At 61.8% G+C, this 111,051-nt stretch carries 115 protein-coding genes, 1 tRNA gene and 3 pseudogenes (1 of these 119 only partly in view); 65 read left to right on the top strand and 54 right to left on the bottom strand.

Annotation, left to right across the window (positions count from 1 at the left end):
• Positions 1–757, top strand: partial view of a putative bifunctional diguanylate cyclase/phosphodiesterase gene (locus RlegSU303_RS00585; protein WP_231283355.1) — the 3' portion only. 788 nt of this gene lie to the left of the window's left edge; the window shows 757 of its 1,545 coding nt (coding positions 789–1,545); the start codon falls outside the window, past its left edge; its stop codon occupies positions 755–757.
• 178 nt (positions 758–935) lie between these two features.
• Here the strand turns inward: RlegSU303_RS00585 and RlegSU303_RS34300 are convergent.
• Positions 936–1,037: pseudogene (locus tag RlegSU303_RS34300) on the bottom strand (SDR family NAD(P)-dependent oxidoreductase); the annotation flags it as partial.
• Positions 1,038–1,087: 50 nt separating this feature from the next.
• Positions 1,088–1,846, bottom strand: coding sequence for an SDR family NAD(P)-dependent oxidoreductase (locus RlegSU303_RS00580; protein WP_131720646.1), 759 nt, complete (start codon positions 1,844–1,846; stop codon positions 1,088–1,090).
• A gap of 152 nt (positions 1,847–1,998) precedes the next feature.
• Here RlegSU303_RS00580 and RlegSU303_RS00575 point away from each other — a divergent pair, with 152 nt between their 5' ends.
• The 4 genes from RlegSU303_RS00575 (at position 1,999) to RlegSU303_RS00560 (ending at position 4,064) form a co-directional block, all read left to right on the top strand.
• Complete coding sequence (locus tag RlegSU303_RS00575) at positions 1,999–2,610, top strand: TetR/AcrR family transcriptional regulator (protein WP_131707877.1); 612 nt, start codon at positions 1,999–2,001, stop codon at positions 2,608–2,610.
• 140 nt (positions 2,611–2,750) lie between these two features.
• On the top strand, positions 2,751–3,332 hold the full coding sequence (locus RlegSU303_RS00570; protein ID WP_131707876.1) for a TetR/AcrR family transcriptional regulator: 582 nt from the start codon (positions 2,751–2,753) through the stop codon (positions 3,330–3,332).
• Positions 3,329–3,691, top strand: coding sequence for a nuclear transport factor 2 family protein (locus RlegSU303_RS00565; RefSeq protein WP_131707875.1), 363 nt, complete (start codon positions 3,329–3,331; stop codon positions 3,689–3,691). The genes RlegSU303_RS00570 and RlegSU303_RS00565 overlap by 4 nt, the downstream gene beginning before the upstream one ends.
• The gene (locus RlegSU303_RS00560) at positions 3,684–4,064 is read left to right on the top strand and encodes a TfoX/Sxy family protein (RefSeq protein WP_231283354.1); all 381 of its coding nucleotides are present in this window, start codon (positions 3,684–3,686) and stop codon (positions 4,062–4,064) included. The genes RlegSU303_RS00565 and RlegSU303_RS00560 overlap by 8 nt, the downstream gene beginning before the upstream one ends.
• Before the next feature lie 73 nt (positions 4,065–4,137).
• Here the strand turns inward: RlegSU303_RS00560 and RlegSU303_RS00555 are convergent, their stop codons facing one another.
• The gene (locus RlegSU303_RS00555) at positions 4,138–4,878 is read right to left on the bottom strand and encodes an SDR family NAD(P)-dependent oxidoreductase (protein WP_231283353.1); all 741 of its coding nucleotides are present in this window, start codon (positions 4,876–4,878) and stop codon (positions 4,138–4,140) included.
• A gap of 99 nt (positions 4,879–4,977) precedes the next feature.
• Here RlegSU303_RS00555 and RlegSU303_RS00550 point away from each other — a divergent pair, with 99 nt between their 5' ends.
• Complete coding sequence (locus RlegSU303_RS00550; RefSeq protein WP_168293704.1) at positions 4,978–5,628, top strand: TetR/AcrR family transcriptional regulator; 651 nt, start codon at positions 4,978–4,980, stop codon at positions 5,626–5,628.
• A gap of 213 nt (positions 5,629–5,841) precedes the next feature.
• On the opposite strand, the gene RlegSU303_RS00545 is transcribed toward RlegSU303_RS00550, so the two are convergent.
• From RlegSU303_RS00545 to RlegSU303_RS00525, 5 genes are all read right to left on the bottom strand, one after another.
• Positions 5,842–6,813, bottom strand: a complete 972-nt coding sequence (locus RlegSU303_RS00545; RefSeq protein ID WP_017957967.1) for an IS110 family transposase — start codon at positions 6,811–6,813, stop codon at positions 5,842–5,844.
• Between the two features lie 467 nt (positions 6,814–7,280).
• Entirely contained in the window at positions 7,281–8,318 is a 1,038-nt protein-coding gene (locus tag RlegSU303_RS00540; protein ID WP_231283352.1) for a 4-hydroxyproline epimerase, read from the bottom strand.
• Positions 8,319–8,333: 15 nt separating this feature from the next.
• On the bottom strand, positions 8,334–9,044 hold the full coding sequence (locus RlegSU303_RS00535; protein WP_231283351.1) for an SDR family oxidoreductase: 711 nt from the start codon (positions 9,042–9,044) through the stop codon (positions 8,334–8,336).
• Positions 9,045–9,053: 9 nt separating this feature from the next.
• Positions 9,054–10,304, bottom strand: coding sequence for an NAD(P)/FAD-dependent oxidoreductase (locus RlegSU303_RS00530; RefSeq protein ID WP_231283350.1), 1,251 nt, complete (start codon positions 10,302–10,304; stop codon positions 9,054–9,056).
• 162 nt (positions 10,305–10,466) lie between these two features.
• Positions 10,467–11,744 carry an alpha/beta hydrolase gene (locus tag RlegSU303_RS00525; RefSeq protein WP_017958782.1) on the bottom strand — a complete coding sequence of 426 codons (1,278 nt, stop codon included), beginning with the start codon at positions 11,742–11,744 and terminating at the stop codon, positions 10,467–10,469.
• 201 nt (positions 11,745–11,945) lie between these two features.
• On the opposite strand from RlegSU303_RS00525, the gene RlegSU303_RS00520 reads away from it, so the two are divergent.
• The gene (locus RlegSU303_RS00520; RefSeq protein ID WP_131619497.1) at positions 11,946–12,326 is read left to right on the top strand and encodes a hypothetical protein; all 381 of its coding nucleotides are present in this window, start codon (positions 11,946–11,948) and stop codon (positions 12,324–12,326) included.
• Positions 12,327–12,722: 396 nt separating this feature from the next.
• On the opposite strand, the gene RlegSU303_RS00515 is transcribed toward RlegSU303_RS00520, so the two are convergent.
• The 7 genes from RlegSU303_RS00515 to RlegSU303_RS00485 all read right to left on the bottom strand — a co-directional run bounded on the left by RlegSU303_RS00515 (position 12,723) and on the right by RlegSU303_RS00485 (position 18,392).
• Positions 12,723–13,694, bottom strand: a complete 972-nt coding sequence (locus RlegSU303_RS00515; RefSeq protein WP_017957967.1) for an IS110 family transposase — start codon at positions 13,692–13,694, stop codon at positions 12,723–12,725.
• Between the two features lie 491 nt (positions 13,695–14,185).
• Positions 14,186–15,082: an aldo/keto reductase gene (locus RlegSU303_RS00510; RefSeq protein WP_231283349.1), complete on the bottom strand. Its 897-nt coding sequence runs from the start codon at positions 15,080–15,082 to the stop codon at positions 14,186–14,188.
• Positions 15,083–15,390: 308 nt separating this feature from the next.
• Positions 15,391–16,026 carry a TetR family transcriptional regulator gene (locus RlegSU303_RS00505; protein ID WP_231283348.1) on the bottom strand — a complete coding sequence of 212 codons (636 nt, stop codon included), beginning with the start codon at positions 16,024–16,026 and terminating at the stop codon, positions 15,391–15,393.
• Positions 16,027–16,045: 19 nt separating this feature from the next.
• Positions 16,046–16,717 carry a class I SAM-dependent methyltransferase gene (locus RlegSU303_RS00500; RefSeq protein WP_094086792.1) on the bottom strand — a complete coding sequence of 224 codons (672 nt, stop codon included), beginning with the start codon at positions 16,715–16,717 and terminating at the stop codon, positions 16,046–16,048.
• Positions 16,718–17,049: 332 nt separating this feature from the next.
• Positions 17,050–17,355: a hypothetical protein gene (locus tag RlegSU303_RS00495; RefSeq protein WP_131719568.1), complete on the bottom strand. Its 306-nt coding sequence runs from the start codon at positions 17,353–17,355 to the stop codon at positions 17,050–17,052.
• Positions 17,356–17,509: 154 nt separating this feature from the next.
• The gene (locus tag RlegSU303_RS00490) at positions 17,510–17,881 is read right to left on the bottom strand and encodes a cell surface protein (protein WP_163881582.1); all 372 of its coding nucleotides are present in this window, start codon (positions 17,879–17,881) and stop codon (positions 17,510–17,512) included.
• Between the two features lie 190 nt (positions 17,882–18,071).
• Positions 18,072–18,392: a hypothetical protein gene (locus RlegSU303_RS00485; RefSeq protein WP_231283347.1), complete on the bottom strand. Its 321-nt coding sequence runs from the start codon at positions 18,390–18,392 to the stop codon at positions 18,072–18,074.
• 197 nt (positions 18,393–18,589) lie between these two features.
• Here RlegSU303_RS00485 and RlegSU303_RS00480 point away from each other — a divergent pair, with 197 nt between their 5' ends.
• Positions 18,590–19,291 (top strand): class I SAM-dependent methyltransferase, encoded by a 702-nt coding sequence (locus RlegSU303_RS00480; RefSeq protein ID WP_017958772.1) that lies wholly within the window; start codon positions 18,590–18,592, stop codon positions 19,289–19,291.
• A 20-nt stretch (positions 19,292–19,311) separates the two neighbouring features.
• On the opposite strand, the pseudogene RlegSU303_RS00475 reads toward RlegSU303_RS00480, so the two are convergent.
• A pseudogene (locus tag RlegSU303_RS00475) lies at positions 19,312–19,884 on the bottom strand (hypothetical protein); the annotation flags it as partial.
• Between the two features lie 388 nt (positions 19,885–20,272).
• Between RlegSU303_RS00475 and RlegSU303_RS00470 the strand changes: the two are divergent.
• Positions 20,273–21,751, top strand: a complete 1,479-nt coding sequence (locus RlegSU303_RS00470) for a hypothetical protein (RefSeq protein WP_151519114.1) — start codon at positions 20,273–20,275, stop codon at positions 21,749–21,751.
• A gap of 78 nt (positions 21,752–21,829) precedes the next feature.
• Here the strand turns inward: RlegSU303_RS00470 and RlegSU303_RS00465 are convergent, their stop codons facing one another.
• Complete coding sequence (locus RlegSU303_RS00465) at positions 21,830–22,120, bottom strand: hypothetical protein (protein ID WP_131707864.1); 291 nt, start codon at positions 22,118–22,120, stop codon at positions 21,830–21,832.
• Positions 22,121–22,147: 27 nt separating this feature from the next.
• Positions 22,148–22,330 (bottom strand): hypothetical protein, encoded by a 183-nt coding sequence (locus tag RlegSU303_RS00460; protein WP_131639877.1) that lies wholly within the window; start codon positions 22,328–22,330, stop codon positions 22,148–22,150.
• A 202-nt stretch (positions 22,331–22,532) separates the two neighbouring features.
• Here RlegSU303_RS00460 and RlegSU303_RS00455 point away from each other — a divergent pair, with 202 nt between their 5' ends.
• Positions 22,533–23,054, top strand: coding sequence for a hypothetical protein (locus RlegSU303_RS00455; RefSeq protein ID WP_131707863.1), 522 nt, complete (start codon positions 22,533–22,535; stop codon positions 23,052–23,054).
• Positions 23,055–23,230: 176 nt separating this feature from the next.
• Positions 23,231–23,476 carry a DUF982 domain-containing protein gene (locus RlegSU303_RS00450; protein ID WP_131627864.1) on the top strand — a complete coding sequence of 82 codons (246 nt, stop codon included), beginning with the start codon at positions 23,231–23,233 and terminating at the stop codon, positions 23,474–23,476.
• A 91-nt stretch (positions 23,477–23,567) separates the two neighbouring features.
• On the opposite strand, the pseudogene RlegSU303_RS34295 reads toward RlegSU303_RS00450, so the two are convergent.
• The 5 genes and pseudogenes from RlegSU303_RS34295 to RlegSU303_RS00430 form a co-directional block, all read right to left on the bottom strand.
• Positions 23,568–23,752: pseudogene (locus tag RlegSU303_RS34295) on the bottom strand (hypothetical protein).
• Between the two features lie 32 nt (positions 23,753–23,784).
• Positions 23,785–25,656 carry an adenylate/guanylate cyclase domain-containing protein gene (locus tag RlegSU303_RS00445; RefSeq protein WP_151519115.1) on the bottom strand — a complete coding sequence of 624 codons (1,872 nt, stop codon included), beginning with the start codon at positions 25,654–25,656 and terminating at the stop codon, positions 23,785–23,787.
• A gap of 369 nt (positions 25,657–26,025) precedes the next feature.
• Positions 26,026–26,102: transfer RNA gene (locus RlegSU303_RS00440), tRNA-Arg, on the bottom strand.
• 122 nt (positions 26,103–26,224) lie between these two features.
• Entirely contained in the window at positions 26,225–27,745 is a 1,521-nt protein-coding gene (locus RlegSU303_RS00435) for an ATP-binding protein (RefSeq protein ID WP_231283345.1), read from the bottom strand.
• A gap of 247 nt (positions 27,746–27,992) precedes the next feature.
• Positions 27,993–29,990: a methyl-accepting chemotaxis protein gene (locus RlegSU303_RS00430; protein ID WP_131619506.1), complete on the bottom strand. Its 1,998-nt coding sequence runs from the start codon at positions 29,988–29,990 to the stop codon at positions 27,993–27,995.
• A 418-nt stretch (positions 29,991–30,408) separates the two neighbouring features.
• Here RlegSU303_RS00430 and rpmH point away from each other — a divergent pair, with 418 nt between their 5' ends.
• The 8 genes from rpmH (at position 30,409) to RlegSU303_RS00390 (ending at position 35,992) form a co-directional block, all read left to right on the top strand.
• A complete protein-coding gene (rpmH, locus tag RlegSU303_RS00425; protein ID WP_003545006.1) occupies positions 30,409–30,543 on the top strand; it encodes a 50S ribosomal protein L34 in 135 nt (44 codons plus the stop codon).
• Between the two features lie 20 nt (positions 30,544–30,563).
• Positions 30,564–30,965 (top strand): ribonuclease P protein component, encoded by a 402-nt coding sequence (gene rnpA / locus RlegSU303_RS00420; RefSeq protein WP_029873867.1) that lies wholly within the window; start codon positions 30,564–30,566, stop codon positions 30,963–30,965.
• Positions 30,965–32,755 carry a membrane protein insertase YidC gene (gene yidC, locus RlegSU303_RS00415; RefSeq protein WP_131619507.1) on the top strand — a complete coding sequence of 597 codons (1,791 nt, stop codon included), beginning with the start codon at positions 30,965–30,967 and terminating at the stop codon, positions 32,753–32,755. The genes rnpA and yidC overlap by 1 nt, the downstream gene beginning before the upstream one ends.
• 153 nt (positions 32,756–32,908) lie before the next feature.
• Positions 32,909–33,562, top strand: a complete 654-nt coding sequence (yihA, locus tag RlegSU303_RS00410) for a ribosome biogenesis GTP-binding protein YihA/YsxC (RefSeq protein ID WP_129417738.1) — start codon at positions 32,909–32,911, stop codon at positions 33,560–33,562.
• Positions 33,563–33,831: 269 nt separating this feature from the next.
• Positions 33,832–34,041 carry a cold-shock protein gene (locus RlegSU303_RS00405; RefSeq protein ID WP_003545000.1) on the top strand — a complete coding sequence of 70 codons (210 nt, stop codon included), beginning with the start codon at positions 33,832–33,834 and terminating at the stop codon, positions 34,039–34,041.
• Between the two features lie 132 nt (positions 34,042–34,173).
• Positions 34,174–34,398 carry a hypothetical protein gene (locus tag RlegSU303_RS00400; protein WP_027666179.1) on the top strand — a complete coding sequence of 75 codons (225 nt, stop codon included), beginning with the start codon at positions 34,174–34,176 and terminating at the stop codon, positions 34,396–34,398.
• 121 nt (positions 34,399–34,519) lie between these two features.
• Entirely contained in the window at positions 34,520–34,795 is a 276-nt protein-coding gene (locus tag RlegSU303_RS00395) for a hypothetical protein (RefSeq protein WP_024323874.1), read from the top strand.
• A 120-nt stretch (positions 34,796–34,915) separates the two neighbouring features.
• Positions 34,916–35,992 carry a sensor histidine kinase gene (locus RlegSU303_RS00390; protein ID WP_222402352.1) on the top strand — a complete coding sequence of 359 codons (1,077 nt, stop codon included), beginning with the start codon at positions 34,916–34,918 and terminating at the stop codon, positions 35,990–35,992.
• Positions 35,993–36,051: 59 nt separating this feature from the next.
• Here RlegSU303_RS00390 and RlegSU303_RS00385 read toward each other — a convergent pair whose 3' ends face one another.
• The 3 genes from RlegSU303_RS00385 to RlegSU303_RS00375 form a co-directional block, all read right to left on the bottom strand.
• Positions 36,052–36,606 (bottom strand): fasciclin domain-containing protein, encoded by a 555-nt coding sequence (locus RlegSU303_RS00385; RefSeq protein WP_011650236.1) that lies wholly within the window; start codon positions 36,604–36,606, stop codon positions 36,052–36,054.
• A 122-nt stretch (positions 36,607–36,728) separates the two neighbouring features.
• A complete protein-coding gene (locus tag RlegSU303_RS00380; protein WP_062943799.1) occupies positions 36,729–37,448 on the bottom strand; it encodes an anti-sigma factor in 720 nt (239 codons plus the stop codon).
• A complete protein-coding gene (locus RlegSU303_RS00375; protein WP_017958754.1) occupies positions 37,445–37,984 on the bottom strand; it encodes a sigma-70 family RNA polymerase sigma factor in 540 nt (179 codons plus the stop codon). Before RlegSU303_RS00375 ends, RlegSU303_RS00380 begins: the two co-directional genes overlap by 4 nt.
• Before the next feature lie 143 nt (positions 37,985–38,127).
• Between RlegSU303_RS00375 and argB the strand changes: the two genes are divergently transcribed.
• Both argB and RlegSU303_RS00365 read left to right on the top strand, forming a co-directional pair.
• Positions 38,128–39,015: an acetylglutamate kinase gene (argB, locus tag RlegSU303_RS00370; protein WP_003556104.1), complete on the top strand. Its 888-nt coding sequence runs from the start codon at positions 38,128–38,130 to the stop codon at positions 39,013–39,015.
• A gap of 69 nt (positions 39,016–39,084) precedes the next feature.
• Positions 39,085–40,233: an alpha-hydroxy acid oxidase gene (locus RlegSU303_RS00365; RefSeq protein ID WP_017958753.1), complete on the top strand. Its 1,149-nt coding sequence runs from the start codon at positions 39,085–39,087 to the stop codon at positions 40,231–40,233.
• A gap of 67 nt (positions 40,234–40,300) precedes the next feature.
• Here RlegSU303_RS00365 and RlegSU303_RS00360 read toward each other — a convergent pair whose 3' ends face one another.
• Both RlegSU303_RS00360 and RlegSU303_RS00355 read right to left on the bottom strand, forming a co-directional pair.
• Positions 40,301–41,071 (bottom strand): isocitrate lyase/PEP mutase family protein, encoded by a 771-nt coding sequence (locus RlegSU303_RS00360; RefSeq protein ID WP_131643991.1) that lies wholly within the window; start codon positions 41,069–41,071, stop codon positions 40,301–40,303.
• Positions 41,068–42,144 carry a bifunctional transcriptional activator/DNA repair enzyme AdaA gene (locus tag RlegSU303_RS00355; RefSeq protein WP_231283344.1) on the bottom strand — a complete coding sequence of 359 codons (1,077 nt, stop codon included), beginning with the start codon at positions 42,142–42,144 and terminating at the stop codon, positions 41,068–41,070. Before RlegSU303_RS00355 ends, RlegSU303_RS00360 begins: the two co-directional genes overlap by 4 nt.
• Before the next feature lie 102 nt (positions 42,145–42,246).
• On the opposite strand from RlegSU303_RS00355, the gene RlegSU303_RS00350 reads away from it, so the two are divergent.
• Together RlegSU303_RS00350 and RlegSU303_RS00345 are read left to right on the top strand one after the other, a co-directional pair.
• The gene (locus RlegSU303_RS00350; RefSeq protein WP_231283343.1) at positions 42,247–42,954 is read left to right on the top strand and encodes a pyrimidine 5'-nucleotidase; all 708 of its coding nucleotides are present in this window, start codon (positions 42,247–42,249) and stop codon (positions 42,952–42,954) included.
• Between the two features lie 104 nt (positions 42,955–43,058).
• Complete coding sequence (locus RlegSU303_RS00345; protein ID WP_017958749.1) at positions 43,059–43,685, top strand: EF-hand domain-containing protein; 627 nt, start codon at positions 43,059–43,061, stop codon at positions 43,683–43,685.
• 86 nt (positions 43,686–43,771) lie between these two features.
• Here the strand turns inward: RlegSU303_RS00345 and RlegSU303_RS00340 are convergent, their stop codons facing one another.
• Positions 43,772–44,638, bottom strand: a complete 867-nt coding sequence (locus RlegSU303_RS00340) for an LOG family protein (protein WP_017958748.1) — start codon at positions 44,636–44,638, stop codon at positions 43,772–43,774.
• 192 nt (positions 44,639–44,830) lie between these two features.
• Here RlegSU303_RS00340 and dapD point away from each other — a divergent pair, with 192 nt between their 5' ends.
• The 3 genes from dapD to RlegSU303_RS00325 all read left to right on the top strand — a co-directional run bounded on the left by dapD (position 44,831) and on the right by RlegSU303_RS00325 (position 47,569).
• Entirely contained in the window at positions 44,831–45,691 is an 861-nt protein-coding gene (gene dapD, locus RlegSU303_RS00335; RefSeq protein WP_231283342.1) for a 2,3,4,5-tetrahydropyridine-2,6-dicarboxylate N-succinyltransferase, read from the top strand.
• A gap of 101 nt (positions 45,692–45,792) precedes the next feature.
• The gene (gene dapE / locus RlegSU303_RS00330; RefSeq protein WP_131707854.1) at positions 45,793–46,986 is read left to right on the top strand and encodes a succinyl-diaminopimelate desuccinylase; all 1,194 of its coding nucleotides are present in this window, start codon (positions 45,793–45,795) and stop codon (positions 46,984–46,986) included.
• The gene (locus RlegSU303_RS00325) at positions 46,973–47,569 is read left to right on the top strand and encodes a hypothetical protein (RefSeq protein ID WP_017958745.1); all 597 of its coding nucleotides are present in this window, start codon (positions 46,973–46,975) and stop codon (positions 47,567–47,569) included. Before dapE ends, RlegSU303_RS00325 begins: the two co-directional genes overlap by 14 nt.
• Positions 47,570–47,688: 119 nt before the next feature.
• Here RlegSU303_RS00325 and truA read toward each other — a convergent pair whose 3' ends face one another.
• The 6 genes from truA to RlegSU303_RS00295 form a co-directional block, all read right to left on the bottom strand.
• Positions 47,689–48,507, bottom strand: coding sequence for a tRNA pseudouridine(38-40) synthase TruA (gene truA / locus RlegSU303_RS00320; RefSeq protein ID WP_027666163.1), 819 nt, complete (start codon positions 48,505–48,507; stop codon positions 47,689–47,691).
• Positions 48,507–49,442 carry a methionyl-tRNA formyltransferase gene (fmt, locus tag RlegSU303_RS00315; protein WP_131719556.1) on the bottom strand — a complete coding sequence of 312 codons (936 nt, stop codon included), beginning with the start codon at positions 49,440–49,442 and terminating at the stop codon, positions 48,507–48,509. Before fmt ends, truA begins: the two co-directional genes overlap by 1 nt.
• 20 nt (positions 49,443–49,462) lie before the next feature.
• On the bottom strand, positions 49,463–49,885 hold the full coding sequence (locus RlegSU303_RS00310; protein WP_017958742.1) for a type II toxin-antitoxin system VapC family toxin: 423 nt from the start codon (positions 49,883–49,885) through the stop codon (positions 49,463–49,465).
• Entirely contained in the window at positions 49,882–50,166 is a 285-nt protein-coding gene (locus RlegSU303_RS00305; protein ID WP_017958741.1) for a FitA-like ribbon-helix-helix domain-containing protein, read from the bottom strand. The genes RlegSU303_RS00310 and RlegSU303_RS00305 overlap by 4 nt, the downstream gene beginning before the upstream one ends.
• A 64-nt stretch (positions 50,167–50,230) precedes the next feature.
• The gene (def, locus tag RlegSU303_RS00300; RefSeq protein ID WP_026158483.1) at positions 50,231–50,746 is read right to left on the bottom strand and encodes a peptide deformylase; all 516 of its coding nucleotides are present in this window, start codon (positions 50,744–50,746) and stop codon (positions 50,231–50,233) included.
• Between the two features lie 97 nt (positions 50,747–50,843).
• Complete coding sequence (locus tag RlegSU303_RS00295; RefSeq protein ID WP_017958739.1) at positions 50,844–52,340, bottom strand: globin-coupled sensor protein; 1,497 nt, start codon at positions 52,338–52,340, stop codon at positions 50,844–50,846.
• A 206-nt stretch (positions 52,341–52,546) separates the two neighbouring features.
• Between RlegSU303_RS00295 and RlegSU303_RS00290 the strand changes: the two genes are divergently transcribed.
• The 3 genes from RlegSU303_RS00290 (at position 52,547) to RlegSU303_RS00280 (ending at position 57,336) form a co-directional block, all read left to right on the top strand.
• On the top strand, positions 52,547–53,773 hold the full coding sequence (locus tag RlegSU303_RS00290) for a DNA recombination protein RmuC (RefSeq protein ID WP_017958738.1): 1,227 nt from the start codon (positions 52,547–52,549) through the stop codon (positions 53,771–53,773).
• 80 nt (positions 53,774–53,853) lie between these two features.
• Positions 53,854–54,753, top strand: a complete 900-nt coding sequence (locus RlegSU303_RS00285; RefSeq protein ID WP_017958737.1) for a ribokinase — start codon at positions 53,854–53,856, stop codon at positions 54,751–54,753.
• A gap of 243 nt (positions 54,754–54,996) precedes the next feature.
• Complete coding sequence (locus RlegSU303_RS00280; RefSeq protein WP_026158482.1) at positions 54,997–57,336, top strand: methyl-accepting chemotaxis protein; 2,340 nt, start codon at positions 54,997–54,999, stop codon at positions 57,334–57,336.
• A gap of 72 nt (positions 57,337–57,408) precedes the next feature.
• On the opposite strand, the gene ptsN is transcribed toward RlegSU303_RS00280, so the two are convergent.
• The 7 genes from ptsN to lptC form a co-directional block, all read right to left on the bottom strand.
• Positions 57,409–57,873 carry a PTS IIA-like nitrogen regulatory protein PtsN gene (gene ptsN / locus RlegSU303_RS00275; protein WP_017958735.1) on the bottom strand — a complete coding sequence of 155 codons (465 nt, stop codon included), beginning with the start codon at positions 57,871–57,873 and terminating at the stop codon, positions 57,409–57,411.
• Positions 57,874–57,943: 70 nt separating this feature from the next.
• Entirely contained in the window at positions 57,944–58,519 is a 576-nt protein-coding gene (gene hpf / locus RlegSU303_RS00270) for a ribosome hibernation-promoting factor, HPF/YfiA family (RefSeq protein WP_017958734.1), read from the bottom strand.
• A 292-nt stretch (positions 58,520–58,811) separates the two neighbouring features.
• Entirely contained in the window at positions 58,812–59,735 is a 924-nt protein-coding gene (locus RlegSU303_RS00265; RefSeq protein ID WP_131707849.1) for a DMT family transporter, read from the bottom strand.
• A 130-nt stretch (positions 59,736–59,865) separates the two neighbouring features.
• Positions 59,866–61,425 carry an RNA polymerase factor sigma-54 gene (gene rpoN / locus RlegSU303_RS00260; protein ID WP_027666156.1) on the bottom strand — a complete coding sequence of 520 codons (1,560 nt, stop codon included), beginning with the start codon at positions 61,423–61,425 and terminating at the stop codon, positions 59,866–59,868.
• Between the two features lie 173 nt (positions 61,426–61,598).
• Positions 61,599–62,375: an LPS export ABC transporter ATP-binding protein gene (lptB, locus tag RlegSU303_RS00255; RefSeq protein WP_003556077.1), complete on the bottom strand. Its 777-nt coding sequence runs from the start codon at positions 62,373–62,375 to the stop codon at positions 61,599–61,601.
• 40 nt (positions 62,376–62,415) lie between these two features.
• Positions 62,416–63,066 (bottom strand): LptA/OstA family protein, encoded by a 651-nt coding sequence (locus RlegSU303_RS00250; RefSeq protein ID WP_131719553.1) that lies wholly within the window; start codon positions 63,064–63,066, stop codon positions 62,416–62,418.
• Positions 63,067–63,081: 15 nt separating this feature from the next.
• Complete coding sequence (gene lptC / locus RlegSU303_RS00245; RefSeq protein ID WP_017958730.1) at positions 63,082–63,747, bottom strand: LPS export ABC transporter periplasmic protein LptC; 666 nt, start codon at positions 63,745–63,747, stop codon at positions 63,082–63,084.
• Between the two features lie 225 nt (positions 63,748–63,972).
• Between lptC and sppA the strand changes: the two genes are divergently transcribed.
• The 3 genes from sppA to RlegSU303_RS00230 all read left to right on the top strand — a co-directional run bounded on the left by sppA (position 63,973) and on the right by RlegSU303_RS00230 (position 65,743).
• Positions 63,973–64,923 (top strand): signal peptide peptidase SppA, encoded by a 951-nt coding sequence (gene sppA / locus RlegSU303_RS00240; RefSeq protein ID WP_026158480.1) that lies wholly within the window; start codon positions 63,973–63,975, stop codon positions 64,921–64,923.
• A gap of 29 nt (positions 64,924–64,952) precedes the next feature.
• Positions 64,953–65,252: an integration host factor subunit beta gene (locus tag RlegSU303_RS00235; RefSeq protein ID WP_003544934.1), complete on the top strand. Its 300-nt coding sequence runs from the start codon at positions 64,953–64,955 to the stop codon at positions 65,250–65,252.
• Between the two features lie 158 nt (positions 65,253–65,410).
• Positions 65,411–65,743 carry a LapA family protein gene (locus RlegSU303_RS00230; RefSeq protein ID WP_017958728.1) on the top strand — a complete coding sequence of 111 codons (333 nt, stop codon included), beginning with the start codon at positions 65,411–65,413 and terminating at the stop codon, positions 65,741–65,743.
• 38 nt (positions 65,744–65,781) lie between these two features.
• Here RlegSU303_RS00230 and RlegSU303_RS00225 read toward each other — a convergent pair whose 3' ends face one another.
• The gene (locus tag RlegSU303_RS00225; RefSeq protein ID WP_026158479.1) at positions 65,782–66,216 is read right to left on the bottom strand and encodes a GNAT family N-acetyltransferase; all 435 of its coding nucleotides are present in this window, start codon (positions 66,214–66,216) and stop codon (positions 65,782–65,784) included.
• A gap of 38 nt (positions 66,217–66,254) precedes the next feature.
• A complete protein-coding gene (locus tag RlegSU303_RS00220) occupies positions 66,255–66,710 on the bottom strand; it encodes an SRPBCC family protein (protein WP_017958726.1) in 456 nt (151 codons plus the stop codon).
• A 68-nt stretch (positions 66,711–66,778) separates the two neighbouring features.
• Between RlegSU303_RS00220 and RlegSU303_RS00215 the strand changes: the two genes are divergently transcribed.
• The 6 genes from RlegSU303_RS00215 (at position 66,779) to RlegSU303_RS00190 (ending at position 73,390) form a co-directional block, all read left to right on the top strand.
• Positions 66,779–67,423 carry an NUDIX hydrolase gene (locus tag RlegSU303_RS00215; protein ID WP_017958725.1) on the top strand — a complete coding sequence of 215 codons (645 nt, stop codon included), beginning with the start codon at positions 66,779–66,781 and terminating at the stop codon, positions 67,421–67,423.
• 187 nt (positions 67,424–67,610) lie between these two features.
• Positions 67,611–68,708 carry a class I SAM-dependent methyltransferase gene (locus RlegSU303_RS00210; protein ID WP_094086824.1) on the top strand — a complete coding sequence of 366 codons (1,098 nt, stop codon included), beginning with the start codon at positions 67,611–67,613 and terminating at the stop codon, positions 68,706–68,708.
• A complete protein-coding gene (locus RlegSU303_RS00205) occupies positions 68,705–69,565 on the top strand; it encodes a TrmH family RNA methyltransferase (RefSeq protein WP_131719552.1) in 861 nt (286 codons plus the stop codon). Before RlegSU303_RS00210 ends, RlegSU303_RS00205 begins: the two co-directional genes overlap by 4 nt.
• Complete coding sequence (gene lspA / locus RlegSU303_RS00200) at positions 69,562–70,065, top strand: signal peptidase II (protein ID WP_131719551.1); 504 nt, start codon at positions 69,562–69,564, stop codon at positions 70,063–70,065. Before RlegSU303_RS00205 ends, lspA begins: the two co-directional genes overlap by 4 nt.
• Positions 70,066–70,120: 55 nt before the next feature.
• Complete coding sequence (locus tag RlegSU303_RS00195) at positions 70,121–72,403, top strand: PAS domain-containing hybrid sensor histidine kinase/response regulator (RefSeq protein WP_131719550.1); 2,283 nt, start codon at positions 70,121–70,123, stop codon at positions 72,401–72,403.
• A gap of 108 nt (positions 72,404–72,511) precedes the next feature.
• On the top strand, positions 72,512–73,390 hold the full coding sequence (locus RlegSU303_RS00190; RefSeq protein WP_017958720.1) for a GNAT family N-acetyltransferase: 879 nt from the start codon (positions 72,512–72,514) through the stop codon (positions 73,388–73,390).
• Positions 73,391–73,542: 152 nt separating this feature from the next.
• Here the strand turns inward: RlegSU303_RS00190 and RlegSU303_RS00185 are convergent, their stop codons facing one another.
• On the bottom strand, positions 73,543–75,825 hold the full coding sequence (locus RlegSU303_RS00185) for an NADP-dependent malic enzyme (RefSeq protein WP_131719549.1): 2,283 nt from the start codon (positions 75,823–75,825) through the stop codon (positions 73,543–73,545).
• Positions 75,826–75,938: 113 nt separating this feature from the next.
• On the opposite strand from RlegSU303_RS00185, the gene mutS reads away from it, so the two are divergent.
• The 4 genes from mutS to murJ all read left to right on the top strand — a co-directional run bounded on the left by mutS (position 75,939) and on the right by murJ (position 83,600).
• Entirely contained in the window at positions 75,939–78,665 is a 2,727-nt protein-coding gene (gene mutS, locus RlegSU303_RS00180) for a DNA mismatch repair protein MutS (protein WP_131719548.1), read from the top strand.
• A gap of 12 nt (positions 78,666–78,677) precedes the next feature.
• Positions 78,678–78,953: a hypothetical protein gene (locus RlegSU303_RS00175; RefSeq protein ID WP_017958713.1), complete on the top strand. Its 276-nt coding sequence runs from the start codon at positions 78,678–78,680 to the stop codon at positions 78,951–78,953.
• Positions 78,954–79,088: 135 nt separating this feature from the next.
• Complete coding sequence (locus tag RlegSU303_RS00170) at positions 79,089–81,995, top strand: [protein-PII] uridylyltransferase (protein ID WP_131619532.1); 2,907 nt, start codon at positions 79,089–79,091, stop codon at positions 81,993–81,995.
• Between the two features lie 24 nt (positions 81,996–82,019).
• A complete protein-coding gene (gene murJ / locus RlegSU303_RS00165) occupies positions 82,020–83,600 on the top strand; it encodes a murein biosynthesis integral membrane protein MurJ (protein ID WP_065281975.1) in 1,581 nt (526 codons plus the stop codon).
• A 20-nt stretch (positions 83,601–83,620) separates the two neighbouring features.
• Here murJ and RlegSU303_RS00160 read toward each other — a convergent pair whose 3' ends face one another.
• Entirely contained in the window at positions 83,621–84,025 is a 405-nt protein-coding gene (locus tag RlegSU303_RS00160; protein WP_017958710.1) for a nuclear transport factor 2 family protein, read from the bottom strand.
• Positions 84,026–84,200: 175 nt separating this feature from the next.
• Positions 84,201–85,181: an NAD-dependent epimerase/dehydratase family protein gene (locus tag RlegSU303_RS00155; protein ID WP_231283341.1), complete on the bottom strand. Its 981-nt coding sequence runs from the start codon at positions 85,179–85,181 to the stop codon at positions 84,201–84,203.
• Between the two features lie 108 nt (positions 85,182–85,289).
• On the opposite strand from RlegSU303_RS00155, the gene RlegSU303_RS00150 reads away from it, so the two are divergent.
• Positions 85,290–85,883, top strand: a complete 594-nt coding sequence (locus tag RlegSU303_RS00150) for a TetR/AcrR family transcriptional regulator (protein WP_017958708.1) — start codon at positions 85,290–85,292, stop codon at positions 85,881–85,883.
• An 82-nt stretch (positions 85,884–85,965) separates the two neighbouring features.
• Here the strand turns inward: RlegSU303_RS00150 and RlegSU303_RS00145 are convergent, their stop codons facing one another.
• Positions 85,966–86,394 (bottom strand): YcbK family protein, encoded by a 429-nt coding sequence (locus RlegSU303_RS00145; protein ID WP_017958707.1) that lies wholly within the window; start codon positions 86,392–86,394, stop codon positions 85,966–85,968.
• A 188-nt stretch (positions 86,395–86,582) separates the two neighbouring features.
• On the opposite strand from RlegSU303_RS00145, the gene RlegSU303_RS00140 reads away from it, so the two are divergent.
• The 17 genes from RlegSU303_RS00140 (at position 86,583) to RlegSU303_RS00060 (ending at position 101,207) form a co-directional block, all read left to right on the top strand.
• Positions 86,583–86,981: a VOC family protein gene (locus RlegSU303_RS00140; RefSeq protein ID WP_026158477.1), complete on the top strand. Its 399-nt coding sequence runs from the start codon at positions 86,583–86,585 to the stop codon at positions 86,979–86,981.
• A 130-nt stretch (positions 86,982–87,111) separates the two neighbouring features.
• Positions 87,112–88,176 (top strand): tryptophan--tRNA ligase, encoded by a 1,065-nt coding sequence (gene trpS, locus RlegSU303_RS00135; RefSeq protein WP_231283340.1) that lies wholly within the window; start codon positions 87,112–87,114, stop codon positions 88,174–88,176.
• A 128-nt stretch (positions 88,177–88,304) separates the two neighbouring features.
• Complete coding sequence (locus RlegSU303_RS00130; protein WP_003544884.1) at positions 88,305–88,796, top strand: universal stress protein; 492 nt, start codon at positions 88,305–88,307, stop codon at positions 88,794–88,796.
• Between the two features lie 218 nt (positions 88,797–89,014).
• The gene (locus tag RlegSU303_RS00125; protein WP_017958704.1) at positions 89,015–89,581 is read left to right on the top strand and encodes a NifU family protein; all 567 of its coding nucleotides are present in this window, start codon (positions 89,015–89,017) and stop codon (positions 89,579–89,581) included.
• 88 nt (positions 89,582–89,669) lie between these two features.
• Positions 89,670–90,332, top strand: a complete 663-nt coding sequence (gene tsaB, locus RlegSU303_RS00120) for a tRNA (adenosine(37)-N6)-threonylcarbamoyltransferase complex dimerization subunit type 1 TsaB (RefSeq protein ID WP_231283339.1) — start codon at positions 89,670–89,672, stop codon at positions 90,330–90,332.
• Entirely contained in the window at positions 90,329–90,829 is a 501-nt protein-coding gene (locus RlegSU303_RS00115; RefSeq protein WP_205920575.1) for a GNAT family N-acetyltransferase, read from the top strand. Before tsaB ends, RlegSU303_RS00115 begins: the two co-directional genes overlap by 4 nt.
• Positions 90,830–90,912: 83 nt before the next feature.
• Entirely contained in the window at positions 90,913–91,341 is a 429-nt protein-coding gene (locus RlegSU303_RS00110) for a Fur family transcriptional regulator (RefSeq protein ID WP_003544875.1), read from the top strand.
• Positions 91,342–91,368: 27 nt separating this feature from the next.
• The gene (locus tag RlegSU303_RS00105) at positions 91,369–92,166 is read left to right on the top strand and encodes a lysophospholipid acyltransferase family protein (RefSeq protein ID WP_231283338.1); all 798 of its coding nucleotides are present in this window, start codon (positions 91,369–91,371) and stop codon (positions 92,164–92,166) included.
• A gap of 96 nt (positions 92,167–92,262) precedes the next feature.
• Positions 92,263–93,672, top strand: coding sequence for a tRNA (N6-isopentenyl adenosine(37)-C2)-methylthiotransferase MiaB (gene miaB / locus RlegSU303_RS00100; RefSeq protein WP_168277798.1), 1,410 nt, complete (start codon positions 92,263–92,265; stop codon positions 93,670–93,672).
• A gap of 18 nt (positions 93,673–93,690) precedes the next feature.
• Positions 93,691–94,740: a PhoH family protein gene (locus RlegSU303_RS00095; RefSeq protein ID WP_025392894.1), complete on the top strand. Its 1,050-nt coding sequence runs from the start codon at positions 93,691–93,693 to the stop codon at positions 94,738–94,740.
• On the top strand, positions 94,740–95,255 hold the full coding sequence (gene ybeY, locus RlegSU303_RS00090) for an rRNA maturation RNase YbeY (RefSeq protein WP_017958697.1): 516 nt from the start codon (positions 94,740–94,742) through the stop codon (positions 95,253–95,255). The genes RlegSU303_RS00095 and ybeY overlap by 1 nt, the downstream gene beginning before the upstream one ends.
• On the top strand, positions 95,252–96,385 hold the full coding sequence (locus RlegSU303_RS00085; RefSeq protein WP_027669322.1) for a hemolysin family protein: 1,134 nt from the start codon (positions 95,252–95,254) through the stop codon (positions 96,383–96,385). Before ybeY ends, RlegSU303_RS00085 begins: the two co-directional genes overlap by 4 nt.
• A gap of 80 nt (positions 96,386–96,465) precedes the next feature.
• Positions 96,466–98,070, top strand: a complete 1,605-nt coding sequence (lnt, locus tag RlegSU303_RS00080; RefSeq protein ID WP_131627834.1) for an apolipoprotein N-acyltransferase — start codon at positions 96,466–96,468, stop codon at positions 98,068–98,070.
• Positions 98,071–98,222: 152 nt separating this feature from the next.
• Entirely contained in the window at positions 98,223–98,639 is a 417-nt protein-coding gene (locus RlegSU303_RS00075; RefSeq protein ID WP_003544853.1) for a helix-turn-helix domain-containing protein, read from the top strand.
• Between the two features lie 178 nt (positions 98,640–98,817).
• Complete coding sequence (gene metK, locus RlegSU303_RS00070; protein WP_131719546.1) at positions 98,818–100,056, top strand: methionine adenosyltransferase; 1,239 nt, start codon at positions 98,818–98,820, stop codon at positions 100,054–100,056.
• Positions 100,057–100,064: 8 nt separating this feature from the next.
• Positions 100,065–100,766: a tRNA (guanine(46)-N(7))-methyltransferase TrmB gene (gene trmB / locus RlegSU303_RS00065; protein WP_131719545.1), complete on the top strand. Its 702-nt coding sequence runs from the start codon at positions 100,065–100,067 to the stop codon at positions 100,764–100,766.
• Between the two features lie 174 nt (positions 100,767–100,940).
• A complete protein-coding gene (locus RlegSU303_RS00060; protein WP_011650185.1) occupies positions 100,941–101,207 on the top strand; it encodes a DUF2277 domain-containing protein in 267 nt (88 codons plus the stop codon).
• A gap of 54 nt (positions 101,208–101,261) precedes the next feature.
• Here the strand turns inward: RlegSU303_RS00060 and RlegSU303_RS00055 are convergent, their stop codons facing one another.
• Positions 101,262–101,519: a BQ00720 family protein gene (locus RlegSU303_RS00055; protein ID WP_003544838.1), complete on the bottom strand. Its 258-nt coding sequence runs from the start codon at positions 101,517–101,519 to the stop codon at positions 101,262–101,264.
• A gap of 47 nt (positions 101,520–101,566) precedes the next feature.
• Positions 101,567–101,992, bottom strand: a complete 426-nt coding sequence (locus RlegSU303_RS00050; protein ID WP_131719544.1) for an Hsp20 family protein — start codon at positions 101,990–101,992, stop codon at positions 101,567–101,569.
• 277 nt (positions 101,993–102,269) lie between these two features.
• On the opposite strand from RlegSU303_RS00050, the gene RlegSU303_RS00045 reads away from it, so the two are divergent.
• On the top strand, positions 102,270–103,214 hold the full coding sequence (locus tag RlegSU303_RS00045; protein ID WP_131719543.1) for a nucleoside hydrolase: 945 nt from the start codon (positions 102,270–102,272) through the stop codon (positions 103,212–103,214).
• 40 nt (positions 103,215–103,254) lie between these two features.
• Here the strand turns inward: RlegSU303_RS00045 and grpE are convergent, their stop codons facing one another.
• The gene (grpE, locus tag RlegSU303_RS00040) at positions 103,255–103,887 is read right to left on the bottom strand and encodes a nucleotide exchange factor GrpE (protein WP_131719542.1); all 633 of its coding nucleotides are present in this window, start codon (positions 103,885–103,887) and stop codon (positions 103,255–103,257) included.
• 110 nt (positions 103,888–103,997) lie between these two features.
• Complete coding sequence (gene hrcA, locus RlegSU303_RS00035) at positions 103,998–105,086, bottom strand: heat-inducible transcriptional repressor HrcA (RefSeq protein WP_003544833.1); 1,089 nt, start codon at positions 105,084–105,086, stop codon at positions 103,998–104,000.
• Positions 105,087–105,214: 128 nt separating this feature from the next.
• Between hrcA and rph the strand changes: the two genes are divergently transcribed.
• Genes rph through hemW form a run of 4 tightly spaced genes read left to right on the top strand, consistent with a single transcriptional unit; the run spans position 105,215 to position 108,213 of the window.
• Positions 105,215–105,934 (top strand): ribonuclease PH, encoded by a 720-nt coding sequence (gene rph, locus RlegSU303_RS00030; RefSeq protein ID WP_011650181.1) that lies wholly within the window; start codon positions 105,215–105,217, stop codon positions 105,932–105,934.
• Positions 105,931–106,356, top strand: a complete 426-nt coding sequence (locus tag RlegSU303_RS00025; protein ID WP_131719541.1) for a VOC family protein — start codon at positions 105,931–105,933, stop codon at positions 106,354–106,356. Before rph ends, RlegSU303_RS00025 begins: the two co-directional genes overlap by 4 nt.
• Complete coding sequence (gene rdgB / locus RlegSU303_RS00020) at positions 106,357–107,001, top strand: RdgB/HAM1 family non-canonical purine NTP pyrophosphatase (protein WP_131719540.1); 645 nt, start codon at positions 106,357–106,359, stop codon at positions 106,999–107,001.
• Between the two features lie 9 nt (positions 107,002–107,010).
• A complete protein-coding gene (hemW, locus tag RlegSU303_RS00015; protein ID WP_131719539.1) occupies positions 107,011–108,213 on the top strand; it encodes a radical SAM family heme chaperone HemW in 1,203 nt (400 codons plus the stop codon).
• Positions 108,214–108,280: 67 nt separating this feature from the next.
• Here the strand turns inward: hemW and RlegSU303_RS00010 are convergent, their stop codons facing one another.
• Both RlegSU303_RS00010 and dnaA read right to left on the bottom strand, forming a co-directional pair.
• A complete protein-coding gene (locus tag RlegSU303_RS00010; RefSeq protein ID WP_003556030.1) occupies positions 108,281–109,363 on the bottom strand; it encodes a saccharopine dehydrogenase family protein in 1,083 nt (360 codons plus the stop codon).
• A 137-nt stretch (positions 109,364–109,500) separates the two neighbouring features.
• A complete protein-coding gene (gene dnaA, locus RlegSU303_RS00005) occupies positions 109,501–111,051 on the bottom strand; it encodes a chromosomal replication initiator protein DnaA (RefSeq protein WP_131719538.1) in 1,551 nt (516 codons plus the stop codon).

Raw genomic sequence — 111,051 nt, 5'->3', positions numbered from 1 at the left:
AGCTGATCTGAGAGCAGCCATCAAGAAGGCCGAGATCGTTCCCTACTATCAACCGCTCGTGGACCTGAAAACGAATAGGATTATCGGCTTCGAGGCGCTGGCACGCTGGAAGACGGCCTCCGGCGAATTCATCCCACCGAACGACTTCATTCCGGTGGCGGAGGAAGCCGGTCTGATCGTCGAATTGACCGACCAACTGCTTCGCCACGCCTGTACCGATGCGCTTTCCTGGCCAAGTGAGCTCGTCCTGTCATTCAACCTTTCTCCGATCCAGCTGAGCGATCGGTTACTGGGGCTCAGAATTCTCAAGATATTGGGCGATGTCGGTTTGCCCGCGCACCGGGTCGAGCTAGAAGTGACGGAGAGCGCCATCATCCAGGACGCCGTTACGGCACGAATCGTCCTCGATGATCTGGTGAATGCCGGGGTCGGGATTGCTCTCGACGACTTTGGAACAGGTTATTCCAGCCTCTCACAGCTATCCAACTACCGGTTCGACAAGATCAAGATCGACAGGAGTTTCGTCTCTTCATTCGAAACCGACGATAAGCAAGACAAGGTGATCAAGGCGATCATCGCTCTCGGTGTGGGACTTGGCGTGACGATAACCGCCGAGGGTATCGAAGAGGAGAGCCAGCTTCAGCGGCTTCAGGACCTGGGTTGCGACATCGGCCAAGGTTATCTGCTTGGCAGGCCAGCGCCGGCCGAGAAGCTTGCCACAGGCCAGGTCACCGCCAGAATTTTGCAACGCGGTTGATGGGGGCCGCGGTATGTCGGCTCTGAACCAGAGCCGACACGAGCTTACCGATTTCAAGTTACGCTTATCAATGCCTCACTTTTCGCCCAGAGCTGCTTGGCTTTGTCGGCATCGAGCGCATAGGACCTGACGCCATCGGCAAACGGGTTGGGCGTGTCATTGATCGGCGCGACGGCGCAATGCCTGACGATACGCCGGTAATGAGAAACCGCTTTCCCTTGAGATCGACACCGGCAAGCACTTCGTCGGCCGTCGACTTTGCGCCAAACGTCTTGGTCATCTTCTGTCCTTCAATTGCGTGTGTCAGAGTTTCGGCCCGGTCTTCGACGTTCAGATCGCCAGGCCACCGGCCACGTCGACCACACCGCCGGTGATGTAGCCGCCGTTCGGCCCTGCCAGATGACAGATGAGGGCGGAGACTTCCTCAAGCGTTGCGATCCGGCGGATGGCGTGCAGGTTCATGAGCGCGTCGGGGACACCGTCGCCCAGCACCTCTGCCGCCATGTCGGTCGGCATCACACCCGGCTGGATGACGTTGACGGTGATATTGCGCCCGCCGAGATCGCGGGCGACGCCCTTGGCATATCCGATGATCGCCGCCTTGGTTCCCGCGTAGTCGGCAGCGCCGGTGAACGGGACGTGGGTGCCGAGAGCCGAGCCGATGAAGATGATCCGGCCGCCATCCGATAGCACCGGCGCTGCCGCGCGCGTGGTCGCCACCGCGCCCATGACGTTGATCTGCCACTGGCGATCGAGATTGACGGTGTCGAGATCGGGGGCGTCGACCGTCTTGCCCTGCACGGCGATCGCCGCATTGTTGACGAGGATGTCGAGCTTGCCGAAATAGGCCACCACCTTGTCGACGAGGGGCTTGGCCGCCGCCATGTCGGCCTGGTCGCTTTGGATCGCCAGTGCCCGCACACCCCTCGCCCTCAGCGTCTCAACCATCGCTTCGGCCTTTTCGGCAGAGGTGACGTAGCTGATCGCAACATCCGCCCCCTGGCCGGCAAGCGCCTCGGCCGTCGCCGCGCCGAGTCCGCGCGAGCCGCCGGTCACCAGGGCGACCTTGCCCTTCAGTATGTTCGACATGAGAATCCTTTCGGGTACTTGATCCGGTCGCCATGTCCTGACGAGCGATATCAATTTCATAATGGTTATTACGATAACGATCGGTATGAAATTTGACATAGACTGTCAACCGGTTTAATAACGGTCATTACGAAAAAAGCTGGATTGACCTTTTGGGACGCCATCGCGAATTCGATGTGGAGAAAGCGCTCGACGCCGCCTTATGCGTCTTCTGGCGCAAGGGCTACGAGGGTGCCTCTTATGCCGACCTGACCGAGGCTGCCGGCATAGAGAGGCCTGCCTTCTATTCTGCGTTCGGCAACAAGGAAGCCCTCTTTCGCCTGGCGCTCGATCGGTACTCCGAGCGATTTCTGCACTATATTCCGGAGGCGCTTCAACTCCCCACAGCGCGCCAGGTTGCTGCGCACATCCTCTTCAATGCAGCCGATCTCAATACGCGTTATCCCGACCATACGGGATGCCTCGGCATCAACGGCGCCGTGGCGGGATCGGATGACGCGGAACCTGTGCGGCAAGCGTTGATCGATTTCCGTGCGGCCGGCCAGGCGCAGCTTCGTGAACGCTTCGAACGGGCAAAGGCCGAGGGCGACTTGCCGGAGACGGCCAAAGCCGATGCCCTTGCAGCCTTCGTGATGGCTCTCACGCATGGCATGGCGGTGCAGGCCAAAGCCGGGTTCAGCCGCGAGATGCTCGAGGCTGTCGTCGAACAAGCGCTGTCCACCTGGCCGACCGGCCGTTCGACGCTCTCCGAAACGTCATCGTAAACCTTAAGTGACAGCTGCCCACGCGCTTGGGATGACCGAGGTCGTCCAGGCGAGAATTTTCGCCGAAAATCACGGGTGCTCGTTGCGTTCTTATTCTTTATCAATCATTCTAGAACAACTGATAAAGAATCGGAGTGACGATGGGCCGAACGCGGGAATTCGATGAGGAGGCGGTGCTGAAGGGGGCGATGCACATCTTTCGCAAGCACGGCTATCAAGGGGCCTCGATCCGGGACCTTGAGGAGGCGACCGGGCTCAAAGGCGGGAGCATCTATCACGCTTTCGGCGACAAGGCCGGCCTCTTCGACGCGGCGTTCGGGCATTACAACCGAACGGTGCTGGAGGGACGGATCGAGCGGTTTGCGCCGCCGGGAAGCGGGCTTCAAGGCTTGCGCGAATTGTTCCTGTCGCTCCTGCATGAGCCCGACGATGGCTCGCTCGGCTGCCTGATCACCAATATGGCGGTGGAATTTGGCGGCGGTGCCGATCCGCATCCCCGTGTCGAGGCGGCGCTCGGCCTCCTTCGCACCACATTCCGCTCAAGGCTGACCGAGGCATCGACCTTCGTTCGGGACGCCGATGGCGCCAAGGCGGACAGGACAGCCACCCGCCTTCTGGCCTTCTATCAGGGCCTCCTCGTGCTCATTCGCGGCGGTGACGGCAAGGCCGGCCTGCGGCAGGCGATAGAAGACGAATTCAATCAATTGGAGACGATGTTATGACACCTGAGGCCCTCTGGAATCGATATGCGGCCATCTGGTCGCTGGATGGTTCCGCGCGTGAGCCGGAAATGCTGGCTTGCCTCGCTGACGATGTGACCTATTGCGACCCGAATGGAACGATCGCCGGGCGCGCCGGCCTCTCGGCTTACATGGCCGGCTTCAAGGAGAGCATGCCGGAAGGCCGGTTCAAGATATTGAGCGTCCTCCACCATAATGACCGTTCGCTGGCGCGCTGGGCACTGCTCCACAAAGACGAGAGGGTCTTGCAGACGGGCACGAGCTTCGGGGTGATTGCCGATGGCCGGCTCGGCGCGATCACCGGCTTCTTCGATCCTCTGGCGGAGCAGTACCATGAGTAGCGGGGCGACACGCCAGCTGGCGCTCGACTTTGCGAGCCAGATCGCCCCAGCCGGCTGCGTCGATATCAGGCGCTTCTTCGGCGGCTCCGCCCTGGTTCGAAACGGCACGCAGTTCGCGTTCGTCATGAAGGGCACTTTGTATCTCCGCGTCGACGCAGCGATGCGCGCGGAGTTCGAGGCCGATGGCTGCGAACCGTTCAGCTACCGCGCTGCCGGCCGGGAGGTGACGGTTCGCCGCTACTACGCCGTCCCGGCACATGTGATCGACGATCCCGCGCTGCTGCGAAGCTACGCAGAGCGCGCAGTACACGCGACCCCCACGCCTGGCCACAGGCTGTCCGACACGGTGCTTTCCGTCACTCCGTCCGGCTAGCGCATCGGTGAGAAGGAGGGGACCAACATCTGTCGATCCCCCGTTTTTGCCGGCCGGCGGCACCAATCCCGATTCAGGTATTCAAGCCGCCATCCACTGTGAGGATGGTGCCTGTGATGTGCTTTGCTGCAGGGCTTGCGAGGAAAGCCACAGCCGCCGCCACATCTTCCGGCTCGCCATAACGTCCAAGTGGAATCAGGGCACGCTGGAAGTCGGCGAAGTCGCCATTGGCGGGATTCATATCGGTGTCGGTCGAACCCGGCTGGACGAGGTTTACGGTGATATCGCGAGATCCGAGTTCCCGCGCGAGGCCGCGGGTAAACGAGTGGAGCGCGGATTTTGTCATGAAATAGACCGTGCCGGTGTCACCGACGATGCGTTCGGCGCCGACCGAGCCGATCGTGATGACGCGGCCTCCCGCCTGCAGATAAGGAATGGCGGCCTGGGAAGCGAGCAAGGGCGACCGCACATTGACATCAAGCAGCGCATCGATCTGCTCGACGCTGACCTCGGCGATCGCGCCGTAAAGTGCGATTGCAGCATTGTTGACGAGAATATCGAGACCGCCAAGTGCCTGGGCGGCCTCGTCGACCGAGCGCTTCACCGCCGCCGGATCGGCGCTGTCGGCCTGGATGGCAAGCGCTTTGCGGCCCTTGCCCTCGATCGCCCGGACGACTTCGGCGGCCCGATCAGCCGAACGCTCATAGGTGATGGCGACATCAGCGCCCTTGTCGGCAAGCGCCAATGCGATGGCGGCGCCAATGCCACGCGAGCCACCGGTGACGAGGGCACGCTTTCCAGCCAATTCTGTCATGATCTTCTCTTTCTGTAGTGATCGACACATAAATAGCTAGGCACGTTGCGATGGGGTGTCAATGGGTTTATATAATGATCGATGCAAAAATCGAACGAGATGTCGGACGTCGATAAAACCCCTGCCCGCAGTCGCGGGCGGCCGCGGGCGTTCGACCGGGAAGCTGCCCTCGCGCAGGCGACCCGGCTGTTCTGGATCAAGGGCTTCGAGGCGACTTCTATCGCCGACCTCACCGAGGCGATGGGGATCGGATCGCCGAGCCTTTACGCGGCATTCGGTTCGAAGGAGGCGCTCTATGCCGAGGCGCTGCGCCACTATCGCGACAACAACGAGGCGTTTGTCTGGGCAGGCTTCTTTTCCGCAGGCACGGCGCGTGAGGCGGTGATGTCGCTTCTGATGGATTCGGCCGCTGCGCTGACCGGCTGTGTCGCGGATATTCCCCGCGGCTGCATGGTGACACTCTCCTCGGTCGGCAGCGAAGGCCACGTGGAACTCGGCGAACTCGTGCGAACCGCCCGCGCCATCACGCTCGACCGCTTGAAGGCGCGCCTGAACCAGGCGATATCGGAAGGCGAAATTCCAGCCTCGACCGACATCCACGCGCTAGCCCGCTTCGTGCAGACCGTTCAGAACGGCATGTCGATCCTGGCCCGCGACGGAGCGACCCGCGGCGAACTGGAGGCAGTGGCCGAGCTGGCCATGCTGGGTTGGGACACTCGAACCGGGGCTGCTGAACGCAGGCAAGGCTGATCGCGTTTCGAATATCGTTACGCGGATGCTCCTGTGTCCGCGGCTTGGCTCCCTCTACAACGAGACGGTTTTAGGCGGGTCGGGCCTAAGATCTGTTGACAATGAGCGGACGTGCCATGCGAAAGGCAGGCCAGGAACGGAGAGGTCGCCGCATATCCTCTTCTCCCCTCGGGGAGAAGGTGCCGGCAGGCGGATGAGAATCTGTGTTGGTTGTCAAGGCGGATTTGGTGTCCAGATGCGATCGTGAGCTAGGAGGCAGTTTGCCAAGACGAGCAGCTTGCGCATGATGGCGACCAGGATGACCTTGGCTGGTTTTCCTGCGGCTTTGAGCGTGTCTGCGAAACGAGCCAGGGCGGGATTGTATCGACGGGCCGACAAGGCGGCCATGTAGAGCGCGCGCCGGGGTGCTGGCCTGCCGGCGCGGATGGAACGACGTCCGGTTCGGGCACCGCTGTCGTTGGCGATTGGTGCAAGCCCTGCCAGCATGGCGGCCTGCTTGCCCGAACAACTGCCCAACTCGTCTATGCCGGCCATCAATGCCAGGGCCGTGACGCGGCCGATGCCGGGGATGGAGGTGAGGATCTCGGCCTTGCGGCAGAGCTGCGGGTCCTCGCCGACACATCGTTCGATCTCTTTGTCGAGACGTTCGACATGCTGTTCCAGCCGACGCACGAGGCGGTTGAGTTCGCCGCGCAGAAGGGCGGTGGTGGCAGTCTTGCTGCGGTTCTGCAGGGCGGTGATGTCGCATTTGGCTGCCGATCGTGCATTGACCAGCTCCTGCAAGGCCTCGATGTGAGGACTTGGCGGCGTGTCGGCCGGCGGGCGCAGGCTCTCGGCCAGGAGCGCCAGGAAACGGGCATCGAGACGGTCGGTCTTGGCGAGATAGCCGCAGGCGCGGGCAAACATGCGGGCGCGCAGCGGATCGACCACGGCGACGGCAAAGCCATCGAGCCAAAGCGAGCGATGGGCGGGGCGATGGAACTTGCCGGTTGCCTCCATCACGATGCTTTTGGGCTGATGCCTGGCCAGCAGCCGTTTCAGCTGGCGGATGCCGGTCTTGTCATTGCTAAACCGCCGGCTTTCGCCCAGCGGATGCAGATGAACATCAAGCCACTCTTTACTCACGTCCACACCGGCATAAACTACCGGCATCGCGTCTTCTTGGAACGAAACCTTGCCTTGCATGCGGGACTTGCTCCCCATCATCTGTTCAGGACAAACGCGAGGACGGCCGGACCAATCTCATCCCCGGTTCAAGCCAAGGGGCCTGCGGTCCCGGCCGTCCGCACTCCGGCGGATGGCCATCCGCCGGAGTGCGCACCGATCATCCAACAATCAGCGCTAATTGAACATGCAGGGGGCCACACGGCACGCCCTTGCCGTAATAACCTATCCTGCCACGCCGATGGCAAGCGCGCTGAACATGCAAGACTATACCGACATGGTCGAAGCCGCCCGGGTGTTGTTGAAAAGACCGGCTTCGGCGGCCCCCTCATCCGCCCTACGGGCACCTTCTCCCCGCTGGGGAGAAGAGGGAATCGAGACGTCGCGACATATCCCTTCGCCCCGTTTACGGGAGTCGGAAGGACGGGTCGAGACCGGTGGCTCGACCGAGGCAAGGTGGCGGCAGTCGGATGAGGGCATCCAGCCGCTCAAATCTCCCCAGCCGACGGTCCCCACACATCCGTCAGCGCAAAACCGTTCGGATGCGGATCGAAAGGGTCGAGAGCCACCTGGGTTAGGCCGAAGGTGAAGCCACGGCCGGTGATGGTGGGGATGACGGCGGGGCGGCCGGCCACTTCGGTCACTGCCTGGAGGCCGACTTCGAATTCGGAGCCGATGATCGATTTCGAGGTGAAGACGTCGCCGACCTTGGCCTTGCCGCGGGCATAAAGCGTGGCGAGATTGGCGGAGTTGCCGGTGCCGCAGGGCGAGCGGTCGGCTCGGCCCGGCCACATGGTGGTGCAGGTGCGCACCGTGCCATCGGCTTCCGTATCGCGGAACATGACATAGGCGACGCCCGAGATCGCCGGGATCTCGGGATGCACGACCTTGATGTCGCGATTGATCAGCTCCTTGAGGATCATGCCGGCCTGGACGAGGCCGGCCGCATTGGCCGTCTCGATCGTCAGGCCGATCTGGCCTACATCGACCAACGCATAGAAGATGCCGCCGTAGCAGATATCGGCCTTGATCCTTCCCCAATGCGGCGTGTCGATCGCGACATCGAGCTCATGCACGAAGGAGGGCACCATGGTCAGCCTGACCTTTTCGCAGCGTCCGTCGCGGCAGGTCGCCGTCGCCTTGACGAGGCCGGCGGCGGTTTCGAGCGTGACGATCGTCTCCGGCTCCTTCATTTCGACGATGCCGGATTCGAGAAGCGCCGTGGTGACGCAGATCGAGTTCGAGCCGGAACTCGCATGCGCCTGGTCGGGCTGCAGGATGATGAAGGCGGCGTCCGCCTCCGGGTGCCGTGCCGGCAGCAGCAGGTTGACCGAGCCGATGGGCGCGCCGCGCGGCTCCAGGCAAAGGAAGCGGCGGAGCTCGTCGCCCTTCGGATCGGTGTTCAGCCAATGCAGCTGGGCGGCGATGGTATCGCCGGGGATCTTCGGCACGCCGCCGATCGCGACGCGGCCGATCTCGCCTTCGGCGTGGACATCCAGCAGCTGGATCGTGCGCTTCCATCTCATATCGAAAACTCCAGATCAGACGTGACGGGTGACGCCGCCATCGACGCGGATATTCTGGCCGGTGATATAACCCGCACCATCGGACAGCAGGAAGGCCGCGGTCTTGGCGATCTCCTCCACATGGCCGATGCGCTTCATCGGCACCGTCTCGGCGGTTCCGGGCTTGTGGTTGAGGCTATCGATATAACCCGGCAGAATGCAGTTCATGCGGATATTGTCGGCCGCATAACGATCGGAATAGAGCTTGGTGAAGGCGCCTGCAGCGGCGCGGTAGGTGCAGGAAACCGGGAAGACCAGCGTCGGCTCGTAGGCGGCGAAAGTGGTGATGTTGACGAAGGCGCCCTTGCCCTGTTTCAGCATGACCGGTGTCACCAGCCGCGCCATGCGCACCAGTGACAGGATCATCATGTCGGAACCGAGCGTCCAGTTCTCGTCCGATATATCGAGCAGGTCGCCCTTCGGCGGGTGGCCGCTCAGGTTGACGACGGCGTCGATGCGGCCATAGGTCTTCATCGTCAGGTCGAAGATCGCCTTGAGATCCTCGGCCTTTTCGGCCACGCCGCGCGAGGCGACGCCGCCAAGGTCGGCAGCCAGCTTCTCACAGCTTTCCGACGGCGACATCAGCGCCAGCTGATAGCCCTGCGCGGAGAGCTCGCGGGCGATCGCCTCGCCCATGCCGCGGCCGCCGCCGGTGATCAGCGCTACGGGTTTGGTGATATCGGACATCGGGGCCTCCTAATATCGGTCTATGCGGAACGGGGTCATGTCGAGGGATGGCTTGAGCCCGGTTACCATATCGGCGATCACCAGCGCTGTCGTTGCCGAAAAGGTCAGGCCGAGATGGCCGTGGCCGGTCGCATAAAAAACGCCCGGCATCTTCGACGAGGGCGAAATGATCGGGATCGTATCGGGCAACGCCGGACGATGCCCCATCCATTCCGTCGTCTCCTCGACCTTGAGGCCGGGCAGCGCGCGCTGGGCATGGCGCACCAGCACCCGCGGACGGCGGAAATCCGGCGCGGCATCAAGGCCGGCGAGTTCGACATTGCCGCCGACCCGGATACCGCCCGCCGTCGGCGTCACCATGAAAGCGCGATGCGGCCAGATCACTGAATAGCGCATGGATATGCCGGGCTTCATGATCTGCGTGTGATAGCCGCGCTCGGTTTCGAGCGGGATCGGCTCGCCGAGCTTTTCGGCAAGGAAACGGGTGTGGACGCCGGCGGCGAGCACGACCGAACCCGCCTCGATCCGTCTGCCATCCTCGAGGAGAACGACGGCGGTGCCATCGCCCCGGCGCTCGATATTCCGCACAGTGCCGGAGACGAAGGTCGTGCCTGCAGCCTTTGCGGCGTCGGTGAGTTTCACCACCAGCTTGTAGGGGTCGCGGATCGATTTGTTGTCGGGGAGCAGCACGGCTTTGGCAATCGCCGGCGAAAGTGTGGGTTCGTAATATTGGATGGCGCCGTTGCTCAAAACCTCGAATTCGAGGCCGTAGCGCTGCATCATGGCGAGATGGCCGCGATCGGCGGCAAATTCCGCCTCCGTCTCGTAGATCGCGAGACAGCCCTCCTCGGTCATCAAGTCGGGTGCGCCGATCGCCTCCAGCATCTCTCTGAAATCGCCGAGCGCGCGGTTCGACAGGCTCATGCCGGCATCCTCGATCTCTCGGAGACGCGAGGGCCGGCCGGCGGCGAGGAAGCGGAGGAACCAGGGCAGCATCCTGGCGGCATAGGAAGGCCGCAGCCAGACCGGGCCTTCGGGATCGAGCAGCCAGCCGGGGATCTTCTTCCAGGTCGAAGGGCCGGAACCGGCGGCAAAATCAAGCGCGATGCTCGCCATATTGCCGAAAGAGGTGCCGCGGCCGGGCTCGCCCTTGTCGATCAGCGTCACTTCAAGGCCGCGCCGCTGCAGCTCGAAGGCGATCGAGGCGCCGATCACGCCTGCGCCGACGACCGCCACACTCTTCTTCGTCTCATCCGCCATGCCATCAATCCATCGCACGGCAGACAGAAGTGCCGTCGTGAATCTGATATATCACATCAAGATGCGATGCCTAGAGAATTTCCGTTTTTTCCGAATCACGGAAATTCGCGATTCCGAAAGCAAAACCGCTGTGCGCTTTGCTTGAATTGCTCTGTGGAATTTTTACTGGCTTTCCGGCAGGCCGGCGCCGACGCTGTCGCCGACCGAACCGACGGTGTTGTTCATCGACTGGCCGAGACGCTTCAGCTGGGCGTCGTAGTTGCGCCGGGTGCGCGGATCGAAGATCGCAATCGGCGTGCTGACGGCAACACTGACAGCACTTCCGGCGGTCTGGGCAGCGCCCATCGCCACGGCGCCGACGGCCTCGCCGAGGCCGACATTGGAATCGGTGATCGTCTGGCCGGCAATCAGCCGGTCGCCGATCAGCTTTACCACCTCGGGGCTTTCGGCGAACTTGCCGTGGTTCAGCCGGTCGCCGCCCTTGAGCTTGGTGAGGTCGAGCACGGTGATACCGGCCGCCTCGAGCTTGCTGCGGTAGGGTTCGACGGAGGGATCGATCTGGCCGAGCCGGTCGACATTGCCCGAGATGCGCCGCGACAGCGCCAAAGCGCGATCGTCCTGCGAGACGAAGATGGTGAAGTGCGGCCTTTCCTTGCCGAGGCTTGCGAACTGGCGGCCGAAGACATCGACATCGAGATCCGGCGAGGCAAGGATGACATTGTTGATCTTCGGAGCGACGTGGCCATTGCGGATCGCCATCTGCCTGAGCGCTTCGACCGTCAGCCACGTGCCCATCGAATGGGCCATGATGGTGATGTCGCTGACAGCCGGATTGGCGGCGGTGCGGGTCAGCAGCTCCTCCAGCGCGTCGCGGGAATAGTTGGTGCTTTCCTTGTCGTAATTATAATCGAAGATGCTGCCGCGCGACGGCCAGGTGAAGACGACGGGGGCAACGTCGGCATGTGAATCGTGGACGATCTGCGCAAAGCGGTAGACGGCGTCCTCATAACGATTGTTGAAGCCGTGGACGAAGACCAGTACCCGGCGGCTCTTCGGCATATGGGTCTTCAGCCAGGTTTCGCCGGCCCGCTCGCCTTCCAGCGGATCGACGGAGACGGTGACGAAATCGCGTAGCGGATCGGCCGGCAGGCGGCTTGGCCATTGCACCTGGCCGGCCTTGCGATTGGCTTCCGGCGGGATCGAGACGTCGACGGCATTGACGGCGAGCCCGGTGCCGCGCTCGCCGGAGAAAAGCACGGCGGGATTGTCATCGGCGGCGCGCGTCGTCGCGACGAGCAGGTCGACCTTGGAGGTGCCGGGGGCAGCGGTGCCGGCCGCCTGCATGACACCGACCGGCCTGCCGCCGCAGCCGGCGAGCGCCATCGTTGCAATCAGAAGACCTGTCAGAGCCGCGGGCAAGCCGCGTCTTTTGCCGATCATGACCAAACTCCAATCGGTTCACCCACCGGACAGGCGGCGCCCGTCCAAATAGTCCGACGAGGCTTGCCGAGTCAAACCGCGGGAGATGGACAAGAGCAATCCCCTGCGAAAACCGCTGCGCGCTTTTGCTGGAATTGCGCCTGAAACTTTCGGCTATCCCCGGCGTTTTGCCCGATCAGGTTCAATCGATGGATCAGGGTGATGAAATTGCTCGGGATCACATGCTTATCGATGATGCTGATGCCTTCGCTCGGCTCGACGGAGACGCTCGGCGAGGCCGATATCCGCCGCGACATCATCGGCAAGACGGTCTACCTCTCCACGCCGCTCGGCGGTGAACTGCCGCTGATCTTCCGCTCGTCCGGCAAGGTCGACGGCAACGGCCAGGCGATCGGCCTCGGCCGCTATGTCAAACCCAGCGATACCGGCCAATGGTGGATCGACGCCAACCGCCTCTGCCAGAAATTCCAGAGCTGGAACAAGGGCAAGCCGATGTGCTTCGAACTCGAACGCGCCGGCGCCAACACGATTAAATGGACACGGGACAACGGCAAAACCGGCGTTGCCCGGATCGGCAATTGATCGCTTTCGACTGGAGAAATTGGGGAAAAGAAAAAAGCCCGACGCGGGAGGAGGTGCGCCGGGCTCTTGATCCTGACTGACAACTGGGAGGAGGAGTGTTGTCAGTCCGATGTAAGAGCGCTGGGAGGAGGAGTGCGCTGCTTACGAAGATAGTAATAGCCAATTCTTTTGATTCGGAATAGCGAAAATACCGCAATGCAGCAATGCGCTGAGCGCAATGCTTGCCTCCAAAACGGCACACCACCGCCTCATTTTGCAGCATGTTTGACCGGATGGTCAAAATTATGCCGAAAATTGCGGCCTCTCTGCTCCGGACATGCCGTGACCTCTCGATTCCCTCTTCTCCCCTCGGGGAGAAGGTGGCCCGAAGGGTCGGATGAGAATCTGTGTTGGTTGTCAAGGCGGATTTGGTGTCCAGATGCGATCGTGAGCTAGGAGGCAGTTTGCCAAGACGAGCAGCTTGCGCATGATGGCGACCAGGATGACCTTGGCTGGTTTTCCTGCGGCTTTGAGCGTGTCTGCGAAACGAGCCAGGGCGGGATTGTATCGACGGGCCGACAAGGCGGCCATGTAGAGCGCGCGCCGGGGTGCTGGCCTGCCGGCGCGGATGGAACGACGTCCGGTTCGGGCACCGCTGTCGTTGGCGATTGGTGCAAGCCCTGCCAGCATGGCGGCCTGCTTGCCCGAACAACTGCCCAACTCGTCTATGCCGGCCATCAATGCCAGGGCCGTGACGCGGCCGATGCCGGGGATGGAGGTGAGGATCTCGGCCTTGCGGCAGAGCTGCGGGTCCTCGCCGACACATCGTTCGATCTCTTTGTCGAGACGTTCGACATGCTGTTCCAGCCGACGCACGAGGCGGTTGAGTTCGCCGCGCAGAAGGGCGGTGGTGGCAGTCTTGCTGCGGTTCTGCAGGGCGGTGATGTCGCATTTGGCTGCCGATCGTGCATTGACCAGCTCCTGCAAGGCCTCGATGTGAGGACTTGGCGGCGTGTCGGCCGGCGGGCGCAGGCTCTCGGCCAGGAGCGCCAGGAAACGGGCATCGAGACGGTCGGTCTTGGCGAGATAGCCGCAGGCGCGGGCAAACATGCGGGCGCGCAGCGGATCGACCACGGCGACGGCAAAGCCATCGAGCCAAAGCGAGCGATGGGCGGGGCGATGGAACTTGCCGGTTGCCTCCATCACGATGCTTTTGGGCTGATGCCTGGCCAGCAGCCGTTTCAGCTGGCGGATGCCGGTCTTGTCATTGCTAAACCGCCGGCTTTCGCCCAGCGGATGCAGATGAACATCAAGCCACTCTTTACTCACGTCCACACCGGCATAAACTACCGGCATCGCGTCTTCTTGGAACGAAACCTTGCCTTGCATGCGGGACTTGCTCCCCATCATCTGTTCAGGACAAACGCGAGGACGGCCGGACCAATCTCATCCCCGGTTCAAGCCAAGGGGCCTGCGGTCCCGGCCGTCCGCACTCCGGCGGATGGCCATCCGCCGGAGTGCGCACCGATCATCCAACAATCAGCGCTAATTGAACATGCAAGGGGGCCGGCGATGCCGGTCTTTCCAACAACGCTCATACGGGCTTCCACCGTGCCGGCATTGTCTCGATCGTGTTCAGGGCGGGGCACGGTGTTATCGTCGGGGTTGCGGGATAGGTTAATACGGGAGGACGTGCCGTGTGGCCCCCTCATCCGCCTGCCGGCACCTTCTCCCCAAGGGGAGAAGAGGATATGCCGCAACCTTTCCATTCCTCGCCACCTCTCGCATGGCACGTCCCCTCGTCCTGTTTTCACGGGGGTCCCGAGGACGGGGGCGAGACAAGCGGCTCGACCCCGGTCAGCGGCAGCGTTCACAGCAAATCAAGCAGCCTTGAATACCTTGCTGCCCTCGGCGTCGAGGGCGGAGAATTCCTCGTTAGAGAGGGTGATGTCGACGGCCGCGACGTTTTCCTCGAGATGCTTGACCTTGGAGGTGCCGGGGATCGGCAGCATGACCGGGCTGCGCTTGAGCACCCAGGCGAGTGCGATCTGGCTGGGTGCTGCATTGTGCTTTTTGGAGATGGTATCGAGCAGTGAGCCGGGCTTGGCGAGGTCGCCGGCGGCCAGCGGATACCACGGGATGAAGCCGATATTGTGCTTGGCGCAATAGTCGAGCACGTCCTCGCTGGTGCGGTCGACGAGATTGTAGCGGTTCTGGACGGTCGCGACCTTGAAATGCTTCAAGGCGGCCTCGATATCGGCAACGGACACTTCGCTCAGACCCGCATGGCGGATGAGGCCGGTATCGAGCAGCGATTTGATCGCATCGAACTGTTCCTTGGCCGGCACCTTCTGATCGATCCTATGCAGCTGCCAGAGATCGATCTGCTCGACGCCGAGATTGCGCAGGCTCTTATGCGCCTGCTGGATCAGATATTCCGGACGTCCCACCGGCAGCCAGATATCGGGGCCGTGGCGGGTCAGGCCGCCCTTGGTGGCGATGACAGACTTGCCGCCATAGGGATGCAGGGCTTCCTTGATCAGCCATTCGGAGACATCGGGGCCGTAGGAATCGGCCGTATCGATGAAGTTGACGCCGAGTTCCGGCAGGCGCTTCAGCGTACGGATGGATTCGGCATGATCGGAAGGCTCGCCCCAGATGCCCTTGCCGGTGACGCGCATGGCGCCGAAACCGAGGCGGTTGATCTCGATATCGCCGCCGATCTTGAAGGTGCCTGACTTTGCCGCGTTGTATTGGGCTGCGTTGTGACTGGACATGGTCTTTCCTCTCTTATCAATCAATCATTGAAATCGGTGGAACGGTCGGAGGCGGTTGAACAGCGGCGGCACGGATGCCGAGGCTTTCTAAGATGCCTTCGAGCGCGAATGTCTGCCCTGATCGAAAGCGATGCCCGCCATGGTGATGATCCGCCCATAGCGGGGATCATCAGAATGTGGCCGCTGCGACGCTTGCAGATATAGGACGGTCCCGTTCCGATAACAGGGCCCGATGACAGGGATGCGCGGAAACATCGATATAGAACCGACGCATCGGAAGTGCACACGGAGGTGCAGGCGGCCTCGCGTCAACGCCTGGTCTTGGCCTCGTCGCCGAATTCCGCCAGCATCTTCCAAAGGTCGGCGAAAATCTCCCGGGCGAAATCCTGCGGCGAAGCACTTGGCGGGCGCTGCTGCCAGAGCTCAGCCCCGACGCGCAGCGCACCGATGACGATGGCCGCGAGGATGCGCATGCGGGGCCGCTCAAGCGGATCACCTTGCTTGCGCAAAAACAGCGCCTCGGCGAGCTTCTGTTCGAGCTTGGCGTATTTCAGCTGGTCGCGGGCCTTCAGCACCGGCGTGCGGTGGATGAGTTCGCCAAGCGCCAGGCCAGGCTCGTCAACCGAGGCGATGACGGTTGCGGTGATTGCCGCCTCGACCGCCGCGACCGAGGGTTCTGCCGCCGGCCTTGCGGCGATTGCTGCCATCAGGCGATCGGCGAAGGCGTCCTGCCAGGCGAAGACAACCTCTTCCTTGGACGGGAAATAATCGAAGAAACTGCGCTTGGAGACATCGGCCGCCTCGGTGATGTCCTCGATCGTCGTGGCCTCGAAGCCGCGCTGCAGGAAGAGGGTCATCGCCGCCTGCTCGATGCGCTCGCGCGTCTGCCGCCGTTTGCGTTCCCGCCTGCCTTCCGTCGTTTCCGTCCGCTTGTTCTCAGCCATTCCGGCCCGGCATCATCGTTCAGCCGCCGGTTTCGTTGGAAAAGGCGGCGACGTCGTCTATTTCAGCCGCGCTCTGGCGATAACTGAAGCGCTCGCGCGACAGTTCCAGCGGCTTGCGGCGCGAAATCCGGTAGACGGAGGCCGGCGGCAGGTTGCGCACCGTGCCGCCGATGCGCACTGCCTTCAGACCGAGACGGTCGAGGATAGGCCGCGGCACCGGGCAGCGCGGGCCATAGGTGAACTGGTAGACGGCGCCGCCCGGACGCATATAGGTGAAGGCGCCGGCCAGGATCGAGGCGATCTTGCGCGGCGACATGGACAAAAGCGGCAGGCCGCTGACAACCGCGCCGACCGGTTCGCCTTCGAAGATATCGGCATGGGCGAGATGGGCGGCATCCATCTGCAACACTCGCGCCGTCGGAAAACGCGCCTGCAGCGATGTGATGAACTCCGGACCGTACTCGATCAGGGTCAGATCCTCTTCGCTGACCCCGCGCGCCAGCAGTGCCCGGGTGAAGACGCCGGTTCCCGGGCCGAGCTCGATGATCGGCCCGTCGAGTGCGGCAATTTCACTGGTCATGATCCTGGCAAGCGAATCCCCCGACGGCGCGATGGCCGCGACCCGAAGCGGATTGCTGACCCAGGAGCGGAAAAAATGCAGGAAATCGGAGCATGCGGCCTTTGCAGTCATGACTATCCCACCTGTCTGAAATTCGATTGATTATGAAAAGCGACCATCGCGGCGAGCATGGCAATTCCAAGGCAGAGGCGTCAATCGCTCGTCGCTGCGGCTTTTCGCAACATCCGTGCCACCAGCTTGCTTGATTATGTACCTATTGCATTTTTGCATTCGATGCAACATCGTACGAACGGCAATTGGGGAAGACATGCCGTATCCGGCTGACGAGGCCGAGGGAGGGCGCCGACGGATGAGTGAGGTCTGCCAGCAAACTGAGGGCGGCTCTGAGGCCGCCCTTCAACTCAGACGGGGCCGCTCGCGGTTGCGAACGGCCGAGCGTCTCGTCAGTAGTTGCAGCTGGAGCCGCTCCCCGGGTTGAAGCCGAGCTTGCAATCCCTCTTGAGGGGCTTCTTCGGGTTCATCATGTAGGGCGTCATCGGACCTGAGGTTTCCGAGGCGCGCTCGCCGATCGAACCGGTCGTGCGTCGGTCGTGCTCAACCGTGGTTTCTTGCTGGGCAACCGGACGCTCGGCTGCACCCTGTTCTGTCGCGCTCGACTGAAGGGGAGCTGCCGTGGCCGAGACGGCCGAAAGGCCGAGGATTGCGCCGAAGGCAGCGGCCATCAGGCCGTTCTTGAAAGTCGTGGTCATAATCGTCTCCTTGGGAGGATTCGTGGAATTTACGCCCCGGAGTTAGGAAGGCGATCTGTCACATACTACGGTGCCAAAGCAGAGGTCACGGACATGTGAGCGGCGGCCCGATCGAGAAAAAGGCGGCTCATCGCCACCTCTTTCATTTGCCGGCTCAATAGCCGTTGTCACAGGGCATGCTGCCGGGACCGATCGATCCGGAAAACGTAGGGTTGCACATTTCCGGAGCTGCCGGCCTGTTCACCGGCGCGCGGACGATGGAGCCCGTGGTGCCGGCCTCGACGCCGAAGGCGGCAAGCGGATACCAGTAACCATCGGAGTGGCGGCGGGTGCCGGGGCGCTCCGTGCGAAAGCCCTGATAGCCGTGCCAGGTGCCGGCATGTGATTTATATTGCACCATTTTTACATCCGAGACAGCGGGCGGGCGAGCCGTCTGAACGGGTGCTGCCTGCGCAGGGATGATCGACGTGAGGGCGAGAAGGGCGCCGAGTGCGGCGGTGGAAGGGGTGAGACTGAACATCTTCATGATAAACCCTCCTTACTGGATTTATCTCGAGGGAATGCCTTTCCCACGCGCGGAGTTCCGCCGCTATATGCAACTTCCAAAACTCGTGATTGCAGGCGATCCGGCGTGACTAAATCGCCGAAAAACGTGAAAAGTCGCGATCAGGAAAGGGCTCGAACAGCGCTTGTGACGAAACGTGAATTCTCTGTTCTCAATTCGCGTATAATGTCCGGTAACCCTGGCCGGAGAGGCAAGCGACATATTGGCGATGGGCGGCAGCGCGCGCTATCGTTTCGGCCTCAAGCTCATCGGCCTGAGCATATCCGGTCAGCTGGGCGCGCAGCTGATACTGCTTCCTCGCCTCGTCATACATGGCGTTGCCGTCGGTCATGCAAAGGCCGTGCGCAACGACCGGCGGATTGACCGGCACGCCGACCGCCAGGAGCACGGGATCATTGGCATGGTCGATGCAGCCGCCAAGGGCCGTCATCATCGCCATGACAGCCAGAGCCCGAAAAATTCCCACCGCCATGCATTCCTCCGGCTGAAGCGCCTTAAAGATCATCAGACCTGCGGATACATCAGGAAGGTTGCGCGAAACTAGGCTATGGGCTTGTCTGCCATTCCGGCCGGACGCGCCCCTTGACTAGTCATGTTGAAATATTGCTAAAATATTATATTAATGCTTACTTGTAGTCGTAAACGCTAATCTTTCGGGAGGGAAAGATTATGGCTTCGCCGTGGGTAAACGACGCGCTCTCGCACGCACAATCAGCATTTTCCAGCAAGACTGATACAAATATCCTTGAGGTCGGGGGCGGCTCCCGCACGCATATCCCCTTGAAAGGTGCGCGATATACCGTTGTCGACATCTCCAAGGAGCAACTCGAAAAGAACCAGGACGCCGCTGAGAGGATCCTCGGCGATGCTCAAACCATCGACTATGGAGATCGTCACTTCGACGCCTGCGTCTTCTGGGACGTCCTCGAACATTTGGAAAGCCCGCGCGCTGCCTTGTTGAGAGCCCATGATACCCTGTCTCCCGGTGGTCTGGTGTTCGTCAAGGGTCCGATCCTGAATTCAGCCAAAGGGATCTTCACCGACCTGACGCCCTGGTGGACCCACGTCTTGTTCTACCGCTACGTTCTCAGGCAGAAAAACGCCGGAAAGCCGGGCTATGCCCCATTCCGTGTCGAGCACGCCGCAGAGGCATCCCATTCGGAGATTGCCGGGACATTGAAAGACCTCGGCATGGATGTCGTCTTTGTCGGCGAATATGTGTCGACGCAGGTGCATGCGCTCAAGGATAGAATTCCCCCGCTTTATTGGCTCTATGAAGCTTTCGGTCTTCTGCTTCGCACGACCTCGGCCGGGAAGATCGGGGGTCGGGAGACAGAGTTCCTGATCGTGGCCAAGTGCCTCCGACAGTAACTCCACCAGAATCTATATAGCACTTCGGAATCCCGAAGCGGGGGGATTTCGGGATTCCGAAGTGGGGATTTTTTCTTCCTGCCGACGCGCCCGCGTTTGTCGGCGGCAATCTTGCGGTCGGTCTCTGACCATTTCCGGCACCTTTCCGCCGTGCATCGCTTCCACTCGTCGGTGGGTGGCGCACCTTCATGGTCACCGACAAAAGTCAGCGTGAACCGGTTGGGATGCGCGACACCGCTGCCCGCCCGGCCGCGGCGAACTTTTATCAGCCCCTTATATTCGAGCTCATCGATCGCATCGGCCACATATTCGCCGGTCACGCCGTAAGACACGAACTGAGGATGGGTCACGATCAGCTTGCCGTTTTCCAAGGCAGCGTGCGACGTGTGCTCGATGACGATGCGGAAGAAGGCGCGGCAGGCGTTCGCACTCAGGGTCGTGAAGGCCGCAGATTCCAGCAACTGAATGGTGAACCATTGCCAGCGAAGGCTGCCGTCGTCCGCCGCGCCCGGCGGAGCGGTATGCTTGCGCACCATCGCCCGAGTCTTTCCCTGACTGGTTCGGCTTTTGTCGCGAGGGTTGAATTCCGCCATCAGCCCCTCGCCTCAGACCCATTGCGGGAACCCTGATCACACCGTGCGCGACGGCCAGGGCTCGTTGACGCGATCACATCGCCGATAGAGAAAAACTTGCTCGACATCCGCCAGTCCAAGGTTGCAATTGCGGATAAGCTAACGCAAGAACGGCCCGTCGACTAGGAAAATATTCTTAGGTTGCATCTTTATGTCACCCGATCCCTTCTGCTAGATTTTCGGCAATGATTCACGCAGTGGAGCGCGATACCGAATGAAAACTTGAATCAGTTTCGCGCAAGACGATTATCGCATCGCCGGCACTACCCATTCTCTTCATCAGCAAATAAGCTCGCGGCCGGCGACCGGAAGGCGCCGCATAAGCTTCAATGTTCAGGGCCCTGTCAGCATGACATCATTGTACTGGAAAAGTTTTGCCTCAGCTTGCCTGTGCGTCACGCTCTCCCATCCGGCATGGTCCGCCGGCGGCATCGAGATCCCGGGCTACGCGCCAGCGATGGGCGTCGAGCGCAGCTACCGCGTTCAAAAAGCAACCGAAACCGATATGTCATTCTGGTTCGACAAGCCAGGCGCCTCGGCCATGACGATGCGCGGCGCGTTTCGCCAGCGTATGACGGTCCTGTCGCGGGATGAAGACGGCATGCGGGTCCGCTGGTCTCTCAGCGCCGATTTGCCGGAAGGCCTTGCGGGCCTTGCCGACAGCTATCAGATGAACCTGCTCTATCGGAATTCCCTCACGGCCTATGGCACCGCTTCGCTCGAACTCGAAGCCGACCTGAACGGCAACCCGCGCGATCTCTCCGGTGTCGATCAGATCGTGGCACACATGCGGGCGATAGCGGCCAGTGGACCGGGTGGAGTTCCCGCGGCACCACAAAGCGGGGTCTATGACATCATCGCCAAGCTGGAGGCAAACCCTCTTCAGATTGTTGCCGCCTTGGTGCCGGAGGCGCAACTGCTTGCCACAGGGCAATCCTATCAGGCAGAGACTATGGAGATTGGTCAGGCCTCAGCGACGTCGAGGGACGAAGATTATGACGGCGTTAGTGTTCCGGTGACATCGACCTGGACCCTGGAATCCACCGACGCGACCGCACGCACGGCAACCCTTTCCCTGTCGGAGGAAGCCGACGCCGCAGCGTTCAGCCAGTCGCAGCAGCCGGCGATCGCAAATTTGATCACGGGCTTTGCCGAGCGGGCAAAGAACCTCACGGCCGATCAGCTGGCTTCCCTCAAACGCGCCAGCAAGCGCCGCAGCGTCGAGCTCGTGGTGTCCCTGAACGATGGCTCGACACTCGAAGCGTCGGAGATCGTAACCGTTGAGGCAGGAGGGACGAGGTTGCGCACATATACCCACATCCAACGCGAGGATATGCCGGCCAGCTTGCAGCTTACAGGCGTGCTGACAGCAAAAGACTTGCAGACGCCCGATTTGCATATCGAGCCGCTACCATCAGCCAAGGCCGGGCCGGGCATCCTGGATGAGCTCTCGACACCGCCTGCTCCACCAACGGCATCGCAAGAAGCTGCCGTTGCTGCAAACAATGACGCGGCCAAGGCGATTGCGCCTGTCTCGCTTGAGGTGAAGAGTGCGGAGGTAAGCCTGTCCCCCGTGTCCTACGACCACGGCCTGAATATCGTGCTCACCCCGGAAAGCGCCGCCACATTCCGCGATTTCACGCAGGCGGTATTGGGACGACAAACGCAGATGCTGATCAACGACAAGGTCGTCATGGAACCCTGGATGAGGGAGCCGATCACGGATGGTCGCATCGTTCTGGCGGGAACGGATAAGAAAGATTTGGAAGCGCTGGCGGAACAGTTGAGGGGTCCCGGGGCCAAGATTCTCGTCCGGTTACGCCCATGATGGCGCCAGCTGCCGCGCGCTGGCGAGCTGCCCCTCCTTCATTTTAGCCGCCGGCTCCATCGCCAACGGACTTCAGTCCTATGGTTCAGAAATCAGAAGGACCAGAATTCCATTACGCGCTGCGGCACTGATCGCCCCGGAGATCCGCCGCAGTGGCCCACGCGCAATGAGCGTCTCTTGCGGAGGGGAGTTTCCGGGACCCGGATCGATAAAGGCCGAACACTGGTGATCCAGATCGAGCATCGCCATGAATGATGTGGCGACAATCGTTTCACCGCAGGCGGCGCATCGGAGAATGTAGGAACCGCGGTGGACGATCGATTCCGTTTTGTCCAATCCGCACGACGGGCAGGCCAACATATTGTTCATTGCTTCACCCCAGTCTGAGCACGCGGCTTATGAGGCAGCCGCCAGAATGATGGCGATCGCGAGCAGCAAGGGACCCATCCACTTGAAGTGGCGAACCAACGGCGGCCGGTTGGCCGGCTTGCCGGGAAACGGCAGATAACCAAAGCCCACGGATGTCATCCACAGGCCGGCGCAAAACATGATGATTTCATCGATATAGGCTGCGATCATGACTTTCCTGCCTTCAGATCGGCGCTGCGATATCTCCGTCTCCGCGTCCGATGCCACTCATCCTACCCATCAGTACGGCCGGACGGAAGAGAAGAGTGGATCTGAGAGATTAAACTTTGGGTAGCATAATTACCTCGAATCCCCTAGTCATTCGAACTCGTACACACGAATCCGCTAGAGCCACTTTTCTCAGGAATATTCCATGCACAACGCCAAATTCATTCGCTACGCCGCCTTCTCTGCGTGCGTCGCTTTTGCGACATTTCAGGCCGGGCAGGTTCTGGCCGATTCGGCCGATGACAAGTTCTTTGACGCAGCCCTTTGCAAGCCACCCTATACGATGACATCGGCAATGAAGATCTATGATGTCGTGGAAGCTCTGGCCAAGCCGGACACATCATCCTTGGGCGCGGCGATCTACAAACTCCCGAACCAGATAGGCCGCGACGGCTTTAAGTCGACCGAGATTTTCTTTGCAAGTAACGCTGTTGGCGTCCTGATCGAGGGCGAACGCGCCGACGATCTGGCCGCGAAATATGGTTTGAAGCCGGAGACCTCGGACCTGCTGGGCACATCCACCAAGGGCTATTCGCTTGAACTTCCTGCAGACCTGCAGCCAGAACCCGGAATGGCCGGCCCCGGAAGGGTCTCCATCGTTGCCCGCCAGGGAGACGCTTTGCCCGGCAAAACCTTGCTGGCGTGTGAATTCGTGCAGGAATTCTAGGAGGCTCCGCATAAGCGCGCAAAGCGGCGGCACGAAACCCTTTTCGAAAAGCACATCCCAGCAGTTCGCTGACCGAGAAAGGCATCTCGTTCATACTGCGCCTCGCCACGCCGGATGAATCGCCCTATGTGTGCAGGCTGCAACGGCAGAGAGCACGCAGCGGAGGTCCTGAGATCATGCAAACCATTTGGAAGAAGCCGGTGACGGTCGCCCTTGAAGGCCCGGATCAGTGGGTGGTGATCCAGACGACCCAGGCTGCAACATGGGCGTTGATTGAGGACTGGCCGACCGAAGAAGGCCCCGCCTTGGATAGGGCCTGCGCGGTTTGCGCGGATGTGATGTCGGGAAAACGAAACCGGGAAGAGGCGCGACAGGCGTTCATCGACGCTGCAATCGAAGCCGGAATCCCGATTAAGGAGTAAGCCACGACCCGTGCGGCGCCTATTTGGCGCTGGACGGCGAGCGGTCATCTCGGCTCGCCATCCAGCGTGATGACGCAGAGATTATACGCAATCAGCCATCATAATGGCCAGACAATGCTGCCTCCGCAGACTTGACAACCACGGCCAGATTGAAGCCCTTCGTCACAAGTGAAGGTCGGTCACCGCTTTCAGCCAGCCCGACTTGGGAGACGGAAGAGGCACGACCGTGCCGGCGTGCAGATCAGCGACCCAGAGATCATGTCGCCTTCGGTCCACGAACTTCTAAAACCGCGACGCTGACAGCAACGTCAAGCCGTCTCCGGGGCTTTGGCTCTCGCCAGGTCTTGCAGGAACTCTTCCATCAAGGGTTCGTCGCCGAACCGGCGATAAGCCCTTTCCGCTTCCAGCGAGAATGCCGGATGGGCTTCAACAAGGCTCGCCATGGTAGCCTGCGCCTTTTCAAGCTCTCCGCTTCCACCCTGCAACGCGGCTTGGATGAGAAGGCAATTCGCGTCGCGGGGCGCTCTGACAAGGCACTCGCTGATGACCGTGGCCGCCTCTTCGCGGCGGCCATCGGCATAAAGCGCCTGACCATGCACGTAGGCATAGTATTCCGGTGCCATGGGGTGCAGTCGGCGCGCCCGCTCCGCATTGGCGACAGCGTCCCGATAGTCTCCGAACCGGACCTGCGCTTTGGCCAGCGCAATCATGCTGTCGGGATCGTTGGGGTTCAGTTCGACCGCACGCTGCGCCGCCCGAAGTCCGCCGGAATAGTCCGCCTGCAGCGCAAGTCCAAAACTGATTACCTGATATCCAAAACCGAGATTGGGATCGAGCCGCACGGCCTGCCGCGCCTCACTGAGACCCAGATCCAGTTCGGGCGCGGCGGCCTGACCGCCGGGCCTTTGCGCCACTTCGCCGATGTAGGTCAACGCAAGGCCTGCGCGGGCTGCGGCATAAGCCGGGTCCATTTCTAGGGCGCGCTGATACAGGCCGCGGGCATCGAGAATAGCGTTCTGGTCAGCGGCGCCGTGCCGGTAACGGTCGCGGGCCTGCAAGACGAGATCATAGGCCTGCAGACTATCCGTCGGCCGCAGCGCCGCCGCTGCCGCTTCGCTTCGGCCGATATAGGGCGCGAGTTGCGCGACGATTTCCGTGGTGAGCTCGCTCTGGACGGTGAAAACGTCAGCAACCTTCTTGTCGAAGCTGCGCGACCATAAGTGCGCCCCCGTGCCTACATCAATAAGCTGCGCCGAAACGCGGAGCTGGTCGCCTTCTCGGCGCGCGCTGCCTTCAACCACGTAATCAACGCCAAGCTTTGCCGCGAGCTTACGTACATCCGTCTCCTGACCGCGCACGGCATAGGTGGAATCGCGGGCGATGACCTGAAGCTCGGGATTACGAGCGAGCGCCGTGGTCACGTCCTCGGTCAGACCGTCTGCAAAGTAAGGCTGGTTATCGCTGCCGCTCATGGTTGCGAACGGCATGACGGCAATCGAGGGTCTGGGGTCTCCACGGGTCTGGTCCAGAGAAAGTGCAGCCGGGATGCCGCTCACCATCGCTGCCAGCGGAAGAGGTGAAATCTGGGTACCGATGAGAATGAGAGCGATGGCAGCAACGCCATAAGACCAGCGCGCAGCGCTGCCGCGCAGGATATGTGGCACCTGCCGCCAGATCGACCAGGGAGAGCCCGCCCGCCTTACGCGGTACACTTCAAGCAGCTCGGGAATATTCTTGGCGCGCCTGCGGCCGACTCGAGCGAACAGATCGCCGCGGTTGCGCTCGGCGGCCATCACCACAGCGCCGCTGACGAATATCTGGCCGGGTTCGGTCATGGCCTCAAGCCGGGCCGCGACGTTCACCCCATCCCCATAGACATCACCATTATCCTCGATGACATCACCGAGGTTGATGCCGATACGCAGCTTGAAGGGCCCGTCGTCAAAACCTTGCTGGATGGCAAGTGCCGCATCAACGGCCGCGTTGACGCTCGGGAACATCGCAAGGAAGCCGTCACCCGTCGTTTTGAAAGTGGTTCCGCCATGGCGGGCGACAGTCGGGTCGATCAGGTGGTCAAAAACGGTGCGCAGCTCCGCATAGGTGGAAGACTCGTCCTCAGCCATCAGCCGGCTATAGCCGACGATATCAGCAGCCATGATTGCCGCGAGCTTGCGTTGCATTTCAGTCTCCCAACGGAGTGGCTTGATACACGGCCGTCACTGCTAACAATTGGTGTGCAGCGATCATTCAGACTAGTCCTGCAATTCGGGAAGCGGTAATCAATACAGCTCATAAATGCGTGAATATTGAGACCGTCAATTCGCGGTCCGCCGGCCCCGACTTCGCCTGGAGCGGTCCCGTCGCCTCATCGATGAGGGCGACGGCATAACGCAAGGGCCGATACCTTTCCGCCGCGCCTACTTCGCTCCGTTATCAATCAGGTCGAAGTCGATGACGATGGAATCCGCATCCTCGGAAGGCGGGACGTTCTGGAGCGTTTGGTGATGAGCGGAGCGGCTGCGGCAGGAGTGCCCCGCTTTATATGGAAATGGCGCACCCGAAGAGATTCGAACTCCTGACCCCCAGATTCGTAGTCTGGTGCTCTATCCAGCTGAGCTACGGGTGCGTGCAAAATGCGGCGGTGCCGCTTGCGTGGCGATCCTCTAAAACGTCCTTCGGGACAATGCAAGAGCATTTCTGAAAAAATCGCGTCTTTGTCTGCCCGAAGCCGCGCCTTGCGAAACCCCGTCACTTTTCAATATGCGTCCGGCTGCGGTAATCCTCCAGCGAAACCGGGCGGTCGGGGATCTCGATGCGGAACTGCGTGCCGACCGTCGGTTTTTCCACCAGCGCGATCGTGCCGCCATGGGCGAGCACCAGCTCGCGGGCGATGGTGAGGCCGAGGCCGGTGCCGCCGGAGCGGGCGGAGCCGCGGAAGGCGGCAAAAAGGTTCTGGCGCGCCTTTAGCGGCATGCCGGGGCCGGTATCATCCACCGTGATGCTGACGACGCTGCCGACGCGCTGGGCGGAGACGGTGATGCGCCTGACGGAACCCAGGCCGCCCTCGCCCGGCGACGTCAGCGCCTGCAGCGCGTTGCGGCAGAGATTGTGGATGACGCGGAAAAGCTGCTCGCTATCGGCATCGACCTCAAGCTCGGCGCCGATCTGCTCTGCGAATTCGATGCCGCTTTGCGGATCGATCGCCAGCATGTCCTTGACGTCCTGGGTCAGTTCCAACAGGCGGATATGGCGGCGGCGTGGCGCGGATTCGCTCGCCTTCCCGTAGGACAGCACCTCGGTGGTATAACCGACGGCGCGGTCGATGGTGCGCAGCAGCTTCGGGGCGAAGCTTTTCACCATCGGGTCGTCGACATCGACCAGCCGGTCCGACATCAGTTGCGCCGACGCCAGGATATTGCGCATGTCGTGATTGATCTTGGAGACGGCAAGGCCGAGAGCGGCCAGGTTCTTCTGCTGCTTCAGCGTCTTCTGCAGCTCCATCTGCATCGAGGTGAGATTGCGGCCGGCGACCGCCAGTTCGTCGCGGCCGCCGTCGCCGATATAGATATGGGCGGGGTTCTCGGGATCGGAGGAGAATTGCTGCATGCTGCCGGTCAGCCGGCGAATCGGGCCGATGAGGATGCGGTTGATCGCAAAGAAGATCAGCGTCGCCGTGAACAGCGAGATCAGCACCGACAGCAACAGGACGTTGCGGGAATAGGCGAACATCGCCGTGCGCAGCTGCCGGTCCTTCATCACCACCTCGACGCCGGTGTTGGTGTCACCGACGGGGCCGTAGACGCGGATTATCCTGCTGCCGCCGAGGATCAAGGTGTCGAGTGCGTCGCGTATCGCCGTCACCGGCGGCACGTCAGTGAGATCATAGGCTTCATCGACGGAGGCCGGCATATCGGTCGTCGCCAAGAGCCGCGAAGTGCCCTCCTTGCGCAGCACGATCGCCTTGGTGCCGGTCGCTTCCAGCGTCTCCTTCTGCAGCGCCCGCGGCAGCTCGACGGGCTGCAGCCCATCGATGACGATGGCGGCGGCAGCGGCGGTGTTCAGCCTGTCCTGCAGCCAGCGCAACCGCATGCTGGCGACCGATGGAAAGAAGATCAGGATTTCGGCGAGCATGATAAAGACGACGGTGAGCCAGAGCAGCTTGCCGGAGAGGCCGCCGAACATGCGGGCAGACGGGCACGGCGCCCTTGCGGCCTCGCCGGCCGCCGGGATTTCCGCCGAAGGATTGTCGCCCTGGTCTCTTGTCGGCATTCTCGTCTCGCCCGATCGGCAGCACCCAGGCCGCCCCTACCGTTGAGCTCTATATTAGACCAAGATGCTCCGCTTTCAAATCTTTGCGAGCAGCGTCACGTCGTCACAAAGAAACGCCGCCCGAGAGGAGGAAGGCCCCTCCCCAACCCCTCCCCCTTGTGGGGAGGAGTCTTTGCCCGGCGCGGACCGGGCAGAAAAAACTAACGCCGCCCGGAGGCGGCGTTAAAAGGCGCGTGATCAGTAAAGCTTAGAACTCTTCCCAGCTCTGCTCGGCTGCGGCCGCGTTGCCGCCGAAGGCGCGGGCGACTTTGGCGATCGCGCGGCGGGCGGGCGAAGCGACCGGCCTTTGCGGCTCGTTGCGAACGAGCGCCACAGGTGCCGGCGCATCATCCGACAGCTTGAAGCGGGCAATGAGGCGCACCAGGCCACCGGCTTCGGCCGAAAGCCTGTGCGTGGCGGCGGAGGTTTCTTCCACCATCGCAGCATTCTGCTGGGTCACCTGGTCCATCTGGTTGACGGCGGTATTGACCTCCTTGAGGCCGGTCGACTGCTCGGTCGCAGCTGTCGCGATCGAATGGATATGGTCGTTGATGGCAATGACGCGGGTGCCGATTTCGGCCAGCGCCTCGCCGGTCGCCTGGACGAGCTTGACGCCGACCTGCACCTCGTTGCCGGATTTGGTGATCAGCGCCTTGATGTCCTTGGCAGCCGTTGCCGAACGCTGGGCCAATTCCCGCACCTCCTGCGCCACCACCGCGAATCCCTTTCCGGCATCGCCGGCGCGGGCCGCCTCGACGCCGGCATTCAGCGCAAGCAAGTTGGTCTGGAAGGCGATCTCATCGATGACGTTGATGATCTGGCTGATTTCGCGTGAGGCCTGTTCGATGCGGCCCATCGCCTCGACGGCATTGCGCACGACGACGCCGGAGCGGCCAGCATTCTCCTTGGCTTCGGATACCATGATGGTGGCCTCATGCGCCCGCTCGGTGGAATTCTGGACGACGGCGGTGATCTCGTCGAGTGCTGCCGAGGTCTCTTCGAGGGCGGCCGCCTGCTGCTCGGTGCGCTTCGACAGGTCGTCGCTGGCATTGCGCAGCTCGGCGGTGTTGCCGTTCATCGCTTCCGTCGTCTCGCGCACTTCGCGCATCGTCGCCTGCAGCGTAACGAAGGTATTGTTGACGTTCTGCTGCAGCTCGGCGAAGGCGCCCTGAAAGTTGCCGCTCATCGTCTGGGTGAGGTCGCCTTCGGCAAGGCTTGCGATGACGCGGCGGGTCTCGCCGATGCCGGCATCGACGCTCGCCAGCAGCGTATTGATGTTGCCGGCGAACTGGTTGAGGTTGTCGTCCTCGTAATCCTTGCTGATGCGGTGGCCGAAATCGCCGGCCGCAGCCGCCGCCACGACGACGGACATGCTCGACTGCAAGTCGTCGCTCTTGGCGCGCATCGCCGCCTCCTGGGCATTCAGGCGCTTGACGGCGAGGCCGTTCGCCTTGAAGACCGCAACCGCTGCGGCCATCTCGCCGATTTCATCCGGACGGCCGGCAAAGGGGACCTCGGCGTCGAAATTGCCGTCGGCGACTTCCTTGATCGCATGGGTGACGCGCTTGATCGGGCGGCTGAGATGGCTGGTGCCGATATAGAAGCCCATGCCGATGCCGACCGCGATGCCGATGCCGGTGATGCTGAGCACGAGCATCAGCACCCAGGAGCGGAAGCTCTCGATCTCGGCGTTGACGGTCTCCAGCGCTGCCTTGTCGATGGCGACGACGGCATCGATTTCCGCCTGGAACGCCTTGCGGTTGGCGCGGTTGGCCTCGTTGTTGCCTTGTTGGCTTGCGGCCTCGGGGCCGACTTCCGTGCCTAGGCGGGCCGTTTCCGCGCGGAAGGTGCGGAATTCCGCGGCGCGGGCGACAAGCTTGGCAAAATCGTCCTTCTCATCCTCGGGAACGAGCGGCGCCCAGCCGGAGATGACCTTGTCGATCTCATCGAGCCCGGCCAGCAAGCCCTTGGCGAAATTCGGCGTATCCTTGATCGTTTTGGCGGCATAGATGCCGCGCGATTCCATGACAACGGCCGTGACGAAACGATTGAGGCGTTCGCCGGCATAGGCACGGCTGGCGGCATGCTCATAAGCCGTCAGGTTGCGACTGTATTCGTGCATGGCGGACAATGCCGTTGCACCGATCAGAAGTGCCACCGCGCCCATCACGCAAACCAGCAGATTAATTTTGCCCCGGATCTTCAATGCAATGCTCCTAGCTACGCCACTGGCTGGAAAGCAAATTCCAGTCGATGCGTTGAATATCGGCGAAATTGATTAAAGTTAGATTTCTAGAATTTACGATTATGGCTTCGGAAATTATCCGTGCCGAATGTCTTCGGGATGCTAAACGCTTGAAAAGCTGAGTGATCTATCCGTCACGGCGCAAAACTACAACCGTTCAGGGCAACCCGCATTTCTTAACACCAGAGTGCGAATTTACTTTCGAGGCCGGCAGCACATAGCGAAATTATCCGGCATAATTGACTTTTACGGGCTTCATCCTTATAAGCCCGCGCACGTCCGGTCACTTTAGGCCTTTCATGGCCCGCCCGTTCGTAAAATAACGCTCCTTGCATTATGCAAATTCAAGAAGGGCCGCACTCCGCGGTGTTTAAAATAAATGAAGCGTACCTACCAACCATCCAAGCTTGTTCGCAAGCGTCGCCACGGTTTCCGTGCGCGCATGTCCACGAAGGGTGGCCGCAAGGTCATCGCAGCCCGCCGCGCGCAGGGCCGCAATCGTCTGTCGGCGTAAGCCGGGTTGCCCGGTAAGAGATGGCGGGCGAATTGACGATCAGTGAGAAGAAACACACTGTCGGGCGGCTGAAGAGCCGCCCGCAGTTTCTTGCCGCGCGCGAGGGCGAAAAACGCCGGGGCGGCTTCTTCCTTCTCGAAGTCCTCGACCGGAAGGAACCCGACAGCCAGGCACGCGTCGGTTTTACTGTCACCAAAAAACATGGCAACGCGGTCGAACGGAACCGTATGCGCCGCCGCCTGAAAGAGGCGGTGCGGCTTCATGCGGGGTTTGCAATGCAGCCCGGACACGACTATGTGGTTGTCGCGCGCAGGGACGTGCTTGACGCGTCCTTCCAGGAATTGGCCGCGGAACTGAAATCCCGCGTGGAAACCAGGCCGAAACACCGGCGCTCCGGAGACGGACGCCCCAGGAACGTATGATGGAAAACAACCGCAATTATTTCATTGCGATCGCTCTCTCGGTGCTGATCGTCCTCGGCTGGCAGTTTCTCTATATGAATCCGCGCATCGAGGCCCAGCGCAAGGCGCAGGAAGCCCAGAAGGCGCAGCAACAGACCGAGCAGGTGCAGCAGCCGGCAGCCGGCGGCGAGACGCCGGCCCAGCCGAGCGGTACGGCCCCTTCCGGCCAGGCAGCCGCGACAGCGACGCTCGAGCAGGCGCTGACAAAGACCCCGCGCGTCGCCATCGATACGCCGGCACTTTCCGGCTCTATCAACCTTGCCGGCGCCCGCCTCGACGATCTGAAGCTCAAGGGTTATCACGAGACGGTCGACGACTCGAGCCCGATCATCACGCTGTTCAGCCCGGCCGAGACCAAGGACGGCTATTTCACCGAACTCGGCTATATCGGCAGCGACGCGACAGGCGCCGTTCCGGGTGCCTCGACGCTCTGGACCGCTCCCGAGGGCGCCAAGCTCACCGAAAAGACGCCGGTGACGCTCTCCTACACCAATGACAAGGGCCTGACCTTCACCCGCACCATTTCCGTCGACGAACGCTACATGTTCACCGTCGCCGACAAGATCGAGAATACCGGCCAGGCGCCCGCATCGTTGTCTTCCTACGGCCGGGTGACGCGCTACAACAAGCCGACGACGCCCTCCGTCTACGTGCTGCATGAAGGCTTCATCGGCGTGATCGGCGACGGCCTGATCGAAACCAAATATAGCGCCGTCGAGGAGGAAGCCGTCACGCCGGCGAAATCCACCGGCGGCTGGCTTGGCATCACCGACAAATATTGGGCGGCGACGATCGTTCCGCCGCAAAGTGCGGCCTATGAGGCGCGCTTCTCCCACTTTGCCGATGGCCAGCCGCGCTATCAGGCCGATTACAAGGATGATGCCTTCACCGTTGCGCCGGGCCAATCGATCGAGCTCAAGAACCTCGTCTTTGCCGGCGCCAAGGAAGTGCCTGTTATCGACGGTTATGAGGCCAGCTACTCGATCCCGAAGTTCGACCGGCTGATCGACTGGGGCTGGTTCTATTTCATCACCAAGCCGATGTTCAAGCTGATGGACTTCTTCTTCCGCTACTTCGGCAATTTCGGCGTGGCGATCCTGTGCACGACCATCGTCGTCAAGCTCCTGTTCTTCCCGCTCGCCAGCAAGCAGTACGCTTCGATGGCGAACATGAAGCGCATGCAACCGAAGATGGAGGAGTTGAAGGCAAAATTCGGCGACGACCGCATGGGGCTGCAACAGGCGATGATGCAGCTCTACAAGGAAGAGAAGATCAATCCGATCGCCGGCTGCTGGCCGGTGGCGCTGCAGATCCCGATCTTCTTCTCGCTCTACAAGGTGATCTACATCACCATCGAAATGCGGCACGCACCCTTCTTCGGCTGGATCAAGGACCTTTCGGCGCCCGATCCGACGACAATCGTCAATCTGTTCGGCCTCCTGCCTTTCGAGGGGCCGGCGCTGCTGCACCTCGGCGTCTGGCCGCTGATCATGGGCATCACCATGTTCGTGCAGATGCGCATGAACCCGACGCCGCCCGATCCCACACAGGCGATGATCTTCAACTGGATGCCGCTGGTGTTCATGTTCATGCTGGCCAGCTTCCCGGCCGGCCTGGTCATCTACTGGGCCTGGAACAACACGCTCTCGGTGGCCCAGCAGGGGCTGATCATGAAGCGCCACGGCGTCAAGGTTGAACTCTTCGACAATCTGAAGGGTCTGTTCCGACGAAAAGAAGTACCGTCGAAATGACGCTTGCCAAGCCCCGCTCCGGCGGGGCTTTTCATTTCCGGGCGGCGGACGAAGGAAACAAGGCATGCCGCGCAGGCGCCTGAAAAGCTTGACATCCGCCCGCAAAACCATGAAGCCCGGTAAAAGACCCAACCCAGAGATTGCAGAACCCGCATGCCCGAAACCGAAAAGCCGCTCTTCGGCCACCCATGGATCTTCATCCGCGGCGTGCCCTCCCTGAATTTCCTGCCGCCGGAAGGGCCGTTGGAAGTGGCCTTCGCCGGTCGCTCGAATGTGGGCAAGTCGTCGCTGATCAATGCGCTGGTCGGCCAGAAAGGTCTGGCGCGCACGTCGAACACGCCGGGACGCACGCAGGAACTGAACTATTTCGTTCCGGACGGCTATTCCGGCGAAGGCGGCGACCTGCCGCCGACGGCGATCGTCGACATGCCGGGCTATGGTTATGCGCAGGCGCCGAAGGAGCAGGTCGACAAGTGGACCAAGCTCGTCTTCGATTATTTGCGCGGCCGCGCGACGCTGAAGCGCGTTTATGTGCTGATCGACAGCCGCCACGGCATCAAGAAGAACGACGACGATGTGCTTGATCTGCTCGACAAGGCCGCCGTCTCCTACCAGATCGTGCTCACCAAGACCGACAAGATCAAGGCAGCCGGTGTGCCGAAGCTCATTGCCGAAACGGCGGAAAAGATCCGCAAGCGCCCGGCCGCCTATCCCGGCGTGCTGTCCACCTCGTCCGAAAAAGGCGATGGATTGGACGAACTGCGCCAAGCGATCGCCGAAACCCTCGGTATCGCCCGCTGGAAGTAGGAAAGGCCTGAGCACCCCGACCGCGAAGCCCTGTTTGGTGTAAAGGTCGCCGAGACATCCAAAAGTTGAACACAGCGCAAACGGAAAACTAACGGTTGACGTCGCAGGCTTGATGAGCTAGATAGCGACCATCGAATTTTGCTTGCTGGCTTGGTTATCGCGCGATTGGCACCGCGCCCTGAACGAACTTCCTTTCAAAAATCGCTATCACCATCCGGATCGCCTTGGCGTTGTGGTTCTTCAATATTGCTATGAAAGGGTTCATCATCATGGCCACTGGCACAGTTAAATGGTTCAATTCCACTAAGGGCTTCGGCTTCATTCAGCCTGATAATGGCGGCGACGACGCCTTCGTTCACATCTCTGCCGTCGAGCGCGCCGGAATGCGCGAACTCGTCGAAGGCCAGAAGATCGGCTTCGACCTCGAGCGTGACAACAAGTCGGGCAAGATGTCCGCTTGCAATCTCCAGAACGCTTAAATCGGTATCTGCTTCCCTTTGACCACGGATGTACTGGCACTGCCGGAAGCACGTTATCAATCCAAGGCCAGGCGATTTGCCTGGCCTTTTTCGTTTTCGCTCGCGTGTCGAGCCCGCAGTATCGGACCCAAGATGACAGAGACATACAGCAAATCTCGCCAGCGGGCGGAGATAGCCTTCGGTAACGTCCAGACCCAGTTCTTCGCGAAGAACCAGGCGGCCGAAGAACTCGAATCCGACGCCCAATCGCAACAGGCAAAGACGTTGCGGCTTCGGGAAGCCCGGCTTGCGCGGGAACATAGTAACCGGGTGTCGGCAACCTCTGCCCTCATTGCGAAACGCGCCCGAGCCCGCTGAGATCACAACCCGATCGACAAGGCTCGAGATTTAAACCGCGTCTGAAATGACGGGCTTGCAGCTCTCGCGCTGCAGCATGGCCGAAGGCATGCTGGCATTCACTCGTACCAAGGAAGCGTCAATGGCAGAGACTGCGAACGAACTTCAATCGATCAATACGGCCTGGCAGATCGCCATTCAGGAGATCCTGCGCATGGTGATCAGAGACATGTATCACGGCGGCGGCGAAGCGTCGTTCAGAACCCATATCAAGCGTATCGAAGAAGCGGCCGTCGACAGCATTTATACGGATTTGCGGCTGCGCGGGACTGATGAATGGACGGAAGTGCTGGTCAAGGAAAGGGCGAGCAATTTCGTCACGACCCTGCTGACGTCATTTACCTATGACCGGGCTTAAATAACCCTATGGCCGGCAATCGATGGACGTGCCGCCGATCAATGCTTGCGTCCCCGCAGTTTTTAAAGCAACCCTAGTTCTCCTGCTTGCGGGAGCAGCCGCGTCCAAGAGTAATATTTGATGACCGATAGCAAAGACCAGCCGATTTCGCCGGAAGGCGTCGGCAACTTGCCCCATCTTGCCGAAGCCCTTGATGATGATCGGTTTCGACACTTTCTCGACCATGTGCCATTCGCGGTGGCTGTCTCCGAACTCGGTGGCGACGAGCCGCTGATTTATGTCAATCTCGAATTCGAACGGCTGACGGCGCTCGAGGCAACCCAAGTCCAGGGAAAGCCCTGGCCGGACATTGAATTGAAATCTACCGCCGTCTCCGGAGAGGTGCCGCTGACCGCCGCTGTGACCACTGCAGAAGAGTATATTGGTGCCTTCTCGCTGGTGGCCGAACCCGAGAGCACTATCATTATCGATGTCTGGTCGAATACGATCGTCGACGATGATGACACGCCGCTTTTCCGACTGGTGGCCTTTGCTGCCCGCAATGAGGCGACGGCCGCTGAAAGCTTCAGCGAACTGCTGACGGAGAAAGATGTCCTTCTGCGGGAACTTCAGCATCGCGTGAAGAACAATCTTCAGATGATCACTGCGCTCATCCGAATGGAGGCGCGCAATGCTCAACAGAACGAGGAAAGCGAGAGGTTTGCACGGCTTGCCGGGCGGATTGAAGCCTTGGCCCTGCTCTATCGCTCGCTGTCGGACGAAGAGAAAGGCGCCACAGTCGATCTTGGCACCTATGTCAGCCAGATTGCCGCCTCGGTGATGGCAGCCCATGCCGTGGAAGGGATCCGGCTGGACATGAAGGTCGATACTTGGCCGGTTTCGGTCGATGTCGCCATGCCGGCCGGGCTCGTCATCAACGAACTTCTCACCAATACGCTGAAGCATGCCTTCGTGGGGCGTGATGGCGGCGAGATCACGCTCCGCTGTGTGGTCGGCGATACCGGGTGCAGGATCACCGTTGCAGATAACGGGGTCGGTCTTCCCCAAGACGTCATTTGGCCGCAGCCGGGAAAGCTGAGCGCCATGATCGTGCAGTCGCTGAAACAGAATGCCCGCGCCGAGGTTGAAGTCAGCTCGTCCCCTGACGCCGGGATGAGTGTCTCCCTCGTCTTCCCGAGAGCCGAAGCGGCCCGATAGCCACCTATGTTTGGGGCGCCCCGAAGAGCGCCCCAATACGTCTGCCGATACGAACTGGCTTACATCTTCGGCAGCAGCACCTTGTCGACGACGTGGATGACGCCGTTCGACTGCTTGACGTCGGCGATCGTCACATGGGAGACGCCGCCGTTTTCATCGGTCAAGGTGATCTTGCCCATGCTTTCCTTGGCTTTCAGCACGCAGCCGCCGACGGTCTTGATGTCATGCTCGCCACCGTCATCCTTGATCATCTTGGCAACGGTCTTGGCCATCGCATCGGCCGCAACGACGTGGCAGGTCAGAACCTTGGTCAGCGTCGCCTTGTTTTCCGGCTTCAGCAGCGTATCGACAGTGCCCTTCGGCAGGGCAGCGAAAGCTTCGTTGGTCGGCGCAAAGACGGTGAAGGGGCCCTTGCCCTCGAGCGTGCCGACCAGGCCTGCTGCCTTGACGGCTGCGACCAGCGTCGTGTGATCCTTGGAATTCACGGCGTTCTCGATAATGTTCTTGCTATCGAACATCGCCGCACCGCCGACCGTCGGGTTTTTCGCGGCGGCAAAGGCGACGGCGGACATTGCAGTGGCGAGCGCGAAGCCGCGCAATACGGACTTGATCATGATTTTCTCCTCACCGGACACCATCCGCGGGCTTTATGCCTGAGCGTCGTCCGGACATTTCGAACTACGGAGAGCCGCGCCGAAGAGTTTCAGAAAGGAGACATGATTTATGGCCAGCACGATTACGGCCGGTGCAGGGGACCGCTTGCGATCACCGGACCAGTCGCCTGGCCGGTCGGCGAACCGCCGAAGGGTTCGAGACTGACGGCAAGCGTTGCGCCATCGGCTATCATGCTGCGCAGTTCGGCGGGAATGACGAGTTCACCGCTTTCGCCCGGCTGGAACACACCGAGCGATCTCGTCATACCGCTGCCCGGGACCAGCCAAAGTTCCAGCGACTTCTCTTCCGGCTTGCCGGCGGCGACCGGAACGATCTTCAGCCGGCCGCTCTGAAGCTCGTAGGAGGCCAGAAGATTGATGGTACTGTTCTGGCCCGAAAGCGAGGCCACCAGCGGTGCCGGCCCCTGCGGCTCGGGCACCACGCCGGAGGCGAAGATGACGGCGCTGACGGCGACGACGATGCAGGCGAAGCTCAGCGAGCGCCAGAAAACGGCGGAATTCCACAGCCCCTGAGAAAAAGAGGGGGGCTTTTGGCCATCGCCGAACAGCCGCGCCTCGATCTGCTTGAAGGTTTCCCGGTTCGGAGCGACGCCTTCATACTCGTCGTTGAAGGCGGAGAGGTTGGTTTCCCAGCGGCTGACGATCGCAGCGAAGGGCCGGTCGTGGCGCATGCGCTCTTCCACCACCCGGCGATCCTGCAACGACAGGACGCCAAGCACATATTCGCCGGCGAGAACCTCGTCGCGGGAGCGGTCTCCCTTGCTTTTGTCGGGCGATGTCATCGTTCCATGCACTCTCTCAGTTTCAAGAGGCTGCGCCTGAGCCAGGTCCGCATCGTATTCAACGGAACACCAAACTGATCGGCCAGTTCCTGATAGCTCAGCCCTTCGACATAAGCCCGTTTCACCGCGACCGCACGATCAGCTTCCAACTCTTCCATGCAGGTGTCAATCCGCCTTCCTTCATCCTTGGTCACCGTCTGCATTTCCGGGCCGGGTCCGGCATCGGCAAGATCGTAGACCGTGTCCAATTCGTCGGCGACGGGCTTGCGCGCCCGCAGCGCATCGATCGACCGGTTGCGGGCAATTGCGGCCAGCCATGCCAAGGACGAACCCGAGGCGACGGAGAAGCTGCGAGCGCGTTGCCAGATGCTGATATAGACTTCCTGCAGAGCTTCTTCGGCTTCCGTGCGATCCTTCAAGATACGCAGGCAGATCGAGAAAAGTTTCGGTCCGGTCTGATTGTAGAGGGCCACGAAAGCCCTGCGATCGCCGAGTGCGACGCGGCCGATCAGGTCTGCGATCTCATCGCCTTGCATGCCGTTCCTCATCTCAAGCTTGCGTGCGCCAGACCGTAACGGCGTCCGGCTCCGCGACAGATACGAAAAACTATTGCCCTCTGGATTATTCCCTCTGCCAGAAACTTGCGATAAAAGGCCGCGAACAATTCTGCGGGGTTCCCATGAACGAAACCGAAAGCGAAATGCAGGCGCGGCTTCTGGCCAAGGCACTGCCCTTCATGCAGCGTTACGAGAACAAGACGATTGTCGTGAAATATGGCGGCCACGCCATGGGCAATCCCGAGCTCGGCAAGGCCTTTGCCAGCGACATTGCGCTCTTGAAGCAATCGGGCGTCAACCCGATCGTCGTTCACGGCGGCGGCCCGCAGATCGGCGCCATGCTGAGCAAAATGGGCATCGAATCGAAATTCGAGGGCGGGCTTCGCGTCACCGACCAGAAAACGGTCGAGATCGTCGAGATGGTGCTCGCCGGCTCGATCAACAAGGAAATCGTCGCGCTGATCAACCAGACCGGCGAATGGGCGATCGGCCTTTGCGGCAAGGACGGCAACATGGTCTTCGCCGAAAAGGCGCGCAAGACCATCAAGGATCCGGATTCGAACATCGAGCGCGTGCTCGATCTCGGTTTCGTCGGCGAAGTGGTCGAGGTCGACCGGACGCTGCTCGATCTGCTTGCCCGCTCCGAAATGATCCCGGTCATCGCCCCCGTGGCGCCCGGCCGCGACGGCGCCACCTACAATATCAATGCCGACACGTTCGCCGGCGCTATTGCCGGCGCGCTGAACGCCACCCGGCTGCTGTTCCTGACCGATGTGCCCGGCGTGCTTGACAAGAACGGCCAGCTCATCAAGGAGCTTTCGGTCGCCGAAGCGCATGCGCTGATCGCTGATGGCACGATTTCCGGCGGCATGATCCCGAAGGTCGAGACCTGCATCGATGCGATCAAGGCCGGCGTGCAGGGTGTCGTCATCCTGAACGGCAAGACCGCCCATTCCGTCCTGCTGGAGATCTTCACCGAGCACGGCGTCGGAACGCTGATCGTTCCCTGAACGAGGCTGCGCCCTTCACTTGCGAAGGGCGGATCTTCCTAGCACGGGAACAGGGTATCGAGGAACGAAATGCGCCTGACAGACTGCTATAATTTTCACGATTTCCGGCGCATGGCCAAACGGCGTCTTCCCGGGCCGATATTCGACTACATAGACGGCGGCGCCGATGACGAGGTGACGTACCGGCGCAATACGGCGGCCTTCGAGGCTTGCGATCTGGTGCCCGACGTTTTGCGCGGTGTGGCCGATGTCGATATGTCGGTGACCGTCATGGGGCAGAAGCTCGCAATGCCGGTCTATTGCTCACCGACCGCGTTGCAGCGCCTTTTCCACCACCAGGGGGAGCGGGCGGTCGCGGCGGCGGCGGCAAAACACGGCACGATGTTCGGCGTCTCCTCGCTCGGCACGATCAGCCTGGAGGAAGCCAGACAGATCAGCAACGGGCCGCAGGTCTATCAATTCTATTTCCACAAGGACCGCGGCCTCAACCGCGAGATGATGGCGCGAGCGAAAAATGCCGGCGTGCAGGCGATGATGCTGACGGTCGACAGCATCACCGGCGGCAACCGCGAGCGCGACAAGCGCACGGGCTTTGCCATTCCCTTCAAGCTCAATCTTGCCGGCATGACCCAGTTCGCGATCAAGCCTTCCTGGGCGATCGACTGGCTGACACACGAGCGCTTCCGGCTGCCGCAGCTCGAAAACCACGTCAAGATGGATGGCGGCGCGCTGTCGATCAGCCGATACTTCACCGAGATGCTGGACCCCTCGATGTCGTGGGACGACGTGGCGGAGATGGTGCGCGAATGGGGCGGGCCATTCTGTCTTAAGGGCATCATGTCGGTGGAAGACGCCAAGCACGCGGCCGAGATCGGCTGCAGCGGCATCGTGCTTTCCAATCATGGCGGGCGCCAGCTCGACGGCTCGCGCAGCGCATTCGACCAGCTGGCCGAGATCGTCGACGCGGTGGGCGACCGGATCGACGTGATGATGGATGGCGGCGTGCAGCGGGGAACGCATGTTCTCAAAGCATTGTCGCTGGGGGCGAAAGCCGTCGGGCTCGGGCGCTACTATCTCTTCCCGCTTGCGGCTGCCGGACAGCCCGGCGTCGAACGGGCGCTGGAGACGATGCGCACCGAGATCGAGCGCGGCATGAAGCTGATGGGCTGCACCTCGGTCAGCCAGCTGACGCGGCGAAATCTGCGCTTCCGTTCCTGAGCGGAACGAGATTTCATTGCGGGCCGCAGATTGTCGCAGCAGACCTGCGGCCCTCGGGCATTCGACGTCAGAGCAGGCTGTAAATCGCCGCCGCCTCCTGTTTCAGCTTTTCCATCATCGACCGGTAAGGCCCTGGCCCATAACTGACGCGGCCGACGCCGAGCCTGGCCAGCGTCTTCACATCCGGGGCGCCTGTCCGCATCATGATGTTGACCGGCAACGGCGATGCCGCGCAGATCTTCTCGATCAAGGCGGGATCGATCAAGCCGGGAACGAAGAAGCCGCTGCCGCCGGCGGCCGCATAGGCTTTGCCGCGCTCGATCGCCTCGTCCACCAGACCGGCATGTTTGGAAAGATCGCTCTCGGCCAGGAAGAGATCGGTGCGAGCGTTGATGAAGAAGGGGACGCCCTTACCTTCCGCCATCTCGCGAATGGCACTGATGCGGGCCGCCTGCCTTTCCACCGGATAGAGGCCATCGCCGTCGACCACCTGATCCTCGAAATTGATGCCGATAGCGCCGACCTCCACCAGCTTGGCAACGTTGGCGGCCGCACCTTCAGCCTCGGCCGAATAGGCGCCTTCGAAATCGACCGAAAGCGGCAGGTCGACGGCAGCGGTGATGGATTTCGCCGTGTCGACCAGCACCGACATCGGCAGTTTTTCGCCGTCGGCATAACCATGGGCAGCGGCCACCGACCAGCTTCCCGTCGCAAGCGCCTTGGCGCCGCCATCGGCGACGGCCTTGGCCGTCCCGGCATCCCAGATATTGTAGAGAACAACCGGGTCGCCCTTGCGATGCAATGCACCGAATGCCTTGGCCTTTTCAGTCTGACTCATGCCGTCTCCTCCATGTTGGGTGCTTGTGCTCTGATCTTCTGTTCATGCCGCAGCAGCCATTGCTTGCGCCAGAGCCCGCCGCCGTAGCCGGTCAACGAACCATCCGCGCCGAGGATGCGATGGCAGGGCACGATGATGGCAAGCTGGTTGGCGCCATTGGCGCGGCCGACGGCACGCACGACTTCCGGCCTTTCCATCTCCCTTGCAAGATCGCCATAGGCGCGCGTCTGGCCGGCGGGAATCTCCATGAGCTTTGCCCAGACATGTTTTTCGAAAGGTGTGCCGCCGAGCGCCAACGGCGTCTTGAAGACGGCGAGCCGCCCTTCGAAATAGTCCCGGATCTCCGCCTCGATCTGATCGATAGCAGGAGTGCGGCCGATCGCGACCGACGAGCGGACGCGCTTCTGCAGCGCCTCGAGCTCGGTCGGCAGCGCCTTACGGTCGTGGAATTCGAGAAGATGCAGATGCATCTGGTCTGCAACGGCTATCATCGGCCCCAGCGGCGTGTCGAACCAGTCGGCAAAGAGCAGCTCGCGGTTCTGCGACAACGCCGGCGCCTTGCCGACCAGCCGCTGGAAAGCCGCCCGGAAACCGCTTGGGGAGTCATATCCCGCATCGAGCTGCGCATCGATGACGCGCGCGCCATCGGCCAGTTGCCGGGCCGCCTCGCCCAGCCGGCGATAGCGGACGATATCGTGGAAGGTCACACCGAGCCCGCGTTTGAAGGCGCGGCGCACGGTCGAGGGATCATGGCCGCGGCGCACGAGCTCATCCTCGGTCCAGCGCAGCTGCGGCTCACGGTCCAATGCGGCAAGCAGCTCGTCGACGATCGGCTCCCTGCCCGGCTGCTCCAGCGGTCTGCAGCGCTGGCAAGGGCGGAAGCCCGAATGCATGCAGGCGGCGATCGTATCGAAAAAGAGCGTGTTTTCCCGCTTCGGCTTGCGCGCCGGGCAGGTCAGGCGGCAGAAGATGCCTGTCGTCTTGACGCAAACATAGGCCTGGCCCTCATAATCGGCACTGCGTGCGATCAGGGCGTCATAGAGCGTATCGTCATCGGGGCGTTCGAAAAGCATGACCGCTTTCTAGCATTCCGTGCCTGCGCCGTCCGCCGAAAATCGGGCGTCTATTCTTTCTTGTCGATTTCCTTGGCGGATAAGCCGTGCCATAAGACCGCCATGACCAAGATCGACCGCACGCCTGATAAAGCCGATTTCCAGCACGTCACAGACTGGGTCTTCGACCTCGACAACACGCTCTATCCGCATCATGTCAATCTCTTCGCGCAGATCGACAAGAACATGACCGCCTATGTTGCGGCACTCTTGCAGATGGAGCGGGAAGAGGCGCGCAAGCTGCAGAAGCAATATTACCTCGAGCATGGCACGACGCTACAGGGCCTGATGATCCACCACGGCGTCGACCCGAACGACTTCCTCGAAAAGGCGCATGCGATCGATTACACGGCGCTGACGCCGCAGCCGGAACTCGGCGAGGCGATCAAGGCGCTGCCGGGGCGCAAGTTCATCTTCACCAATGGCAGCGTCAAGCATGCCGAGATGACGGCGGAGGCGCTCGGCATTCTCGAGCATTTCGACGATATCTTCGATATCGTCGCCGCCGACTACGTGCCGAAACCGGCGCAGGCGACCTACGACAAATTCACGGCGCTGAAGCGGGTCGAAACCACCAAGGCGGCTATGTTCGAGGATCTGCCGCGCAACCTGACGGTGCCGAAGGCGCTCGGCATGCAGACCGTGCTGCTGGTGCCGCGCAATCTGGAAGAGACGGTCGTCGAATGGTGGGAAAAGACCAGCGGCGAGGAGGATCATATCGATTTCGTCACCGACGATCTCGCCGCCTTCCTCGGCAAGATTACCGGCTGAAGCATTACGAAGTTTTCATTCAGCTTACCGATGTTTAACTGGGTCTTTCGGGCCTGCTGCCATAGCTTCTTTCGTGAGGGGACACCTTACGAAAGGCAAACACGATGTTCCGCAACAAGCTGATACTGGCAGCGCTTTCCTCCACCCTCATCTTCGGCGCAGCCGCCGGGGCAGGCTTTGCCGCACCCGGTGACGGGCCGCGTCAGCACCCCGGCAGGCACGGTCCGGGGCCTGCTGCCTTCCGCGAAATCACCTATGTCCGCATGCTGAAGCAATTCGATACGAACAAGGATGGACAGGTCTCCAAGGACGAGGTGACCGCCGGCCTCGACAAGATCTTCGCCGCCATCGATACCAACAAGGATGGCTCGCTGACCCCGGGCGAAATCCGTGAGTACCGGAAAACGCAGATGCAGGCGATGCGAGGCCAGCGCAAGCAGGAGACCGGCGAAAACAAGGATGCGAACGCCGCAGCCGCGACGGCAGACAATAACGACCAGGGACGGCTGCCGCGCGAAGGTCACGATGGTCGTGACGGGCATCGCTGGATGCGCCATGGCGGCAACATCATGCGCGCCTCGATCATGATGCAGCGGATCGACACCGACCAGAACGGCCAGATTTCCAAACAGGAAGCCACAGCCGCCTTCGACAAGCTGTTTGCGCGGATGGACCGCAACAAGGATGGCGTCATCTCGATCGACGACATGCCGGACCGGCCGCTTTTGTAAGGCCAGACGAGCCGATGTATCCCCACTCTTTCCCTGCTCCGGCGGGGAAAGAGTGGGAGATTCGTCGAAACGCCGCGTTCTGGCTCCTATTCGCGGTGTTCGTAGAAATTCTGGACGATCTTCCACGCCTCTTCGGCCGTATCGACGAAGCTGATCAGCTTGACGTCCTCGGGCGCAATCGTGCCGAATTCGGCCAATGCGTCGAAATTGATGATGCTCCGCCAGAACGCCTCCCCGAAAAGGATCAGCGGCAGGCGCTCCATGCGGCCGGTCTGGATCAGCGTCAGGCATTCGAAGAATTCGTCGAGCGTGCCGAAGCCGCCGGGAAAGACGGCGATCGCCTTGGCGCGCACCATGAAGTGCATCTTGCGGATGGCGAAATAGTGGAAGTTGAAGCTGAGCTCCGGCGTCACATAGGCGTTCGGCGCCTGCTCGTGCGGCAGCACGATGTTGAGGCCGATCGAAGGCGCGCCCTCGTCGGCCGCGCCGCGATTGCCGGCCTCCATCACGCCGGGGCCGCCGCCGGTGACGATGACATATTCGTGGAAATTGAAGGTGGCCGAATATTTCGAGCAGAGCCGGGCGAATTTTCGCGCCTCGTCATAATAGACGGAAGCCGCCTCCAGGTTGACGCGCTGGATATCGTTGCGGGCTGCCCAGGCGCTCTGGCCGGGGGCGGGAATGCGGGCGCCGCCGAACATGACGACGGTCGACTTGATGCCGCGTTCGGTCAGCATCATCTCCGTCTTCAACAGCTCCAGCTGCAGCCGGATCGGCCGTAACTCCTCGCGGCAGAGAAAATCCTCGTCGACATAGGCAAGGCGGTAGGCAGGCGACATCGTCTGCGGCGTCTTCGGCACGGCTTCGGCGCGCTGCCTGTCGGTCGAGCTGCTCTTCAGCGGGTCCCATACGCCGTCCTTGCGCCGCGAACCGCCGTTTCGTCCCTTTGCCATGTCGAAATGCCTTTCAGTAGTGCCGGCTACGAAGCCGGATATGTCGCTATAACGCCTTGAATCCAGATATGATCTTGTCGGAAAAATCATTCCGTTCTACGGCTTCATGCTGTAGAGCAGGATACACCCCGCCAACCGCATTCCGGAGACCCCGCCGTCTCCACGATAAAGATCGAAGTTTAAGGAATTCTCATGAGCGCCACCGACCTCGCATCCCTCGAAAAGATCATCGAAGCCGCCTTCGACAATCGCGACAATGTGAACACGTCGACGAAGGGCGAGGTTCGCGATGCCGTCGAAGCAGCGCTCGATCTGCTCGATGCCGGCAAGGCCCGTGTCGCCGAACGCGGCGCCGACGGCGCCTGGACGGTCAATCAATGGCTGAAGAAGGCCGTGCTGCTGTCCTTCCGCCTCAACGACATGGACGTGGTGAAGGGCGGCTCGGACAATTCCACCTGGTGGGACAAGGTGCCCTCGAAATTCGAGAACTGGGGCGAGAACCAGTTCCGCGCCGCCGGCTTCCGCGCCGTGCCGAATTGCGTCGTGCGCCGTTCGGCCTATATCGCGCCGAACGCCATCCTGATGCCTTCCTTCGTCAACCTCGGCGCCTATGTCGGCGAAGGCACGATGGTCGATACCTGGGCAACGGTCGGCTCCTGCGCGCAGATCGGCAAACATGTGCATCTCTCCGGCGGCGTCGGCATCGGCGGCGTGTTGGAGCCGATGCAGGCCGGCCCGACAATCATCGAGGACAATTGCTTCATCGGCGCCCGTTCCGAGGTGGTCGAAGGCTGCATCATCCGCGAGGGCTCGGTGCTCGGCATGGGCGTCTTTATCGGCAAGTCGACCAAGATCGTCGATCGCGCCACCGGCGAGGTGAGCTACGGCGAAGTGCCGCCTTATTCCGTCGTCGTCGCCGGCTCGATGCCGTCGGGCAATGCGACGATGGGCAACGGCCAGCCGGCGCCGCATCTCTACTGCGCTGTCATCGTCAAGCGCGTCGATGAAAAGACCCGCTCGAAGACCGGCATCAACGAGCTGCTCAGAGATTGATGACACCGGGACATTGATCCGGTAAACAGACGGCGTCTTTTTACGCGAGGCGGCCCCGCCTTGCCATGTCTTTGCCATTCCCGCCGGATAGTTCGACCGCCATGACCGCTACCGACCCCGTCGCCAATCTTCAGACGCTGATTCGCTGCCCGTCCGTGACGCCCGCCGAAGGCGGCGCGCTCACGGCGCTGGAGGCGATGCTTGCGCCGCTCGGCTTTACGGTCGACAGGGTGAAGGCGAGCGAAGAGGGAACACCCGACATCGAAAACCTCTATGCCCGCCTCGGCAAGGACGGTCCGCATCTGATGTTTGCCGGGCATACCGATGTCGTGCCGGTCGGCGACGAAGCCGCTTGGACGCATCCGCCCTTTGAGGCCCAGATTTCGAAGGGCGAGCTTTTCGGCCGCGGCGCCGTCGACATGAAGGGCGGCATCGCCTGTTTCGTCGCCGCCGTCGCCCGCCATATCGAGAAAAACGGGCCGCCCAAGGGCTCGATCTCCTTTCTTATCACCGGCGACGAAGAAGGCCCGGCGATCAACGGCACGATCAAGTTGCTGCAATGGGCGGCCGAGCGCGGCGAGCGCTGGGATGCCTGCCTTGTCGGCGAGCCGACCAATCCGGACAGGCTCGGCGACATGATCAAGATCGGCCGGCGCGGCTCGCTGTCGGGTAAAATCACCGTTCGCGGCGTCCAGGGCCATGCCGCCTATCCGCATCTTGCCGACAATCCGGTGCGCGGCATGCTGCAACTGACGCAGGCGCTGATGGACCCGCCGTTTGACGGCGGCACCGACGATTTCCAGCCGTCGAACCTCGAAGTGACCACGGTCGATGTCGGCAATCCGGCGACCAATGTCATTCCGGCCAAGGCATCGGCAAGCTTCAACATTCGCTTCAACGACAGCTGGACGGTCGAAACGCTGCGTGCCGAAATCCTGCGCCGTCTCGACGCCGCCGCAGGCAACGGCGCGTTGCGGCCGGGCCGCGAACCGGTGGCCTATGATATCGTCTGGGCCGATCGGCCGAGCCATGTCTTCCTGACGCGCAACAATGCGCTGATCGCCTCGCTGTCTTCAGCCGTCGAAAGCGCTTCCGGCCAGTCGCCGCGGCTTTCGACCACCGGTGGCACATCGGATGCGCGCTTCATCAAGGATTATTGCCCGGTCGTCGAGTTCGGCCTCGTCGGCCAAACGATGCACATGGTCGATGAGCGCGTCGCTGTCGCCGATCTGGAGACGCTGACGGCGATCTACGAAACCTTCATCGCCCGCTGGTTCGCCAATGCCGGGCTTTAGGGAGGTTCAGTACTATTTGGCCGGCCTCTGGCTGCTGATCCGGCTGGATCCGCGTGGCTTCCGCTACCTCGACATGTCCGAGCGCGGCGTCAACCGTTCGTTCTGGGCGATGCTCTGGTGCCTGCCGCCGATGGGCATTTCCTGGCTCTGGTGGCGACAGGCCTTCCTGCGGGCGATGCCGCCGGAAGCCGATGTCGATCTTCCTTTCTATATCAGGCTCGGCCTCGTTGAGGTCGCCAACTGGTTCGTGCCGCTGATCTTTGCCGGGTTGCTGCTGCTTGCCTTCCGCATGGGCGAGCGCTTCGCCCCGGTCGTCGTCAGCGTCAACTGGCTCGGCGTGCCGCTTTCCTATATCAACGGGCTGCTGCTGGCGCTGGTGTTCTTCCTGCCCGGATCCGTCGGCCTCGTCTCGCTGCTGCTGCTCGCCTTCATGCTGGCGCAGGTCTTCGTGCTGGCGCGCATTCTCCGGATGATCTGCCATGGCCATGCGCTGATGACCGGGGCGCTGACACTGGTGCTGCTCGTGCCGTCGATGATCCTTTCGGAATATCTGCAGCACTTCCTCGGCATCTATCCCGCCTAGAGCATGATGCCGAAAAGTGTGAGCGGTTTTCGGGCGACATCATGCTCTAATTCTTTAATTTAGAACAGGATTCAGATTTTAGGCCGACCCGGCCTAAAATCATCCTGTTCTAGGCAAGCTTACGAGGGATCATCAGCATCCTCGTCATTGGCATCGGCATCGGTGACCGGCCTTCGGCGATCGGGGATCACCTCGGGATAATCCACCTGCATGAAATAGAGCCCGTCCGGCGGCGCCACCGGGCCGCAGGCCTTGCGGTCGCGCGCTTCAAGCGCCGCCTCGACATCATCAGGTGTCCATTTGCCTTCGCCGGCAAGCTTCAGCGTGCCGGCGAAGGAACGGATCTGGTTATGGAGAAAACTCTGCGCCGTAGCGCGGATCTCGATCAGCTCGCCGTTGCGCGTCACATCCAGCCGGTCGAGCGTGCGGACCGGACTGTTTGCCTGGCAATGGGCGGCGCGGAAGGTGGAGAAATCGTGCCGGCCGACCAGCCTCTGGGCGGCGGCATGCATGACCTCGTGATCGAGCACCTTCGGCACCCACCAGGCCTTGCCGGCTTCGAGCGCCAGCGGCGCCCGGCGGCTGACGATGCGATAGAGGTAATGGCGCCGCAGCGCCGAAAAGCGCGCATCGAAGAACTCGGGCGCCGCCTCGACGTCGAGTATGGAGACGCGCTCGCCGGCAAGCCTCAGATGCGCGTTCAAGGCATTCTGCAGCTGGTAGGGCGACCAGTCCTTCGAAAGATCGGCATGGATCACCTGCCCCATGGCGTGGACGCCGGAATCGGTGCGTCCGGCGCCGCGAACCGACACGGTCTCGCCGGTCAGCGACAGCACCGCCGCCTCGATCGCGCCCTGCACCGAGGGGCCGTTCTCCTGCCGCTGCCAGCCGACATAGGGGCCGCCGTCATATTCGACGGTCATGCGGAAACGCGGCATCAGGAAAGCCTCGTGCCCGCCGCAAGCGGCGTGCCCCTGAGGAAATCGGCCGCCGCCAGCGGCTTGCCGCCGGCCTTCTGCAGCCTGGTCAGCCGCACGGCGCCCGAGCCGCAAGCGACCACGAGATCATCCGTCAGCAATTGCCCGGCAGCACCCTGCCCTTCAGCCAGTTCGGACGCCAGCACCTTCACCCGCTCCGGCTTGCCGCCGATTTCGAGCGCGAACCAGGCACCCGGAAACGGCGCCAGGCCACGGATGTGATTGTGCACGTCGCTGGCATCCCTGGAAAAATCGATGCGCGTCTCGGCCTTGTCGATCTTGGCAGCATAGAGCACGCCGTCTTCCGGCTGCGGCGTCAGCGGCAGGTCGTTCATTTCGAGTTTCACCATGGCTTCCGCCATCGCCTTGGCGCCGACCTGCATCAGCCGGTCGTGCAGCTCGCCAGCCGTCATGTTCGGGCCGATCTCTACTTCGCGGGTCAGCGCGACCGCGCCGGTATCCAGACCCTTGTCCATCTTCATCACCATCATGCCGGTCTTTGCGTCGCCGGCCATGATCGCCCGCTGGATGGGAGCCGCACCCCGCCAGCGTGGCAGAAGCGAGGCATGGCCGTTGTAGCAGCCATCCCTTGTGCCGTTCAAAATCGCTTCCGGCAGCAACAGTCCGTAGGCAACGACGACGCCGACATCGGCATTCAGGTCCCGAAACCTCTCGCGCTCCTCGGGGTCCTTGAAATTGACCGGGGTGAAGACAGGCAGGCCGAGCAGTTCGGCCGCCTGATGCACCGGCGATTTCTGCAGATCGAGGCCGCGCCGCCCGCCCGGCCGTGGCGGCTGCGTATAAACCGCAACGATCCCGTGACCGGCATCGACGAGCAGGCGCAGGGTCGGAACCGAGAACTCCGGGGTTCCCATGAAGATGATGCGAAGAGACATTTTATCTCGCCAATTGAGGATCAACCGTCTTCAAACGGGTTTACGAGCTTGAGATCAAGCCCCTCGAAATCTCGGGTATTGCGGGTCGCAAGCGTTGCGCCGTTTGCAAGGCAGATGGCGGCAATCATAGCATCCTGGACCGAAATCGGCCGCCCCATGCTTTCGCGTTTCGCCCGCAAACGACCGGTTGCCATGGCCGTTTCCAAATCCCAGCCGGCGATACGATCGCGAAACTGGCCTTTCACCAAATTCTCGATCGCGCGAAAGAAGCGGTCCGATCCTGTCTTCAAGAAAACCCTTTCGGCTCCGTAAATCTGCTCCATCAAACCAACCGTGCAAAGCCAGATTCTCGTGCCATCCTGCCGCAATATCCAAGCCTTCACCTTTTCATTCGGCATTGGCCTGGCAAACTCGGAAATCACATTCGTATCGAGAACGATCATTCGAAATCCTCGAACGGACGGCCGAAATCTTTTTTCCGCGCGGCCTCGATTTCGTCCATGATTGCAGCAAATTCATCGTCGACTGCATTTTCGCTGACGAAAGCGGCGCGTATTGCGTCATACGCCGACAAAGTCTCTGGCTTTGCTTCGGTTTTTCTTTTCAGCGCTTCCCGCAAAAGCTCCTTGGCCTCGTCCGAAAGGCTGTTTCCGCTCCGCTGCGCCGATTGCGCAATGTCTCGCTTCAATGCTTCGGAAATGTTTCTGATCAGAAAATCACCCATTCGGCACCTCCACTATGATATCAGTGATATCATAGTATCTCGCCGATGAATTTTCAACGCAGCGTCAGAGCGCCTTGGACTTCGCCGCCTTGGTGAACTTCTTGATCACCATCTCCCGCTTCAGCCGCGAAATGTAATCGATGAAGAGCACGCCGTTCAGGTGGTCGATCTCGTGCTGCAGGCAGGTGGCGAGCAGGCCATCGGCTTCCACCGTCTGTTCCTTGCCGTTCCGGTCGAGATACTTGACCGAGACAGTGGCCGGGCGCTCGACCTCGGCATAATAATCCGGAATCGAAAGGCAGCCTTCCTCATAGACGGAGCGCTCGTCGGAGGATGTGAGGACCTCCGGATTGATGAAGACCTGCGGCTGCCTTTCTTCGCCCTCGCGCGAAATGTCGATGACGAGCATGCGGCGCGGCACGCCGATCTGGATCGCGGCAAGGCCAATGCCCGGCGCGTCGTACATGGTTTCCAGCATATCGTCGGCAAGACGCTGCAGGTCGGAATCCACCCGCTCGATCGGCTTGGACAGCTGGCGGAGAACGGGATCGGGAAGAATGATGAGTGGCTTGATGGTCATGGCGTTCCCATAACCCATCTTTTCCGACTATGGAATTATCCGGTAGGCGGGGAATACGCTTTTTTGCATCCCCGTCTGGAATTTTGCCATATTGGCCTCAGGCAGCCCGTCGAGCAGCACCGGCGGAGCGGCCCTCCGGTCGGGCGCGGAAACGCCGCAGCAGCTCGATCAGCGTCTCCACCTCGTCCTTGAGCCGGCGGGTTTCCGCCGAGGATTGCTCGACCATGTCTGAATTCTGCTGGGTGATCGCACCCATGTTGCGGACGGCGAGGCTGACCTCGTTGACCCCGGTCGCCTGATCGCGGGCAGCGGCGGCGATATCGGCGACGAAACGGTTGATGATATCGATGCGGCTGATCATGTCGTTCAGCGCCTCACCGGTGCTGGAGACGATGCTGACGCCCTGATTGACCTGGGTCGAGCTCTGCGAGATCAGGTTCTTGATCTCCTTGGCCGCTTCCGCGGTGCGCTGGGCGAGCTGGCGGACTTCCTGGGCGACGACGGCAAAACCCTTGCCGGCATCGCCGGCACGGGCCGCCTCGACGCCGGCGTTGAGCGCCAGCAGATTGGTCTGAAAGGCGATCTCATCGATGACGCCGATGATCTTGGAGATCCCGGTCGAGGATTTCTCGATGCCGGCCATCGCCGAGACGGCGCTGGTGACGAGTTCGCCGGAGTTCTTCGCCTTCTGCTGCGTCTCGCGCATGGCATCCGACGCCTTCTCGGCATTGGCGGCCGTCTGGCCGACGCTGACGGACAGTTGCTGCAGGGCGGCCGAGCTCTCCTCGACGCCTGCCGCCTGCTGGGCAGTGCGTAGCGCCAGATCGTTGGTTGCATTGGAAATGACATCGGCGCCGCTCATGATATGGCCCGAAGTCTCGCGCACGGAGGCGAAGGACTGGCTTAGCGCCCTGACGGCGCGGTTGTAATCCTCGGCCATCTGCCGGAAATTGCCCGGCAGGTCGGATGGCAGGGTGGCTTCGAGATCGCCGTTCGACAGCGCTTCCAGGCCGCGGCGCAGCTGCTCCAGCGCGATCGCCTGATCGGATTCGGCTTGGGCGCGCTGCTCCTCCAAGACGCGGCGTTTTGCCTCGAGCGTATCGAGGTAGACCGAGATGGAATAATCCATGTCGAGCATGCCTGATTTGATGACGGCCGACAGCTTCTCGGCCAATGCCTTGCCCTCTCGGCGCGCGAAGATCGACGGCCACTGCTTCTCCATGATGCCTTTGACGAGTTCGGACATGACGATGGTGTAACCGCCAATATACCAGCGCGGCTCCAGCCCGATGCGGGCGTGCGTCCGGCCGACCGCGGTCACGCCGTTGACATAGCTCTCGTCGAACGCGCCGCCAGCAAGATTGGCCCAATGATCCTGCTGGCGCTTCTTGGCATGGCCGACATGGTTCTTATCGGCGAAAAAGCCTGCGACAGCCGGGGTCTTGGCGATCTTGGCGTAGAATTTATCGAGGGCGCCGCCGATCAGCTCTGATATGACAGGGCGCAGATCCCGCATCGACTTGAGCGCTGCCTCATCCAGTTCGATGAAATCGAGGCGCTGCCTAAGGGCACTGTCGGTCTGCTGGGCGGTCATGGAGATCTCTGTACTTGGCGCGACGCGCGCGGGAAGGAATTTCTGCGCCGCAGGTTTTGGCCAATATGGTTGAGCAATCGTTAAATGAGACGGCGATTTCTTCTCCCCGGGCGAGGAAGAGCGATGGCTTGGAAGGATATTGAGGGCGGCTCATTCCGTTCACGTTTTGATCTATATATCGCCATTTCTTCTGTTATGCTTGCGACATGACCATCCATTCCGAATCGCTCGCCCTTGCCCTTTCCTCGATCAGCCCGGCCATGCTGGCGCTTGTCGGCGGCGTTCTCGCCGCCTTCGCCCTGCTGGTGATCGTGCTTCTGCTGCGCGGCGTCAGCCTTCGCCGCGAGCAGGCGGAGGAAGCGAGCTTTCGTGCTCAGGAAAACGAAGCGCGCATGGCCGAGCTTTTGAAGATCCAGGCGGAGATGCAGGGCCGCATCGCGGCAATGACCGAGGTCTTCGGGGCGCGGCAGAGCGAACTCAACCAGACGATCAGCCAACGCCTCGACGGCATGTCGCAACGCGTCAGCTCGACGATCACCGAGCAGACCAAATCGACGCATGAGAACCTGCAGCGGCTGCAGGAGCGGCTGGCGGTCATTGATGCCGCGCAGAACAATATCCAGACGCTCGCGAGGGATGTCGTCGGGCTGCAGGCCATTCTGTCCAACAAGCAGACGCGCGGCGCCTTCGGCCAGTCCAGGATGGAAACGATCGTCGCCGACGGCCTGCCGATGGGCGCCTACGCCTTCCAGCAGACGCTGTCCAACGGTTCGCGGCCGGACTGCACGATTCGCATGCCGAACGGCGCACCGCCGCTGGTGATCGACGCAAAATTTCCGCTCGAAGCCTGGAACGCGATCCGCGACGCCGGCACCCCCGAGGCCGGCAAGATCGCCGGTCAGCAATTCCGCCGCGACATGGAGGTCCATATAAGGGACATTTCCGAGAAATATCTGATCCAGGGGGAAACCCAGGATACGGCCTTTCTCTTCGTGCCGTCCGAATCGATCTTCGCCGAGATCCACGAGCATTTCGAGCCGGTGGTGCAGAAGGCGCACCGCGCACGCATCGTCATCGTCTCACCGTCGCTGCTGATGCTGTCGATCCAGGTCATCCAGGCCGTGCTCAAAGACCAGCGCATGCGGGCGCAGGCGCATCTGATCCAGGGCGAGGTGGCGATCCTGATGGACGACCTCAGCCGCCTCGACGAGCGGGTGCGCAAACTGCAAGGCCATTTCGCCATGGCGCAGAAGGATATCGACATGGTGGTCACGTCAGCCGACAAGCTCACCAAGCGCGGCGCCAGGATCGAAGCGCTGGAATTCGAGGCAGGCGGCGGCGATGCCAAGCCCGCCCGCGACAGCGAAGCCGCGGCCAAATCGGTGGAAAGCCGCACCGGTCTTCTGAAGCTGCGGGTGGTTGACGAGGAGTGACCGCTTCGGGCAGTGTCGCGCCCGCATGAAACAGTAGGAGCATGATTTCGCCCGCATGCTCCGGAAGACGGGACACATTCATGATCACAGTTTTCGGGTCCATCAACATGGATCTCATCGCCACGACCGAGCGCCTGCCGAAGCCCGGCGAGACGGTGGCCGGCAACGGCTTTGCCACGGCCGCCGGCGGCAAGGGCGCCAACCAGGCGCTGGCAGCGCGGCGCGCCGGCCGCTATGTGCATATGGCCGGCGCCGTCGGCAAGGATGCCTTTGCTGCGGAGGCGCTGGCCCTGCTCGATGATGCAGGCACCGATCTTTCTCTCGTCAACCATGTCGACGGTCCCACCGGCACGGCGCTGATCCTTGTCGGCGGCGACGGCGAAAACATGATTGCCGTCGTTCCCGGCGCCAATGGCCGGGTCACGCCTGCCAATGCCGAGACGGCGATCGGCCGCATGAACGAAGGCGATATCCTGATGCTGCAGCTTGAAGTGCCGGCTGCTGCCGTCGAACGCGCGCTGTCGGCGGCCCGCGCCAAGGGCGTCACCAGCATCCTCAACCTCGCGCCGCTGATCCCCGATGCGCCGCGTCTCGGCCGGCTCGCCGATATCGTCATTGCCAACGAGACCGAATTCGAGCGGCTCGCCGGACAGGAAGGCATGGACGCACAAGCACGGGAGGCAGCCCTTGTGCATCTGCATGCGGAGACGGGCCAGACGCTGATCGTGACGCTCGGCGCCGACGGGGTCATCGCCATTCGTGACGGGGCGATTTCAAGGGCGCAGGGCCTCAAGATCGAACCTGTCGATACGGTCGGCGCGGGAGACACTTTCTGCGGCTATTTCGCCGCCAGCCTCGACGACGGCCTCGATTTTGTCTCGGCGCTGCGCCGTGCGGCGGTTGCCGGTTCGCTCGCATGCCTCAAGGCCGGAGCACAACCGTCGATCCCTCTGAGCGAGGAAGTCGCAGACAGGATATAGGCGCGTCTCTTTGCGAAACGGCGCCGGAACGCCCTGTAATTCAGGGCGTTCCGGCGATTTTCCTGGCTCCGATCGATAGAGTTTTCATTCAAATTTAAGAGTTTTCCGGCGATGTTCCTCATGGCCGCCGGCGCCTCCCACTTTCTGGAATCCGGCCGTCCAAGCGGCTGCTCCATGACGGGGCGAAGCCTTTGCTCCTGCGCCGGAGAATGCCCGTTCGGCGCATCCTTGCCCGAGGACCCCATGTTCATTTTTCGTATGAAATCGCTTGCGGCGAAACTCATCGTCATCACCGGCATCGCCATCGCGCTTGTTCTCATCGTTTCGAACTTTTTCCTCATCGGCCAGACCCGGGATCGCGTCCAGACGCTGACGATGGATCAGGCCAACCTCGAGGCAAAATCGATCGCCAATGAAATCGCCGCCAATGTCGGCGAACTCGCCAGCGCCGCGCGCACCATGTCGGGCGTCATCGGCCGCGGCCATGAAGGCAAGTCGCTCGATCGCAAGGGCATGATCAACGTGCTGAAGGCCAATCTCGAGCAGAATGCCTTCGCCTTCGGCAGCTGGTTCTGCGAGCAGCTCGGCGCGCTTGACGGCAAGAGCACCGAGATCGCCAACAACAATGACGAAGGCACGAACAAGAACGGCGCCTTCACGCCTTACTGGTCGAAGACCAAGGACGGCGGCATCCAATATTCGACCTTCGACAATGACTATACCGCCGCATGGTGGAAGCTTGCCGCCGACAGCGGCAAGGGCGCGATCACCACGCCCTATATGGCCGAAGGAACCGACGTGCCGACGCTGCTGACCTCGATCGCCTATCCGGTCATGTCTGGTGGTAAGATGATCGGCGTCGGCGGCGTCGATATTTCGCTGAAGTCGCTGACCGACAAGCTGCAGGCGCTGCATCCTTTCGGTTCGGGCCGCGTCACGCTGCTGTCGCAGGCCGGCAACTGGATCGTCGCACCGATCCCCGACCTGATGACCAAGGAATATGACGGCGAGGGCGCCGACATCGTCAAGTCGGCGCTGTCGAGCAAGCAGCCCGGCCTCGTCAGGAACCTCACCTATGATGGTCTCGATCCCTTCGATCGTGTCGTCTATCCATTCGCGGTTCCCGGCGTCAACGCCACCTGGGTGGTGCTCGTCGACGTGCCGCACACGGCGATCAACGCGCCGGTGCGTGACCAGACCTATATGATGATCATCAACGGGCTGATCGTGCTTGGCGCCGTCATGCTGGCGCTCTATTTCGCCATCCGCTCTTTCGTGCAGCGGCCGCTCGGCGGGCTGGTCGCCAGCGTCAAGGCGCTGAGCGACGGCCAATATGGCGAACCGGTCGCCGCCCAGGACCGCAGCGACGAAGTCGGTTCGGTCGCCAAGGCGCTCGAAGGCTTCCGCTTCACCCTCGCCGACAGCCGCCGCCTCGAAGACGAGGCCGCAGACCAGAGACAGGCGGCCGAGACCGAGCGCAGCCGTTCGGAATCGGAACGCCAGGAATCGGTGTCGCTGCAGCGCCATATCGTCTCGATCGTCGGCGCCGGCCTTTCCGAACTGTCGCAGGGCAATCTCAGCCACCGCATCACCGACGAGTTCCCCGGCGAATACGGTAAGCTGAAGCAGGATTTCAACGCCGCGCTCGCGAGCCTCGAAGAGACCATCAACACGATGAACCTCAGCGTCGCCAATATCGGCTCCGGCACGGGTGAAATCAGCAACAGCGCTTCCGACCTCGCCAAGCGCACCGAGCAGCAGGCTGCCAGCCTGGAAGAGACGGCGGCCGCGCTCAACGAACTCACTGCGCAGGTCGATTCCAGCGCCGAGAATGCGCGCACGGCGGCCGACAACGTCAACCTCGCCTGCCAGGACGCCGAAAAGTCCGGCGAAGTGGTGCAGAAGGCGATCGCCTCAATGCAGGGGATCGAACAATCTTCGACGGAGGTTTCGCGGATCATCGGCGTCATCGACGAGATCGCCTTCCAGACCAACCTGCTTGCGCTGAATGCCGGCGTCGAGGCGGCCCGTGCCGGGGAAGCCGGCAAGGGTTTTGCCGTCGTCGCCCAGGAGGTGCGTGAACTCGCACAGCGTTCGGCCAATGCCGCCAAGGAGATCAAGACGCTGATCAACAGCTCGGCCGTCCAGGTCAAGGAGGGCGTCGATCTCGTCGGGCGCGCCGGCGGCACGCTGCACAAGATCGCCGAACAGGTCATGGGCATCAACGACCTCATCCGACAGATCTCGGCATCGGCCAGCGAACAGGCTGTCGGTCTGAAGGAAATCAACCAGGCCATGAACCAGATGGATCAGGTGACGCAGCAGAATGCGGCCATGGTAGAGGAAGCGACCGCTGCCAGCGTCGCGCTCAACGACGAGGCACAAACACTGAAGGCGCTCGCCACGCGCTTCAACGTCTCGGGTTCAGGCAACGCCGCGGCCCTTGCCTCCGTCGCGCAAAGGATGCGGGCACCGGCGACTTCAGCCCCTTCGCCTCGCGCGAGCGCCCCGGCAGTCCGGCGTCCCGTTGCCCCGTCGCGCGGATCCGCTGCCGTGGCGCAGGACAGCTGGGAAGAGTTCTGATCGTTCAGCCCCTCATAATGCAAAAGGCGCCTGGGATATCAGGCGCCTTTTCACATTCGGGGATAATGCAACTCAGGCAGCGTTCGACGTCTGCTCTTCGTTGAGGAAGGCGTAGATCGCCGAGGCGGAATCGGTGGCGCGCAGCTTGGCGACCAGGTCGTGATCGCGCAGCACGCGGGCGATACGCGACAGAGCCTTGAGATGATCGGCGCCCGCGCCCTCCGGCGCAAGCAGCAGGAACACGAGATCGACCGGCTGGTCGTCCAGCGCCTCAAAATCGACCGGCTGCTCCAGCCGGGCGAAGATGCCGACGATCGAATGGATGTTTCCCAGCTTGCCGTGGGGAATGGCGATGCCGTTGCCGACGCCGGTCGAGCCCAGGCGTTCGCGCTGCAGGATGACGTCGAAGATCTCCCGTTCGGAAAGCCCGGTGATCCTGGCGGCTCTTGCAGCCAATTCCTGAAGCAACTGTTTCTTGGAATTTACTCTGAGGGCGGGAATGATCGCATCCTGATGGAGCAAATCTGCCAATGCCATTTCTTTTTCCTTCTGTCGCCGGGATCAAATGCAAGGAGCGGCGGCAATACCGCCGCTCACCACCCTGATCTCAGCCTTTGATACTGGCTGAATCGATCCAGCCAATATTTCCGTCGTGCCGACGGTAAACGATGTTCAGATGTTCCTTGCCGGGGCTGCGGAACAGGAGAAGCGGCTCGTCGGTCATGTCGAGCGCCATCACTGCGGTGGCGACCGACATGGTCTTCAGCTGCTTCGTGCTTTCAGCAACGATCGCCGGAGCGAAATCGTCAGCGATTTCATCATCGTGATCAGGAACGGAATCCATGACCGTGTAGGAGACCTCTGCAAAACCATTCAGATGGTTTCCGGCGTGATGGTCCTTCAGCTTGCGCTTGTAACGCCGCAGCCGTTTTTCGATCCGCTGGGAGGCGGCGTCGAAAGCCAATTGCGGGTCGGTCGCCTCGCCGGCCGCATGCAGCACCACCCCGCTGTCAAGATGAAGCTTGCAATCCGCCGAGTAACGAGAACTCGCCTTTTCCACGGTCACCTGGCCGGAATATCCCCCGTCGAAGTATTTCGTGATGGCCATACCAATTTGGTCCTCGATCTTTTGACGGAACGATTCACCAATTTCCATATGTTTCCCGGATACACGCACACTCATGGAGTTTCCCTTCTTATGGTCGTTTGCGGGTATCAGTTTACGCCAAGCCTCAGGTTCATCCAAGCACTTCGCACAATCTCAAGCAAGATCGGCTTAGGCCTGCGGGTCCTTGGTGCCCTTCTGATGCTGGGGATAACTCCAGACGCCGTTCACGGCATCGATTGCGGCGGGCTTCTAGCCAGAGCGTGCCGAAAAGTCAATAGGGCGCCGAATCACCAACAGTGGCACTCGATCAACGTGTGGCGGATGCCTTGTCGGGCAAGGCATACCGCCGACCGCCAGTCCATCCACTTTACGCGTTTCGCGCCTGCGTTGCGCCCCTTCTGGCGGGGATCGTCATGGCGGCGACACCTGATATGACGCAGATGAGTCCGATCCAGGCCGTCGGACTCAGCCTTTCGCCGAGGAAGACGATGCCGATCGCAACACCGATCGGCACTCTGAGATAGGCTTGCGCGGTGGTTCCGACCGAACCCAGCGTCTGGACGAGACGGAAATAGATCACAAAGGCAAGCGCCGTCGAAAAGGCGGAGAGGGCCAGCAGTGCCAGCATCGATGCCGCCGAAGGATCGAGTTCCCACGGCCGATCGATGATAAGACTCATCGGCAAGAGAACGACCGCGCCTGAGATCAACGAGCCGGCCGCCGGCACTGCGGGATCAAGCCCCTTGAAGTTCTTGCTGAAAATCGCGGCACCTGCATAACAGATAGTCGCCAGGATGATGGCAAGCTGCGCCATCAGGTTTTCACCGAGACCACTGAGCGCTTCGATGCCGATGACGAGGCAGATGCCGGCAAGCCCGGCCATGACGCCGAAAAGCCTTCGCAGCGTCACCTGCTCATGGCCGGTGATCAGCACGGCCAGCAGGAAGGTGAAGATCGGCGTTGCCGAATTCAGGATCACCGCCAATCCGGCATCGACGGACTGTTCCGCCCAGGCGATCAGCGTGAAGGGGACGACGCTGTTCAGACAGGCCTGAACGAAAAACCGCCGCCAGGTGGCACGATCACGCGGCAGACGGACACGCCGGTGGCGCAGGACGGCCAGCAGAATGCCGCCGGCAATCAGCGTGCGGGCGGCGATCAACGTGATCGGCGGGATCGTCTCGACGCCGATCTTGATGAAGCTGTAGGAGGAACCCCAGAGGGTCGCCAGCACCAGCAGCAGGAAAAGCTCCCTGGCAAGGTTGGAATTTTGCGGCGTCATGGTCGGCATTTCGATCTTGGTTGAAGACAATTCAAAGGGTTGCGGCGCCGTTGCGCGTCTGAAAAGACGCTGGCGCGCTGGAGAGGAATAACGGGATTTTCAGGCCGGATGCTTCGATCGAGGTCGAAGCATTGCTGCGTCAGAAGCCCGCGACCTTGGCGAGCGCCCGCTTCTCGCGGCGGCGCTGGACCGAAGAGGCGATGTTCATTGCCTCCCTGTATTTCGCAACGGTGCGGCGGGCGAGATCGACGCCGCCTTTCTTCAGCATGTCGACGATATCGTCGTCGGAAAGCACCGCCTCCGGGCTCTCCTGCAGGATCAGCGCACGGATCTTGTGACGCACGGCCTCGGCCGAATGGCTGTCGCCGCCGGCGACGGCGCTGATCGAGACGGTGAAGAAATATTTGAGTTCGAAGAGGCCGCGCGGCGTCAGCATATATTTATTCGACGTGACGCGGCTGACGGTGGATTCATGCATCTTGATCGCCTCGGCGACCGTTTTCAGGTTCAGCGGGCGCAGGTAATCGACGCCGTGCAGCAGGAAGGCGTCCTGCTGGCGGACGATTTCGCTTGCCACCTTCATGATGGTTTTTGCCCGCTGGTCGAGGCTGCGCGTCAGCCAGTTGGCGCTCTGCAGGCAATCGGAGAGGAAAGCGTGGTCCTCGCCGTTCTTCGTCACACGGGAAAAATAGGACTGGTTGACCAGCACGCGCGGCAGCGTATCCGGATTGAGCTCGACCAGCCAGCCGCCGTCCGAGGCGGGCCTGACAACTACATCCGGCGTGATTGCTTCGGAAACACCCGCTTCGAAGCCGCTGCCGGGCTTGGGATTGAGCTGACGGATCTCGCCGAGCATGTCGAGAAGATCTTCCTCGTCGACGCCGCAGAGCCGCTTCAGCGTGGCAAAATCGCGCCGGGCCAGCAGTTCGAGGTTTTCGACCAGAGCCTGCATGGCCGGATCGTACCGGTCCTTCTGCCTGAGCTGAATCGCCAGGCATTCGGCGAGGCTACGGGCGAAAACACCTGGCGGATCAAGGCTCTGCAGGGTGGCAAGCACGCGCTCGGCCTGTGCGAGGCTCGTGCCCAGCCTCTCGCCCGCCTCGACGATATCGGCCTGCAGATAACCGCAGTCGTCGAGCTGGTCGACGAAATTCTGCGCGATCAACCGGTCGGCCATGTCAGGCAGGACGAAGGGGATCTGCTGGGCGAGATGATCGCGCAGCGACACCTGACCGGCGACGAAATCGTCGAGATCGTAGTCGGCGCCCTCACCGCTGCCCGGCATCGACTTCCACTGGCTGACGAGTTCCGGCGCATCGAGGCGCTGCGGGGCTCCGTCATCAGGAAAGACATTGGTGTAATTGGCGTCGAGTTCGTCGTTCAGCCGACTGGTGCTGGCGCTGCCGCCATTGTCATACCAGTCGCTGGAGAGCGCCTCGGCGCGGTTGTCATAGCCATCGTCGGAGCCGGCATCCTCGGGCTGATGAGCATACTCTCCATCTTCGGCATCGCCACGTTCGCCGCCCGCCTCGCCGTCATTCGACGGAAATTCGAGCAGCGGATTCTTCTCCACTTCCAGGGCGATGAACTGGTTGAGTTCGAAATGAGTCATCTGCAGCAACTGGATGGATTGCATCAGTTGCGGTGTCATCACCAGGGACTGGGTCTGGCGCAGGAAAAGATTGGCGGACAGTGCCATGACGGACGCGAAACTCCCCTCGATTCCTCCGGGAAACCGCGTCCGATCAAGGCTTCAGGCCACGGAAATCCAAGTTGGCCCAAAAATTGCTTTTTTATTGTATTTGGTCAAGCGGAACTATGACGGCACGGTGAATTTCTGCCAATCCGGCCTAAAATCATCCGGATCCGGCATCAGAGGCTGAAATTGTCGCCGAGGTAGAGCCGGCGCACTTCCGGATTGTTGACGATGTCGTTCGCCCGGCCATGGGTCAGCACCTCACCGGCATGAATGATGTAGGCGCGGTCGATAAGGCCCAGCGTCTCGCGCACATTGTGGTCGGTGATGAGGACGCCGATGCCGCGTGCCGTCAGGTGGTGAACGAGATTCTGGATGTCGGCGACCGAGATCGGGTCGACGCCGGCAAAGGGCTCGTCGAGCAGCATAAAGGTCGGGTCGGTCGCAAGCGCACGCGCGATTTCGAGGCGGCGGCGCTCGCCGCCGGACAGGGCGACGGCGGCACTTTTGCGCAGCTTCTGGATATGGAATTCTTCCAGCAGCTCGTTCAGCTTCTGCTCGCGCTCGGCCTTGTCCTTCACATGCACTTCGAGGACGGCGCGGATATTCTCCTCCACCGTCAGGCCGCGGAAGATCGAGGCTTCCTGCGGCAGATAACCGACGCCGAGACGCGAGCGGCGGTACATCGGCATGGTCGTGACATCGTTGCCGTCGATCTCGATCGTGCCTTCATCGACGGGCACCAGGCCGGTGATCATGTAAAAACAGGTGGTCTTGCCGGCGCCGTTCGGGCCGAGCAGGCCGACGGCCTCGCCACGGCGCACCACCAGCGAGACGCCGTTGACGACGCGCCGCGTCGCATAGGTCTTCGTCAGACCTCGTGCGATCAGCGTTCCCTGATAGCGGCTCTTGTCGGCGGCACCCGCAGCTTGTGGCCCGGGCTTGCCGAACATGGTGGATAGCGATGATAATTTCACGTGGGAGGCCGGCTTCTCAGTTCTGCTTCTGCTGCTGCGCATTCGGCTGCGATTTCGGATCGAGCTGAATCTGGACACGCCCGCCGCAGCTTTCAAGCTGCGCCTGACCGGTCTGCATGTGAACCGTCAGTTTGCAGCCGGTAAAGACGTTCGGCCCGTCCGACAGAATAACTTTATTCCCCTCATCCGCCGTGAGGATGAATGTCTGCGAGGCCATGTCGAAATTGCCGTCATCGGCGGTCGCCGTCTGCGTGCCCGAGCTCAAAAAGACCTTGTCCGTCACCAGGATCTTGTCGATATCAGCACTTCCCGATGCAAGCGAGGCCGACTGCTCCGGCTGCGCTGCCGGCTGCGCTGCCGGCTGCGCGCCGTCAGCAGCCGGCTTTGCCGCCTTGTCCTTGTAATAGACGGTCATCTTGCCGGACTGCATCGTCGTCGTGCCCTGGACGACCTTGACGTTTCCGGTGAAGAGCGCGGTGTGTTCCTGGTCGTGGATCTCCAGCTTGTCGCTTTCGATCTGGATCGGCTGGTCGTTGGACAGCTTCATGCCCGGCATCGTGGCCGTCGCCTGCGCGCCGGCGCCCGTGGCCGTCAGAATAAGGGCAAATGCGCCGGCAATGAATGCCATGCCTGTCTTGCAAGTGGAAATGCGACAATCTTTTGTCATGGATGACCCGGCTGGTTAAGTGCCCTGTTTATGGATGGTGGATGGATCGACATTCATGCGAACATTCCCCTCGAATGTGATCACCCGCCCCTTATCCGTTATCTGAAGCGTCTTCGCAACAATGGAGGCATTGTCCTTGGTGATGGTGACGGGGTCGTCGCTCCGCATGTTTCCGCCCTTGATGTCGAGCTGCGCGGACTGGAAATTCGCATTGAGGCCGCTGCTCAGCACCAGGGTGAAGGGGGCCGTCATATGCAGATTGTCGGTGGCGCGGTTGTAATCGGCGGTCGAGGCGACGACGCGGGCGATCAGGCCGTCATTCATCGGCACGGCGGCCTTGATGGTTTCGAGGGTGATGAGATCAGGATTGCGGATATCCTGCAGCGCCCTTTCGGCCAGCATCGAATAATTGATGCCGTCGGAATTGCGGCCTGATATCGCCGGCTTTTCCATCACGACCTTGCCGTTCTCGATCTTGGCGCCTTCCATCTTGATGTTCTCGGGCAGATAGATGCTGACCAACGCCACCGCGGTGAGGCTCGCCGCGATGATGAGGGCCGCCACAGGCAGCAAAATCTTCAGCCGCCGCACGCGAGCGGAATGGAACAACGCATCGCCATAAGCGCTCCTGCCGGACCCTGAATAGGCGGCATGTCCGTTGTTCTTCAGGGTATCGAGCATAGGCCTCGTCCATGTGCGGTGATCGCCGCGCTTCGATAACAAAGCCGGCCGCCAATCACAGTTCGTTTCGCATTATTACATTGGCTTGCCAATATGGAATTTTTTCTGCAACAAGCAACAAAATGGAAAAACATTGAAAAGTGGCATTCGTACGGGCCGCTGCCACCCTATTTCACCGGATCGATCGGCGGCAAGCCGAAGCCGGTGCCAGCGCTGGAGGTTTCTATGGACAGTTCGATGATCGCCGATCGCCGGCGGCTGCGCCGCAAGCTCGGCTTCTGGCGCCTCGTCGCGGTGGCCCTCATCGTGGCACTTGGTTTCGCCTTCTACCGCTTTGCTCTCGGCGATGCCGGGACGCAGCGCCCGCACATCGCCCATGTGACGATATCCGGGCTGATCGTCGACGACGACGAGCTTCTCGAGCGGCTGAAGAAGGTCGAGACCAGCGACCAGGTGAAGGCAGCGGTGATTTCGATCTCCTCGCCCGGCGGCACGACCTATGGCGGCGAAAAAGTCTTCAAGGCGATCCGTGCGATATCGGCCAAGAAGCCTGTCGTCTCCGACGTGCGCACGCTCGCCGCCTCCGCCGGCTACATGATCGCCACCGCCGGCGATACGATCATTGCCGGTGATAGCTCGATCACCGGTTCGATCGGCGTCATCTTCCAGTATCCGCAGATCCAGCCGCTGCTCGACAAAATCGGCGTCTCGCTGCAGGAGATCAAGTCCTCGCCGCTGAAGGCCGAGCCCTCGCCCTTCCACGAGGCGAGCGAGGAAGCCAAGGCGATGATCCGCAACATGGTGGTCGACAGCTATAACTGGTTCGTCGACCTGGTAGCCGACCGGCGCAAACTGCCGCGCGACGAGGTGCTGAAACTGGCCGACGGCACGATCTATACCGGGCGCCAGGCGCTGAAGGCGAAACTCGTCGATACAATCGGCGGCGAGGCTGAGATCCGCGCCTATCTGACGTCACGCGGCGTCGACAGCGATCTGCCGATGGTAGACTGGGACAAGAAGAGCAATACGCCCTTTCTGCTCGCTGGGGCTGTTTCGCGGTTGATTACGATCTTCGGTTATGGTGATCTCATGAAAACCCAGGATATCAATGGAATCCTGCCCCCAAAGTTGCTTCTTGACGGGCTGCTTTCAGTTTGGCAGGTTGGCCACGATTGATAAGAAATCAATAATTTAAGGGGGCGAAAGTGATCAAGTCTGAATTGGTGCAGATTGTTGCGGCACGCAACCCGCATCTCTATCATCGCGACGTCGAGAATATCGTCAACGCGGTTCTCGACGAGATCACGGATGCACTGGCTGCGGGTAACCGAGTCGAATTGCGCGGCTTTGGCGCCTTTTCGGTCAAGAACCGCCCTTCGCGCTCCGGCCGCAACCCGCGGACCGGCGATACCGTCTTCGTCGAGGAGAAGTGGGTTCCCTTCTTCAAGACCGGCAAGGAGCTGCGCGAGCGGCTTAATCCCGGCCAGGCCGACGAAGAGGATTGAGCCGTCGCTGCCTGCGGCGAAACCGCACTTGAACTCGACGGCCGTTTTCCTATTCTGGTAGCGCATCGTGCTTTCCGCGTCTTACAAAGACGCGTGGCGCTGTAAGCATGAAACGCGCCCTTTAAAAACCGGCGCAATCTGCCGCGTGGAGACCTCAAATGGCCAAGAAGATCGTCAACCTGTTGATTTTGCTGCCGCTCGGCGTCATCCTCATCGTCTTCTGCGTCGCCAACCGGCAGAGCGTCACGCTCGCCTTCAATCCGTTCCGGCCGGAAGACCAAGTGCTTGCAGTTTCCGCGCCCTTCTTCGTCTTCCTCGTCGTCGCGCTGATCACGGGCATGCTGATCGGGGCGGCCGCCACCTGGTTCAGCCAGGGCAAACACCGCAAGCGCGCCCGCACCGAGGCCAAGGAAGCCATCCGTTGGCAAAGCGAGGCCGACCGCCACAAGAACCGCGCAGAAGAAATTGCCGGGCAGCTGCCGGCGCGGTAAAACTGGTCAATATTCGATTGGCTCGGGTTCGGCGGCCGTCAAACCGGAAAAAAGCTCAGTTCCTCATAGTCGCCCTCCGGCGACGCGCCGTTGCCGGTCACGCGGAAACCGTGGGCGAGGTAGAACGCCTTTGCCCGCCGGTTCTTCACCAGGCACTTCAGCCGATACCGGTGCTGCGGCCATTCCGGCAGGGCGTGCAGCAGCGCCGTGCCTGCGCCCTGACCCTGGAATTCCGGTTTTAGGTAGAGCATGTGGATGAAATCGTCCTCCGGCCAAAGCGACAGGAAACCGGCGACGCTGCCGCTTTCATGCGCGCAGACGAAGACCGTCTCGCCATGGGTATGGGCGGCGAAATCCTCGCGATGGAATTTGCCCGGATCGACCCAGACGAATGTTTCACGGCGCACGGAAAGATAGATCTCCGCAAGCACGTCCTGATCTTCCGCCCGCGGCGGCCTGATGGTCCACGTCATCATGCCGATTTAAACAAACCCTCCGCCCCGCGCCAAGCCTAACTGGCTGCCATCTTCGCGACGACGGCGGCATTGAAATCCGAAAAGAACCCTTCAGCGAGCTTCTGCGAGGTCGAATCGAGCAGGCGGGCGCCGAGCTGGGCGAGCCTGCCGCCGAGTTCGGCCTTCGACCGGTAGTGCAGGATCGTCTCGGTGCCCCTTTCCTCAAGCACGATATCGGCGCTGCCCCTGGCGAAGCCGGCAAGGCCGCCCTTGCCTTCGGCCGACAGCGTATAGCTCTTCGGCGCATCGACATTGGAAAGCGTCAGCAGCCCGTGGAAGGTGGCAGACAGCAGGCTGAACTTGACCTTGATCGTTGCCTCGAAGACATCAGGCGACAGTCGCTCGATGCTCTGGCAGCCCGGAATGCAGCCGCGCATGATCTCGGGATCGTTGAGTGCTGCCCAGACGATGTCCCGCGGCGCGGCGATGCGTTCTTCGCCGGTGAAATCCATTCGATGGCCCCATCTTCGATTCGCTCATCTTATCCCAGCGGGAAAGCGCTTTGCCAAGGCGGCACGGAATGTTATCTGCCGGGTTGCGATCTGACACGCACCTGACACACAAGGACGGGCCGATGAACGACGAACTGAAGCCCTGGAGCGTGACGGCAAGCCGCATCACCTATGAGGATCGCTGGATCCGTGTCCGGAGCGACGATTGCATCACGGCCGATGGAATTGTCGTCGCGCCCTTCCATGTGCTCGATTATCCCGACTGGATAAACGTCATCCCTGTGATGCCCGACGGACGCGTGCTGCTGACGCGGGAATATCGACATGGCCGCGGCGAAATCGTGCTCGGTCTGGTCGCCGGCAGCCTCGAACCCGGCGACAGCAAGACCGGCGATGCGGCGATGGCGGCGGCCGAGCGCGAACTCCGGGAGGAGACCGGCTATCAAGCCTCGACCTTCGTCAAGCTGCTGACCTCCTATCCGAATGCCGCCAGCCACAGCAATATGGTGACGAGCTGGCTGGCGCTTGGTCTCAGCCGGGCCGGCGAACCGTCTTTCGACCCGGGCGAGAAGGTTGAGCTGCTGTTTGCGGATCTTGCTGCCATCCTCGGCGAGCTGCAGTCCGGCGCGGTCATCATGCAGTCGATGCATGTCGCGGCCCTTTATGCGGCGGAAAGCTGGCTTCGCAGACAGGCCTCCGAGGGCTTGAAATAGGCGCCGCGCCGGGAAAACCCTGTCCGCTTGCCCCGGGCCGGCCGGCAGCGCAGTTGATCCGCCCCGCTTTTCTGGGCTACTGCATATTCAAAGTGCCGCAGCGCGCTTTGCGCGTTTCAAAAGACGCCCAGGCCTGCAGCCGACACAAAGCCGATAAGACACCCCGACAGAGACGCGGAAGAGCACGTTGAAACAGAGAGAAGGCCGGCCGGGCCAGAAGAAAACATCGGGTCCTTCCGGTGAAAGCCGCAGGGACGATCGGGCAGGCCGGCCGCCGAAGCCGGTCGCGCGGCCCGCGGCGAGCCGTGAGGCGGTGCGCGAAGCTGCTGTGCCTGCTGCCGTCGTGCGTCTCCTGATGACACGCAGCGGCGAGCGTCCGACCGAGCGCGTGCCGGTCATCCTCGAATCGCTTGGGGCCGGCGACTTCCATCTGATCGACAGCGGCAACGGCGAAAAGCTCGAGCAATACGGCCCCTATCGCATCATCCGTCCGGAAGCCCAGGCGCTGTGGCGGCCTTCTTTGGCGCCCCAAGTCTGGGAAAAGGTCGATGCCGCCTTCACCGGCGACACCGACGAGGAAGGCACCGGCCGCTGGCGCTTCCCGAAGGAGGCACTCGGCGAGACCTGGCCGCTCAACCTGCTCGGCGTCGATTTCCTCGGTCGCTTCACCTCCTTCCGCCATGTCGGCGTCTTCCCCGAACAGATCGTCCACTGGAGCTGGATGAAGGATCAGGTCGAAAAGGCCGGCCGGCCGCTGAAAGTGCTGAACCTCTTCGGTTATACCGGCGTCGCCTCGCTGGTTGCCGCCGCAGCCGGCGCCGAGGTCACCCATGTCGACGCCTCGAAGAAGGCGATTGGCTGGGCGCGGGAAAACCAAGCGCTCGGGCGCATGGAGAAGCTGCCGATCCGCTGGATCTGCGAGGATGCGATGAAATTCATCCTGCGCGAGGAACGCCGCGGCAGCCAGTACGATATCATCCTCACCGATCCGCCGAAATTCGGCCGTGGCCCCAATGGCGAAGTCTGGCATCTCTTCGAGCATCTGCCCTTGATGCTCGATGTCTGCCGCGAGATCCTGTCGCCGAAGGCGGTGGGCCTGGTGCTGACGGCCTATTCGATCCGCGCCAGCTTCTATTCGATCCACGAGCTGATGCGCGAGACGATGCGGGGCGCCGGCGGTGTGGTCGAATCCGGCGAGTTGGTGATTCGCGAAGCCGGCACCGACGGCAAGACGCAGGGCCGCGCGCTTTCCACCTCCCTCTTTTCCCGCTGGGTGCCGAAATGAGCAAGGACTTCCACGATCAGGGACCGCGCAGGGTCGGGCAAGTGAAGGAAGTCACTTCGCTCGCCAATCCGATCATCAAGGATATCAAGGCGCTGACGAACAAGAAGTCTCGCGAGGAAAGCGGCACGTTCCTCGCCGAAGGGCTGAAGCTCGTCATCGATGCGATCGAACTCGGCTGGGCGATCCGCACGCTGGTCTATGCCAAGGCCGCCAAGGGCAAGCCGCTGGTCGAGCAGATGGCGGCAAAGACCGTCGCCTCGGGCGGGCTGGTGCTCGAGGTCAGCGAAAAGGTGATCGCCTCGATCACCCGCCGCGACAATCCGCAGATGGTCGTCGGCATCTTCGAGCAGCGCTGGACGCCGCTGAAGGGTATCCGACCGAGCGAGGGCGAGACATGGGTGGCGCTCGACCGGGTACGCGACCCCGGCAATCTCGGCACCATCATCCGCACGGCCGATGCGGCTGGCGCTTCCGGCATCATACTTCTCGGAGAAACGACCGATCCCTTCTCGCTCGAAACGGTGCGGGCAACCATGGGCTCGGTCTTTGCCGTTCCGGTGGCGCGGGCGACGCCTGACGAATTCATTGCCTGGCGGAAATCGGCCGGCGTTTCCGTCGTCGCGACACATCTTGCCGGCGCGGTCGATTACCGGACGATCGACTACCGGAACAAGCCCGTCGTGCTGTTGATGGGCAACGAGCAATCCGGCCTGCCGGAACAGCTTGCCAGGGAGGCCGACGCGCTTGCCCGCATTCCGCAGCAAGGCCGTGCCGATTCCTTGAACCTCGCCGTCGCCACCGCCGTCATGCTTTTCGAGGCGCGCCGCCATCTCCTCTCACTTGCCGAGGGCAAATGACCGAACAGACGCATGCACGCCCCGCGCTTTTTTCGCGCCCGGCGCCGATCCTCTTCTTCATCATCGTCGCCGTTCTCATCGACCAGGCCGTCAAGATCGCCGTTGATCATTACCTGCCGCTGCAGGAGGCGGTGCCCGTCGTTCCGATGCTGGCGCTCTACCGCACCTACAATCTCGGCGTCGCCTTTTCGATGCTATCAGGCATGGACGGCTGGTTCATCGTCGGCATGCGTCTCGTCATCGTCGCCTTCGTCATCTGGCTATGGTACCGCACGGCAAAGGATCGCTGGATCGCTCATCTCGGTTATGCGCTGATCATCGCAGGCGCGATCGGCAATCTCGTTGACCGCTTCGCCTATGGGCATGTGATCGATTACATTCTTTTCTACACCGAGAGCTGGTCATTCGCGGTCTTCAATCTCGCCGACAGTTTCATCACCATCGGCGCCGGCTGCGTCATTCTCGACGAACTGCTGCTGTCGAAAAAGGCCAGCCGCTAAAATCTTATCGAAATCCTGAAGGCATTCGGAACGGGCCTCATGTTAGTCAGATAGCATGCAGAACCTGGGACAGTTGCAGGAAAGATTGTCCGCCGCCTTCGGTGGACCCGCCGCCAAGCCGCATGAGAAGCGGATGGAGGTCCTTTCCCCGCGGCCGAACGTAGCGGCACCCCGGGGCGCCGATGACCGCCAGAGCGGGCCTGCACCGACACGGCGCCTGCTATTCTACTGGCTTGGCGGCGCCGGCCTTCTTGCCGCAACGATCCTGATGCTACTTGCCCACGCCAGCGATCCGCTGCTGCTTTCGGGTGGTCTCGTCATCCTTGGCCTGGCCGTCATCGCCAGCTATGCCCTGTTGATGGTTCGCTCGCGCAGGGCCGGGCAGCGCCCCGGTCAACCCATGCCGGATTGGGACGCCGGCGTAAAGCTGTTCGCCGACGTGCACGACGTGCTCGGCGACATCACGGTCAGCCGCACCATGGACCGGCGGATCATCTCCGCCAATGATACTTTTCGCCGCTTGACCGGGCGGCTGCGTCCGGAAGGACGCACCTGCGAGGAGATCGGGATTGCCTTCCGCCCCGGCCCGGTACCGCATTGCTACGACGTCGAGATTTCGACGCCGGAGGGCCAGCGCATCTTCCTCTGGCGCGATGTCGTCACCCGCGACCCGGCAAACGGCCGCCTGCTGCTGCAGAGCGTTGCCCGCGACGTTACCGACGAGCGGCTGATCGCACAGGGCCGCGAGGAGGCTCGCCAGAAGGCCGAGTATAACAGCGCCGCCAAATCGAGGCTGCTTGCCACCGTCAGCCACGAGGTGCGCACGCCGCTTTCCGGCATCCTCGGCATGACGCATCTGATCGCCGAGACGCGGCTGACGCAGGAGCAGCAGAACTATCTCGCAAACATCCGCCAGTCCGGCCACGCCTTGACGCAGCTCGTCGAGGATCTGCTCGACTTCTCCACCATCGAAGTCGGCCGCTTCGCGCTGCACCCGCGCTCGGAATCGCTGCGCAAACTGCTGGAAAGCGTCGTCGAGATGCTCGCCCATCGGGCGCATGAGAAGGGTATCGAGATCGGCGCCACCGTGTCATCCGACGTGCCCGAAAATATGAGCTTCGATCCGGCGCGGCTGCGCCAGGTTCTGTTCAACGTCATCGGCAATGCCGTGAAGTTCACCCAGGTCGGCGGCGTCTTCATCCGCGTGTCGCTCGACGCCGGCGACTTGCTGATCACCGTCACCGATAGCGGTCCCGGCATGACGGCGGAGGAGCAGGCGCGCGTCTTCGGCGAGTTCGAGCAGGGCGGGAGCGTTGCCGACAAGAGCAGCGGGACAGGCCTCGGCCTTGCCATCTCCGCCCGCATCATGCGCGAATTCAACGGCGCGCTGACGGTTGCCAGCGAAATGGGCAGAGGTAGCGAATTCACCATCCGCTTCCCTGTCGATATCGGCAGCGAGCGCCCCGACCGGCGAAACACGCTGCTTGCCGGCAACAGTGTCGTACTGCTGGCGCCGGCAGGTGCGGCGCGCACTGCCATCGCCGAAACGATCACTGCGCTCGGCGGTCTCTGCCATCTCGTCGGCGACGGCGAGACGGCGCGGGCAACGCTGCTCGAACTGGCTAAGGGCGGACGGCGGCCGACCGACATCATCATCGACCATCGCATGTCGGCGGAATTTTCCGCTCATCTTGCCGATCGCGCCGAAATCGCCGCACTTGGCCTGCGCAAGGTCCTGCTCGTCAATCCGGAAGAGCGCAGCGCCCATCCGCTTGACCTCTTCGATGCCTGGCTGATCCGGCCACTGCGCGAACAGTCGCTGATCGACGTGCTGCGCGGGCGCATGCGCGGCATGGAGAAGCGCGACGCGCTGAACGACAACCAGCCGGGTTTCGGGCTTTCAGTGGCGGAGACGCTGGTTGCCGCCAGCGGGCTCAGCATCCTGCTCGGCGAAGACGATCCGATCAATGCCATGCTGGTGCGTGTCGTTCTGGAAAAGGGCGGGCACAAGGTGCGCCATGTCGAAGATTTCGAGACACTGCTCGACTGTGCGCTCTGCGAGGCCAATGCCCGGCCCGATATCATCATCAGCGATCTCTCGATGCCTGGCGGCAACGGTATCGACATGCTGGGACGCCTGCGTGGCCACGAGCGGCGGCTCGATCTCGCGCCGGTGCCGGTGATCGTACTGACTGCCGACAAGAGCGACGAATCACGCCGCCAAGTCTTGCTCAACGGCGCCAACCGCGTCATGATAAAGCCGGTTGATCCGGTGCGGCTGCTGACCGAAGTTCAGGCGGTTGCCGCCCTTTCCGCCCGCCGGGCAGAGGCGCGGTGAGCGCCTCAAAAACCGGCACGCTTCTTGCGCCTGGAAATTCAAAATGTCACTTTCCTGTCGTAGAGAAGTGTTTTATGGCGTCGATAAGCCGGCAACGGGAGAATCGTCATGTCCGCCATCGACATCCTGAATCGTGACACCACGGCGGAGGCTGCACGGCCCTCGACGGCTGCTGTACAGAAGGACGGCGATATCCTCGGCCGCATCGGCAATCTGGAGACCCGCCTTGCCCGCACGGCACGCGAGATCGATGCCGCCCAGGCCGTGCGTTACCGCGTTTTCGTCGACGAAATGAAGGCGCAGCTGCCGCTGGACGCCATGCGCCGCCAGCGCGATGTCGATGCCTATGACGCTGTCTGCGATCATCTTCTCGTGCTCGACCGCTCGATCGAGGGCGACCCGGAAGACCAGATCGTCGGCACCTACCGTCTGCTGCGTCAGGATGTCGCCATCGCCAATGGCGGTTTTTACTCGGCTTCCGAATTCGAAATCGAAGGCCTCATCGCCAAACATCCGGACAAGCGCTTCATGGAGCTCGGCCGCTCCTGCGTGCTGCCGGAATACCGCACCAAGCGCACCGTCGAGCTCCTGTGGCAGGGCAACTGGGCCTACGCGCTGAAGCACGGCGTCAGCGCCATGTTCGGCTGCGCCTCTTTCCCCGGCGTCTATCTCGAAAGCCACGCGCTGGCGCTGTCCTTCCTCTACCACAATGTGCTGGCGAAGAACGAATGGGCCGTCGGCGCCCTGCCGCATCTGGCCCGCAACATGGACCTGATGCCGGTCGAGGCCATCAACCCGAAGCGGGCGCTGATGGCTCTGCCGCCGCTGATCAAGGGCTATCTGCGCCTCGGTGCGATGGTGGGCTCCCACGCGGTCGTTGATCATGCCTTCAACACGACCGACGTGCTGATCGTGCTGCCGATCTCCAGCATTTCGGACCGTTATCTGAATTATTACGGCGCCGACGCCGGCCGCTTCGCGAGCTAGGATGATTCAGACGAAGCAGCGATGAGGGGTCGGTCTTGTCGGTCCCCCAGGCCGAATTGAACTCCCGCTCATGTCTCAATCACCGAAAAATATGTGCCCGGCGGACGCGCTGCTCGCCGAGCACATATCTCTGTTATAGGCGAGGAAGACTACTAGCCCGCCCCGTAGGCGGCGATCGCAGCCATATTGACGATGTCGCTGTCCTTGGCACCCATCGAGGTGATCTGCACCGGCTTGTCGAGACCGACGAGGATCGGGCCGATCACCGTGGAGCCCCCGAGCTCCTGCAGCATCTTGGTCGAGATCGAGGCCGAGTGGAAAGCCGGCATGACGAGCACGTTGGCCGGGCCGGAAAGGCGGCAGAAGGGATATTGCTCCATCACCTTGCGGTTCAGAGCGACGTCGGCCGCCATCTCGCCGTCATATTCGAAATCGACGCGGCGCTTGTCGAGGATCTTCACCGCCTCGCGCACCCGCTCGGAACGTTCGCCCGAGGGATGGCCGAAGGTGGAATAGGCCAGCATGGCGACCCGCGGCGAATAACCCATGCGCCGCGCCAGACCGGCGGCCTCTTCGGCGATATCGGCAAGCTCCTCGGCCGTCGGCATGTCGTGCACCGCGGTATCGGCAACAAAGACCGTGCGGCCGCGGCAAAGCGCCAGCGACACGCCGATGACGCGGTGGCCCGGCTTCTCGTCGATGCAGCGGCGCACATCCTCGAGTGCCGTCGAATAATTGCGGGTGATGCCCGTCACCATGCCGTCGGCATCGCCGAGCGCCACCATGGTGGCTGCGAAGTGGTTGCGGTCGTTATGGATCAGCCGCTGGGCGTCGCGGTGGAGATAACCGTGCCGCTGCAGCCGGGCATAGAGATAGTCGATATAGGCCTCGACCCGGGTCGAAAGCCGGGCATTGACGATTTCGAGGCCCGGCCGGTTGAGATCGATGCCGGCACGTTCCGCCGTCGCCCGGATCAGGTCCTCGCGGCCGAGCAGGATGGCGGTGCCGAGCTGCTGGTTGGCGTAGGACATGGCCGCACGCAGGACCTGTTCTTCCTCGGCCTCGGCAAAGACGATGCGCTTCGGACGGCGGCGGACGCGCTCGTAAAGGCTGGCTAGCGTCGAGGCGATCGGATCGCGGCGCGCCGAAAGCTCGCGGGCATAACCGGCCATGTCGGTGATGACCTTGCGGGCGACGCCGCTTTCGATCGCGGCTTGCGCGACCGCGACCGGGATCGCCGAGATCAGGCGCGGATCGAAGGGAACGGGGATGATATATTGCGAGCCGAAACGCGGCCGGTTGCCCTGATAGGCGGCAACGACGTCATCGGGCACGTCCTCGCGGGCAAGATTTGCCAACGCGTTGACGGCGGCGATCTTCATAGCGTCGTTGATTGTGGAGGCGCGGACATCGAGAGCGCCGCGGAAGATATAGGGAAAGCCGAGGACGTTGTTGACCTGGTTCGGATAGTCCGAACGGCCGGTCGCCATGATGGCGTCGTCGCGGATGCGGGCCACCTCTTCCGGGGTGATCTCGGGATCGGGATTGGCCATGGCGAAGATGATCGGCCGCTCCGCCATCGACCGGATCATCTCGGCCGAAAACGCGCCCTTCTGCGACAGGCCGAAAACGACGTCTGCGCCTTTCATCGCCTCTTCCAGCGTGCGCGTGTCGGTCTTTGCCGCATGTGCCGATTTCCACTGGTTCATGCCCTCGGTGCGGCCCTGGTAGATGACGCCCTTGGTGTCGCAGAGGATGACGTTCTCAGGCGCAAAACCCATTGCCTTGATGAGTTCGACGCAGGCGATCGCCGCCGCACCCGCGCCGTTGCAGACGAGCTTCGTCGTCTTCAGGTCGCGGCCGGTCAGCTCCAGCGCGTTGATCAGGCCGGCGGCGGCGATGATCGCCGTACCATGCTGGTCGTCATGGAACACCGGAATGTCCATCAGCTCGCGCAGCCGGCTTTCGATGACGAAACAATCCGGCGCCTTGATATCCTCGAGGTTGATGCCGCCGAAGGAGGGACCGAGGAAGCGCACGCAGTTGATGAACTCGTCGACATTTTCCGTATCGATCTCGAGGTCGATGGAATCGACATCGGCGAAGCGCTTGAACAGCACCGCCTTGCCTTCCATGACCGGCTTGGACGCCAGCGCGCCGAGATTGCCGAGACCGAGGATCGCCGTGCCGTTGGAAATGACGGCAACCATATTGCCGCGCGCGGTATAATCGTAGGCTGTCTGCGGATCGGCGGCGATCGCCTTGACGGGCACGGCAACACCCGGCGAATAGGCAAGCGAGAGGTCGCGTTGCGTCGCCATCGGCTTGGTCGGGTTGATCTCCAGCTTGCCAGGCCGGCCCATTGCGTGAAAATCGAGCGCCTCCTGGTCGGTAACTGAGGTCACCGGCCGGTCCTTCTTATCGATATCGGGCATAAATCCTCCAACGTCCTGTGGGCGACGCTTTGCTCTTCCTCAAATGCTGTTGTCATCTATAGCGGCGCGCGGATAGGGTTGGCACCTGTTTTTTTGGGAAAAACGCCACCTCCGTGAACGCACGAATAGACACAGGGAATGAAGCCTTTTCGGCGGCCGAGCTCGCCACGGCGGAAAGCCGTGCCTCGGCGACGCCGATGATGGAGCAATATATCGAGATCAAGGCGAACAATCCGGGTTCGCTTCTGTTCTATCGCATGGGCGACTTCTACGAGCTGTTCTTTGAGGATGCGCTGGAAGCCTCACGCGCGCTCGGTATCACGCTGACCAAGCGCGGCCAGCACATGGGCCAGGATATTCCGATGTGCGGCGTTCCGGTGCATGCAGCCGACGATTATCTGCAGAAGCTGATTTCACTCGGCTTCCGCGTCGCCGTCTGCGAGCAGGTCGAAGATCCCGCGGAAGCGAAAAAACGCGGCGGAAAATCCGTCGTCAAGCGCGACGTCGTGCGCCTCGTCACTCCAGGCACGATCACCGAGGAAAAGCTGCTTTCGCCCTCGGAATCCAACTATCTGATGGCGCTGACCCGCATTCGCGCCAGCGGCGAGGCTTTGCTGGCGCTTGCCTGGATCGATATTTCCACAGGCGTCTTCCGGCTTGCCGAGACCGAAGCCTCGCGGCTCCTTGCCGATATCCTGCGCATCGATCCGCGCGAGCTCATCCTGCCCGACACGATGTTTCACGATCCCGAACTCAAGCCGGTCTTCGACGTGCTCGGCCGCATAGCCGTGCCGCAGCCTTCCGTGCTCTTCGACAGCGCCAGCGCGGAAGGCCGGATCGCGCGGTATTTCGGCGTCGCGACGCTCGACGGCTTCGGCACCTTCTCGCGCGCCGAACTTGCGGCCGCAGCGGCAGCCGTCGCCTATGTCGAGAAGACGCAGATCGCCGAGCGGCCACCGCTTGGAAAGCCGGAGCGGGAAAGTGCGGCTTCGACGCTGTTCATCGACCCAGCCACCCGCGCCAATCTCGAACTTGCCCGCACGCTATCCGGCGATCGCAACGGTTCGCTGTTGAAGGCGATCGACCGCACCGTTACCGGCGGCGGCGCCAGGCTTCTTGCCGAGCGGCTGATGTCGCCGCTGACCGACCCTGCTCGCATCAATGCGCGGCTCGATTCGATCGGCTTCCTGATCGACGAACCCCTGCTCTGCGGCAATCTGCGCGACACGCTGAAACATGTGCCCGACATGCCGCGCGCCCTGTCGCGCCTGGCGCTCGACCGCGGCGGCCCGCGCGATCTCTCAGCGATACGCCAAGGTCTTGACGCGGCGAGCGGAGTTGCGGCGATGCTCGGCAAGGCGATGCTGCCCGAAGAGCTCGGCCAAGCGCTATCCGGGCTGCAGGCCCTTCCCGCGGCCCTGGAAAAACTGCTCGCCGAAACGCTCGCCGACGAATTGCCGCTGTTGAAGCGCGATGGCGGCTTCCTGCGCGACGGCGCCAGCGCCGAGCTCGACGAAGTCCGGGCGCTGCGCGACCAGTCGCGTCGCGTCATCGCCGGCCTGCAACTGCAATATGCCGAGGAGACCGGCATCCGGTCGCTGAAGATCAAGCACAACAACGTGCTCGGCTATTTCATCGAAGTCACCGCCGGCAATGCCTCGCCGATGACGGAGACGGCGGACGCGAAGGCCCGCTTCATCCACCGCCAGACGATGGCGAACGCGATGCGCTTCACCACGACCGAACTTGCCGACCTCGAAAGCCGCATCGCCAATGCCGCCGACCAGGCGCTGACGATCGAGCTCGAAGCCTTCGACAGGATGACAACGGCCGTCGTTGCCGAAGCCGAGGCGATCAAAGCGGGCGCCCGGGCGCTTGCCGTCATCGACGTCGCCGCAAGCCTGGCGCTTCTCGCCGAGGAGCAGGCCTATTGCCGCCCGCAGGTCGACGGCTCGAAGATGTTTGCCATCGAGGGCGGGCGCCACCCGGTCGTCGAGCAGGCGCTGCGGCGGCAGGCGGGCGGCCCCTTCGTCGCCAATCATTGCGATCTCTCGCCGAGGACCGGCGACAGGGACGGGGCGATCTGGCTGCTGACCGGCCCGAACATGGGCGGCAAGTCGACCTACCTGCGCCAGAACGCGCTGATATCGATCCTGGCGCAGATGGGCTCCTTCGTGCCGGCGACATCAGCCCATATCGGCATCGTCGACCGGCTTTTCTCGCGTGTCGGCGCCTCCGACGACCTCGCGCGCGGGCGCTCCACCTTCATGGTCGAGATGGTGGAAACGGCTGCGATCCTCAACCAGGCGAGCGACCGTTCGCTCGTCATCCTCGATGAGATCGGCCGCGGCACCGCCACCTTCGACGGTCTTTCGATCGCCTGGGCCGCCGTCGAGCACCTGCATGAGGCCAACCGCTGCCGCGGCCTCTTCGCCACGCATTTCCACGAACTGACCGTGCTTTCGGAAAAGCTTGGCCGGCTATCGAACGCGACGATGCGCGTCAAGGAATGGGACGGCGACGTCATCTTCCTGCACGAGGTCGGGCCGGGTGCGGCGGACCGCTCCTACGGCATCCAGGTCGCCCGCCTTGCCGGGCTTCCGGCCTCGGTCGTGGCGCGGGCTCGCGATGTACTGACGCGCTTGGAAGATGCCGACCGTAAGAACCCGGCGAGCCAGCTGATCGACGACCTGCCGCTCTTCCAGGTGGCGGTGCGCCGCGAGGAAACGACTCGCGGACCTTCCAAGGTCGAGGAGGCGCTGAAGGCGATGAGCCTTGACGACATGACGCCGCGCGAGGCCATGGATGCGCTTTACGACCTCAAGAAGAAGCTGAAATAGGAGTAGCGCGCCATGTTCATGGAAAAACTGGTTCGCGAAACCGAGCGCCTCTCGCTCATCTGCTCCATGCTCGATACGATGCGGCGCGCCGATAAGGACCGCAATGCCCGCGGCTGGACGTCGCCGATCGGCATGCTGAAAATCACCCGCTGCTGCGCTGTGATCTCAGAGCTCGGCACCTCGATTGCCAAGGCCGGCTATCGCGAATGCGACAGGCAGGCGCTCGAGGAGATCATGCGCGAGACACGGCAGGTGCTGCATCTGCTGAATGCGCGGGCCGCAGCCTGAGCATTTCGGGAACAGTCCCCGCCTTGCATCAAAGCGCTCTCGCTTCTTGCCGCTTGGCAACACCATTTCGCCAAATTTAAAGGTTCTTGCAGTATGAAGGCCCGTGTCAATTGCCGGGCAAAGGGGCTATAGCGCATGCAGACGAAACAAGCGGCAGGCCGTGAACCGGCAGTCCGGCATGAACAGGAAACCGCCCCGGCGACAGCGATGCGCGACCTCGATTTCTCCAATATCCTCGACGTCGAGCTCCTGCAGAAGCAGTGTGACGCCGTTGCCGAGGCCAACCGGAACCGGCCCGACGTCCTGCGCGCCGATCTTTTGGCGGTGCTGAAGAAGGCGAGCATCGAAGGCCGGCAGAAGGCGCGCGCCGCACTGATGGCCGATGGCGGCGGGCTCAATTGCGCCTACCGGATTTCCTGGCTGCAGGATCAGATCACCACCGTCCTCTACAATTTCGCCACCGCCCATATCTTTCCGCAGCAGAAGGACAAGTTCGCGGTCACCGCCGTCGGCGGCTACGGCCGCGACACGCTGGCGCCCGGTTCGGATATCGACCTGCTGTTCCTCTTCCTGCCGAGGCCGGCGGAAGAGACGCACAAAGCGGTCGAATTCATGCTCTACGTGCTCTGGGACATGGGCTTCAAGGTCGGTCACGCCACCCGCACGGTGGAGGAATGCATTGCGCTTTCCAAGTCCGACATGACGATCCGCACCGCCATCCTGGAAATGCGCTACATCTGCGGCCTGCAGCGGCTGGAAACCGAGCTCGAGACCCGCTTCGACAAGGAGATCGTCACCGGCACCGGGCCGGAATTCATCGCTGCCAAGCTGGCCGAGCGCGACGAGCGCCACCGTAAGGCGGGCGACACGCGTTATCTCGTCGAACCGAACGTCAAGGAAGGCAAGGGCGGGCTTCGCGACCTGCACACGCTGTTCTGGATCTCGAAATATTATTATCACGTGCGCGACCAGGCGGAGCTGGTCAAGCTCGGCGTGCTGTCCAAGCACGAATACCGCCTGCTTGAAAAAGCCGACGATTTTCTCTGGGCGGTGCGCTGCCACATGCACTTCCTGACCGGCAAGGCCGAGGAGCGACTGTCCTTCGATATCCAGCGCGAGATCGCTGAAGCCTTCGGCTATCACACCCGCCCGGGCCTTTCGGCCGTCGAGCGCTTCATGAAGCACTATTTCCTCGTCGCCAAGGATGTCGGCGATCTCACGCGCATCCTGTGCGCCGCACTTGAAGACCAGCAGGCGAAGTCGATCCCGGGCCTCACCGGCGTCATCAGCCGCTTCACCCATCGCAACCGCAAGATCGCCGGCAGCGTCGAATTCGTCGAAGACCGCGGCCGTATTGCGCTGGCCGACCCCGAAGTCTTCAAGCGCGATCCCGTCAACATCATTCGGCTCTTCCACGTCGCCGACATCAATGGGCTGGAATTCCACCCGGACGCGCTGAAACGCGTCACCCGTTCCCTCGCCTTGATCGACAACGACCTGCGGGAAAACGACGAGGCGAACCGCCTGTTCCTGTCGATCCTGACGTCGAAACGCGACCCGGCGCTCATCCTGCGCCGGATGAACGAGGCCGGCGTGCTCGGCCGTTTCATCCCCGACTTCGGCAAGATCGTCGCGATGATGCAATTCAATATGTATCACCACTATACGGTCGATGAACATCTGATCCGCACCGTCGACACTCTCTCCGAGATCGACAAGGGGCGCGCCGAGGACCTGCATCCGCTCGCCAACAAGCTGATGCCTGGCATCGAAGACCGCGAGGCGCTTTATCTCGCCGTTCTCCTCCACGACATTGCCAAGGGCCGCCAGGAGGATCATTCGATCGCCGGGGCCCGCGTCGCCCGCAAGCTCTGCGCCCGCTTCGGCCTGTCGCAGAAGCAGACGGAAATCGTCGTCTGGCTGATCGAAGAACATCTGACCATGTCGATGGTGGCGCAGACCCGCGACCTCACCGACCGCAAGACAATCACCGATTTCGCCGACCGCGTGCAGTCTCTCGACCGGCTGAAGATGCTCTTGATCCTGACGATCTGCGATATCCGCGCCGTCGGTCCGGGTGTGTGGAACGGCTGGAAGGGTCAGTTGCTGCGCACGCTCTATTATGAGACCGAGCTGCTGCTCGCCGGCGGCTTTTCGGAGGTCTCCCGCAAGGAGCGGGCCAATGCCGCCGCCGACGCGCTGCGGGCCGCACTCGCGGACTGGAGCCAGAAGGACCGCAACATCTATACCAAGCTGCACTACCAGCCCTATCTGCTCTCCGTGCCGCTGGAAGACCAGATCCGCCATGCCCATTTCATCCGCCAGGCGGATAAGGCGGGCCAGGCGCTCGCCACGACGGTGCGTACCGACAGTTTCCACGCGATCACCGAGATCACCGTGCTGTCGCCCGACCATCCGCGGCTGCTCGCCGTCATTGCCGGCGCCTGCGCCGCGGCCGGGGCCAACATCGTCGACGCCCAGATTTTCACGACATCGGACGGACGGGCGCTCGACACGATTCATGTCAGCCGCGAATTTACCGACGATGCCGACGAACTGCGCCGGGCCGCGACGATCGGCCGGATGATCGAGGACGTGCTGTCCGGCCGCAAGCGCCTGCCCGAGGTTATCGCCACGCGCGCGCGCAACCGCAAGAAGAGCAAGGCCTTCGTCATTCCGCCTTCGGTCAACATCACCAACAGCCTGTCGAACAAGTTCACGGTCATCGAAGTCGAATGCCTCGACCGGCCGGGACTGCTGTCGGAGATCACCGCCGTACTTTCCGATCTGTCGCTCGACATCCAGTCGGCCCGCATCACCACATTCGGCGAGAAGGTGATCGACACCTTCTACGTCACCGATCTGGTCGGCCAGAAAATATCCGGCGACAGCAAGCGCGCCAACATCACCGCCCGGATGAAGGCGGTCATGGCCGAGGAAGAAGACGAGCTGCGCGAGCGCATGCCCTCCGGCATCATCGCACCCGCCGCCACCGCCCGGACCCCGCCCGCCGCCGACAAGAAGGCCGGTTCCCCCATATGAGCCTAAACGCATGAGCCCAAACGCATGAGCCTCGTCAAGAAATTCGCGACCGTCGGCGGCGCCACCCTCGGCAGCCGCATCTTCGGCTTCGCCCGCGAAACACTGATGGCTGCGGCGCTCGGCACCGGACCGATGGCCGACGTCTTTTACGCCGCCTTCCGCTTTCCGAATCTCTTCCGCCGGCTGTTTGCCGAGGGCGCCTTCAACGCCGCCTTCGTGCCTCTCTTTGCCAAAGAGATCGAGGCGAACGGCACGGATGGCGCCAAACGCTTTTCGGAAGAAGTGTTCGGGGTGCTGTTTTCGGTGCTGCTTCTCATCACCATCGTGATGGAGCTTGCCATGCCGCTCTTGGTGCGCTTCGTCATCGCGCCGGGCTTTGCCGACGATCCCGAAAAATTCTCGATCACGATCCGAATGGCGGCCGTGATGTTTCCCTATCTGATGTGCATGTCGCTGACGGCGATGATGAGCGGCATGCTGAATTCGCTGCATCATTTCTTCGCCGCCGCCATAGCACCCGTCTTCCTCAACGTGGTGATGATCGGAGCGCTGTTTTATGCGCTCTATACCGGCGCCGATCCGCTGGCGACCGCCTGGTATCTCTCCTGGGGCGTTCTAGCCGCCGGCGTCCTGCAGCTCGCCGTCGTCTATGTCGGCGTGCTTGCGGCCGGCATGAGCATCGGCTTCCGTTTCCCGAAGATGACTGCGAATGTCAAGCGGCTGCTGATCCTGGCGGTGCCGGCTGCGGTGACCGGCGGCATCACCCAGATCAACCAGCTGATCGGCCAGGCGATTGCGTCGTCCCGCGACGGCGCGATCGCAGCGCTGCAATATGCCGACCGCATCTATCAGCTGCCGCTCGGCGTCGTCGGCGTCGCCGTCGGCGTGGTGCTTCTGCCGGAACTTGCCCGAGCGCTGAAGGGCGGCAACCTGCGCGAGGCCGGAAACCTGCAGAACCGCTCGATCGAATTCGTGCTGTTCCTGACGATCCCCGCCGCCTTCGCGCTCTGGATCCTGTCCGACGAGATCATCCGCGTTCTCTACGAGCGCGGCGCCTTCCATCAGGAAAACACCGCCGTTGTCGGCTCGATCCTGGCGATTTACGGCATCGGCCTGCCGGCCTTCGTGCTGATCAAGGCGCTGCAGCCCGGCTTCTATGCCCGCGAAGACACCAAGACGCCGATGCGTTTTTCGGCCATCGCGGTTGCGACCAATTGCGCTACGGCGCTGACCCTCTTTCCCTATATGGGCGCGCCCGGCATCGCCGTTGCCGAAGCCACGGCCGGCTGGATCAGCACCGTGCTGCTGTTTGCCACGCTTTTGCGCCGTGGCCACCTGACATGGGAATGGGCGCTGGCAAAGCGCACCGCCCTGCTGATCGTCGCTGCGGCCGTCATGGGTGCGGCCATCGTCTTCCTCAAGCAATATTGGGCGCCGTGGCTTGCTTCCGGCGCGCCGCTTCTCACCAAGATCGGCACCCTCGGGCTGCTGATTGCAATCGCCATGCTGATCTATTTCGCCGCCGCTTTCCTGGTCGGCGGGGCTAATCTCGGCATGATCCGACGCAATCTGAAGCGCAAACCGGCGCCGGCAAAGGACGGGTGAGGCCAGTCGTACCACTCTGGCTACTTGATGGCTGTGGCTTGCGACCAGACAACTATCCATCGTTCGTCATGCCGCTCATAAGTGTCGGTGTGCCAGTAGTCGTTGAGGGCGACTTTGTGGCCGCCGAAGACGACCTCCAGCTGAGCGCGATACCGAAGAACGGCGACACCGTCATAAAGCCGCACGGCAATGTCAGCGGGCTGCCAGGTCAGGTATTTGATCTGCCCGGAGGCGATCGCACCCAGATATTCTTCCTTTGAAAGCGTGGCACCGATCGGCGTTATCAGCTGGAAGTCCGGAGCGTGAAGCTGCCGTGCTCGAAGCATATCGGCGTTGATCAGGGCACGCAGCCTCGCGCGCTCCGTTTCGCGAAGAAGGTTGGCCTCGCTGGCCGATTGGGATGCGTCGACGGTCAGGATTGTCATGTCCGTTCTCCAATTGAAGCTGGAGCATGATGCCGAAAGCCTCAGCGGCTTTCGGGCGACATCGTGCTCTAACAATTTGATTTGTAACAGGATCTATCTCGGGCTGACCGGCCTAAAATCATCCTGTTCCAAGGATCGGTTAATTCTCTCGGCATAGGCGGCGACTATGATGCAGTCACTGGCCGTCGCGTTGTCGGTTCTCCATTCGAGGTCGGCACCAATCCCAAGTCGATGAGGCTTTGGGCGCTGGCGCGGATGCATTGCTCATCTGGACGTGAGCGCCACCCGAGGACGCGGTGGGCTTTTGCTGCACTGACACTGAGGTCGCGATTGAGCTCGTGAACAATGGTTCGTGCATCGGGGTCGGATTGCGCCATGACCCTGACGATCTCGTCAGAGACTTCGCGTGACGGCAGGCGGGAGGCATGGTCCGGAAAGGAATGAGCAAGAATGGCCACAAGGTCCTTGAGCCAGAAAAACCGAAGCCAAAGCGCGGGATACCGTTGAATCGTCCCGTCATCAAATGGTGGATCAATCCAACAGACGTCCCGAAATTCGGCCCGAGCAACGGCCCGAGGATCGTGCTTGGATTGATCACGGCCAGATCGAGCCCGACTTCATGAGCAAAGGCCCAGGCGGCCCGCTCAGTCAGCGTCTTGGATTTGTAATAGGGCGTCGCCCGCGGGCTTTCCGGGTCGGTCCAATTCTCTTCGGTAAAGGGCGCCTGCCCGTCGCCATGGTTGGTGGCAGCTATGGAGGATGTCAGAACCACACGTTTGACTTGTGCCCGATGCGCCTCGCGAAGCACGCGCAACGCACCGTCGCGGGCTGTCTGGATCAGTGCATTCGCATTTTCAGGATATCCCGGAGGGAAAGGCGATGCGGTGTGAATGACATAGTCGCATCCTTCGACAGCCGCAGCCCAACCGCCATCGCTATCAAGATCGGCCTGCACCAGACTGAGGTTTTGCAGTTGCCCGTCAGTGTGCGCTCCAAGCAGACCGACCGTCGCAGCGCTTGTACCGATGCTGCGCAGGCTTCCTCTGACCCGATACCCCTGCTTGAGCAACTGCAAGGCAATGTGGCCTGCGAGAAATCCGCCAATGCCGGTCACCAGTACGTTGGCGCCATTAGAATTATCTGACGTGATACTCATGGGTATCTCCTGACTGCGCACCGATGCGCCTTCATCGACTTAGACAGATATACATTATTTGTCTACTCGTCTTTTGACAGAATGGTCACAAAATGCCAGTCTGTCCAAATGACGCAGACTGATCGAAAAATCGCCCAAATCCTGGATGCCGCCCTGCCGGTGTTCGTGCGTTTCGGCTTTCGCAAGACGTCCATGGCCGACATTGCGCGCGCCGCAGGTATTTCGCGAGCATCGCTCTATCTGAGTTTCAACAGCAAGGAAGAGCTTTTCCGAGCCGGCTCGATGCGGGCGCATACTCGCGCATTGGATGAGGTGGGAGCGGCTCTGGCAGGACAGGGGAACGCGTTTGACCGCATGGAAATGGCCATAGCAGTGTTTCAGCGGGAGTTAATCGCCCCTTTTGGCGGCAGTTCCGATGCAGAGGAACTGTTTGCCGCCAATATGGCCTTGGCTGCGGATATCACGCTCGACGCGCGGACACGGCTATTGACTATGCTGACACAGACGCTGAATGCCGCTGCGGAAGCCAAGGAAATCGATCTCGAACCACTGCAGGCCTCGCCTCATCAACTGGCCAATATCATGATGGCTGCAATGGACGGGATCAAACACGCGCAATGGAATGGCTCCAGCCTCGATGACGATACAAAACTATTCATGCGCCTCTTGCGGGTGGCGGTGACGCCGCGGAGCGGCCAATAGAATTGGTCGCGGCAGGTCTTTTCGCCGCCACTGAATCGGCGATCCTTAAACCGGAATGGGAAAAAGCGGACCGCATGATTCCTCAGCAATCCACCCATCGTCGCTGCGGTCCGACGTCGACATGGATGATGCCGTTGCAATAGCTGCCGATGCCGCCGATGCCCGGCGCGCTTCTTGCGGCAGCAATGATCGTGCGCTCCGACAGGCCGGGTATCCTGATGTCGGCCGCCAGACACTTCCCGTGCAGGGACCCGTGGCGGCGGGGATGCGGCCTGTGGCCCGAGGTTATCACCGGGCGTCGGCCGGTCTTCGCAGCAATATGCGACAGGACCGCACGCAGGCGCCCCGGAAAGCAGCTGGCACGAACGCTGACGGTCTGGACCGTGTAGGCGAGACGTGCCTGAGGTTTTGGAAGATGAATGGCATGCCTTTTCATGTCTTGACCGACGGCAGCCGTTGCTGATTGTAGGGCGAAAAGGCCTGCCATGGCGAGCAAAATTGCGTTCTGCATGGTCGCTCCGATCGGCTATCCCAGCGACCCCAACGGCGCCGGCACCAGGCGCAGGATTTTCGGTTCAAAAAAAGCTTTTTTGTGAAATTTTATACTCAATTGTGAGTAAGGCAGTTGATCAATTCGGCTTAAAATCCGGAGAATTGCCGCTCACAACTGGAATAAACATCTCAAACGCGAGGCAGCACATGACGATCCAGTCTCTTTTTCTCGTCACCCTCGTGGTCGACGATTACGACCGCGCCAAGGCTTTTTACTGCAATGGTCTCGGTTTCGACTGCCTGCAGGACGAGCTGCAGCCGGAGGGCAAGCGCTGGGTGGTGGTGAAGCCGAAGGGTGGGGATGGAGCCGCCTTTCTGCTGGCGCAGGCGGCAGACGAGACGCAGCGCGCGGCCATCGGCAATCAGACCGGCGGGCGTGTCGGCTTCTTTCTGAAGACCGACGATTTCGCCCGCGACCATGCCGCGATGCTGGCAGTCGGCGTGCGCTTTCTGGAAGAGCCGCGTCACGAGGCCTACGGCACGGTGGCGGTGTTTGCGGATCCCTACGGCAACACTTTCGATTTGATCCAGCACACTGCCGCCTGAACCCCTTGATTGCGACCGATTGCCCGTGCATAAGCCGCGGCGTTAACAAGATGGGCGAAAAGCCCTGCTGCATTCTGCAGCAATTTAAACTGTGACAGCGTGGGCCCTCCACCAGCCTATTGAGGACGACATGAGCGAATTCAAGAAACTCGTATTCTCCGGCGTGCAGCCGACCGGCAATCTGCATCTCGGCAATTATCTCGGCGCGATCCGCCGGTTCGTGGCGCTGCAGGAAGGCAATGACTGCATCTACTGCGTCGTCGACATGCATGCGCTCACCGCCCAGCTCGTGCATGAGGACATGCCGAGCCAGACGCGCTCGATCGCCGCCGCCTTCATCGCCGCCGGCATCGATCCGGAAAAACATATCGTCTTCAATCAGTCGGCCGTGCCGCAGCATGCCGAACTCGCCTGGATCTTCAACTGCGTCGCCCGCGTCGGCTGGATGAACCGGATGACGCAGTTCAAGGACAAGGCCGGCAAGGACCGCGAGCAGGCCTCGCTCGGGCTCTACGCCTATCCGAGCCTGATGGCCGCCGACATTCTCGTCTATCGCGCCACCCATGTGCCTGTTGGTGAGGACCAGAAGCAGCATTTGGAGCTTGCCCGCGACATCGCGATGAAGTTCAACCTCGACTATGCCGAGCATATCAGCAGGACCGGCTACGGCGTCGACATCACCGTCGGCAACGAGCCGGTGCATGCCTATTTCCCGATGGTCGAGCCGTTGATCGGCGGCCCGGCGCCGCGCGTCATGTCGCTGCGCGACGGCACCAAGAAAATGTCGAAGTCGGACCCCTCCGATCTCTCGCGCATCAACCTGATGGACGACGAGGACGCGATCTCGAAGAAGATCCGCAAGGCCAAGACCGATCCGGACGGTTTGCCGAGCGAGATCGACGGGCTGCAGGGACGCCCGGAAGCCGACAATCTGGTGGCGATCTATGCCGCACTCGCCGACAAGTCGAAGGCAGACGTGCTCGCCGAATTCGGCGGTCAGCAATTCTCCGTCTTCAAGCCGGCGCTGGTCGACCTGGCAATCAACGTGCTCGCGCCGATCACCGGCGAAATGCGCCGGCTGATGGGCGATACCAGCCATATCGACGCGATCCTGCGCAAGGGCGGCGAACGCGCCAGGGCACGCGCTGAGGTGACCATGCGCCAGGTGCGCGACGTCATCGGCTTCCTCTATTGAGATAGATCTCCTCTTCTCCCTGTCGCGGGAGAGGGGGCCCTCCCCTGGGGGAGAAGAGAATCTTCCGCGAGGGGAAGAGGAAAAACTGGACTTGCAAATTTTCCGCTTCGGGTGTCAGAGTCCGCGCCATGGTATCGAAGCGACTCTCACGGCTCGAAGGTCATCGCCGCAAATTCATGGCGGTGATCGACGGTACACCCGAATGCCAACGCGCCGTTCATTATGCCGGCCGGCGCGCGAAGAATTCCAATGGCGGGCTGGTGCTGCTCTACGTAATCCCCGACGGGGATTTCCAGCAATGGCTCGGCGTCGAAGAGATCATGCGGGCCGAAGCGCGTGAGGAGGCCGAGGCGGTGGTTGCCAAGATCGCCCAGATCGTGCGCGAGACCATCGGCATCGAGCCCGAGGTCGTCATCCGCGAGGGCGGCGCTGCCGAACAGATCAACGCCGTGATCGAGGAAGACCGCGATGTAGCGATCCTGGTTCTGGCCGCCGGTTCGGCGAAGGAAGGTCCAGGGCCGCTGGTTTCCTCGGTTGCCGGTCGCGCGGCGGCGTTTCCGATCCCGGTCACCGTGCTGCCGGATACGCTGACCAACGAGGAAATCGACGCCCTTTGCTAGAGCATGATGCCGAAAAGTATGAGCGGTTTTCGGACGACATCATGCTCTAACTATATAATGTAGAACAGGATTCAGATTTTAGGCCAACGGGCCTAAAATCATCCTGTTCTAGCATTTCTTGAGTACAAGTCTCTTGATTAGAGCCGTCAATCGGCTTATCTTCTTTTGAAGAATTCTAAAGACGGCCGAGACCATGGGCCGGCCGCATGGAGAATCAGATGTTCATTCAGACCGAAGCCACGCCGAACCCCGCCACGCAGAAGTTCCTGCCGGGCAAGGTGGTAATGGAAAACGGCACGGCCGAGTTCCGCAGCGCCGAAGAAGCTCAAGCTTCGCCGCTCGCTGCCCGCCTGTTCGAAATATCCGGCGTCACCGGCGTCTATTTCGGCTATGATTTCATTTCCGTCTCCAAGGATAATGCCGACTGGCAGCATCTTAAGCCGGCTATATTAGGCTCGATCATGGAGCACTTCATGTCCGGCAAGCCGGTCATGGGCGATGCCTCCATCCTTTCCGAAGACGCCGATGCCGGCGACGAATTCTTCGACGAAGGCGATGAATCGATCGTGCTGACCATCAAGGAGCTTCTGGAGACCCGCGTACGCCCGGCCGTTGCCCAGGATGGCGGCGACATCACCTTCCGCGGCTTCAAGGATGGCAAGGTCTATCTGAACATGAAGGGTTCCTGCGCCGGCTGCCCGTCTTCGACGGCAACGCTGAAGCACGGCGTCCAGAACCTGCTGCGCCATTTCGTTCCGGAAGTGCAGGAAGTGATTGCCGCTTAAAAATCTTGAATTCGTCCAGCCGTTCATCTCAGGTTCGGCCGAACGGGTTTATCGATAGGCGACACTGGTTTATTCGGAAATTGATGGCATGATCATTCTGGCGCTCGACACGGCAGGTGTGGACTGCGCTGCCGCCGTCTATGACAGCGGCAGGGATACGGTGCTGGGGGAGGCATCGGACATGATCGGCAAGGGGCATGCTGAACATCTGATTGGTATCGTCGATCGCGCACTCGATCAGGCGGGACTGGCCCTTTCGGATGTCGAGCGCCTTGCCGTCACCATCGGTCCCGGCTCCTTTACCGGTATCCGCGTCGGCATTGCCGCAGCCCGCGGTTTTGCGCTTTCCCTCAATGTGCCGGCCGTCGGCGTCACCACGCTCCAGGTCATGGCATCAGCCCAGCGCGACAAGACGCCTCATCGCGCCGTGCTGGCGGCGATGGATGCCAAGCGGGACGAAATCTATCTCCAGTCCTTCGCCGCCGACGGTTCGCCCCTCGACGCGCCACGGGCAGTCAGCGTTGCGGAAGCGCAGGTTTTTGCCGCCGGCTTCGACGGCGAGATTACCGGTTCGGCGACGCCGCTCCTCAAGGCCGACGCCTTCGGCGATCACACCAACAGGTATCCAATCTCCGTCGTGGCGCGCCTGGGCGCTGCCGCCTCCCCCGATGCCGGAAAGCCGAAGCCCCTTTATCTGCGCGGACCCGATGCCAAGCCGCAGGCCGGGTACGCGATTGCGCGACGAGTATGACGATGCTGGAAAGCTATCTGACGCTGAAACCGGAATTCGAGATCATCGCCATGGAGCGCGAGGATTGCCGCGATGTTGCCGCCCTGCACGGCGAGCGGTTCGCCCGGCCCTGGGGCGACGGTGAATTTCACGGGCTGCTGATGCAGGATACCGTCTTCGGCTTCGTCGCGCGCCAGACCAATGCCATCCTGAAAAAGCCGCTTCCGGGGTTCATTCTCGCCCGCCATGTCGCCGGCGAGGCGGAGATCCTGACGATTGCCGTGCAGGCGAAGGTCGCCCGTGCCGGACTTGGCTGGCGACTGATGCAGGCGGCGATGCGGGAAGCGCGGTCGCGCGGCGGCGAGAGCATGTTTCTCGAGGTCGACAACGGCAATACGGCAGCGCTTGGCCTCTACCGCAAGCTCGGCTTCGAAAAGGTCGGCGAACGTCAGGGTTACTACAGACAAGAAAACGGCGCCCTCTCCACGGCGCTTGTCATGAAGCGCGTTCTTCGGTAGTTCCCTGGCAGCGAGATAACATGCAGGCCGGCGCAAATGCCCCAGCGGCGTTGTCGAAACACGAATATCTCTATAGGCCGGCGATGACTGATGTAGCCAAGACCCTTGAGGAGCTTTGCACCGAACGCGGCATGCGCATGACCGAGCAGCGCCGCGTGATCGCGCGCATCCTGGAAGACTCGGAAGACCATCCCGACGTCGAAGAACTCTACCGCCGCTCGGTGAAAGTCGATGCGAAGATCTCGATCTCGACCGTCTATCGCACCGTGAAACTGTTCGAGGATGCCGGCATTATCGCCCGCCACGACTTCCGCGACGGGCGCTCGCGCTACGAAACGGTGCCGGAAGAACACCACGACCATCTCATCGACCTGAAGACCGGCACGGTCATCGAATTCCGCTCGCCGGAGATCGAGGCGCTGCAGGAGCGCATCGCCCGCGAGCACGGCTTCCGGCTGGTCGACCACCGGCTGGAACTCTACGGCGTCCCGCTGAAGAAAGAAGATCTCTGAAGCAATGGCCGCCCGGGAGACCAGCATTTGATCGCCTGGCTGCGCATCGCCTCCGCCGCGGTCGTCATCCTTGCCGTCAGCATCGTGCTCATGCCGCTGCAGTTGGTGGCGCTGCGGTTCGACTGGCGGCTGCGGCGCCGGCTTCCGCGCGTCTGGCACCGGATCGTCTGCTATTGCCTCGGCATCCGTGTCCGCGTGACGGGCAAGCTGGAAGATCGCCGGCCGCTGATGCTCTGTTCCAACCATTCCTCCTGGCTTGATATCATGGTGTTGTCGGCCGTTGCCGACGTCGCCTTCATCGCCAAGATCGAGGTGAGCGACTGGCCGATCTTCGGCACGCTCGCCAAGCTGCAGAAGAGCGTCTTCGTCGTGCGCGAGGAGCGGCGCAAGACCGGCCACCAGGCAAACGAGATCGCCGGACGCATGGCCGACGGCGAGATCGTCGTACTCTTTCCTGAAGGCACGACCTCGGATGGGAACCGGCTGCTGGAGGTCAAGTCGTCGCTGTTCGGCGCCGCCGCGATGGCTGTGCCTTATTCACCGACGGGAACGGTCGTGGTGCAGCCGGTGGCTGTTGCCTATACCAGGGTGCACGGCATCGCCATGGGGCGCTATCATCGGCCGCTCGCCGCCTGGCCGGGTGATATCGAGCTGCTGCCGCATCTCATTGACATCGTGCGCTGCGGCGCCATCGACGCCGAGGTTTCCTTCGGCGAGGCGGTGGATTACCGCGCCGAGACCAGCCGCAAGGAGGTGAGCGCGACCATCGCCATGCGCATCCGCAACCTCCTGAACAGCCGCCTGCGCGGGCGGGAAATCTCCTAGGGCCTTTCCTGGTCAAATTGCAGCAATCTGACCAGGAAAGGCCCTAGAACAAGATTTCGATTTTCTCCGGCGGCAAAAACCACTAAATAGCGCGCCATGACACAGGACAGCGCCCTTCTCCAGGCCCCGGAATCGACACCCCGCGATGGCAGCAACAGCCGCAAGGTCTTCATCAAGACCTATGGCTGCCAGATGAACGTCTACGATTCCATGCGCATGAGCGATGCGCTCGCCCGCGACGGCTATGAGCCGACGGAAGATATGGAAGAGGCGGACCTCGTTCTCCTCAATACCTGCCATATCCGCGAAAAGGCGGCCGAGAAGGTCTATTCGGCGCTCGGACGGCTGCGCGATATGAAAAAGAAGAAGGCGGCGGACGGCCGGGAGATGATGATCGGCGTTGCCGGCTGCGTCGCCCAGGCCGAAGGCGAAGAGATCCTGCGCCGCGCACCCGCCGTCGACGTCGTCATCGGCCCGCAGACCTATCATCGTCTGCCGGAAGCGCTACGCCTGGCCAAACAAGGCCAGCGCGTCGTCGATACGGAATATGCGATCGAGGACAAGTTCGAGCATCTGCCGATCGCCGAGAGCCGAAGGATCCGCGCCCGCGGCGTCACCGCCTTCCTGACGGTGCAGGAAGGCTGCGACAAATTCTGCACCTTCTGCGTCGTGCCCTATACACGCGGCTCGGAAGTGTCGCGGCCGGTTTCCCAGATCGTCGAGGAAGCCGAAAAGCTCGCCGACAGCGGGGTGCGCGAGATCACCCTGCTCGGGCAGAACGTCAACGCCTGGCACGGCGCCGGACCGCGGGACGAGGCATGGAGCCTCGGCGACCTGCTCTACCGGCTGGCCGAGATCCCCGGCCTTGCGCGGCTGCGCTATACCACAAGCCATCCGCGCGACATGGACGACCGGCTGATCAATGCCCATCGCGACCTCAGCGCACTGATGCCCTATCTGCACCTGCCGGTGCAATCGGGCTCGGACCGCATCCTGAAAGCGATGAACCGGCGCCACACGGCCGCCGAATATCGGGCGCTGATCGAGCGCATCCGCACGGTGCGGCCCGACATTGCGCTGTCGGGCGATTTCATCACCGGCTTTCCGGGGGAGACAGATGAGGATTTTAAGGATACATTGAGACTTGTGGAGGAGGTCCGTTATGCACAGGCCTTCTCGTTCAAATACTCGACACGGCCGGGCACGCCCGGCGCGGAGCTGAAGGACCAGGTGCCGGAAGAGATCAAGGCAGAACGGCTGGAACGCCTGCAAATGCTTCTCCTGAAGCAGCAGCAGGAATTTGCCGAATCCTGCATCGGCAAAGAGATCGACCTGTTGCTCGAAAAGCCCGGTCGCATGCCGGAACAACTAATCGGACGTTCTCCCTGGCTTCAATCAGTGAATGTTGATGCAAAAGCATCGCAAATCGGTGACATTATTAAAGTGCGAATCACAGGGACCGGAACAAACAGCCTGTTTGCCGAACGTGCAGAGGCTGCGGTCTAACCCAAGGAGCCCGACCGCTTGAACGGACAAGAATTGGTTTCTTCTTCACCGCGCCACCCCCGCACGCCGAGCGATACCAATCACTTCGTCCTGACGTTCGAGAACAACCGGTTCGCCAGCGAGCTCTTTGGTCAATTCGACCAAAACCTCAAGCTGCTCGAGCAACGGCTGAACATCGATGCGCGGGCACGCGGCAATTCGGTCGTCATCACCGGCGATATCGTGACCACCAATCAGGCGCGGCGTACGCTCGACTATCTCTATGAAAAACTTCAGAAAGGCGGCAGCGTGGAACGATCCGACGTCGAGGGTGCAATCCGCATGGCGGTCGCCGCCGACGATCAGCTCAGCCTGCCGACCATGGAGCGCAAGGCCAAGCTGACGATGGCGCAGGTTTCCACCCGCAAGAAGACGATCATCGCCCGCACGCCGATGCAGGACGCCTATATCAGGGCACTGGAACGCGCCGAGCTTGTCTTCGGCGTCGGCCCGGCCGGCACAGGCAAGACCTATCTCGCCGTCGCCCATGCCGCCCAGCTGCTGGAGCGCGGCGCGGTCGAAAAGATCATCCTGTCGCGCCCGGCCGTCGAGGCCGGCGAGCGCCTCGGCTTCCTGCCCGGCGACATGAAGGAAAAGGTCGATCCCTATCTTCGCCCGCTCTATGATGCGCTCTACGACATGATCCCTGCCGACAAGGTCGACCGGGCGATCACCGCCGGCGTCATCGAAATCGCGCCGCTCGCCTTCATGCGCGGCCGCACGCTCGCCAACGCCGCCATCATCCTCGACGAAGCGCAGAACACCACGTCGATGCAGATGAAGATGTTCCTGACGCGTCTCGGCGAAAATGCGCGCATGATCGTCACCGGCGACCCGAGCCAGATCGATCTGCCGCGCGGCGTCAAATCCGGCCTCGTCGAGGCCCTGCAGCTTCTGAACGGCGTCGAGGGCATCTCGATCGTGCGCTTCACGGATACCGACGTCGTCCGCCACCCGCTGGTCGGGCGCATCGTCAGGGCCTATGATTCCACCTATGCCGTCGCCGAAGACGTCAGCCGGCAGGGCTAATGGCCGAACTCGACATCCAGATCAGCGTCGAGGACATCGGCTGGCCCGGCGAGGAGACGCTGCTGTCGTTTTGCGAACGTGTGCTTGGCGCCGCCACGATCTATCTCCGCGACAGCGAGAAGCAGCCCTTCCCGACGATGCCGCCCGAGGTTTCGCTTGTTTTCACCGACGATGCCTCGATCCAGGACATCAATGCCGAATGGCGCGGCAAGGACAAGGCGACCAACGTGCTCTCCTTTCCGGCCTTTCCGGTTCAGCCCGGCAAGATGCCCGGCCCTATGCTCGGCGACATCATCATCGCCCGGGAGACGCTCGAGCGGGAAGCGGCCGAGCTCGAAAAGAGTTTCGACGACCACCTGACCCATCTTCTGGTGCACGGTTTCTTGCATCTTCTCGGCTACGACCATATGAATAGTGCCGAAGCCGAAATTATGGAGGGGTTGGAGACTCGCATTTTGGCGCAGCTCGGCCTATCTGATCCCTACGAGGGTCAAGACCTTAAAATGGAACCATGAGCGACTTTACGACGAAGCCGGCGGCAGACGCCAAGGACTCCGAGCCATCCTCCTCTTCGGACGAGGCAGGCAGTAGTAGTCGGCCATCCGGCCGATCGCAATCCTTCTGGTCGCGCGCCGCGCGCATCCTTCGCCCGCAGCAGGGCTCGCGATTGCGCGAGGATCTCGCCGACGCGCTTATGACAGATGCAGCCGGCGACGACGCCTTTTCGCCCGACGAACGGGCGATGCTCAACAACATACTGCGTTTTCGCGAGGTGCGCGTCGCCGACGTGATGGTGCCGCGCGCCGATATCGAGGCGGTCGACCAGAACATCACCATCGGCGAGCTGATGATCCTCTTCGAGGAATCCGGCCGCTCGCGCATGCCTGTCTATGCCGATACGCTCGACGATCCGCGCGGCATGGTGCATATCCGCGACCTGCTCTCCTATGTCGCCAAGCAGGCGCGCAATAAGCGCCGTGCCCCGGCGAAGCCGGCCGTTGCCGTGCCGGCGATCGAGGTCGCGCCCGAAAATATCCAGAAGACCACGCGTTCGGCCAAGCCGAATTTCGATCTCGCCCGCGTCGACCTGCAAAAGACGCTGGCCGAGGCCGGCATCATCCGCAAGATCCTGTTCGTGCCGCCGTCGATGCTGGCGTCCGACCTGTTGCGCCGGATGCAGGTGAACCGCACGCAGATGGCGCTCGTCATCGACGAATATGGCGGCACCGACGGGCTTGCCTCGCATGAAGACATCGTCGAAATGGTGGTCGGCGACATCGACGACGAACATGACGACGAGGAGGTGATGTTCAAGCGCGTCGCCGAGGACATGTTCATCGCCGACGCCCGCGTCGAGCTGGAAGAGATCGCCCAAGCGATCGGGCCGGATTTCGACATCAGCGAGCAGGTCGACGAGGTCGATACGCTGGGCGGCCTGATTTTCTCGGCACTCGGCCGCATCCCGGTGCGCGGCGAGGTCGTCCAGGCGCTGCCGGGCTTCGAATTCCACATCCTCGACGCCGATCCGCGCCGCATCAAGCGGCTGCGCATCACCCGCAAGCGCCACGCGATCCGCCGCCGCGCCAAGGCGGATGGCGGCTCAGAGGCCGGCGACGACCGGCCGGCGGAATCGACCGCCAACTGACAGGACCCAACTGACGGGACAAAGAGCCGCTTTTTTGAAAGACTGCGAATGGGTTGATTCGCGGTTTGATGGGAGTGCGCATGGAGCGGCTTGCGGACAGGGTTATCCTCGTCTGGGGTTTCAAACGGTCGCTGCTGGCTATCGCCGCCGGGGCATTCGCGGTTCTGGCGCTGCCGCCCATCGGCTTTTTCGCGGCGATGTTCGTTTCCTTCACCCTGCTCGTCTGGCTGATCGATGGGGCGGCGGCTTCGCCTGAAAGCGGCCTGATCGGCAGGCTGTGGCCGGCGTTTGCCACCGGCTGGCTGTTCGGCTTCGGCTATTTCGTCGCCGGCCTCTGGTGGCTCGGCCATGCGCTGCTGATCGATCAGGAAGAATTCGCCTGGGCGCTGCCGCTGGCAATCCTCGGGCTGCCGGCCTGCCTTGCGATCTTCTACGGCCTGGCAGCCGCCCTTGCCCGCATCGTCTGGTCTGATGGCATGGGGCGGATCGCCGCGCTTGCGGCAGGCTTCGGGCTGATGGAATGGCTTCGAAGCTTCGTCCTCACCGGCTTTCCCTGGAACGCCATCGGCTACGGCATCATGCCGGTTCCGCTGATGATGCAGTCGGCGCATGTGATCGGAGCGATGGGCGTAACGGCCCTTGCCGTCTTCGTCTTTTCTGCGCCTGCCCTTGCCGGGACGCGGCAAGGGGCACGGACGGGCATCGCGCTCGCCGCCCTCTTCTTTGCCGCCCATCTCGGTTATGGCGCCTATGCTCTCCATCTCGCGCCGCGGCCGGACACATTGCCTGAGGACAAGCGGCCGGTGGTGCGGCTGGTGCAGCCGGCGATCGACCAGACAGCGAAAATGGATAACGACGTCGACCGCGCCGCGATCTTCGAGACACATCTGAAGCTGTCGGCCGAAGCGCCTGAGAATGGCGGGCGCAAGCCCGATATCATCGTCTGGCCGGAAACGTCGATCCCCTTCATCCTGACCGACAATCAGGATGCGCTGACGCGGATCGCCGATACGCTCGACGACAATCAGATCCTGATCGCCGGCGCCGTTCGCGCCGAGGAGATGGGACCAGGCACGCCGCCGCGCTACTATAATTCCATCTACGTGATCGACGGCCGCGGCCAGATCATCGCCGCCTCCGACAAGGTGCATCTGGTGCCCTTCGGCGAATATCTGCCCTTCGAGGACGTGCTCACCGAATTCGGTATCCAGAACGTCGTCGAGATACCGGGCGGCTTTTCGGCCGCGGCAAACCGGCACCTGCTGGCGCTGCCCGGCGGGCTCAATCTCTATCCGCTGATTTGCTATGAGATCATTTTTCCCGGCGAAATGACCGGTGACATAAAAGACGCCAACGCGATCCTCAATATCACCAATGATGCCTGGTTTGGCGTGACGCCCGGCCCCTACCAGCATTTCCAGCAGGCGCGGGTGCGGGCTGTCGAAACCGGCCTGCCGCTGATTCGCGACGCCAATAGCGGCATTTCAGCGCTGGTGAATGCGCATGGGGAAATTATTGCGGGCCTCGATCTTGGAGAAACCGGCTTCGTCGATGCAACGCTCGATAGCATCGGCGATGGAGTCGGAACGGCATTCCCCCGGCAAACATACTTCTGGTTGATCGAGGCGCTGCTGATTTTGATTGCGCTAATTTCTCGCAGAGGTTTTATTTCCGGGTTGAATTGACCAAAAACCCCTAAAATCGCATAGTGATGTCAATCGGCGTTCTTAACGTATGTTTGAAGGTGGGTTCCTCACCGCTTGCAACGTGGCGTTTTGGGATGGATCAGGGGCATGCCGGTTAGAAACAGGTTGAAATTCTTAGCTAGGGCACGACCATGATTGAAAACAAGAAGAAGCCGAATCCGATCGACATCCATGTTGGCAGCCGTATTCGCCTCCGCCGTACGATGCTGGGCATGAGCCAGGAAAAGCTTGGCGAAAGCCTTGGCATCACCTTCCAGCAGATCCAGAAATACGAAAAGGGCACCAACCGCGTCGGCGCAAGCCGCCTGCAGAACATCTCGAACATCCTCAATGTTCCGGTGTCGTTTTTCTTCGAGGACGCGCCCGGCGAACATTCCAGTGCCGGCGGCGGCATGGAAGCCTCCAGCTCGAACTACGTCGTCGATTTCCTGTCGTCCTCGGAAGGACTGCAGCTCAATCGCGCCTTCGTCAAGATTTCCGATCCCAAGGTTCGTCGCAAGGTCGTGGAGCTTGTGAAAGCCCTGGCCGCTGAAGCCGACGCCGACTGAACCAAGACCAGCGCAGAATTCGAAAGGCGGTCGAAAGGCCGCCTTTTTTGCGTTTTTGGGGCAAAATTTGTCACTTTGTCGCAGATATAAAGATATATTTATGTCCTTCTGCGCTTGTCATCGGCCCTCGAACTGAGTACCTACTAGCTGGCTTTTATTCTTTGAGGGGAATCCCGAAATGCGCGCGAATTATCTCTTTACCAGCGAGTCTGTTGCCGAGGGTCATCCGGACAAGGTCTGTGATCGCATCTCCGACGAGATCGTCGATCTGGTCTACCGCGAAGCGGCCAAGACCGGCGTCAATCCGTGGGGCGTGCGCATTGCCTGCGAAACGCTGGCGACGACCAACCGCGTCGTCATCGCCGGCGAGGTCCGCCTGCCGCCGAGCCTGATGAAGAAGGACAAGGACGGCAAAGACGTCATCAATCCTTCGAAGTTCAAGGCTGCAGCGCGGCGCGCCATCAAGGATATCGGTTACGAGCAGGACGGCTTCCACTGGAAGACGGCAAAGATCGACGTGCTCCTGCACTCGCAGTCGGCCGACATCGCGCAGGGCGTCGACAGCGCCGCCGACCAGCAGGGCGACGAGGGCGCCGGCGACCAGGGCATCATGTTCGGTTACGCCTGCCGTGAAACGCCGGACCTGATGCCGGCGCCGATCTACTATTCCCACAAGATCCTGCAGCTGCTCGCAGTTGCCCGCAAGAAGGGTGACGGCGAAGTCGCCAAGCTCGGCCCCGACGCCAAGAGCCAGGTGACCGTGCGTTACGTCGACGGCAAGCCGTCGGAAGCAACCTCGATCGTGCTTTCGACCCAGCATCTCGACGAGAGCTGGGATTCGAACAAGGTCCGCGCCGTCGTCGAGCCCTATATCCGCGAAGCGCTCGGCGAACTGAAGATCGCCGACGATTGCAAGTGGTACATCAACCCGACCGGCAAGTTCGTCATCGGCGGACCGGACGGCGATGCGGGCCTCACCGGCCGCAAGATCATCGTCGACACCTACGGCGGCGCCGCTCCGCATGGCGGTGGCGCATTCTCCGGCAAGGACACGACGAAGGTCGACCGTTCGGCCGCCTATGCCGCCCGCTATCTTGCCAAGAACGTCGTCGCCGCCGGCCTTGCCGACCGCTGCACGATCCAGATCTCCTACGCGATCGGCGTCGCCCAACCGCTGTCGATCTATGTCGACCTGCATGGCACCGGCAAGGTCACCGAGGATCAGATCGAAGCGGCTATCCGCAAGAACATGGACCTTTCGCCGACCGGTATCCGCCGCCATCTCGACCTCAACAAGCCGATCTATGCCAAGACCTCCGCTTACGGCCATTTCGGCCGCAAGGCCGGCCGCGACGGCTCGTTCTCCTGGGAGCGCACCGACCTCGTGAAGGCGCTCAAGGAAAGCGTGAAGGCCTGAGATAAAGCATGACGGATATGGAACGCCGCGGCCGGGCGACCGAAGCCTTCTTCGGTCGCCGCAAGGGCAAGGCCCTGCGCGAACAGCAGGCCGAGACGCTGAACAGTCTCTTGCCGGCATTCCTGATCGATCTTACAGCGGCTCCCCCGGAGCCGCTGACTTCCCTCTTCCCGGTTCCGGTCGAAAGATTGCGGCTGGAAATCGGTTTCGGCGGCGGCGAGCATCTGATCCACCGTGCGCTGGAGAGGCCTTCGACTGGCTTCATCGGTGTCGAACCCTTCGTCAATTCCATGCAGAAGCTGCTGTCGCGCATCGGCGAGACGGGTGCCACCAATATCCGCGTCTATAATGACGACGCGACGCAGCTGCTCGACTGGCTGCCGGACGGCTCACTCGATCAGATCGATCTGCTCTATCCCGATCCCTGGCCGAAGCGGAAGCACTGGAAGCGGCGTTTCGTCTCGAAAACCAATCTCGGCCGCTTTCATCGCGTGCTGAAGCCCGGCGGCCTGTTCTGCTTCGCCTCCGACATCGATACCTATGTGAACTGGACGCTGATCAAATGCCGCGACCATGGCGGCTTCGATTGGATAGCCGACAATGCAGCCGATTGGCTGACCCCCTATGAGGGCTGGCCGAGCACACGTTACGAGGCCAAGGCGCGGCGCGAGGGCCGGTCTTCGGCCTATCTGACTTTCAGGAAAATCTGAGGCCGCCTGCAAGTCGTCGAACAGCGACAACAGACCGAACTGAACGGGCTGCGCCCTCACCTGCGACGCGTAGAGTTCCGCCGTTGGACCGGTTGCCATTGGCGCTCACGCGACTATTTTCTGTGCTGGCCACCCTTCTCTCAATGGAAGAGAGAAAATGACCGGGAGCAAGTCATGTGCCGAAATATAAAACCCCTGTTCAATTTCGATCCGCCAGCGACGGACGACGAGATCCACGATGCCGCGCTCCAGTTCGTGCGCAAGGTGAGCGGAACGACCAAACCGTCGAAGCGCAACGAGGTCGCATTCGAGCACGCGGTCAGTTCGATCGCGGCATGTGCCCGCGAGCTGCTCGATTCGCTGGAAACGTCTCAACCTCCTCGTGATCGCGAAGAGGTCGCGGCAAAGGCGCGCGCGAGAACGGCGGTCCGGTTCGCTTAAGGAAACCCTGTCACGCACAGGAGATCTCAATCAAGGCTCAAATGGCCTTGACGGTCAGTGCAGGCTGACCGTCTTCAATTCGTCCTCGGCAGCCTTGAAAAAGGTGCTGGAGCGGTTGTCCGTCAAAAGGATCGGCGTGCCGTCGGCGCCGAAGAGTGCCCAGAGATCGACGTTCGGATCGATATCCGGCGCCTCGGGAAAGCACTTGGCGACCTCATCGGTCCGCATTTTTCTGATATAGGCGACCTCGCCGTTGCCGATGTGGGCAAGCTCGGATTTGGTCAAGTGAGACGTGGCTTCTTTCATCAACATTCCTGTTCCTCCGGGAGAAGGGACCAACGGTTCGACAAACCGTTGTGCTACTGTGAGACCGAAATGTTAATTTTCTTGACCATGCGCGCGGGTTCCGGACGAATTAGATCGACGGAGAGCAGACCGTTCTTCAGGCCGGCGCCGAGCACCTGCATGCCGTCGGCAAGAACGAAAGTACGCTGGAACTGACGGGCGGCGATACCGCGATAAAGATAGTCCCGTTCACCCTGTTCGGCCTGGCGGCCGCGGATCACAAGCTGATTCTCCTCAATGGAGACATCGAGTTCCTCCTCGCTGAAGCCGGCCACGGCAAGGGTGATGCGCAGACGTTCCGGCGCGCCGGTGTCGGCGGCGATGCGTTCGATATTATAAGGTGGATATCCGTCACTTGCCTTGGAAATGCGCTCCAGCGTCTTTTCCATGGCATCGAAGCCCAGAAGCAGCGGGCTGGCGAAAGGGGTAATGCGGCTCATCTCGTTTCAAGTCCTTGATGCAAGCGACCATCCCGGACCTTAACGGCAGCATCCGGATGCCGCTAATATGGGGAGAAGAGCCCGGCGCTGCAAGGCATAGGGCGCGACGTGTCGGCGCCACCTTCTCAATTTTAAGCTGGCGTCAGGCTCTTTCCTTGACAAAGCGCCTGCTGCCTCGCATCAAAACATGCCCGCGCGGATTGTGCTGATTTGTGACGGAACGTGAAGAAATCGGTGCATGCCCGATAACACGCAGTGCGAGGATGGAACGATCGGAATGGCAAGCGCAAGAAAGATCATCATCGACACGGATCCCGGCCAGGACGACGCGGCCGCCATCATGCTTGCCTTCGGCAGCCCCGATGAGCTGGAGGTGCTGGGGGTCACGACGGTCGCCGGCAACGTGCCGCTTTCGCTCACCAGCCGCAATGCGCGCATCGTCTGCGAGCTCTGCGGCCGGACGGAGACGAAGGTTTTCGCCGGCGCCGACGCGCCGATCGCCCGCAAGCTGGTGACCGCCGAACATGTGCATGGCAAAACCGGCCTCGACGGTCCGGAACTCAGCGAACCGACAATGGCGCTGCAGCCCGGCCATGCTGTCGACTTCATCATCGAGACGCTGCGCCGCGAGCCGGAAGGAACGGTGACGGTCTGCACGCTCGGGCCGCTCACCAATATCGGCATGGCCTTCCAGAAGGCGCCCGACATCGTCCCCCGCATCCGCGAACTGGTGATGATGGGCGGCGGCTTTTTCGAGGGCGGCAACATCACGCCGGTGGCCGAATTCAACATCTATGTCGACCCAGAGGCCGCCGATATCGTCTTCCGCTCAGGCGTTCCGATCGTGATGATGCCGCTAGACGTGACGCATCAATTGCTGACCCGTAAGGATCGGGTGAAGCGCATGGCCGAGATCGGCACAGCGCCGGCAAAGGCCATGGTCGAGATGCTGGAATTCTTCGAACGCTTCGACATCGAGAAATACGGTTCCGACGGCGGGCCGCTACACGACCCGACCGTCGTCGCCTATCTGCTGAAGCCGGAGCTTTTCAAGGGCCGGGACTGCAATGTCGAGATCGAGGTCCAGTCCGAACTCACGGTCGGCATGACGGTCGTCGACTGGTGGCATGTGACCGAGCGCAAGCGCAATGCCAGGGTCATGCGCCATGTCGATGCGGACGGCTTCTTCGATCTGCTGATCGAACGCTTCGCCCGCATCTAAAACTTCGGTCTCCTTCCTCGCAAGGAGGAAAGAAACGACCTCAGGCGTCCTTCTCGTCGAAGACGGAGTTGGTTTCGGCTTCGGCCGGCTTCGGGCCGCCCTTGGCGACACCGACCATGGCCGGGCGCAGCACGCGCTCGCCGATGGAGAAGCCTGCCTGCACGACCTGGACGACGGTATTGTTCGGCACGTCGGGGTTCGGCACCTCGAACATTGCCTGATGGAAATTCGGATCGAACTTCTGGCCAACCGGCTCCAGCTTGCGAACGCCGTGGCGCTCGAGAGCCGACAGCATGGCGCGCTCGGTCATTTCGACACCCTCGATCAGCGTGCTCAGGCCGGCATCGGCCGTAGCCTTGGTCTCCGGAGCGATGGCATCGAGCGCGCGGCGCAGATTATCCGAGACGGCGAGCATGTCGCGCGCGAAACCCGCGACGGAATAGGACTTGGCATCCTTCACCTCGCGTTCGGTGCGGCGGCGCAGATTGTCCATCTCGGCAGCAAGGCGCAGATAGCGGTCACGCAGTTCGCCGTTTTCGGCTTTCAGAAGCTCGATCGGGTCCGGCTGGGCGGGCTCTTGCTGCGCAGTTTCGTTCTCGACGTAGGCGGTAGCGTCGGCTGCGGCATCCGCCGCAGTTGCGTCAGGTCCGTTTTTCGTCGTGTCATCGGTCATGACGGTCTCCGGTTGGTGTCTTCAGATGCGCCCGATATCGAGGTTTGACCGAAAAAAATCAAGTCTGCGTGACAAAGAAGCGAAAATTCCGCGTGACTGATAGCTGCGCGTCAAAGCTGATTGCGCGAAAGGCGGGAGACGAGCTGGGCTGTATAGTCCACCATCGGCACGATGCGGGAATAATTCAGCCGCGTCGGGCCGATGACGCCGACGGCACCGACGATGCGATCGTCGTCGTCACGATAGGGTGCGACGATGAGCGATGAGCCGGACAGCGAGAAGAGCTTGTTTTCCGAACCGATGAAGATGCGCACGCCCGAACCGCTTTCGGCGAGATTGAGGATCTCGATCAGGCTGTCCTTCTTCTCGAGATCGTCGAACAGCAGGCGCAGCCGGTCGAGATCCTCGGCGCCGGCGAGGCCTTCGAGCAGGTTGGCGCGGCCGCGGATGATCAGTTGGGTGGGCTTTCCCTCGTCCGGGCTGCCGGCCCAGACAGCAATGCCGCGCTCGACCAGATCGCGCGACAGGGCATCGAGTTCGTGACGAACGTCGTCCTTCAACCGGCTTAATTGTTTGCGAAGCTCCGGCAGGGTCTGGCCGGACATATGGGCATTGAGGAAATTCGCAGCTTCGGTCAGCTGCGAGGAGGTGACGCCTGCCGGCAGCTCGATGATGCGGTTTTCCACCTGATCGTGATCGCCGACGAGCACGGCCAGCGCCTTTGTCGGTTCGAGCCGGATGAACTCGACATGTTTCAGCACCGGATCGCTTTTCGAGGTGATGACGAGGCCGGCGCCGCGCGAAATGCCGGATAACATGCGGCTGGCCTCGTTCATCATCGATTCGACGGGATTGCCGCCGCTTTCGACCCGCACCTGGCGGTCGATGTTGGCGCGTTCCTCGGCCGAGAGGTCACCGACCTGCATGAAGGCATCGACGAAGAAGCGCAGGCCGATCTGGGTCGGCAACCGGCCGGCGCTGACATGCGGCGAATAGATCAGGCCGAGCTCTTCGAGATCGCTCATGACGTTGCGCACCGAGGCCGGCGACAGCGACATCGGCAGGATACGGGACAGGTTGCGCGAACCGAGCGGCTCGCCGCTTTCCAGATAACCTTCGACGATGCGACGAAAAATTTCCCTGGAGCGCTCGTCCAGCGCAGCTACGGCATCCGAAACCGACGTCGACCTGATGCCCATGAAGCTTTCGAACCCGTGCTGATGATACTTCCCGAAAAGTAAGTCAAACTAACACCCGTGGCAAAAGGGAATTTGCAAATGAGCGCCGCCAATCGTAGAAGCGGTCAAATAAACCCCAGGAGATAAGAATGCGGCCTTCAGGCAGAAAAATCGACCAGATGCGCAAGGTCTCGTTCGAGCGCAATTTTTCCAAGCATGCGGAAGGCTCCTGCCTGGTGAAGTTCGGCGATACGCATGTGCTCTGCACGGCGAGCCTCGAAGAAAAGACGCCGCCATGGCTGCGTAATACCGGCAAGGGCTGGGTCACGGCCGAATACGGCATGCTGCCGCGGGCGACCGGCGAACGCATGAAGCGCGAAGCCGCCGCCGGCAAGCAGGGCGGCCGCACCCAGGAAATCCAGCGACTGATCGGCCGGTCGCTGCGCGCCGTCGTCGACCTGCAGGCGCTCGGCGAACGGCAGATCACGCTGGATTGCGACGTCATCCAGGCCGATGGCGGCACGCGGACCGCCTCGATCACCGGCGGCTGGATCGCGCTTTACGACTGCCTGAAATGGATGGAAAGCCGCAACATGATCAAGGTCGACCGGGTCCTGAAGGATCATGTCGCCGCCATCTCCTGCGGTATCTTCGCCAGCCAGCCGGTGATCGATCTCGATTACCTCGAGGATTCCTCGGCCGAGACCGATGCGAACTTCGTCATGACGGGCACCGGCGGGATCGTCGAGATCCAGGGCACGGCCGAAGGCACGCCGTTCAGCGAGGGCGAATTCACCTCGCTGATGCAGCTTGCCAGAAACGGCATCGGCGAACTCGTGGCGCTGCAGAAGCAAGCCGTCGAAGGATGAACCCCATGCTGGAAGGCATGTTGGAAACGGCGCTCTATGCGCGGGATCTCGATAAGGCCGAGACGTTCTACGAAGACGTTCTCGGACTTGAAAAGATCGCCCGCGCCGCCAACCGGCATGTCTTCTTCCGCTGCGGGCCAGGCGTTCTCCTGATCTTCAATCCTAAGGAAACGGTGAAGCCGCCAGCGCCTGAAGCACTGCAGGTGCCGCCGCACGGCACGAGCGGCCAGGGCCATGCCTGTTTCCGGGTATCCGGCCGCAATCTCGATGCTATGGCCGAACGGCTGACGGCGGCCGGCGTTGCGATCGAATCCGAGGTGCGCTGGCCGAACGGCGGCCGCTCGATCTATTTCCGCGATCCAGATGGCAACAGCCTGGAATGCGCGGAGGCTAAAATCTGGGGCATCGAACAGGACATCTGAATGCGCAAGCTTGAAACGAAGACCATCGTCGTCGCCAGCCACAATGCCGGCAAGATCCGCGAGATCCAGGAATTGATCGGGCCGCTCGGCTTCACCGCCAAATCGGCGGCCGAGCTGAATTTCGTCGAGCCGGATGAGACGGGCACGAGCTTCGAGGAGAATGCGACGATCAAGGCGGTCGCCTCGGCCAATGCCTCAGGCATGCCGGCGTTGTCGGACGATTCCGGGCTGGTGGTTGATGCACTCGGCGGCGATCCCGGTGTCTACACCGCCAATTGGGCGGAGAGGGCCGACGGCACGCGCGATTTCGACATGGCGATGGCCAAGGTGGAAAAGGCGCTGCAGGATGCCGGCGCGACAAAGCCCGAACAGCGCAGGGCGCGCTTCATCAGCGTGCTCTGCCTCGCCTGGCCGGATGGGCATACGGAGCTGTTCCGCGGCGAGGTGGAAGGCAGCGTCGTCTGGCCGCCGCGCGGCACCCAGGGCTTCGGCTACGATCCGGTGTTCCAGCCCGAGGGCTACGACATCACCTTCGGCGAAATGAGCGGCGAGGAAAAACACGGCTGGAACGTCGGCAAGCCGCAAGCGCTGTCGCACCGGGCCCGCGCCTTCAAACTCTTTGTCGAAACCTGCCTGGAGGCATAGAGTCGGTCCGTGGTCAATTTCGACACGCCCAGCACCTCGCGCGACGCGGCTCTGCTGCCTGATACCGGCGAGCCGGGCTTCGGCGTCTATGTGCATTGGCCCTTCTGCGCGGCGAAGTGTCCCTATTGCGACTTCAACAGCCATGTGCGCCACCAGCCGGTGGATCAGGAGCGCTTTACATCAGCCTTCCTGACAGAGATGGCGGCGGTCCGGTCGATGAGCGGGCCGAAGACGGTGACGAGCATCTTTCTCGGCGGCGGCACGCCCTCGCTGATGAAGCCGGAAACGGTCTCGGCCATTCTCGACGGCATTGCGCGGCACTGGCATGTGCCAGATGGCATCGAGATCACCATGGAGGCCAACCCTTCGAGCGTCGAGGCTGAACGGTTCCGCGGCTATCGGGCGGCCGGCGTCAATCGCGTCTCGCTCGGCGTGCAGGCGCTGAACGACCGGGATCTGAAATTCCTCGGCAGGCTGCATGATGTCGCCGACGCACTGAAGGCGATAAGGCTGGCGCGCGACATCTTTCCGCGCATGTCCTTCGACCTGATCTATGCCCGGCCGGAGCAGACGGTCGAGGAATGGGAAAAGGAACTGAAGGAGGCGATCTCCTATGCGGTCGACCATCTTTCGCTCTATCAGCTGACCATCGAGGAGGGCACGCCCTTCTACGGCCTGCACAAGGCCGGCAAGCTGATCGTGCCGGATGGCGAGCAATCGGCACTGCTCTACGAGGCGACGCAGGAGATCACCGCGCGCGAGGGCATGCCGGCCTATGAGGTTTCCAATCATGCCCGGCCAGGCGCTGAAAGCCGGCATAACCTGACCTACTGGCGCTACGGCGATTATGCCGGCATCGGCCCGGGCGCCCATGGCCGGCTGACGCGTGGCCCCGAGAAGCTCGCGACGGCGACCGAGCGCAAGCCGGAAACCTGGCTCGACATGGTCGAGCGTGATGGGCACGGCATTCTCGACGAGGAGCGGCTCGGCTTCGAGGAACAGTCCGACGAGCTGCTGCTGATGGGGCTGCGGCTGAGAGAAGGCGTCGATCTCGCCCGCTGGCAGCAGCTTTCGGGCCGTGACCTCGACCCGAAACGCGAGGAATTCCTGCTCGAACACAAATTCATCGAGCGGATCGGCAATTCACGCCTGCGCTGCACGCCATCAGGCATGCTGATCCTCGATTCCGTCGTCGCCGATCTCGCCTGCTGACACCCATACGACGCGTGGATTTGCAGCGCGGCGGCATCGACATCACCGCCGCGCAGGAAGGCATGTCTCAGCCGTGGCTGGTCGCGCCCGCCTTGAAAAGGCTGCCGGTCGGCGTTTTCAGGAACATCTCCAGCGGAATATGCTCCTGGTGCAGGAAGCCGGTCGCCGGCAGCAGACCGTCGCGGACCATCTCGATGACGGCGACAACGGAGGCTGACGTCGTCCAGGCGATCGCCGTGCGGCGCGCCCCGGCAATCTCGATCGGGTAATAGGCGCGCACGAATTCCTTGCGACGCAGGCTGCCATTCTCGGTGCCTTCGGCGGCAACATGGACATAGACGACATCGTCTTCAACCGGCGGCTTGGCATTGGTCAGGATCTCGCCGGCGAGCTTGCGCTTGTCGCGCATCAACAGCTCGTGGAAGAAGAAGTTCATCAGCTCCATATGGCCGGGATAACGCATGGTCTTGTAATCGAGATTGTCGATCTTGCCGAGCATCGTATCGCACATGGTGCCAAGTCCGCCCGACGTCGTGAAGGCTTCGAGCTTGACGCCGCCGACATAGACGGTCTCGTGCCATTCCATCGGCGAGACGAGCTTGCGCACACCGCCCTCGATGACCTCGCAGTCGTTCAGATATTCGTTGACGACGCCCTCAGGCGACCAGTTGAAGGCATAGCCCAGCAGCCCGGTCGGATGCTGCGGCAGGGCGCCGACGCGCATGCGGATCGACCGGCAGCGATCGAAGCCGTCGGCCAGGCTTGCGCCGACGATGCCGACGAAACCCGGCGCCAGGCCGCATTGCGGCGCCATCAGGCCGCGGGCGGTCTTCGACAGCTCGATGATGAAATTGGTTGTGGGAACGTCTTCGGTCAAATCGAAATAATGAATGCCGGCAAGATGGGCGGCGCGCGCCAATTCGATGTTCAAATGATAGGGCAGGCAGGAGAGCACCGCCTCGACATTCGAGAGCAGTTCGCCGATCACTTGCGGGTCGGAGATATCGCCGGTGCGGCACTTGAAGGGGACGTCGCTCAGCGGCAATTGCGCGTCGACCCCGATGACCTCGAAGCCGCCTTCATGCAACAGCGTCGCCGCCAGCCGTCCGACCTTGCCCAGGCCGAGAACGGCGATCTTTTCGAAACTCATTCATTCCTCCCACGCGCCGTTTTGGCGCTTCAGTCTTTGACATGCACTGGATGCGCCGGAGGTATAGAATAAAAAACTTATAAAGGAAAACGGCCGGAATCGCTTCCGGCCGTGGATTTTTCGGGAAAACTCGTCGATTATTCGTTGATCAGGCGCTTCAGAAGCTCGACTTCGTGCGAAAGCTTGGTGTCTCCCGAAATCAGCTCCTCGATCTTGCGCACGGCATGCAGCACGGTCGTGTGATCGCGCCCGCCGAACCGGCGGCCGATCTCCGGGAAGGAGCGCGGCGTCAGCGTCTTCGACAGATACATGGCGATCTGGCGCGGCTTGACGATGACGCGGGTGCGGCGGTTCGACACCAGTTCCTGGCGCGAAACGTTGTAGTGCCTTGCGACGATGCGCTGGATATCCTCGATGCGCACACGGCGCGGCTCGCCGGAGCCGACCAGATGGGCGAGCAGTTCGTCGACGCGTTCGATCGACAGGTTCGGCTCGAAGGAGCGGCGGAAGACCAGCTGGTTGAAGGCGCCTTCGAGTTCGCGGCCGCTGGCCGTGACGTTGCGGGCGACGTGCTGGAGCAGTTCGGCCGGAATTTCGAGCGACGGATCTTCGAGCCGGGCGACAGCCAGGCGACGCTTGAGGATTTCGAGACGCATCTCGTAATCCGGCGCGTCGAATTCGATCGCCACACCGCCCTGCAGGCGCGAGCGAACGCGGGGGTCGAGCGACTCCAGCTCCCAGGGCGCACGGTCGGCGGCAACGACGACCTGCTTGGCGCTGTCGAGCAGCATGTTGAGGAGATGGCAGAATTCATGCTGGATCATCTTGCCCTGCAAGAACTGCATGTCGTCGATGATCAAGAGATCGATGTTGCGCAGCGAATCCTTCAGCGTCAGCGCATCATTGTCGCGGATCGCGGTGGCGAAGCGCCACATGAAATATTCGGCCGTCAGATAGACGACGCGCAGAGCCCGCGGGTTCTGCACCGCGGCATTGGCGACCGCCTGCAGCAGGTGGGTCTTGCCGAGGCCGACGGTCGAATGGATGAAGAGCGGGTTGAAGCGCACGGCGCCCTGACCAGCTTCCGCAATCGTCTTTGCAGCCGCAAGTGCGACCCGGTTCGAGCTGCCTTCGACGAAGGTGTCGAAGGTGAAGCGGCTATCGAGCGGCGAACCGAAGAGCGGCGAGCCAAAGCTTGCTGGCCTTGCGGCGGCAACAGCCGAAACCGCCTGCTGGACGGCCTGACCGGCCGGCTGCGCGCTTGTCGGGCGGCGCATCTGCGTGGGGGCGGCTGGTTCCGGCGCGACCGCCTCATCGAGCGCCTTCGTGCCGTGGCGCGTTGCCGTGCGCACCAGGACTTCGATTTTCAGAATTTCCGGATCCTCGGCCTGGAACAGGCCGGTGATGAGATCGAGATAACGATTGTTGATCCACGACTTCAGGAAGGTCGTGGGAACCGAAAGGCGAACCACGCTCTTCGAGACCGAATGCAGCTTCAGCCTGGCAAACCAGCTGGCATAGACGTCAGGACCGACCTGGGCCTTCAAGCGCGCGCTGACGCGCTCAAACAAAATGCTCTGCTTCATTTCCGCCTTTGCTTCGCCCACTTCGAGGCGAATGGAGCCGAACGTCTGCGGTGCCGCATCCCCATTGTCGAGCCCGCCCGTCGTCATCGTATTCATCTGCAT

The organism is Rhizobium sp. SU303, assembly GCF_021052345.1.
GTDB classification, from domain to species: domain Bacteria; phylum Pseudomonadota; class Alphaproteobacteria; order Rhizobiales; family Rhizobiaceae; genus Rhizobium; species Rhizobium laguerreae.
This window is presented reverse-complemented; position numbering and strand designations above follow the sequence as displayed.

Bases quoted from the DNA above. Each gene is read 5' to 3' on its own strand.
- RlegSU303_RS00560 (WP_231283354.1), top strand. From the start codon at position 3,684: ATGAGTAGCGGGGCGACACGCCAGCTGGCGCTCGACTTTGCGAGCCAG.
- RlegSU303_RS00115 (WP_205920575.1), top strand. From the start codon at position 90,329: ATGACGATGCTGGAAAGCTATCTGACGCTGAAACCGGAATTCGAGATC.
- RlegSU303_RS00220 (WP_017958726.1), bottom strand. From the start codon at position 66,710: ATGGATTTCACCGGCGAAGAACGCATCGCCGCGCCGCGGGACATCGTC.
- RlegSU303_RS00545 (WP_017957967.1), bottom strand. From the start codon at position 6,813: ATGCAAGGCAAGGTTTCGTTCCAAGAAGACGCGATGCCGGTAGTTTAT.
- truA (WP_027666163.1), bottom strand. From the start codon at position 48,507: ATGCCGCGTTTCCGCATGACCGTCGAATATGACGGCGGCCCCTATGTC.
- fmt (WP_131719556.1), bottom strand. From the start codon at position 49,442: ATGTCTCTTCGCATCATCTTCATGGGAACCCCGGAGTTCTCGGTTCCG.
- RlegSU303_RS00025 (WP_131719541.1), top strand. From the start codon at position 105,931: ATGAACCCCATGCTGGAAGGCATGTTGGAAACGGCGCTCTATGCGCGG.
- lptC (WP_017958730.1), bottom strand. From the start codon at position 63,747: ATGCTCGATACCCTGAAGAACAACGGACATGCCGCCTATTCAGGGTCC.
- grpE (WP_131719542.1), bottom strand. From the start codon at position 103,887: ATGACCGATGACACGACGAAAAACGGACCTGACGCAACTGCGGCGGAT.
- RlegSU303_RS00395 (WP_024323874.1), top strand. From the start codon at position 34,520: ATGGCAGAGACTGCGAACGAACTTCAATCGATCAATACGGCCTGGCAG.
- RlegSU303_RS00540 (WP_231283352.1), bottom strand. From the start codon at position 8,318: ATGAGATGGAAGCGCACGATCCAGCTGCTGGATGTCCACGCCGAAGGC.
- RlegSU303_RS00290 (WP_017958738.1), top strand. From the start codon at position 52,547: ATGACCATCCATTCCGAATCGCTCGCCCTTGCCCTTTCCTCGATCAGC.
- ptsN (WP_017958735.1), bottom strand. From the start codon at position 57,873: ATGGCATTGGCAGATTTGCTCCATCAGGATGCGATCATTCCCGCCCTC.
- yihA (WP_129417738.1), top strand. From the start codon at position 32,909: ATGCCCGAAACCGAAAAGCCGCTCTTCGGCCACCCATGGATCTTCATC.
- RlegSU303_RS00140 (WP_026158477.1), top strand. From the start codon at position 86,583: ATGACGATCCAGTCTCTTTTTCTCGTCACCCTCGTGGTCGACGATTAC.
- RlegSU303_RS00500 (WP_094086792.1), bottom strand. From the start codon at position 16,717: ATGACTGCAAAGGCCGCATGCTCCGATTTCCTGCATTTTTTCCGCTCC.
- lnt (WP_131627834.1), top strand. From the start codon at position 96,466: ATGGAGCGGCTTGCGGACAGGGTTATCCTCGTCTGGGGTTTCAAACGG.
- RlegSU303_RS00085 (WP_027669322.1), top strand. From the start codon at position 95,252: ATGAGCGACTTTACGACGAAGCCGGCGGCAGACGCCAAGGACTCCGAG.
- RlegSU303_RS00445 (WP_151519115.1), bottom strand. From the start codon at position 25,656: ATGCAACGCAAGCTCGCGGCAATCATGGCTGCTGATATCGTCGGCTAT.
- lptB (WP_003556077.1), bottom strand. From the start codon at position 62,375: ATGTTCGGCAAGCCCGGGCCACAAGCTGCGGGTGCCGCCGACAAGAGC.
- RlegSU303_RS00170 (WP_131619532.1), top strand. From the start codon at position 79,089: ATGCAGACGAAACAAGCGGCAGGCCGTGAACCGGCAGTCCGGCATGAA.
- RlegSU303_RS00205 (WP_131719552.1), top strand. From the start codon at position 68,705: ATGAGCAAGGACTTCCACGATCAGGGACCGCGCAGGGTCGGGCAAGTG.
- RlegSU303_RS00130 (WP_003544884.1), top strand. From the start codon at position 88,305: ATGGTATCGAAGCGACTCTCACGGCTCGAAGGTCATCGCCGCAAATTC.
- RlegSU303_RS00380 (WP_062943799.1), bottom strand. From the start codon at position 37,448: ATGACATCGCCCGACAAAAGCAAGGGAGACCGCTCCCGCGACGAGGTT.
- RlegSU303_RS00185 (WP_131719549.1), bottom strand. From the start codon at position 75,825: ATGCCCGATATCGATAAGAAGGACCGGCCGGTGACCTCAGTTACCGAC.
- RlegSU303_RS00520 (WP_131619497.1), top strand. From the start codon at position 11,946: ATGAAATTGCTCGGGATCACATGCTTATCGATGATGCTGATGCCTTCG.
- RlegSU303_RS00150 (WP_017958708.1), top strand. From the start codon at position 85,290: ATGACGCAGACTGATCGAAAAATCGCCCAAATCCTGGATGCCGCCCTG.
- RlegSU303_RS00340 (WP_017958748.1), bottom strand. From the start codon at position 44,638: ATGGCAAAGGGACGAAACGGCGGTTCGCGGCGCAAGGACGGCGTATGG.
- RlegSU303_RS00530 (WP_231283350.1), bottom strand. From the start codon at position 10,304: ATGGCGGATGAGACGAAGAAGAGTGTGGCGGTCGTCGGCGCAGGCGTG.
- RlegSU303_RS00055 (WP_003544838.1), bottom strand. From the start codon at position 101,519: ATGTTGATGAAAGAAGCCACGTCTCACTTGACCAAATCCGAGCTTGCC.
- tsaB (WP_231283339.1), top strand. From the start codon at position 89,670: ATGATCATTCTGGCGCTCGACACGGCAGGTGTGGACTGCGCTGCCGCC.
- RlegSU303_RS00565 (WP_131707875.1), top strand. From the start codon at position 3,329: ATGACACCTGAGGCCCTCTGGAATCGATATGCGGCCATCTGGTCGCTG.
- RlegSU303_RS00580 (WP_131720646.1), bottom strand. From the start codon at position 1,846: ATGTCGAACATACTGAAGGGCAAGGTCGCCCTGGTGACCGGCGGCTCG.
- miaB (WP_168277798.1), top strand. From the start codon at position 92,263: ATGACACAGGACAGCGCCCTTCTCCAGGCCCCGGAATCGACACCCCGC.
- yidC (WP_131619507.1), top strand. From the start codon at position 30,965: ATGGAAAACAACCGCAATTATTTCATTGCGATCGCTCTCTCGGTGCTG.
- RlegSU303_RS00350 (WP_231283343.1), top strand. From the start codon at position 42,247: ATGACCAAGATCGACCGCACGCCTGATAAAGCCGATTTCCAGCACGTC.
- murJ (WP_065281975.1), top strand. From the start codon at position 82,020: ATGAGCCTCGTCAAGAAATTCGCGACCGTCGGCGGCGCCACCCTCGGC.
- RlegSU303_RS00110 (WP_003544875.1), top strand. From the start codon at position 90,913: ATGACTGATGTAGCCAAGACCCTTGAGGAGCTTTGCACCGAACGCGGC.
- RlegSU303_RS00250 (WP_131719553.1), bottom strand. From the start codon at position 63,066: ATGACAAAAGATTGTCGCATTTCCACTTGCAAGACAGGCATGGCATTC.
- lspA (WP_131719551.1), top strand. From the start codon at position 69,562: ATGACCGAACAGACGCATGCACGCCCCGCGCTTTTTTCGCGCCCGGCG.
- RlegSU303_RS00230 (WP_017958728.1), top strand. From the start codon at position 65,411: ATGGCCAAGAAGATCGTCAACCTGTTGATTTTGCTGCCGCTCGGCGTC.
- RlegSU303_RS00535 (WP_231283351.1), bottom strand. From the start codon at position 9,044: ATGTCCGATATCACCAAACCCGTAGCGCTGATCACCGGCGGCGGCCGC.
- RlegSU303_RS00175 (WP_017958713.1), top strand. From the start codon at position 78,678: ATGTTCATGGAAAAACTGGTTCGCGAAACCGAGCGCCTCTCGCTCATC.
- RlegSU303_RS00470 (WP_151519114.1), top strand. From the start codon at position 20,273: ATGACATCATTGTACTGGAAAAGTTTTGCCTCAGCTTGCCTGTGCGTC.
- RlegSU303_RS00325 (WP_017958745.1), top strand. From the start codon at position 46,973: ATGCCGGGCTTTAGGGAGGTTCAGTACTATTTGGCCGGCCTCTGGCTG.
- RlegSU303_RS00435 (WP_231283345.1), bottom strand. From the start codon at position 27,745: ATGCCGACAAGAGACCAGGGCGACAATCCTTCGGCGGAAATCCCGGCG.
- rph (WP_011650181.1), top strand. From the start codon at position 105,215: ATGCGGCCTTCAGGCAGAAAAATCGACCAGATGCGCAAGGTCTCGTTC.
- RlegSU303_RS00525 (WP_017958782.1), bottom strand. From the start codon at position 11,744: ATGATCGGCAAAAGACGCGGCTTGCCCGCGGCTCTGACAGGTCTTCTG.
- RlegSU303_RS00485 (WP_231283347.1), bottom strand. From the start codon at position 18,392: ATGGCGGTGGGAATTTTTCGGGCTCTGGCTGTCATGGCGATGATGACG.
- RlegSU303_RS00225 (WP_026158479.1), bottom strand. From the start codon at position 66,216: ATGACGTGGACCATCAGGCCGCCGCGGGCGGAAGATCAGGACGTGCTT.
- dnaA (WP_131719538.1), bottom strand. From the start codon at position 111,051: ATGCAGATGAATACGATGACGACGGGCGGGCTCGACAATGGGGATGCG.
- RlegSU303_RS00390 (WP_222402352.1), top strand. From the start codon at position 34,916: ATGACCGATAGCAAAGACCAGCCGATTTCGCCGGAAGGCGTCGGCAAC.
- RlegSU303_RS00515 (WP_017957967.1), bottom strand. From the start codon at position 13,694: ATGCAAGGCAAGGTTTCGTTCCAAGAAGACGCGATGCCGGTAGTTTAT.
- RlegSU303_RS00570 (WP_131707876.1), top strand. From the start codon at position 2,751: ATGGGCCGAACGCGGGAATTCGATGAGGAGGCGGTGCTGAAGGGGGCG.
- RlegSU303_RS00010 (WP_003556030.1), bottom strand. From the start codon at position 109,363: ATGAGTTTCGAAAAGATCGCCGTTCTCGGCCTGGGCAAGGTCGGACGG.
- dapE (WP_131707854.1), top strand. From the start codon at position 45,793: ATGACCGCTACCGACCCCGTCGCCAATCTTCAGACGCTGATTCGCTGC.
- metK (WP_131719546.1), top strand. From the start codon at position 98,818: ATGCGCGCGAATTATCTCTTTACCAGCGAGTCTGTTGCCGAGGGTCAT.
- RlegSU303_RS00510 (WP_231283349.1), bottom strand. From the start codon at position 15,082: ATGTCCAGTCACAACGCAGCCCAATACAACGCGGCAAAGTCAGGCACC.
- rpmH (WP_003545006.1), top strand. From the start codon at position 30,409: ATGAAGCGTACCTACCAACCATCCAAGCTTGTTCGCAAGCGTCGCCAC.
- ybeY (WP_017958697.1), top strand. From the start codon at position 94,740: ATGGCCGAACTCGACATCCAGATCAGCGTCGAGGACATCGGCTGGCCC.
- RlegSU303_RS00050 (WP_131719544.1), bottom strand. From the start codon at position 101,992: ATGAGCCGCATTACCCCTTTCGCCAGCCCGCTGCTTCTGGGCTTCGAT.
- RlegSU303_RS00385 (WP_011650236.1), bottom strand. From the start codon at position 36,606: ATGATCAAGTCCGTATTGCGCGGCTTCGCGCTCGCCACTGCAATGTCC.
- RlegSU303_RS00450 (WP_131627864.1), top strand. From the start codon at position 23,231: ATGCAAACCATTTGGAAGAAGCCGGTGACGGTCGCCCTTGAAGGCCCG.
- RlegSU303_RS00190 (WP_017958720.1), top strand. From the start codon at position 72,512: ATGTCCGCCATCGACATCCTGAATCGTGACACCACGGCGGAGGCTGCA.
- RlegSU303_RS00295 (WP_017958739.1), bottom strand. From the start codon at position 52,340: ATGACCGCCCAGCAGACCGACAGTGCCCTTAGGCAGCGCCTCGATTTC.
- RlegSU303_RS00060 (WP_011650185.1), top strand. From the start codon at position 100,941: ATGTGCCGAAATATAAAACCCCTGTTCAATTTCGATCCGCCAGCGACG.
- hpf (WP_017958734.1), bottom strand. From the start codon at position 58,519: ATGAGTGTGCGTGTATCCGGGAAACATATGGAAATTGGTGAATCGTTC.
- RlegSU303_RS00310 (WP_017958742.1), bottom strand. From the start codon at position 49,885: ATGATCGTTCTCGATACGAATGTGATTTCCGAGTTTGCCAGGCCAATG.
- RlegSU303_RS00355 (WP_231283344.1), bottom strand. From the start codon at position 42,144: ATGCTTTTCGAACGCCCCGATGACGATACGCTCTATGACGCCCTGATC.
- RlegSU303_RS00265 (WP_131707849.1), bottom strand. From the start codon at position 59,735: ATGCCGACCATGACGCCGCAAAATTCCAACCTTGCCAGGGAGCTTTTC.
- dapD (WP_231283342.1), top strand. From the start codon at position 44,831: ATGAGCGCCACCGACCTCGCATCCCTCGAAAAGATCATCGAAGCCGCC.
- RlegSU303_RS00555 (WP_231283353.1), bottom strand. From the start codon at position 4,878: ATGACAGAATTGGCTGGAAAGCGTGCCCTCGTCACCGGTGGCTCGCGT.
- RlegSU303_RS00550 (WP_168293704.1), top strand. From the start codon at position 4,978: ATGTCGGACGTCGATAAAACCCCTGCCCGCAGTCGCGGGCGGCCGCGG.
- RlegSU303_RS00075 (WP_003544853.1), top strand. From the start codon at position 98,223: ATGATTGAAAACAAGAAGAAGCCGAATCCGATCGACATCCATGTTGGC.
- trpS (WP_231283340.1), top strand. From the start codon at position 87,112: ATGAGCGAATTCAAGAAACTCGTATTCTCCGGCGTGCAGCCGACCGGC.
- argB (WP_003556104.1), top strand. From the start codon at position 38,128: ATGAACGAAACCGAAAGCGAAATGCAGGCGCGGCTTCTGGCCAAGGCA.
- RlegSU303_RS00505 (WP_231283348.1), bottom strand. From the start codon at position 16,026: ATGGCTGAGAACAAGCGGACGGAAACGACGGAAGGCAGGCGGGAACGC.
- def (WP_026158483.1), bottom strand. From the start codon at position 50,746: ATGACCATCAAGCCACTCATCATTCTTCCCGATCCCGTTCTCCGCCAG.
- rnpA (WP_029873867.1), top strand. From the start codon at position 30,564: ATGGCGGGCGAATTGACGATCAGTGAGAAGAAACACACTGTCGGGCGG.
- RlegSU303_RS00285 (WP_017958737.1), top strand. From the start codon at position 53,854: ATGATCACAGTTTTCGGGTCCATCAACATGGATCTCATCGCCACGACC.
- RlegSU303_RS00460 (WP_131639877.1), bottom strand. From the start codon at position 22,330: ATGATCGCAGCCTATATCGATGAAATCATCATGTTTTGCGCCGGCCTG.
- RlegSU303_RS00215 (WP_017958725.1), top strand. From the start codon at position 66,779: ATGTTATCTGCCGGGTTGCGATCTGACACGCACCTGACACACAAGGAC.
- RlegSU303_RS00490 (WP_163881582.1), bottom strand. From the start codon at position 17,881: ATGAAGATGTTCAGTCTCACCCCTTCCACCGCCGCACTCGGCGCCCTT.
- RlegSU303_RS00305 (WP_017958741.1), bottom strand. From the start codon at position 50,166: ATGGGTGATTTTCTGATCAGAAACATTTCCGAAGCATTGAAGCGAGAC.
- RlegSU303_RS00495 (WP_131719568.1), bottom strand. From the start codon at position 17,355: ATGACCACGACTTTCAAGAACGGCCTGATGGCCGCTGCCTTCGGCGCA.
- RlegSU303_RS00145 (WP_017958707.1), bottom strand. From the start codon at position 86,394: ATGCAGAACGCAATTTTGCTCGCCATGGCAGGCCTTTTCGCCCTACAA.
- RlegSU303_RS00280 (WP_026158482.1), top strand. From the start codon at position 54,997: ATGTTCATTTTTCGTATGAAATCGCTTGCGGCGAAACTCATCGTCATC.
- RlegSU303_RS00455 (WP_131707863.1), top strand. From the start codon at position 22,533: ATGCACAACGCCAAATTCATTCGCTACGCCGCCTTCTCTGCGTGCGTC.
- RlegSU303_RS00155 (WP_231283341.1), bottom strand. From the start codon at position 85,181: ATGAGTATCACGTCAGATAATTCTAATGGCGCCAACGTACTGGTGACC.
- rdgB (WP_131719540.1), top strand. From the start codon at position 106,357: ATGCGCAAGCTTGAAACGAAGACCATCGTCGTCGCCAGCCACAATGCC.
- rpoN (WP_027666156.1), bottom strand. From the start codon at position 61,425: ATGGCACTGTCCGCCAATCTTTTCCTGCGCCAGACCCAGTCCCTGGTG.
- RlegSU303_RS00480 (WP_017958772.1), top strand. From the start codon at position 18,590: ATGGCTTCGCCGTGGGTAAACGACGCGCTCTCGCACGCACAATCAGCA.
- RlegSU303_RS00400 (WP_027666179.1), top strand. From the start codon at position 34,174: ATGACAGAGACATACAGCAAATCTCGCCAGCGGGCGGAGATAGCCTTC.
- RlegSU303_RS00365 (WP_017958753.1), top strand. From the start codon at position 39,085: ATGCGCCTGACAGACTGCTATAATTTTCACGATTTCCGGCGCATGGCC.
- RlegSU303_RS00195 (WP_131719550.1), top strand. From the start codon at position 70,121: ATGCAGAACCTGGGACAGTTGCAGGAAAGATTGTCCGCCGCCTTCGGT.
- RlegSU303_RS00405 (WP_003545000.1), top strand. From the start codon at position 33,832: ATGGCCACTGGCACAGTTAAATGGTTCAATTCCACTAAGGGCTTCGGC.
- RlegSU303_RS00375 (WP_017958754.1), bottom strand. From the start codon at position 37,984: ATGCAAGGCGATGAGATCGCAGACCTGATCGGCCGCGTCGCACTCGGC.
- RlegSU303_RS00360 (WP_131643991.1), bottom strand. From the start codon at position 41,071: ATGAGTCAGACTGAAAAGGCCAAGGCATTCGGTGCATTGCATCGCAAG.
- trmB (WP_131719545.1), top strand. From the start codon at position 100,065: ATGACGGATATGGAACGCCGCGGCCGGGCGACCGAAGCCTTCTTCGGT.
- RlegSU303_RS00045 (WP_131719543.1), top strand. From the start codon at position 102,270: ATGGCAAGCGCAAGAAAGATCATCATCGACACGGATCCCGGCCAGGAC.
- RlegSU303_RS00125 (WP_017958704.1), top strand. From the start codon at position 89,015: ATGTTCATTCAGACCGAAGCCACGCCGAACCCCGCCACGCAGAAGTTC.
- RlegSU303_RS00465 (WP_131707864.1), bottom strand. From the start codon at position 22,120: ATGAACAATATGTTGGCCTGCCCGTCGTGCGGATTGGACAAAACGGAA.
- sppA (WP_026158480.1), top strand. From the start codon at position 63,973: ATGGACAGTTCGATGATCGCCGATCGCCGGCGGCTGCGCCGCAAGCTC.
- hrcA (WP_003544833.1), bottom strand. From the start codon at position 105,086: ATGGGCATCAGGTCGACGTCGGTTTCGGATGCCGTAGCTGCGCTGGAC.
- RlegSU303_RS00160 (WP_017958710.1), bottom strand. From the start codon at position 84,025: ATGACAATCCTGACCGTCGACGCATCCCAATCGGCCAGCGAGGCCAAC.
- RlegSU303_RS00345 (WP_017958749.1), top strand. From the start codon at position 43,059: ATGTTCCGCAACAAGCTGATACTGGCAGCGCTTTCCTCCACCCTCATC.